Origin of the sequence: Rhizobium hidalgonense (assembly GCF_002914525.1) — a bacterium.
Classification (GTDB): domain Bacteria; phylum Pseudomonadota; class Alphaproteobacteria; order Rhizobiales; family Rhizobiaceae; genus Rhizobium; species Rhizobium hidalgonense.
In genome coordinates this window covers 1-88,156 of the sequence record NZ_LODW01000056.1, presented here as the reverse complement: position 1 = coordinate 88,156, position 88,156 = coordinate 1, and the positions used below count along the sequence as shown (strand labels likewise).

Here is an 88,156-nt window from a genome sequence, read left to right as displayed (position 1 = left end):
GCCCTTCACCATTGCCGCCAACACGACCTATGTCGCCTCCTACCACACGACAGGCGCCTATGTGGCGACCAACGCCTTCTTCACCGCCGCGGTCACGAACGGTCCTCTGACGGCGCCGGCCAGCGGCAATGGCCTCTATGCCTATGGCGGCTCTGCCACCGCAGGCCTCTTCCCGACCAGCACATTCAATTCAGCGAATTATTATGCTGACGTGGTCTTTCGGCCGCAGCTTGCCGCGTGAGGTATCGGGAAAGGTTGGGAACGGGATCGGAATGAGGTTCATACGACGCAAATGCCCGCCGCGGCGACGACCGCCCCGAATGTCCATATCCGGGAGATGTCGATGAACGGGATCGACCGGCTACCCGTGACAGTGCTCACCGGCTTTCTCGGCGCCGGAAAGACGACGCTTCTCAGCCACGTGCTAATGAATCGTGAGGGCCTGCGGGTCGCCGTCATCGTCAACGATATGAGTGAGGTGAACATAGACGCCAGTCTCATCCGGGACGGCGGCTGCAACCTGTCGCATACGACGGAGACATTGGTCGAGCTCAGCAATGGCTGCATATGCTGCACCCTGCGCGACGACCTCCTGGCGGAAGTGCGGCGACTGGCCGAAGAGGGCCGATACGACTATCTGTTGATAGAAGGGACCGGCATTGCCGAGCCATGCCCGATCGCGGCCACCTTTTCCTTCTGCGACGAGAAAGGTGTTTCGCTCTCCGATTTCGCGAAACTCGACACGATGGTGACCGTCGTCGACGCCGCAAGCCTCCTGGCCGACTACAGCAGCGCAGATCTGCTTGCCGACCGCGGCATGCAGCGGGACAGCGAAGACCGACGGACACTCATAGACCTGTTGGTGGACCAGATCGAGTTTGCCGATATCGTCGTGATCAACAAGATCTCGGACGCGAGCGAGGAGATGCGCGCGGAAGTCCGCATGGTCGTGGCTGCCCTCAACCCGGATGCGCGCCAGGTGGAGGCGGACTTCGGCGAGGTTTCTCTTGCAACCATCCTCAATACGGGCCTCTTCGACGAAGCAAAAGCCGCCGCCCACCCGTTATGGCACAAGGAACTGTACAGTCCGGGTGACCATGTTCCCGAAACGGAGGAATACGGGGTCTCGAGCTTTGTCTATCGCACGAGGCGCCCTTTCGATCCGATGCGGTTTCGAGCATTTCTGGACGAGCCCTGGCCGGGAGTGATGCGTGCCAAAGGCCACTTCTGGCTTGCCACCCGCCCGCGTCACGTGGGTCTGATGTCGGCTGCCGGGGTGCAGCGGCGCTGCGAGCCCATGGGGCTGTGGTGGGCAGCCGTGCCCCGGCACGACTGGCCGCCCCATCAGCAGTTTCGTCAGCATCTCGAGAGCCGGTGGGACAGCGCCTGGGGCGACCGTCGGCAGGAATTGGTTTTTATCGGTGTCGATATGGACGAGAAAGGTGTGCGGACGGCACTGGACGGATGCCTCGCCAGCACCGATCCGCGCGACTGGGCCACCCTCGAAGATCCGTTTCCGGCCTGGTAGCTCAGGCGGTGGACCTTGGCGTCGTCACGGCTTGGTTGGGCAGCTCTTTGCCACGCGAGCTATCTGTTCTCGCGCCCCCGTAAGTTCAAAGCCGGTGCTGTAATCTATCTCACCGGCCTTGAGGGCAAACATAGTGGCGAAATCAGCGCCAGATGTGAGGGCGGCAAGCAGCTTCGGATGCCTTGAGAGAACAACCGTTCGCCGATCGGGACTGTTGCCGTCGAGGCGGATCGTCTCTTTGTACCTCCCAATCTCGAAACGCGCCAATCGCAGGCCGTTCTCACCAACAGTGGCATCGCCAATCTCGAAAATGAGACCGTTCTTGGCGTCGCACCGGACCATGTAACAAGCCTCGATGTCGCTCGCATCAATCATTGAGCATGTTCCGACCGCTCCGGCATGCGAATTGGTGAGCTTAACCCATGGAGCCGGCGGCTCGACTTCCTGTGTGAGCGCAGGCGATGCCGCAAGGCACGCACCAAACATACACGCTGCCACGCCAACCACGCCAGCGACTGCCGGTCTGCTGAACCTCATCCTATCCTCGTTTTTTCAAAGACGTTGCGACCCGAATAGCGTCTCGAGTTGGACAATCTTGTCAAGGTCGATTGAGAGGAAACGCAGACCAGCAGCATAGCATCGCCGGAGCCACTTTGGTTTCGCCAAGGCAAAGCGGTGCGGCTGGTGGGCCGGGCATTTCTAGCCAGGATTAGAGGCGATCGCTCGGACGTACCTTGGGGTTTGCGTTGAGGGTCATCATATGGGCGTAGGGAATACCTCCCTCATACCCCAGATTACTGTCGTACATTCCCTCGGCAAAGGTGCCAGAATGAACCTCTTGCTATAGCGGCCGAAGGGCCGGCCGATGCGGAAGGGGACGCCGCTGATGCGGAGAATTCGCGTTAGTAACCGTGAGTACCTGAGTACATTTGGTGGAGCGTTAAGTATCTGTCGTGCACCCTCAGCCTGGAGCGCAGTGCTGGGAACCGCGACGGTTGTATCTTCCACAAGTACCGATGGTTCCCTAAGCTTTGCCAATAACGGCGGCTTCGCCAATCCCGACGGGGCCGCCGTCCCGTTCTCCTTCACAGGTCCGTCTTCCTTTACCGGCAATATCATGCAGCCTGCCGCGCTGTTCTCATCGAGCGGCGTGGAGACTGCCTCGATACCACCGACGGCGATGCCCGCGCATGCGGGCGAGGGCGGCGCGCGGGACCCGTCCACCAAGACGGCGTCGGTTGCGACGGTGTTACAGACGACGACCACATCATCCGAGCGCACTGTGCTTGGTCCGGACCCGTATCAGGAGGCTGCGACACTGCCTGCCGCTCCCGTGCTGACGGGTGTTACCAGCGATGCCGGCACGGCAGGCTCTACCACGCCGTCGGCCGATCCTGCCGCCGGTTCCGGCACGACGTCATTGCGCCTTCAGACCTCGATAGCCTCCATCTCGCTGGAGCCGAGCCAAGACGGTTCCACCGGTTCGACCGCGACGCCTGCGGCGCTTGCAGCACCGGTGGCGGCGGCGGCGGTGACGCCCAACAAGATCGCGCTCGAAAACATGAAGCAGGGCAACCACATCAGCGAATGGGGCCTGGAGGGCGATGGCAAAGGCACCATCCAGGGTTTTGCCACCGAAATCAGCACGAATATCGGCCAGACGGTCGATTTCAAAATCGCCACCGATTCCACCCATTACCGCATCGATATCTACCGCATGGGCTATTATGGCGGGGACGGCGCGCGCAAGGTCGACTCGATCGAACAATCTCTGACCACGGCGCAGATACAGCCGCATCCGATCGTCGACATGTCGCTCGGTCTCATCGATTGCGGCAACTGGTCGGTTTCGGCGAGCTGGCAGATTCCGACGGACGCCGTCTCCGGCGTCTATTTCGCCAAGCTGGTGCGTGAGGATGGCACCGAGGATGCAAGCATCATCCCCTTCGTCGTGCGCGACGACGCCTCGCACAGCAATATCGTCTTCCAGACCTCCGATACGACATGGCAGGCCTACAATGCCTGGGGCGGCGCCAGCCTCTATTACGGCGAAGTGCCCGTCGATCCGGCCGCCATGATCGGCTACCTGCCCCCGAACTGCAGCTGCGGCCTGCAGGCGATCGGCCGCGCGTCGGCGGTCAGCTACAACAGACCGATCATCACCAATACGAGCCCGGTCGGCGGCTCGCATGATTATATCTTCGGCGTCGAATCCTCCGCCATCTCGTGGCTGGAGCAGAACGGCTACGACGTATCTTATATCTCCGGCGTCGATGCGGCGCGCAGCGGCGCGCTGCTGCTCAACCATGATGCCTATCTCTCGGTCGGCCATGACGAATACTGGTCGGCCGAGCAGCGCAGCAATGTGGAGGCCGCGCGTGATGCCGGCGTCAATCTCGCCTTCTGGAGCGGCAACGAGTGCTACTGGAAGGTGCGCTGGGAAAGCAGCATTGACGGCACCGGCCAGGCCTACCGCACCATGGTCTGCTACAAGGAAACCTGGGGCACGAGCACCGATCCGAGCAATGTCGGCACCGGCACCTGGCGCGATCCGCGTTATGCCGATCCTGGGCAACAGCCGGAGAATGCGCTGACGGGAACGATGTTCCAGGTGGACAGCTACCGTCAGGACACGATCTCCATCCCCTACGACTATTCGAACCTGCGCTTCTGGCGCAATACCGATGTTTCCCAGCTGAATGAAGGCGACACCTACAATCTGGTGCAGAACCTGCTCGGCTACGAATGGGATTCCGACGTTGAGAACGGCTTCCGTCCGGCCGGGCTCGTCAATCTGTCGCTTTCGTCGGTGTCGGTCGACACCTATCTGCGCGATTACGGCGCGACCATCGGTTCGGCAGTCGCCACCCACAGCCTCACCATGTACCGTGCGGCAAGCGGCGCGCTGGTCTTCGGCGCCGGCACCGTCTTCTGGTCCTGGGGTCTGAGCGACAATCACCAAGGCCCGACAACGTCGACCGATCGCAACGTCCAGCAGGCGATGGTCAACATGTTCGCGGACATGGGCATCCAGCCGACGACGCTCGATGCAAGCCTGATCCTCGCGACCCAATCGACCGACACCCTGAAGCCGACCTCGTCCATCTCGTCGCCGGTCGTCGGCGCAAGCTTCCTCGAAGGACAGCATGTGACGATATCAGGCACGGCGCAGGATTTCGGCGGCGGCATCATTGCCGGCGTGGAAGTTTCGACCGATGGCGGCCAGCACTGGTTCAAGGCGTCAGGCCGCGAGAGCTGGAGCTATAACTGGGTCGTCCAGGCGAGCGGAACCTACACGATCATGTCGCGGGCCGTCGACGACAGCGTCAATATGGAGGCACCGTCGGCCGGCAAGCAGGTCACGGTCAGCCTGCCGGGAACGACGGGCCTCTGGACGCTTGCGGATAAGCCAGCGGTCGAAGTAGCGATCGATCGCGATTCCGTCGAACTTGGCCTGCGCTTTCAGACGACGACGGCAGGCTCCGTGGAGGGCATCCGTTTCTACAAGGGCTTCTACAATATCGGCGACCATGTCGTCAGCCTCTGGAGTGCCAACGGAACGTTGCTGGCAACAGGCGTGTCCGTCGGTGAATCGCTCTCCGGTTGGCAGACCGTGATGTTCTCCAGCCCGATCCAGATTGCCGCCGGCACGACCTATGTGGCCTCCTATCACAGCAGCGGTTTCTACTCGTCGACGAGCAATTATTTTACAGGCGGCACCTATGCCAGCGGCGCGGTGAAGGCCGTCGATGGCGGCGGCGTCTTCGCCTACGGCACCACTGCCGGCACGTTCCCCGGCCAAAGCCCCGGCACCGGCACAAATTACTGGGTCGACGTGGTCTTCGATGCCGGTCCCAATGGCGCGCCGGTCGCGACCGACGATACGGGGTTCGTCATCTCCAGCAACGATACAGTTAGCATCTCGATCGCCTCACTTGTCGGAAACGATACAGATCCCAATGGCGATGCGCTGACGATTTCGGCCGTCAGCAATGCCGTCAATGGCACGGTGACGCTCAACAAGCAGAACGGCACCGTCGTCTTCACGCCGACCAACAATTATTCGGGGCCGGCAAGCTTCACCTATACGCTGTCGGACGGGCGCGGCGGCACGGATCAGGGCGGCGTCAGCCTGACCGTGAACCCAGGCCCTGCCGGAGAGACACTGTTTACATCAAGCGAAGGACCGACGGGCGCGAGCTTCAACGACGGCCAGTCGATGGAACTCGGCATGAAGTTCGTCGCTTCGGCGAGCGGCATGATTACCGGGATCCGCTACTACAAGGCAGCAGGCGATACCGGAGCCCATACTGGCTCGCTCTGGACGGCCGGCGGCACGCTGGTCGCGACCGTCACCTTCGCCGACAGCGGATCGGTGAACGGCTGGCAGACCGCGACATTCGCCAACCCGCTGCATATCGCGGCCGGTACGACCTATGTCGCCTCCTACAGCACGACAGGCTCCTATGTCGCGACGGCAGACTATTTCACATCAGCCCATAGCAATGGCTCGCTGACGGCGCTCGCCGGCAGCAATGGCGTCTACACGGTCGGGGGCTCGGCGTTCCCGACCTCCAGCTACCAGTCGTCGAACTACTGGGTGGATGTCGTCTACAATCAGGCGACGGGCAACGCGGTGCCGGTCGCCGCCAATGACAATGGCTACACGACTTATTCCGACACGGCGCTGTCGATTGCCGCAGCCAGTCTGCTTGCAAACGACACCGATGCCGATGGCGACGCGCTCAGTATCACCGGCGTCAATGGCGCGGTCCACGGAACGGTGACCTACAACGGGCAGACCAAGACTGTGACTTTCACCCCGGCGGCGGGTTATACAGGTGCGGCAAGCTTCTCCTATTCGATCTCGGACGGATTGGGCGGCACGGCGTCGGCCACGGTCAGCCTCACCGTCGGCGCGCCCGGCGGAGGAACGACATCAAGCCTGTTCACCGGCGCCGACACGTCGGGTGTTGCCGCCGCCAATGACGCCAACTCGGTCGAACTCGGCGTCAAATTCATCGCGTCCGCAACCGGCCAGATCACCGGGCTCACCTATTACAAAAGCGCCCAGGATACCGGCACGCATGTCGGCTCGCTGTGGACGACGAGCGGCCAGCTTCTGGCCCAGGCGACCTTTATCAACGAGACGGCGAGCGGCTGGCAGACGGTTTCCTTCACCCAGCCGATCAATGTTACGGCCGGCGCCACCTATGTGGCGAGCTACCATTCGAACGGCTTCTATTCCGCAACGTCGAATTACTTCACGACGGACCATACGAGCGGCGGGCTGACGGCGCCATCGAGTGCTTCGAGCGGCGGCAACGGTCTTTATGCCTATGGCTCCGGCAGCCTGTTCCCGACCGCTTCCTACAATGCGACCAATTACTGGGTCGACGTTCTCTACCAGCAGGGCGGCGCACAGAATGCGGTGCCGGTCGCCGCCAATGACAGCGGCTTCTCGACCAATACCGGCACGCCGATCACCATTCAGGCCTCGGTGCTGCTGGCAAACGACACCGACGCCGATGGCGACCCGCTTGTCGTCACCGGCGTCAGCAGCGCGGTCAACGGCTCGGTCGCCTGGAATGCGCAGGCCCAGACGGTGACATTCACGCCGACGGCAGGCTATTCCGGGCCGGCGAGCTTCAGCTACGCGATTGCAGACGGCAAGGGCGGCACGGCGTCGGCGCAGGTTGCGCTCACCATCAATGGCGGCCAGACGGGGCCGGAACAGAACCTCTTTGCTGCCAATGCGACGCCTTCAACCGTCTCCGTCAACGACAACCAGCAAGTCAATCTCGGCATGAAATTCCAAGCCGATACGTCAGGCTGGATCACCGGCATCCGCTTCTACAAGGGCGCCGACAATACCGGCCCGCATAACGGCTATCTCTGGACCGTCTCTGGCACGCTCATCGGCAGTGTCACCTTCAACAACGAGACGGCGAGCGGCTGGCAGACTGCGCAGCTTACCCAGCAGATCGCCATCCAGGCGGATACGACCTACGTCGTTTCTTATTCGAGCAACGGCAATTATTCGGCGACCGGCAATTACTTCGCCAGCGACGTGACGAACGGCGATCTCAAGGCGTTCGGCGGCAGCAACGGCGTCTATGCCTACGGGGCGGGCGGGTTGTTCCCGACGGCCAGCTACAACAGCACCAACTACTATGTGGACGTGGCGTTCAAACCACAGCTCGCGGCGTAAAGCCCGCGAGGATGTAAGCCAGGCATGCTGTAAAGAGTGAGAGTTTCGATGATGGGTGCAGACAACAGATTGCCCGTAACCGTTCTTGCCGGGTTTCTCGGCGCCGGCAAGACGACGGTCCTCAATCATGTCCTCAGTAATCGGGAGGGCCGCCGGGTTGCTGTCATCGTCAATGATATGAGCGAGGTCAATATCGATGCGGAACTCTTGCGCGAGGGGGAAGCCGGCCTCTCGCGTACCGACGAGACATTGGTAGAGCTCACCAACGGGTGCATCTGCTGCACGCTGCGCGACGATCTCCTCAGCGAAGTGCGCCGGCTCGCAGCCGCCGGCCGTTTCGACTATCTGCTGATCGAGGGCACCGGCATTGCCGAGCCGCTGCCGGTCGCAGCCACCTTCTCCTTCCGCGACGAGAGCGGCGCGGCCCTCTGCGACGTGGCGCGTCTCGACACGATGGTCTGCGTCGTCGATGCGGTCAATCTTCTCACCGACTACCAGAGCGCCGAGTTCCTTGCCGATCGCGGTGAAAGGCGTGACGGGCATGATGAGCGCAAGCTCGTGGAACTGCTCGTCGAGCAGATCGAATTTTCCGATGTCGTCATCATCAACAAGGCAGGCGACGTGCCGTGCGCCGACCTTGCCGAGGTTCGCCGGGTCGTCGCGGCGCTCAATCCGGATGCTCAGGTCGTCGAGGCGGTCTTCGGCCAGGTGCCGCTTGGCGCCATCCTGGATACCGGTCTCTTCAGCGAGGCGAAGGCCGCCCGCCATCCGCTCTGGCACAAGGAACTCTTCGGCTGGGGCGATCATGTGCCGGAGACCGAGGAATACGGCATAAGAAGCTTCGTCTATCGCAGCCGGCGGCCCTTCGATCCGCTGAGGCTCAAGGATTTTCTCGACCGGAAATGGGCGGGCCTCATCCGTGCAAAGGGCCATTTCTGGCTGGCGACGAGGCCGGATGAGATCGGCCTTCTGTCGATTGCAGGCACCCAGTGCCGCATCGAGACCAGGGGGTACTGGTGGGCCTCGGTGCCGCGGGTGCAATGGCCGCGCTTTCCGCAGTTCCGCCAGCTCATCGACCGGCATTGGGACGATGTCTGGGGCGACCGCCGCCAGGAGCTCGTCTTCATCGGTTCCGGCTTCGACGAGGACGCGATCCGCGCTGCGCTGGGTGATTGCCTGACCGGCGAGGAGACGGGTTTCGATCCGCAGACCGCCGTCGGGCTTCGCGATCCGTTTCCGGCATGGCAGCACGGACATATCCCTGCACATTCCAATAGTGCGTCCGAACACACGTAAGACGCCCTGATATGAAGACCCTTTGATTATCAACGGAGGAGAGAACAATGAGCAACGAACTTTACGCAGACGGCATTGGCGAAATTACCATTACGGGAACGATCGTTCGCATCGACCTGATGTCGCTTTCGGCAACCGAACGTGACGCCAACAACAACCCGACGCCGGTCTTCCGCCAGCGCATCATCATGCCTGTCGATGCCTTCGCCAATGCGGTCGATCTCATGCAGAAAGCGCTTGGCGGGTTGGTCGAGGCGGGTGCGGTCCGTCGGGTCGGCGATATGTCGGGCGCAGCCGCAGCCGATATCCAGTCGACCCAGGGCGGCGCTTCGAACGCCTCGCCGAACTTCAACTGATAAAACAGGTCTGGAGCGCTGTGCGTCCATCCGGACGCACAAAAGAGGCTCCAACTCTTTGAGACTAAGCCGCGGTCTCGTATTGTTTCGGGTGGGCCATGAGTGGATTTCTGCATACCAATTTGCACTGTCTGGCGCTCGTCGCGCGTCATCACGGCGTCGATCTTGCGCCGGAGCGATTGCAGCATGATTATGCCGTCGGCAACGATCCCGTTGCCGTGCGGCAGCTGCTGCGCATGGCCAAGGATGCGGGCCTCAGAGCCCGGCATCTGACACTCGACTGGCGATCGCTGTTCCAGCTCGGCGAGGCCTTTCCGGTGCTCGCGGAACTTTCGAATGGCAATTGGGTGGTCATCGCCGGCGCTGTCGGCAGCGGTGAGGATGAGAGAATCCGCGTTCTCGACCCGCTCGCCTCACGCGCCGAAGTGATGATGCTCAGCCAAGAGCAGTTCGCCAAGGCCTGGCTCGGATCGGTGGTCCTGCTGAAGCGCAATTATCGCATGTCCGATGAGGACCGGCCCTTCGGCTTCCGCTGGTTTATCCCCGAAATCATCAAGCAGCGCAGCTTCTTCCGCGATGTCGCACTCGCCGCCTTCGTGCTTTACGGCCTTGGGCTGACGACGCCGATCTTTTTTCAGCTCGTCATCGACAAGGTGCTCGTGCATCAGAGCTATGCGACGCTCACGGTTCTGACGGCGGGCATTGCAATCGCGCTCATCTTTGACGCGACCTTCACCTTCCTGCGTCGCTACCTGCTGCTCTATGCCACCAACCGGATCGACATTCGTGTCGCGACGCGCACCTTCGGCCATCTGCTGAACCTGCCGATCGCGCTCTTCGAGCAGGCTTCGGCCGGCGTTCTCGTCAAGCATATGCAGCAGACGGGGCGCATCCGCGAATTCCTGACCGGCCGGCTGTTCCTGACACTTCTGGACGGCGTGTCGCTGCTGGTCTTCGTGCCGATCCTGCTTCTCTACAGCGTCAAGCTGACCCTGGTGGTGCTGGGCTTTGCAGCGCTCGTCGGGCTGGTGGTAATGATGCTCGTCGGGCCGTTTCAGCGCCGGCTGCAGGCGCTTTACCAAGCCGAAGGCGACCGGCAGGCCTTGCTGGTGGAAACCGTGCATGGCATGCGCACCGTCAAATCGCTGGCGCTGGAGCCGCGCCAGCGCAAGGTATGGGACGATTATTCGGCGCAGTCGATCTCCGTGCGTTTCCGGGTCGAGAAGATCTCGACCATCGCCCAGGCGATGACCGGACTGCTGGAGAAGCTGATGAGCGTGGCGATTATCGGCCTCGGCGCGCTCGATGTCTTCAGCGGCGCGATGACGATCGGCGCGCTGGTCGCCTTCAATATGCTCGCTGGCCGGGTCTCGGGACCGCTGGTGCAGATCGTCACCATGGTACACGAGTATCAGGAAGTGGCGCTTTCGGTCCGCATGCTCGGCGAGATCATGAACCAGCGGCCGGAACAGGCGGGTCGCGGGCGTGGTGTTCGGCCGCATTTGCAGGGCCGCATTGAATTCGACAGGGTCAGCTTCCGCTATGCGCCCGATGCTGCACCGGCGCTCGACAATGTCTCCTTCGCCATTCCGGCGGGCTGCGTCTTCGGCGTGGTCGGCAAGAGCGGCTCCGGCAAGACGACGATAACCCGGCTCATCCAGGGACTCTACCAGAGCCAGGAGGGGCTGGTGCGCATGGACGGTTATGACAGCCGCGAGATCGACCTCGTGCATCTGAGAACCAGCATCGGCGTCGTGCTGCAGGATAATTTCCTGTTCCGCGGTTCCGTTCGCGACAATATCGCTGCCGGCAAGCCCGATGCCAGCATCGAAGAGATCATGGAGGTCGCTCGCGTCGCCGGCGCCGAAGAGTTCATTGAGCGCCTGCCGCGCGGCTTCGACACGATGCTGGAGGAAAATGGCTCCAACCTGTCAGGCGGCCAGAAGCAGCGGCTTGCCATTGCTCGTGCGCTGATCACCGATCCGAAGTTGCTGATCTTCGATGAGGCGACGAGCGCGCTCGACCCTGACAGCGAGGCGATCATCCGCGACAATTTGAGCCGCATCGCCGCCGGTCGCACCGTCGTCATCGTCTCGCACCGGCTTTCGACCCTCGTGGATGCCGATGCCATTCTCGTCGTCGATCGCGGCAAGGTCGCCGATATCGGCCGGCACGATCAACTTGTATCGCGCTGCATGACCTATCGCCACCTGTGGGCCCAGCAAATGAGGCAGGTCGCATGAACGCGCACGCTAGAAAACCCAGCGATAACCTGCCGGTCCCTTCAAATAAGGGCGCCTCGGACAAATCTCCCGCAGACAACGGCCCCCCAGACAAGGGACGGGCACTGACCGCCCGCCCGCCGCTGCCGCCGGCCATTGCCGAATTCCAGTCCGATGCGGTCGAGCTCGAGGAACGCGCGCCGCCGCGGGTGGCGCGCATGACGCTCTACTGCGTGACGGCGCTGCTTGCCGCAGCGATCACCTGGGCCTCGGTCTCCTCGATCGACGAGGTGGTGATTGCGCCTGGCAAGCTCGTCACCACCCAGCCGACCATCGTCGTCCAGCCCCTCGAAACATCGATCATCCGCACGATCGAGGTGAAGGCCGGCGAGGTCGTGCATGCCGGTCAGACGCTCGCGACCCTTGACGCGACCTTCAGCCAGGCCGATGTCGGCCAGCAGCAAGCGAAATTCTCTGCACTCGACGCCCAGGTGAGGCGGATTGAGGCAGAGCTTGCCGGCGATGACTATACGAAGATGGCCGGAGATACGCCCGATCAGATGCTGCAGGCCCAGCTTTTCGGCCAGCGGCGAGCCTTCTACGTGGCGCAGTTGCAGAATTTCGATCAGCAGATCGCCGGCCAATCGGCCGCTCTTGTGGCGAGCAAGAACCAGGAGGCGGTGCTCAACGACCGGCGTGAGGGGCTCTCGCAGATCGAAGCAGCGCGGGAGCGGCTCTACGACAACCAAAGCGGTTCGCTGATCACGTTGCTCGGCTCCCGTGATGCCCGCCTCGACGTCGAGTCCGATCTGACCGCCGTCCGCGGCCGCGCCGACGAGGCCGCCCACTCTTATGCCAAGCTCCGCGCCGACCGCCAGGCCTTCATCGAGGATTTCCGCCGGGCCGCAATGGAGCAGCTGGTGGAATTGCGCGGCCAGCGTGACATGGCCGACGAGGAACTGAAAAAGATGCAGTTGCGCCGCAACATGGTAGCGCTGACCGCACCCGCCGATGCCGTGGTGCTCGATCTGGCGCAACGCTCGGTCGGTTCTGTGGTGCGGGAAGCGGAGCCGGTGGTCACACTCGTGCCCATCAACGTGCCGCTCGAAGCCGAAGTCTCGATCAACACCCGCGATATCGGCCGGGTCGCCGTCGGCAAGGAAGCGCGTATCAAGCTCGACGCCTACCCCTTCCAGAAATACGGCACCGCCGCGGGAGAGGTGAGAACCATCAGCCAGGACACCTTTTTGACCGGCCAGCAGGAGCAGACCGCCACCCCCAGTCAGCCTGCAGCCCCCTTCTTCAAGGCCCGGGTCCTGCTTGCCGATACAAGGCTGAATGCCGCAGATGTGCCGGTGCGGCTGCTTCCCGGAATGACCGTGTCCACGGAAATCAAGGTGGGCAAACGCACGGTAATCTCCTATTTCCTGTATCCGTTGCTACGAGGACTGGATAACGCAATACGCGAACCGTAGGGCCAGTTCGGCTTGCTGCTTGACGCTCCAGACAGGCGACCTCACACTCGCGGTGTCGAAGGTGAGTCGGACAGACTGGACCGTTTTCCAATCCGTTGCTCACCTTTGGAAGGAGTCGCCAGCAGGGGCTTTGGTTCACGCGCCCACCGACACCGGTTGGCCGCAAACAGGATCGAGGTTGATTGGGTTTGCACTCGCATCCGCTCCGATTTTGCTTGTGAGGTCGCGCCGTGGATAAAGGGTTATCAGCAGTCGATCCGCCTCGCGACATCCCGCTTCCGCATTCGAATTTCCAATTGCGGCGCAACCGCCGCCGGCTGCTTAGGCCAGTGCTTTTGCTATTCGTTTTGCTCGTTGCGGGCATCGTTGTTTTTTACAGTGAAATCCGCCAGCCCGAAGCTCCGATTGATCGTTTTGAAGATCGAGCCCTCAATAAGGCACCGCGCTCATCACCCATAGCCGTCCGCCCCGACCCGGCGGCTCCTTCGCCTCTCCCGACGATGTCTATATCGCTGAAGCTGATGGAGGTCCCGAATCCGGAATTGGCAGGTCAATTTCTGCGGATGTGGCGCGTCTCGGGACAGAATATCTGCGGGGCTCTTCGACAGGCCGGCATCGAGATGAGCGAATGGAAAGCCGCATCCATGCGCAATCGCAGTTATGAATGTTATTTTCAGCGCATCTACGAACGGGACGAAGTGCGCCCCATCAGCTCGACTTTCGTCAAGGTGCGCGGAAATGAAATGGGCGATGTTGTCGAGATTCGCGCCAAGCTCATTGGGCCGACGACAGATGCTGAGGGGCGTCTTGCCCCTGCCGTCCTGCGCATATTCGAAATCATCGTGACGCAGGCGTGCTGGCGCGATTTCGAGGATACGCTTGCATCGATCCAAAACCTTCGAAATATCGAATACGAGCGCTTCGGCTCCTATCTCAGCTTCACGCGCGAAGCCGGCAGCGGAAATAATTTTAATTTTGTCCTTGGTCTGAAGGCGACTTCAGCTTCGCAGGTGAGAACAAAGACCTTTTTTTCGACAGAGCGCTGGCTAACCACAACAAATCCGCGCCTCATGGACAGCTTGAGCACGTCGCTAGAAGCCAATTGCGCTCAATGACGCGGCAACCCGAGGGCTTGACGCTCTGGTTGCCGATGTCCCCCGGCAATCGGAAACGGTGGACTTTCATGCAAATACCGCCTTTCCGATCACGGGTGTCGACGGCACCGCCATGTCGCGCGGCTCCAGCATGCCGGCGCCGAACGCCTGCCTGCCGGCGTCGATTGCCTTGGCAAAGGCTTGCGCCATCGCGGCGGGGTCGCCGGCGCCGGCAATAGCGGTGTTCAGCAACACGGCATCGAAGCCCAGCTCCATGACGATGGCCGCATGCGAAGGCCGGCCGATACCGGCATCCACGATCAGCGGCACGTCGGGAAAATGCGCCCGCATCGATCGAAGAGCTGCGAGATTTTGTGGTCCCGCTGCCGAGCCGATCGGCGCGCACCAGGGCATCAGCACCTGGCATCCGGCGTCGATCAGACGCTCGGCAACGACCAGATCGTCCGTCGTATAGGGAAAGACCTGAAAGCCTTCGGCGGTCAGGATGCGTGCCGCCTCCACGAGCGAAAAGACATCCGGCTGCAGCGTGTCGTGATTGCCGATCACCTCCAGCTTGATCCAATCGGTGCGAAACACTTCCCGAGCCATCTTCGCCGTCAGCACCGCCTCGGACACGCCATGGCAGCCGGCGGTGTTGGGAAGAACGTGAACGCCGAGCGCACGGATCATCTCGAAGAAAGCCCCGCCATTGCGCCCGCCCGCCATTTCGCGGCGCAGCGACACGGTAACGATTTCCGCTTTAGAGCGCGTGATGGCTTCGGTCAGGATCGCCGGCGAGGGGTAACGTGCAGTGCCGAGAAGCAGGCGTGACGCGATTTGGCTTCCGTAAAGGTCAAACATGCTCAGCCTCCCTGCATTGGGGTCAGGATCTCGATCCTGTCATTATCGTTCAGCATGTGCTCTTCGCGATCCTCGCGATGAACCAGTTCGCCGTTGACGGCGGTCGCCAGCCAGTCGCCTTCGTAATCGAGTGCGGTCAGAAGCTGTAAAAGCGTGGTGGCGGCGATTGTCTGGGCTTCGCCGTTGATGATCAGTTGCATCGGGCATTCCTTTGCTTCGGTTCTTTGGAAAAAACGAGATCGGCGGCCTCGGCCGCCATGGCCGGCGCCAGCAGAAAACCGTGGCGATAAAGGCCGTTGAAGATGACGACCTTTCCCTCGCGCGCGACGTGCGGAAGATTGTCGGGCAGGGCAGGGCGGATGCCGGCGCCGGTTTCGACGACGGCGGCGTCGGCAAAGGCCGGGTGCAGTGCATAGGCCGTGTTCAGCAGTTCCATCAGCGAGCGTGCCGTGATCGGGCCACCGAAATCGGTCTCGATCATCGTCGCGCCCACCATGAAAAACCCGTTGCCGCGGGGAACGATATAGACGGGAAAGCGCGGATGCAGCAGACGGACGGGCCGGGCGAGGGTCACCTCTTCGGTATGGAGATTGAGCATTTCGCCCCGCACGCCGCGCAGATCGCGATCCTGCCCGATGCGGGCTGCACCGGTACAGTCGACGATATCGGAGAAATCGCCGTCGCTCACAGCCGTGTCGGTAAAGACGACGCCGATTGCCGACAGTTGCTCTTTCAAGCTGCGCAGCGCCTGACGAGGGTCCAGATGCGCTTCGCGTGGAAAGAACAGGCCGTGCCTGAAACGGCCGGCGAGCATGGGTTCGAGTCTCGCAATATCCTGCTCTTCAACCCATTGATAACCGGTCGTGCGGCTTGCAAACCGCTTCAGTTCGCCATGGTCGCGCGTCGAGGCGACGACGAGCGTGCCATTGCGGACGACGTTGCCGGGCAGGATCGCTTCCCATCGATCGGCGGCATCGAGGCCGCGTGTCAGCACGGCCTCATCGGCACTTTCCCGCTCGCACCAGGGCGCCAGCATGCCGCCGGCGAGCCAGGAAGCCGCATGAGCGAAGTTCGGCTGCGGGTCGAAGACCGTGACATCAGCACCGCGGGCATGCAGTTCGCGGGCGACGGTGAGGCCGGCGACGCCGGCCCCTCTAACAAGAACACGCATTTCAGTCCGCGCCCTGCGTGTGGGTATCGATCGACATATAGAGATCGCCGCCCTCGCGGTATTTTGCCGCCATTGCGTCCAGCCCCTCTTTTTGCGCTTCGGCGCGGATGTCATGCGATATGCGCATCGAGCAGAATTTCGGGCCGCACATCGAACAGAAATGCGCCACCTTGTGCGCTTCCTTCGGCAGGGTCTCGTCATGGAAGCTGCGGGCGGTTTCGGGATCGAGCGACAGGTTGAACTGGTCTTCCCAACGAAATTCGAAGCGCGCCCGCGACAGCGCGTCGTCGCGCAGGCGGGCGGCCGGGTGCCCCTTGGCAAGGTCGGCCGCATGGGCGGCGATCTTGTAGGTGATGACCCCGGTCTTCACATCGTTTCGATCAGGCAGTCCAAGATGCTCTTTCGGCGTGACGTAGCAGAGCATGGCCGTGCCGAACCAGCCGATCATCGCGGCACCGATGCCGGAGGTAATATGATCATAGCCGGGCGCGATATCGGTGGTGAGAGGCCCCAGCGTGTAGAAGGGCGCCTCGCCGCAAACGGCAAGCTGCTTGTCCATATTTTCCTTGATCTTGTGCATCGGCACATGACCGGGCCCCTCGATCATTACCTGGCAGTCTTTGGCCCAGGCGATCTTCGTCAGCTCGCCGAGCGTTTCGAGTTCGGCAAATTGCGCCGCATCGTTGGCATCGGCGATCGAGCCGGGGCGAAGACCGTCGCCGAGCGAGAAGGAGACGTCATAGGCCCGGCAGATGTCGCAGATCTCCTCAAAATGCTCATAGAGGAAGCTTTCGCGGTGATGATGCAGGCACCACTTGGCCATGATCGAACCGCCGCGTGAGACGATGCCGGTCACGCGATTGACGGTGAGCGGGATGTAGTGCAGCCGCACGCCGGCATGGATGGTGAAATAGTCGACGCCCTGTTCGGCCTGCTCGATCAGCGTATCGCGATAGACCTCCCAGGTAAGGTCCTCGGCAATGCCGCCGACCTTTTCCAGTGCCTGATAGAGCGGCACCGTGCCGATCGGCAGCGGCGAATTGCGGATGATCCATTCGCGGATATTGTGGATGTTGCGGCCGGTCGACAGATCCATGACGGTATCGGCGCCCCAGCGGGCCGCCCAGACCATCTTCTCGACTTCTTCGGCCATCGAGGAGGTGACCGCGGAGTTGCCGATATTGGCGTTGATCTTCACCAGAAAATTCCGGCCGATGATCATCGGTTCGCTTTCGGGGTGGTTGATATTGGCCGGGATGATCGCCCGGCCGGCGGCGACTTCGCGGCGGACGAATTCCGGCGTCACATGATCCGGAATATCGGCGCCGAAGCTTTCGCCGTCGCGCACCAGCGCGTCGGTGCTGGCCCTGCGGCCGAGGTTCTCGCGAATGGCGATGAACTCCATCTCCGGTGTGATGATGCCGGCCCGCGCATAGGCGAACTGGGTGACGGCCCTGCCGTCCCTGGCCCGCAGCGGCCGGCGCCGCCCTGGGAATTCCGGCGTCAACCGGTCGGCACTGACGAAGCCGTTGTCTTCGGGGCGGACATGGCGGCCGTCATAGGGTTCGACATCGCCTCGGGCCAGCACCCAGTCGCGGCGCAGGGGGGGCAGGCCCTGCTCGATATGGATGTCGGCGCCTTCGATCGTGTACGGACCGGAGGAGTCATAGACAACGACAGGCGGTTCGCCCGCGGTCGGGTGGACGCTGATTTCGCGCATCGGCACGCGGATATCGCTGTGGATATCTCCCGGGATATAGATCTTCTGCGATGCCGGCAGCGGGCCGGTGGTGACGGTCGGGGTGAGATTCTTTGCGGCAATGGTCATGGTTTGAGGCTCCAATTGCAGTTGGAGACCCAGTCAATCAGCCGGAATGATGAAAAGACGCCGGCATGGATTCCACGCGTGAATCCGACGCCTTCGAGCGCTTGCACCGTCCCTACGCCAGTATGAACTGGATCAGGTTCAACGGGTCACTGCGCCACAACAGGCAAAGCCGTATTGTCCAGCAGTATCTCAGCCCCTTGCGGGACCCCCCTGGTGAATGCCGACAACCGTAAAGCGCCGTCGCTGATTGTGTCAAGCTCACAGCTTTGCCGTTCCGCTTGCACCGTGCGTCTCGGAGCCTGTTGCGTTACCGGTCGAACTGGGCAAATGTCGTTTCACTCAACGTCAGGTGGATTTATGTCGTTTCGGATTGAACGTCTTGCGCTAGAACATCTCAATGGCGCCGCCGCTGTACTGGTCGGTGCCTATTCGGGACCGCCATGGAACGAGAATTGGTCGCTTGAAGCGGCGGTTGAAAATGTCAAAACCGTGCTTGAAACGCCCAGATCCATCGCCCTTGCGGCCATCGACGCAGGCAAGGTGCTGGGGATTGCATTGGGTATACGACAGCGGCGCCATGCGGGTCCGGTCATTTATCTTGATGAGCTCTCGGTACTGCCTGAAGCGCAGGGTAGGGGAATAGGGACCGCCCTCCTGTCGGCAGTTTTTGAAACAGCAAAGGCCGAAGGATGCAACAGTGTCTGGTTGGTCTCGCAGCGAGACGGTGCCTTGTCGAAATTTTATCAGCGCTGCGGATTCGCCGTCGGCGGCAATCTTGGCCTCTACTCCAAATCGAGCGCGTAGCGGTTAGGGCTGTATTGGCCTGTCATGAGGGGGAGCGGAAGAATACAAGGCCGGTCACCCGCTATTCCACTTTGAACCGATCTCCTTGTGGGATGAAAAGTGCATGTCTGAGACGATTTATCTGTCCGGCATATCGCAGGAAACTTGGCGAGCGGTCATCGAAACGCTGGGGGCTGGCGGCTGGTCCGTTCGAAAGGGTGGCGGCCTTGGTTTCTCCTGGGCTGTAGTTGAGCGGAGCGGCATACGGATCGATATGGAGTATGATGCCTGGCAGGACGGTGAAATGGCCTTTGCCAAAACTGACCGCTCCACAATAACCAACGATCTCCCAGCACAATTGGTTTTAGAGCTGAAAATTGACCTGACCTCGCCCTGAATTTCCACCCGGCGGCGATTGGGGTCTCAGTGTTTTTTTGGGCGGTCAATCCGGCCGCAACGTCTTACCCGATTCCCCATCGAATAGATGAAGCTTTCCTGGTCGGGCAGTAATCGTCGCGACCTGTCCCGGCACAAAATCGTGACGGTCGGAAAGCACCGCGACAAGCTCGCCGGACCCGTAGCGCAGGAAGACCATCGTCTCATGGCCGGTGGGTTCGGTGACGTTGACGGTCGTGTCGAGGCCGCTTTGGCTGAGCGACAGGTGTTCGGGCCGCACGCCGAGCAGCACGGACTGTCCGTCGGTCGCCTGCGGGGTGAAACCGAGCGCAATCTCGTCGCCGGTCTCCGTCACGAAGATCGCACCGTCGGCCTTGTAGCGGCCTTTCAGCAGATTCATCGATGGCGAGCCGATAAAGGCTGCCACGAATGTATTGCGGGGACGATCGTAGAGTTCGAGGGGGGTGCCGATCTGTTCGACCTTGCCACCCTGCATCACGACGATCTTGTCAGCCATGGTCATCGCTTCGACCTGGTCATGGGTGACATAGATCGTCGTGGTTCTCAGCCGCTGGTGCAGCTCCTTGATCTCCTTGCGCATCTGCACGCGCAGTTTGGCGTCGAGGTTCGACAAGGGTTCGTCGAACAGGAAGACTTGCGGCGATCTGACGATCGCTCGTCCCATTGCCACGCGCTGGCGCTGCCCACCCGAAAGCTGGCGCGGATAGCGGTCGAGATAGGGTACGAGGTCAAGCGTTTCGGCCGCCGCCTGCAGCCGCTGCTTGATGATATCGGCCGGCTGCTTCTGCAGACGGAGCGCAAAGACCATGTTTTCGGCAACGGTCTTGTGTGGATAAAGCGCATAACTTTGAAAGACCATCGCGATGTCGCGATCCTTCGGCGGCAGATTGTTGACGATCTTTCCGCCGATCGAGATGGTGCCGCCGGTGATGCTTTCGAGCCCCGCAACCATGCGCAACAACGTCGATTTGCCGCAACCGGATGGGCCGACCAGCACCACAAATTCGCCGTCGCGAATGTCGATATCGACGCCGTGCAGGATATTTACGGCGCCATATGCCTTCCGCGCCCCTGAAACATTGACTTCAGCCATGTGCCTCCCACTCGCCTTCCTGCCACCCCTGGACAGTCCCAAGAGCAATGCTTTCTCGACAATATTCCAAGGCAACAGGCTCGGCGAAAACTGCCCTCGGCCTCTGCCTGAAATACCGTCAGACCTCCTCCATGAAACGTTTCATTTCTTATTGACATTTCCCGCTTGCCGTCTAATGCTCGCTGCCGAGGCCGAGAGGAGCGGTTTTCAACAAGAATATGAAACGTTTCATTTTCTTGTTACCAAATAGTTCTGCGCGAGACCAGTCCCAAAATCGGACCGGAGCCAATCCGGAAAGACCGGCTGGTGGCAGCGCACAAACGTGGAGGAGGAAAGCATGAAAGTTGAAATATACGATGCATTGATGCGCAGTCAGGCAAGCCGCCGCGATGTCCTGCGCGGAACGGCAAGCGTCGCGGCACTGCTTGGTCTATCGGGCGCGATGGGCGGACTTCCCGGCATGGCGTTCGCTGCCGATGATCTGCGCGCCCAGATCCTGCAGATTCCGGGCGTCGGCAAGGGCTCCCCAACGGATGCAGACTGGCAGAAGGTCGGCGAGCTCTGCCTCGGCCCAACCAAGGCCAACGTCAAGCAGGGCGAATTCGCCGGTGTCGAGCTGACCTTCATGGGGCTCAACAATCAGAACCTGCACAACTTCCTGTTCCGCGGCTTCCTGAAGCCGTGGGAAGCCTATACCGGCGCCAAGATCAACTGGATCGACCTTGCACAGGCGGACTACAACGCCCGCCTTCAGCAGTCGATCGCGACCGGCACGGTCGATTTCGACATTCTGGAAATGGGCGCACCCTTCGAAGGCGATACGGCCGGGCGAGGGCTTCTCGACGAGATGCCTGACTGGGTTGCAAAGCAGATCGAGGCCGACGACCTGGTGAGCTACCTGAAGCCACCGGTCGGCACCTGGGACGGCAAGACCTATCGCGTGACGATCGACGGCGACTGCCACACCTTCGCCTATCGCAAGGATTATTTCGGCGAAGGCTCGATCAGCGGCATGGCAGAGCCGCCGAAGACCTGGCAGGAGGTCAACGCCGCCTCCAAGGCGCTGATCGGCAAGACCGATCCGCTGACCAGTCAGCCGGCCTACGGCTATCTCGACCCGCTCAAGGGCTGGGGTGGTTTCGGCTTCTATTTCATCGAGAACCGCGCGACGGCCTATGCCAAATATCCTGGCGACCCGGCCTGGCTGTTCGATCCTGAAAACATGAAGCCGCTGGTCAATAACCCTGCATGGGTTCAGGCGATCCAGGACGTCCTCGATCTGATCGCGGCCAAGGCCTATCCGGCCGATCAGATCAATGCCGATCCCGGCACCACGGCCTTCTCGCAGTTCCTGGCAGGCACCGGCGCAATGCTGATGTGGTGGGGCGACGTCGGCTCCGGCGCGCGCACCTCGGACACCTCGGTCGTTGGCGATGTGGTGGGCTTCGGTATCAACCGCGGCTCGAACCGGGTCTACAACCGCAAGACCGGGCAATGGGAAGACAAGTATAACGAAGCGCCCAACATGGCCTATCTCGGCTGGGGCATCTATGTCACCAAGCAGGTCTCCGGCGACGAGAAGAAGCGCAAGGCCGCCTGGTCCGCCGCCGCCCATCTCGGCGGCAAGGATCTGTCGCTGTGGACCTCGGCCTATCCCTCCGGGTTCCAGCCCTACCGCCAGTCCAACTTCAACTACGACGAATGGGAAAAGGCAGGTTACGACCGCGCCTATATCGAGGACTATCTGGGTTCGAATGCGGACAGCTACAACCACCCGAACGCCGCTATCGAACCGCGCATTCCCGGTATCTTCCAATATTACTCCGTCGCCGAAGACGAATTGGCAAAGGGTTTTGCCGGGCAATACAAGTCGGCGCAGGAGACCGCGGATGCGATTGCGGCCGCCTGGGAAAAGATCACCGACCAGATCGGCCGCGACAGCCAACTGAAACTCTATCGGTCGAGCCTCGGGCTCTGACCGTTCGACACCAATAGGCCGGCGGACCGGAAGCGGTTCGCCGGCGCTCATTCTGTCCGGACGAGGAAAATCATGTCGACAGTTGAAGGCGACCTGCTTCACACGGTCGAAGCCGGCTCCATTTCCGCGAGCCGTCGTTTCTGGGGCCGCGCGGCCCTGTGGCTGAGCGCCATATGGTTCATAACGTCCTTCGCACTGCAGGGTGCCCATGAGCTAGGCTGGACCGGTTGGGGCTTCGCGAACTGGCGGCCGGTGCTTTATGCCTATTTTCTCTGGGCCGCCGTTCTTTGCGTCACGCGCGTCGTTATCCACGGCGAGGCAGGCAAGAAGGCGCTTTTTATTCTGCCCGCCGCGCTTTTCGTCGTGTCGATGGTGGTGTTCCCGCTGCTCTTTGCGCTGTGGATCGGCTTTTCCGATTGGAACCTCGCCTCGTCGACCGGGCGGCGCTTCAACGGGCTCGACAATGTGCGCCGGATGATCGCCGATCCGTTCTACGCCAATGCGCTGCTGAACATGGTCCTTTATTGCCTGGCCATCGCAATCGAATATGCGATCGCCTTCGGCCTGGCGCTGCTGCTCAACCAGGAGATCATTGCCCGAAAATTCTGGCGGGTAACCTTCCTCGTCCCCTTGATGCTGTCGCCGGTCGCAGTGAGCTGGATGGTCGGCAAGTCGATGCTGGAGACCCGTTTCGGCCCGGTCGCGCGCTTCGCCCGCTGGCTCGGCTGGGAAAATCCCTCCTTCTTCGGCGATCCGCTGACGGCGAAACTTTCGATCATGATCATGGATGCCTGGACCTTCATTCCCTTCATGATGATCATGCTGGTCGCCGGATTGCAGGGCCTGTCCAGGGAGGTGCTGGAGGCGGCTGAAGTCGATGGCGCCACCAGATGGCAGCGCTTCTGGAAGGTCACTTTCCCGCTCATGCTGCCGGTTTCGGTGACGGCGGTGATGATCCGGGTAATCTTCAAGCTCAAGCTCGCCGACATCATCATCACGGTGACATCGGGAGGTCCCGGGGGGGCGACAGACTCCGTCACCAGTTTCATCTATCGTGAATATCGCGACCGTTCGAATGTCGGATACGGTACCTTGCTCGCGCTCGTCTATCTGGTGATCATCGTCTTCGGGATGACAATGCTGATGAAGATCTCGGACCGTATCGTGAAGCGGATGACAGGAAGGCTCTGATGGTTCGCATCGATTTCGAAAAATACGGGCGGGCTCAGCGCATTCGCTGGTGGGGCATGCGTCTGGCCGTCTACGGCCTGCTCGTCACCTGGGCATGTGTCTGCATCTTCCCGCTGTTCTGGACAGTTTCGACCTCGTTCAAAACAGCCGCGGATGTCATGCGCGGCAACCTGATCCCCTGGTTTAACTTTACGCCCAGCTGGCTCGGCTGGCGCTCGCTCGGGCTCTCTCCCGATACGATTTCCCAGGTATCGACGGTGCGTGATGAGTTCATGCGCCGGCTCTGGAACAGCGTCATCATCTCCGTCACGGCATCTGCCCTTGCGGTCGTGCTCGGGTCGCTGGCGGCCTATGGCCTCAGCCGCTTTTCCTACAAGTTCGGCCATATGCGCAATTCCGACATCTCCTTTTTCTTCCTGTCGCAGTTGATCATGCCGCCCGTCGTCCTCGCCCTGCCGTTCCTGGTTCTCTACAAGGAGTTGGCGCTGCTCGACACTTATGCGGGCATGATCGCCGTCTATACGCTGATGGTCCTGCCGATCGTCGTCTGGATCATGCGCGACCAGTTCGCCACCATCCCGGTCGAACTCGAGGAGGCCGCACTCGTCGACGGCCTGTCGATCTGGGGCGCGTTTGGCCGCATCATCGTGCCGCTCGTTCTGCCGGGCATGGTGGCCGCGTTTCTGCTGGCGCTGATCCTGTGCTGGAACGAATATTTCTTCGCCGCGCTGCTGACCTCAACCAATACCAACACGCTGCCTGTGATGATTGCCAGCCAGACAGGCAGCCAGGGCATCAACTGGTGGTCGATGGCGGCCCTTTCCACCGCCGGTATCCTCCCGCTTGTTGTCGTCGGCGTCGTGCTGGAAAAGCACATCATCGCCGGAATGACCGCGGGCGCCGTAAAATAGCTGCGGGATGTCGAAAATGTCGAAGATGCCGACAATCAAGGATGTCGCCGAATATGCCGGCGTCTCTGTGGGCACCGTTTCGCGTGTGCTGTCGGGCGAAGCCGCCGTCAAACCCATGCTGCGCGAAAAGGTCAACGACGCCATTTCTTCGCTCGGTTACCGGCCGAACGTCACCGCCAGAGCCTTGCGCACCAGCAGAACCGACGTCATCGGCCTCATCGTGCCCGACATCACCAATCCATTCTTTGCGCAGCTTGCGGCAAGCGTCGAGCGTGCGGCGCTCGAACGTGCGCATAGCCTCATGCTGGCAAGCTCACATGACGATCGCGAGGCGGAGCAGAGCCATGTTTCAGCCTTTCTCCACCGGTCGGTGCGCGGCATCATCGTGGTGGCTTCGAGCGACGCTTCAGGCCTCCATCTGCCGGCATCGGTCCCGATCATATCGCTGGACCGGCGCTTCGGCACCTTTCCCCTGGTGTCGACCAACCATGCCCAGGCGGCCGCGCTGATTGCGGATCACCTCTATGGGCTGGGGCATCGCCGCATCGCCTATATTGCCGGGCCTGCCGATACCGAGGCGGGACGCATGCGAAAGGAGGGTTTTGTCGGCCGCATGGAGGAGTTCGGCAAGACCGGCGAACGCGTTGAACTGGAAATTGCCTATGGCAGGTTCGACTACGAGTCCGGCGAAAGAATTGCCCGAGACCTGCTTTCGCACCCGCCGCAGGATCGGCCGACGGCGATTGCGGCTGCCAGCGATCAGCAGGCGATCGGCGCGCTGCGCGCTGCCCGCGATCTCAAGATCGACGTGCCGCGAAAACTGTCGGTCACCGGTTTCGATGATATTTCGCTCGCCAATCTCGTCGTTCCCAGGCTGACGACCATACGTCAGCCGGCCGACATGCTGGCGCGGCGCGCGGTCGGCCTTCTGCTGGCGGAACCGCCGGGCGTGGAAGACGAAATGGTCGATGGGTCGCTGATCGTGCGCGGGTCGAGCGGCCCGTGCCCGCAATTTAAGACAGATACCGCCGGCCACACGAATTGAAGAGGCCGGCGCGCCGGCTATGAGAAAAGGATGGAAGATCAATGCTCAAGGGAATTCGGGCCGAACTCAACGGCGACATTCTTCAAGCACTTTGCAATATGGGGCATGGCGATTATCTCGTCATTTCCGACATGAATTTTCCGTCGGATTCGATCGCCCGGCAGACTCGCCTGGGGACGCTGCTGACGATGGAAAACATTCCCGCGCCGCAGGCGATCGATGCGATCCTTTCGGTCCTGCCGCTCGACACACCGATCCAGCCTTCTGTGGGCCGCATGGAAGTGATCGGCAAGCCGGGTGAAATTCCGCCGATTCAACAGGAAGTCCAGGCGATCGTCGACCGCGCCGAAGGCAAGCCGGCGCCGATGTATCCCGTCGAACGGATGGCCTTCTACGACATCGCCAAAAAGGCTTATTGCGTCATCGCAACTGGGGAACTGCGCTTCTATGGGTGTTTCCTTCTGACCAAGGGCGTCATTCCGGCGGAAGAGGCGGTCCGATGAGCGAGAAAAGCGGGATCGTCATTCTCGGCATTTTTGCCGCCGACACCGCCTATAAGGCAAAACGCCTGCCCCATATCGCCGAAACGTTGATGGGATCGGGCTTCTCGCTCGGGCCCGGAGGCAAGGGCTCCAACCAGGCGATCGCCGCAGCCATGGCCGGCGGCAAGGTGACCTTCATTTCAAGGGTCGGCAACGATCCCTTCGGCGAGATGGCGCTTGCGGCCTATTCGCAAGCGGGCGTCAAAGCCAATGTGATGAAGATGGACGGTGTTTCCAGCGGCGCCGCCTTCATCTTCGTCGACGAGGTGAGCGGCGACAATGCGATCATCGTCGTCCCGGGTGCCGCCGGCCTTATCGGTATCGAAGACGTCGATGCGAACCGGGTGGAGATCGAAAGCGCTGCCATTTTCATGACCCAGCTCGAACAGCCGCTCGAGGCGGCCTTGCACGGCCTGGCGATGGCAAAAAGGGCAGGGGTCAAGACAATCTTCAACCCCGCGCCGGCGCGCGCCATTCCGGACGAGATCTATCGTTTGTGCGATTTCATCGTCCCCAATGAGGTGGAAGCCGCCGAATTGGTCGGGCATCCGATCACAACGGATGAACAGGTCCGTGCGGCGGGCCGCACTCTGCTGGATCGAGGGGCGCAAGCGGTGATCATCACGCTCGGCGCTCGCGGCGCATTTTATCACAGCGCCGGGCAGAGCGAATTCGTCCCCGCATTCTCAGCCGGGAATGTCATTGACACAACCGGGGCAGGGGACGCCTTTCTTGGCGGCTTCGCCACGGCGATTTCGGAAGGACAAACACCGATCGAGGCCATCCGTTTCGGCTCTGCGACCGCTGCGATCGCGGTAACACGGCCGGGCACGGCCCCCGCCATGCCTTCGCGCGCCGAAATCAGCGCCTTATTGCGCCGCTCGTGATGAATATCACACGCGAAGCTATCGCGACGCGGCTTGAACGAAGGATTCGAGATCGAATGCGATCGCGGGACCTTGAGAGACGCTACGTTCGGGGGTAGCGAGGCTTTCCGAGCTCATAACCATCGATCGGAAGACTCGCGCTCACCTCACCCCGTTTTGCCGAGCAGGCGCTCCAGGCTCTGTCCCGAAGTTGACCTTCCGGCAACCCTCTTCAAGCCCAACTTCAAAGCGGTCCTTTGTCCGTAACAGCGCCATCAACATTGGGCCGAGCGCGAATTCGCCGCGTTTGGCGCGTCGCGTGAGATCCCTGAGATAACCGCCGGCGGAGTTTATGCACCCTCCCCTTTGCAGAATACAGGCCATGACGACGGCGGCGTTCTGCGGTCCCATCACGCAGGCCGCCTCCTCGTAGGCCGAGGCGCTGGCGCCCAGCATCGAGTGAACGACGGCCGCCGCCGTCATCAGATCCCGCCAACTGGCGATCCTGCCGCCTGGCCCGTAGTCGACGATGTCAGGACAGGCTTGGACGACCATGCCGAGCGGGAAGGATTTCAATTCCCCGGCATTTGTCCCGGCAGTGGTCCGCGATCCGTTCCCGGCCACTCCGGGTTCCCGCCTATCCAACCTTGAACTCGGCTCAAGATCCCGGTTCGCCTCCTGCACCGTTTCCAAGCCCGGTTCAGATTCAGATATGGATTCGGGATTAGAATTCTGTATGTGGCGCTCAATCTGGGATTCATTGGTGCTCGCTATCCGATGTTTCTCTGGCGATTCCAAGGTGTTGATGACGCCGAGGCGGATCGTCTCAAGTTCTTCGAGGATCGGTGACAGGCTTTCGAGGGTTGCCGCTCTCGGAATGGACTGCAGCAGCGCGTGAAATGTCGAAGAGAGACGGGCCCAGTCGCCGGGGATCGCCTCCTCAACGGCTGCGCAGATGAGCTTGGCGATGTCACGCCGGCAGATGGTCAGCCGCTCCTTCATCCCCCGCAACAATTGCCGGTCGTCGGCGATGCGTGCGGCGATCGCTTCGATCTCTGTAGCACGGGCAAGCAGCGGCGCCAGGCTGAAGCCATAGGCCTCGCCGATCTCGCCTTCCCTGCCTCGGCGGACATAGCGCTTGCCGTTCGGGCTGTCCTTGCGGGAGATGAGGCCGGCCTCGACGAGGACCGCCAGGTGCCGGCGCAGCGTCGCGGCGGCCATGCCGCGCGCCCTGAGGCAAAGTTGCACGTTCGAGGGAAAGACCACCAGCCCCCTTTCGCTGGAGAGTTCATCCTCGGGATAAAAACTCAGCAGCGCATCGAGCACCATCAGCGCTCTGTCAGTCACGTCGAGTTCCGCCCGGGCCTCGCAGACCGATCGGAACAGCTTCCACTTGTTGCGCCTCGTCCCAGCCTCCATCGCCTCGCCTCGCCGCTGTCTCAGCAGCATGGCAAGCGACATCGGCCGCCGCCCAAAGGGCGTCGTTACAAATTCACTCTCCATTTCCTTCACCTTTCATCAGGCAAAAGAAATCCGGTCACCGAAACGATGCGAGGTTGACAAGTGTCACAGCGTCTTTTGCGCGTCTGAAAAGACGCGCAGCGCGGTAAGACTCTTGACTGGGATTCGTGAAAATGCGATTCTCTGTCTTGCTTAAGGATAGGAGAAGGGCTTCCACGACTCAGGTCGTTTGGGGGCCTTTTTCTTTTGCGGTTTCAGTCTCCTTATTTGCTCTCCTCGGCGAGGAATTGCTCATAGAGCGCATCCAGCCTGCTGGAGAGAAATTCCCCGAAGCGGCCGGCATTCCTCGCCTTCATCGAGAGCGAGAACGCCTTGCCGTCATTCTTCATTTCCGCCTGGACGGCCTTGTCCTGCGGCTGCCATTTGATCTTCCCCGCCGCGGCCTGCGTCTTTTTCACCGGCCGGGCGCTTTTGTTCAGTGCCGTGTAGAGCACGTCGAAACGCTTGTCGGAAGGCAGGCGGGGAAAGTTGCCCTCTTCCATGACCTTGGCGATATCTGCCGCGTTGGACGCCTTGCCGGCGAGCAGCGAAAGCGCCACCCAGCGTTCGCGGCCGATGCCGGGTGCGGGGCCGATCGCCTGAACGATCTCCGGCGAAATCCGATCCATGACCGAAATCATCTTCGAGATCGACGCCGCATTGGCGGCAAGGGCGGTCGAGATGACGTCCCTGTCGTAGCCGAGTTCTTCCAGCCGCCTGGCGAAGAGTGCCCGCTCGATGAAGGTGAGGTCGGCCCGGGCCGAATTCTCCTGGCCCTGGGCGATGACATGGGTGCGGTCGTCGACTGCCTTGACGACGGCTCTGACATTGCGGCCGAGTTCGCGGGCCGCGCGCAGCCGCCGGTGACCGAAGACGACCTGATAGTGGCCATCGATCCTGGCGTGAGGGCGCACCAGAATGGGCGTATCCTGCCCGCGCGCGCGGATCGCTTCGACCAAGGCACTGAATTCTTCGTCATCCTCCGTCAGCCGGTCCTTGACGAAAGAAGCCTCGACGACATCGGGATCGAGGTCGACCACCGCCTCGCCCTCCAGGAATTTCTCGGCCTGCTTGGCGAGCTCATCCAGCGAACGGACGAGCGAGCGGCCTGCCCCGCGCATCGGATAGTTCGGCGCGCCTGCATTCTCGTCAGGCATATTCGCCAGCCCTTCAAGGAGATTCTTTCGTGCCATCGCTTCCTCCGATGTCGGTCATTCCATTGATTTGGTTTATGGAAAAGGCGAATTTGTCAGCCGACAAATTCACCGCCCCCATGCCTGATGAATAAGCTCTGCGATCTCTGCGTTGACGGCGTCCATCGCCACCAGCGCCCGGTCGTAGGTTCCCCGATTAAGCGAGGCGCGTTCGACCTCATAAAGCGTTTGCTTGGTAATCCCGGCATCCGAAATCGCCGTCGATTTGACCATCTGGTTCTTGAGCATGAACTCGTGGAACATCGTCGACATGAAGCCGACCATCTGCGCCTGCGGCACATCGGTCGGCTCGTAGCGGGTGACGAGATAGCGATACCAGGAGAGGTTCACTTCGGCGCCGGCCGCGCGGATCGGTTTCAGGATGCCGCCGAGCATGAGCAGGAACTGACCCATCGACATGACGTCAAGCATCTGCGGATGGATGGTGATCAGCACGCTCGTCGCTGCCGTCAGCGCCGTCAGCGTGAGGTAACCGAGCTGCGGCGGGCAATCGATGACGACGACATCGTAGCGATCGTCCACCTCGGCGAGCGCCCGCGAGATGCGGGTAAAGAAGGTCTTGCCGTCATTGGTCGATTTGTCGGCCATGGCAAGCGGCGTATCATATTCGTATTCCTGCAGGTCGAGATTGGCCGGCACGATATCGAGGCCGGGAAAGTTCGTCTTGTGGATGATCTCGGAGAGCGGCTTCTTCTCGCCGTCGTAGCGGATCGCTTCATAAAGTGACGGGACCTGGTCGAATTCCGGCTGGAAGCCGTGCAGGGAGGATAGGGATGCCTGCGGATCGAGATCGACGGCCAGAACGCGATGGCCGGTCAGCGCAAGATGCTGGGCAAGATGGGCAGCCGTCGTCGTCTTTCCCGAGCCGCCCTTGAAATTGACGACGGCCAGGACCTGCAGTTTCTCGTGGCCGCGGCGATGGGGAACGTACATGCGGCTCTCGGAGCGGCCGTGCGTATCCAGATGTCGCCTCAATTCCAGCATCTGCTCGGCGGTGTAGGAACGGCGCCCGGAAGGCGATGTCAGCGGGCAGGGGCCTTTCCCCTCGAGGTGCAGTTTCTTCAGCGTGCTTTGCGAGGCGCCGACATAGTTGGCAACCTCCGCCAGGGAGAAATTGCGCAGCGTCTTCTTCGCGTTGGGCGGAAAGCGCTGCACGCTGAGCAGATGGAGCTTTTTTGAAATCACGTCGCCCTGTTCGAGGATCTGATCCTCGAAATGCAACGGCGCCTTGTTCAAGGCGGCCAAATTAGCGTTCATCGGCAGCAATCTTTCAGATAACGATTTTCGGGATCAAATCCCCTTCTAACCGTTATCCGCGATTCTCCGATGTCGGCCAAGAATTTTAAGGTTAACGCATATTAACCTTTTCGGTCCTCGTTCAAACACTTGGCTGGATCTAGATGATTTTCGGGAAAAGACTGGGGCTTTCGGGGCCGGAGGCGCGGAAGACGCGCCCCCGGCCGCCATCCGGCCGAAGGGGAGGGGCAATCGGCCGGCTTAGCTCAGAGGCGTTTCGCCTGATGTGATCCGCTGCTCGTCGGCGCCGAACAGGTGGACGGTATCGTGGATCGGCGCAATCTTCAGCACCTCGCCGGGGGCGGCCCTGATCCGCTCCCGGAAGACGCAGGTGAGCGTCTGTGTGCCCAGCCGGACAATGACGAGCGTTTCCGAACCGGTCGGCTCCACCACGACGGTCGTCACCGCGATGCCACTGGGATCGAGGCTTATATGTTCGGGACGAATGCCGTAGGTCACGGCATTGCTCGGGCGGCGCTCACTCGGCAACAGCAGGCCGTCGACGGTTTTGAACCCGCCTTCGGTCATGTTGCCCCGGATGAAGTTCATCGCCGGCGAGCCGATGAAGCCGGCAACGAACAGGTTGTTCGGCCGATCGTAGAGCTCCAGCGGCGAGCCTGACTGTTCGATCAGGCCATCCTTCATGACGACGATCTTGTCGGCCATGGTCATGGCTTCGATCTGGTCATGGGTCACATAGATGGTCGTCGTCTGCAGCCGTTGATGCAGCTCCTTGATCTCCGAGCGCATCTGCACCCGGAGCTTGGCATCGAGGTTCGACAAGGGTTCGTCAAACAGGAAGACGGCCGGGTCGCGCACGATCGCCCGACCCATGGCGACGCGCTGCCTCTGGCCGCCCGACAATTGCTTCGGATATCTTTCCAGAAGGGTCTCAAGGCCGAGGATCTTGGCAGCATTACCGACCCGCTGATCGATTTCGGTCTTCGGCATGCGTTTCAGCCGCAGGGAAAAGCCCATATTCTTGGCGACCGTCATATGCGGATAGAGCGCATAGTTCTGGAACACCATGGCGATGTCGCGATCCTTGGGCGCAAGCTCGTTGACGATATGCTTGCCGATCTGGATCTTCCCCGAGGTGATGCCCTCCAGGCCGGCGATCATCCGGAGTAAGGTGGACTTCCCGCAGCCCGAGGGGCCGACCAGTACGACGAATTCGCCGTCGCCGATATCGACCGACACGCCTTTGATGGCTTTGAACGCGCCGTAATCCTTGCGCGCATTGCTGACCGAAACATGGGCCATGAAGCTCCTCCCGAATTCGCCGTCAAAGTCCGTTCAAGACGCTTTTGAGATAATCGAGGCCGAGGCGCTCGCCCTGCTTGCGCGCCGCCAGGTCCTTGCCCGGCCAGCCATAGGCGGCATCCTCGTGCTCGATCGACAGCGTGCCGTCAAAACCGTGGCCGCGTGCCTGCCTGAGGAAACGCGGCCAGTCGAGCAGGCCGAGCCCCGGCAGCTTGTATTGCCACCAGCCCTTGCCGTGATAGCCGATCGCCTGCAGGGCCTCGGCGTCGATCGCCGTGTCCTTGGCGTGGAGGATGGCGATGCGATCCTTGACCGCCTCCAGCGCCCGATAGGGATCGACGCCGATGCGGATGAGGTGCGAGGGATCGAATTCCAGGCCGAAGCGGCGGTCTTCGATCCGGCGGAAAAGCTCCTGCCATCCCTTCGGCGTCGTCCCGATGAAATTGTCTTTCGGCCCTGGCCAGTTCTCGATCGCGAAGGTGAGGCCGCTTGCCTGCGTCTCTGCGATCAGCCCGTTTGCGAAGTCGGCGAAGTCGTCGTAATTGGCCTCGTCGCTTGCCGTATCGTCGCGACCGGGGAAGATCACGAAGATCGGGACGCCGGCGGCGCCGATCGCTCTGGCGAATTCTGATGTCTTTGCCCGAAGCTCCCGGCGCTTGTCGCGGTCGGCATCGAGCTGGTTGCCGAAATAGGTGATCGAGGAGACGAAGAGACCGCGGCTCCTGGCCAGCGAGATGGCCTCCTCCACCCGGTCGGGCGTCTTGATATGGCCGCCGACATCGATCTCGATCGCATCGAACCCGGCCGACGCGGCGAAATCCACGACCTCCTCCAGCGGACGGTCATTGAATGTCGAGGTGTAGAAGCCGATCTTCATCATATCCTCCGATCCTCATCGAAATCCGGGAGCCTTGCGGCCGTTTCAACTGTTCAGGCGATCCATGTTTTTGAGCGGCGAGCGTGTGCGTTGGGCGACATCCGCCGATGCGAGCATGAGGGCCGCCGCCATCGGCATGGCCGCCGCCCCCATGGCCGAGGCATCCTCGCCGATCGAGGCGCGATGAAGCGACGGAAGAGTGACGTCGTTGGCATCGAGGTGCTCGTGAACATAACGCAGCAACTCGTCGACGATCCGGATCGGCAGCCGGCCGCCGACGAGGACGGCGTCGGGATCGACGATCATACCGATATGTTTGACGGCGACGGCCAGATGCGCGCTCATTTCCTTCAGCCACTGCGAAACCAAGCGCCTGCCATGTGTATCCAGCGTCAGGAGATCGTGGGGAACACTCACCTCGACGCCTTGCCGCGACAGGAAATCATAAAGGGAAAACAGCGAGAAGATTTCGCCAAGAAGTTGGACCTTCTGGGCTTTCCCGTCGCCGCCGTCGGCGATCGGAAGCCAGCCGATCTCGCCGCTGAGGCCCATGGCGCCGCGATGACCGTTGCCGTCGAGCACGAGGCCGCCGCCCGGGCAGGCATTGACGGCGATATAGAAGAAGCTGCTGCTCTCCGCGCCGAGGCCGTAGTCGAGCTCGGCAAGGGCTGCGGCATTGGCTTCGTTTTCGATGAAGACAGGATGCTGCGTCAGGTTCTCCAGCGCCGCGCGCACATCGAATTCAGTCCATTCCTGATAGGCCTTGGGCTTGCCGAGCAGCGAAATCTCCCCAAGCCAATCCGGCATCGCCAGGCCGATGCCGGCGAGCCGCGCGTCGTCGATCAGCCGGCTGCGCTGGAAATGCGAAATCGCATCTGATGTCAGCTGCAGGAATTCCGTGGGCAGGATGAAGCGCTTTTCATGATGCACCCGGGCGCGGACATTGCCGACGGCGTCGACCGCCAGGATCGTCAGGTGGTCGCGATCGATATTGATGCCGATCGCAAAACAGGCATCCGGATTGATCTCGAGTTCGATTGCCGGCTGGCCTCTCAGCCCATGTCGCCGGCGGGCTTCCATGATCAGCCCCTCATCCAGCAGCCGATCGACGATGCGGGCGATCGCCGGTTTGGTAAAACCCGTCCGCCGGGCGATCTCGGCCCGCGAAATCGGCGCCTGGCGATGGATGCAGCGCAGGACGACGGCCCTGTTATGCTCCCCTGCATCTTCGACATTGGCGCCGGTCAGATCGGGTGACGGCCTGGCGCCGAGCGTCTGGTTCATGGGGTCGCATCCTTCATCGCGCATGGGAGACTGAAACCGGCCCTCATCCTTTCACCGCGCCGCTGGTCATCGCGCCGAGGATCAGTCTCTGCAGCGAGAGGAAGGCGACGATTGCCGGAACCACCGAGATCAGGCAGGCGGCGGCAAGCAACTGGATGGACGAGTCGGTCTGCATGCCACGGAAGTTAAAGATTCCGACGCCGATCGGCATCAGGTCATTTTTGGTGAGCAGCAGGAAAGGCACAAGGAATTGCGACCAGCCGGCAATCACCGTGATGATGAAGACGGAGGCGATGCCCGGCGCCGACAAGGGAAGGACGATGCGCCAGAAGACCGAAAACCGGTTGCAGCCGTCGATCATGGCGGCTTCGTCGAGGCTGCGGGGGATGCCGTCGACCGTGCTCTTCAGCAGCCAGGTCGCCAGCGGAACGCCGAGCGCGATATAGACCATGACGACGGCAAAATGCGTGTCCAGCAGGCCGAGCTGGTTCATATAGCGGTAGAGCGGCACCATGATGACCAGCGGCGAGATCATCTGGAAAAGCAGGAGCCCCATCATCGACAGGCCCTTGCCGCGAAAGTTGAAGCGGGAGAAAGCGTAAGCCGCGGGCAACGCAACGATCAGCACGCCGATCCCGCTCAGGGCCGCGAGCTTGAGGCCGTTCCAGAGATAGATCGGAAAGTAGCTGTTGTTGAGCACGGTGATGAAATTGTCGATGGTGGGGTTTTGCGGAATATAGCGCGCCGCGCCCCGATAGATTTCGCGCTTGTCGCGCATCGCCATCGACAGGAGATAGGTGAGGGGGCCGGCGAAGAAGATGAACATCGCCAGCATGAAGAGATAGCTGAGCGCATCGCCGAGCCGCGTTCCGGTCCTCCCGCTCATTGCTCCTCCTCCTTCGGCAGGAACGACGCATAGACGACGGCAAGCCCGAGGCTGATGATCAGCATGAGCACGGAAAGCACGCTGCCGCCGGAAAGATCGTAGTTTCTGAAGACGATGTTGAAGACGTAGAGCGAGATCACCTCGGTGGCGCGCCCCGGACCGCCGCCGGTCAGCGTGATGATCGCATCGAAGGTATTCACCGTCTGGATGGTGATGAGGATCATGTTGACGAGGATGGCTGCGCGCAGTTGCGGCAGCGTCACGAAGAAAAACTGCTGCGAGGCCGTGGCGCCGTCGACTTCGGCCGCTTCATAGAGCGAGGGATCGATCGACTTCAGCGCCGCATACATCACCACCATCGAAAAGGCCGTGCCACGCCAGATGTTGGAGATCAGCGTCGACCACGGCGCAATCGCCGGATCGGAAAGCCAGGCGACGGTCGGCATGTGCATCAGCCTCAATATGCTGTTCAGCGCCCCGTAAGGTGCTTCGGAAAACAGCATCTGCCAGATGATGCCGCCGGCAATGCCGGGCACCACCCAGGCGACGAGCGCCGTCGTTCTGAGGATCGTGGTGCCGAACAGACCGCGCTTTTCGCCGCGGATGACCGTGACGGCGACTGCAAGGCCGAGGATCTGCTGGCCGATGACGCTGCCGCCGACGAAGATCAGGGTCGCCCAGAGAATGTCGGGCAATTGCGGCGAGCTGAGCGCATTGACGATCGAGCCCAGCGTATATTGCTGATTGTCGCCGATCAGCGTCGCATTGGTGAAGGAGAGACGGAAGACGTCGATGACGGGGTAGAGGTAGAAGATGCCGATGACGATGATCACCGGCATGATCCAGGGCAGCGGCGCCCCGGCGAAACGGCGCATGAACGATCTGCTTTGAGGCAAGTTCTCAGCCTCGATGGCAATAGGGCTCATTGGGCTTTCCTGTCCGGGTTGGCACTGTTGACGACGCCTTTAACGGGCAGGCGCTGTCGTGGTTGGAAGCGTCACGGACGCCGGGTTTCAGAGCGGCCGATAGCTGCCCCTCGCCCTAGCCCCCTCCCCGTAGGAACAGGGAGAGGGGACATGCCCCACGAGGCGTTGGCGAGGGACGGAGAGGTTGCATCTTGTCCCTTTTCCTCGGGAGCGGGGTCCGAAGGAGGGATCGAGACCCGTGGCTCGACCCCGGGGTGGCGGCAGCCGGATGAGGGGCTAACCAAGCACCCGTGGCATCAAAGACGCTTGTAAGCCTCCATCGCCGCATTGAAGGCGGCATCCAGCGCCTCTTCCGGCTTCTTTGTTCCCGACAGCACGTCGCCCATCATGATCTGGATCTGGTTTGATATTTCAGGATAGATCGGCACGCCCGGGCGGGCCTGCCCGTCGACCAGAGCCTTTGCGAAAGTCTTGTTGGCCTCCGTCGAGAACACCTCATACTTGTCGAACAGCGACTTGCGGGTCGGCAGCTGCTGCTGCAGCGCATTGGCCGGCCCCATATAGACGTCGCGTGCGAGGTTGGCGCACATCTCGACTTTCTCCTTGTCCTTGCTGAAGGAGGCGATCGTCCAGCCGCCGGTGCCTGTCGAGCGCTGATCGGCCGTCGGTCCGGGGATCGGCGAGAAGGTCCAGTTCTTGAATTCGTCTTCATCGAGCGTCGACTTCAGCTGTGCATATTGCCAGTTGCCGCCGATGAAGAGGGCCGTTGTCGCCGCGGCTGCCGCGGCGTTCATATCGTCGTAATTGGCGATCGTGCTGACGCGCTTGGGCGCCGCGCCGGAATCGACGAGATCCTTGAAATAATTCAGCGCCTTCAGGAATTTTTCCTTGTTCTCGCCTTCGCCGAAGACCGGCTTGCCGCTGTCATCGACGAGCTTGCCGCCGAGCGCCCAGTAATTGGCGAGCCAATCGAAGGTCGTGCCTTCCCAGCGACCGCCATTGAAGAGCACACCTTCCATTCCCTCCTTGGTCGAGGCAAGGGCAGCCGCCTTCAGATCGTCCCATGTCTGCGGCGCATCTGCGACAACGGACTTGTTGCGGTAGAGCACGCGAAGGTCGGTATCCCACCACCAGGCGCGCACCGTCTGGTCCTTGTCGGTGATGCCGCTGCGAATGAAGGGGAAGAGATCGTCCACTTCTTCCTTCGAGAAATAGGGCGTGAAGTCGGCCAGCACTTTGTTGACCATGAACTGCGACAGCACAAACGAGTCGACGGCGGCACAATCCGGCGCGTTGCCGGCCTTGGCCTGCTCCAGCATCTTGGCCTGTTCGGTGCCGATGTCGGAGGACATGAATTGCATCTGCAATTTCCAGTCCGGATGCTTCTTGATGAAATCGACGAAAAGTTTCTGGTAGCCCTCGGCGATGGCTGGATCGGAATTGTTCGGGCTGTCGTTCGTCAGGCGGACGATCAGCGACTTCGGCGCATCGGCAGTGCCGATCCGGTCTTTGGTGGCAAGTTCCTGGGCAAAAATGGCGGATGTGGAAAAAAACATAGTGCTCAGCGCCAATGCGCTGACGGTCACGCTCTTCATGATGGGTCTCCTCCCCATTTTGAACGAATACAGCCAGGCGGTCGGTTGACCTCTCCTCGTTTCCGTGCTGCACTAATTAGATTAAGTTACTTTGATTTGATGTCAAGCAGCAGCTTGGGAGGTTGAGATGCTGGCGACATTCAACAGCAGCTAGCGCGCGTCCGGGTTTTCGGAAGGGATGCGCACCAAATTAAAGTGATGCGACGTCCGGCAGGGCGCGCGGCGCATCGACCCCGCAATTTTCCTGAAGGAAGCAAGAGCGATCGCGGACGGCCGCGATGGCAAGCTTTGGTTTTGCCCGGCTGCACGCGGCCGGAAACTGTCCATGGAGGAGAAGATGCGTTTACTCATTCTCGGCACCGGCGGCATGGCCAACCAGCACGCCGCGCGCTTCAAGGCAATCGAAGGCGTCAGCGTCGTTGGCGGCGTCGATGTCGTCCCGGAGCGGCTGGCCGCCTTCTGCACCGAACACGGCATCGCCCATCATTTCACCTCACTGGAGGAGGCGCTTGCCTGGGGCGAATTCGATGCGGTTGCGAACGTCACGCCCGACAGCATCCACCACCCGACGACGCTTCAGGCGATCGCTGCCGGCAAACATGTCTTCTGCGAAAAACCGCTCGCCACCGATGCGGTCAAAGCGATGGAGATGACCGAGGCGATCGAGCGCTCGGGCAAGGTCGGCATGGTCAATTTCACCTATCGCAATTCGCCCGCCCTGCAGAAAGGCCGGCAGATGGTGCTCGCCGGCGAGATCGGCGCGGTGCGCCATGTCGAGGCGTCGCATCTGCAAAGCTGGCTGGTCGGCCGCCACTGGGGCGACTGGAAGAGCGAAAGCAAATGGCTGTGGCGGCTGAGCAAAAAGCACGGCTCAAACGGCGCACTCGGCGATATCGGCATCCACATCGTCGATTTCGCCTCCTATGGTTCAGGCCTCGACGTCGCCCATGTCTTTGCGCGGCTGAAGACCTTCGACAAGGCGCCCGGCCATAAGATCGGCGAATATGATCTCGATGCCAATGACAGCTTCACTATGAATGTCGATTTCACCAATGGGGCGATCGGCACGATCCAGGCGACGCGCACCGCCGCCGGTCAGCTGGACCAGTTGCGCCTCCGCGTCTATGGCGAAACCGGCTCGATAGAGATGATCTACGATACCGGCCAGTCGACGCTGCGCGCCTGTCTCGGTGAAGACGTGCACACGGCGACCTGGCGCGACGTGCCCTTCGATCCCGTCGAGACCAACTACCAGCGTTTCGTCCAGGCCGTGCGGGCCGGCAGGACGCAGGAACCGTCCTTCCGGCGCGCGGCCAATATCCAGAAGGTGCTCGACAAGGCACTGGCTTCCGATCTTAGCCACGCCGACGAAACGCTGACCTGATCCGGTCAAAGTGCGTAGCGCTTTTGGCCTCAGGCCGAAGCCGGCGGCAGCAGAAGCGTGTTGAGGAAGGGCAGGAGGGCAGCACCGAGCGCCACGCCGCCGCCGCTGAAGCTCGCCGGTTTCATCGGCGAAATCCAGGGTGTCAGCAACGGTCTCGTTGCGGTGTCGCGCCGCTCGATGGAGAGTTGATGGATCAGCGCTTCGATCACGCCTTGCGGCAGATCGCCGCCGATCATGACGACGCTCGGGGCAAGGAAACCGGCCATGGCGATGATCGGGTCGAGCAGATGGCCGGCGGCCTCGCGTATCCACTGCGACAGCGACGGGGAGGGGACTTCCTCGCCTTTCAGCAGGCGCGCAAAGCCCTCGTCACCGATACGCGAGCGCAGGGAACCGAAACCGACCACAGTGTTGAGCTGCACATTGTCGGGGCCGGTCAGCATTTCGCCGATGCTGCCCGCCCGGCCATGCACGCCGGAATACGGAATGCCGCGAATGAGAAAACCGGCCTGGACGTCGTCATCGATGATGATCATCGCAAGCCCTCGATCCCGCGTAGCGCTGCCGATCGTGCGCTCGGCGAGAAGGCCTGCCGTGCACTCGTTCTCGACATAGGGACGGGCGATCGAGGACATCGCGGCGATCGCGTCGCTCTCATCCTCCGTCCAGTCGTTGGCGGCGATGCCGAGCCCGATGATCGGCAATGCGCCATGGCGATCGACCATATCCCGAACGGCCGCATGCACCAGCTTGACCTTGTCTGCTGGATCGAGGGCGAAATAGACCCGGTCATGCACCTGGCCGCTGAGATCGATGAGCACCATCTCGCCACGCCTCTGGCGAAGCTTGACGCCGACTGAAAAGGCGCCCTCCGGCCGAAGCGCGAATTCGGTGGCGGTCGCGCCGCCCCCGAGCCCCGTGCGCCGGTTCGACGTCACGAGCTTCTCGTCGGCGAGCCGCCGCAGGATATTGGTGATGCCAGGCCCGGTCAGCCCGCTATGCCGCCCAAGCTCGGTGCGCGTCAGCGGCCCGTGCCGGCGGATTGCCTCCAGAATGACGCGAATATTCCGATCGGCGATTTCACCCGACCTCAGACCTACCGTTTTGGCGCGCGGAACGCCCATCTCCTGGGTGTGAAGCCGACGCGGCCCTGACCGAAGATACCGCATCACTGTCTTCCCTAGAGCCCTATCTCAATTGTGTAGCACGCCTGTTCTTGAAGCTCTTAATAATTTTCCAGTTGGTCTCAAGCCAAGCGTTTCCCTCGCTCGAACCAAGCTTGTCATGAGGGTGTCACGGGCTGCGACGAGGCGCCGGCGAAATCTACGACGTAATAAGCCATGGATCACATTGATCGTCTCTTCCATGGCGACCACTTTTCCTTCAGCTCCGATGACAGCTGAAGCGATCGGAAAGGCCGTCAAACAGCCGGCTGCGCCTCAGAACTCCTCCCAGTCGCCACCGGCAACTGCCGCATTGCCATGGAAGGCGGCGCCGACCTTGGCGACCATTGCCCGCGGCGCCGATGTGACGGGCCTGGAAGCGGCGGTCGCCACGACGGGACGTTGCTGGCGTGAGGCCACGCCGCCGATGTTGAACTGTCCCAGCAGCTGGAACAGCGCGTCAGCCTCCTTGGCGAGACTATGGGAAGCCGCCGTCGATTCCTCGACCATGGCCGCATTCTGCTGCGTACCCTGGTCCATGGTGTTTACGGCGGTGTTGATTTCCTTCAATCCCGTCGCCTGCTCCCTCGAACTTTCGACGATCGCCAGAACATTGCCGTTGACCTGCTGAACCTGGCCGACGATTTCTTCCAGGGCCTTGCCAGTTTCGCCAACCAGGGTCACCCCGCTCTTCACATGCTCGTTGGAGGCGCTGATGAGCTCCTTGATCTCCTTTGCCGCCTTTGCCGATCTCTGGGCAAGCTCGCGGACTTCTTGCGCTACGACCGCAAAACCTTTGCCGGCATCGCCCGCACGCGCCGCCTCGACACCGGCGTTGAGGGCCAACAGATTGGTCTGAAAGGCGATTTCGTCGATCACGCCGATAATATTGCTGATTTCCGCAGACGATGTCTCGATCTTCCCCATCGCATCGACGGCGCTGCGGACCACCGCCCCGGAGCGCTCGGCATTCTCACGGGTTCTTCGCACCAGCTGCCCGGCCTCCTGGGCGCGGTTGCTGGAATCAGAGACAGTCGTGGTGATTTCTTCAAGCGCGGCCGCGGTCTGCTCGACGGAGGCCGCCTGCTGCTCCGTGCGCTTCGACAGATCGTCCGAAGCGGAACGAACCTGCTGGGCTCCGGCAGCGATGCCCGTTGCATTTTGGGCCACCACCTGCATCGCCGTGCGCAGCTTGCTGACAGCGGCGTTGAAGTCGGTGCGGAGTTTTTCCAGTGTCGGAATGAAGGGTGTTGCAACCTCCTGGGTCAAATCCCCGCCAGAGAGCGCCGTCAGGGATGCCGCCAGCTGGTCGACATTGCTGACGCGCGCGGTGACGTCTGTCGCGAACTTGACGACCTTGAACACCTTGCCATTCATGTCGAAGATCGGATTGTAGGAAGCCTGGATATAGACCTTTTTGCCGCCCTTGCCGATGCGCAGGAACTCGTCGGCCACGAACTCGCCGGCTGACAGCCGCGCCCAGAACTGCCGGTAATCGTCACTGTTGGCGTAAGCGCTGTCGCAAAACATCGAATGGTGGCGACCCTGGATCTCCGCCAGCTGATAGCCGAGCGTCGACAGGAAATTCTGGTTGGCCGTCAGAATCTCGCCCTTTGGTGTGAATTCGATGACCGCCTGGGCACGGGACAGCGCACTTATCTTGCCGGCGTCCTCCGCGTTTTGCAGCTTCTGCCTGGTGATGTCGGTCGCGAATTTGACGACTTTGTACGGCTTGCCGCCACTGAAGACCGGATTATAGGAGGCTTCGATCCAGATTTCCTTGCCGCCCTTGCCGATGCGCTTGTACTGGCGCTGATCGAATTCGCCACGGCCGAGCCTCGCCCAGAATTCGCGATAATCGGCTGAAGCGGCTTCTGCCGGCTCGACGAACATCCGGTGGTGCTGGCCGACAATCTCGGGCAGCTGGTAGCCGAGCGCGGCACAGAAATTGGCATTGGCCGTCAAGATTTTGCCGGCAAGGTCGAATTCGATGATGGCCTGCGACCTGCTCATCGCGGCCAGTACGGCCTTGGCGTCAGATCCGAAGCCCAATGCTATTTTTTTCATGCTTTTCCCCTACCCCAGATCCACGCGTTACAGCGACCCATGACGGGCTTCGCTGGACATGCACCGAAAATAGAATCCGCTAAATTCTTTAAGCTTCCTTTAACCGAGCTAGGGTGTCCGAAGTTCTGTGCCGTTGAGAAAAATAAGCAGGCAGAATCAGTCGTTTGGATTAAGGCTTCGCCTCGGCAGCAGGATCTTCCTGATGGGATTTCGAACGTGAAGCGGCTTTTTTTCTCATCGGCTCGTCCCTAAAGTTCGAAGATCGTTTTACTTTTTATTAAGCAACCGCCGCCTACCTGTTTTCCGCATTCAAAAGGTCTTTCTGTTTTTCCACTGTAGGTGCATATTTCGCCGTCCTTCGAGCGTGCAGAATCAACTTCCGATACGAGCGATAAGTGGACATCGTCCGCCAAGTGCCCAATACGATTGGCGATCGGAGAAAGACATGACGTTCGAGGCCGAGTTCAATGGAATTGAGGAAGTCGCCGCAGGCTTCAACACGCATTACGAAGTCTTCAAATATATGAAGGGCCTCACCCAGTATCTGGGAATGAGCGCTTTCCTGATCATGACATTGCCCAATGTCGACGTCGTCGAAATAGGCGCGACAAAAATCATCACCAACTGGCCGGCGGAGATGGTCGATTATTACGACGCCCATAACCTGATGGTCGACAGTCCGGTTATCCGCCGGATGCTGAGATCGACCAGCCCGTTCAACTACGATGTCGCAGCGATCAATACGGATCGCGGAGAAGGTAAGAAGTCCACGGTCATCGAATTATTCAACCGATATGGCCTGGAAAAAGGAGCCTATTTCCCCGTCCATGATGCCGCCGGTGGTCGCGGTGCGATGTCGATCTCGGGGTCGCGGAATTTTAGCGTATTTGAAATGGCGAAACTCTTGTATATCGCCACGCTCATCTATGATCGGCTCTCGCAGCTGACATTGAACGAGAAACACAAGCCGATCGCCTTTACCTCGAGCGAGCTGGACTGCCTGCGGCTGACGGCCGGCGGCCGCAAGAGCAGCGAAATTGCCAAGCTTCTCGATCTGTCGGAACATGCAGTCAACAATCACATCGGCAGCGCGATCAAGAAGCTCGGATGCACGACAAGAACGCAGGCAGTCGTCAGCGCGTTGCGTCTCAATATCATTCGGGTTTAAAGAGCCTGTCGGCGAACGTCCTGTTCGTGTCCAATCCCCCGATCGTAGTGAGTGCGCGGTCCAGGTTGCTAGGTCGGCATAGTCGGCTTGGCAAACCAATGAAGGGTGCACCTTGAAGGCGTGCCGGTGAAGCTTTGAGCCGCCAAGACGATTTGCTGGTTGCTTTCGCTATCGCAACAAGATTTCCCTATCCGTCGCAAGTGAGGGGCTGCAGCAGACGCTGCGGCAACGACGAGCTACTCCTGGCGAAATGCTAATCAGGCCGAGCGCGATGGCGGGGGCGCACGGAGGTGCCAAGATTTCTGATTTCGTCAGCCATCATCGCCGACTTCCATCTTTTGATGAGGGTAGAACAGATCTGTTCAAATCCTGCGCTAACGTCGAACGAACCCGAAACACAATTGCCGTCGTGGCGTACTCAATCGCGTTCTAGGTCTTTTCAGCTCTCTTTTTGGCGCATGAAGCCGTGCTCATTCTAAAGAGAGGCTTCCATGTTCAAATCTCTATTGCACGCCTTGGGGTTCTTGCTGATCACCACCGAACTCGCCCACTCTGCGGACGCCATTGGCTTCCGCGAGACCGATATCGATAAAGATGGAGCGCGGCCCCTTCATATCAGCATATGGTACCCAACCGAAGACGGCGCCAAGGCAGAGATCATCGGTGAGAATCGCGCATTCTTTGGGGTCCCGGGCATTCGGGATGCGAAACCTGCGTCAACGGGGCGGCCACTTGTCGTCCTGTCGCACGGCTATGGTGGTTCGTGGCGAAACCTTAGCTGGTTGGCGTTTGATCTCGTCGAGCAAGGATACATCGTTGCAGCACCGGACCATCCTGGCACGACAACGTTCAATATGGATCCTGCGCAGGCGGCGAAACTCTGGGAACGTCCGCGCGATCTTAGCCGCGTGATCGACCTGTTGGAGGGTGATCCTGCTCTTGCCGGCACCGTCGATGCCGGTCGGATTGCAGCCATCGGGCACTCGTTGGGCGGTTGGACGGTCACGGCGTTAGCCGGTGCGCGTTTTGATACGAAGTGGTTTGAAAAGGACTGCCTAGCCCAAACCAGCCCTCGCGCATGCGCTCTCAAGGACGAGCTTGGACTGAACCGGCTTGAAATCGAGAGGGATATGAAGGACCCGCGTGTGCAGGCGTTTGTGTCCCTCGATCTCGGACTGGGGAGGGGATTTACTCCGGAGAGTTTGGCAAGGCTGCGGGTACCATCTCTGGTGATCGCCGCCGGCATCGACATCGGCGGTTTACCACCGAGGCTGGAAAGCGGATATCTTGCGGATCACCTCCCGGAAATGTCCTCGACCTATGTCGAAATTCCAGATGCCATGCACTTCAGCTTCATGGGTCTCTGTAAGCCGGGTGCCGCCGCGCTCATCGAAAAGGTAGAGCCGGGCAATGGCGTGGCCTGCAAGGACGGCGGGACGCGAAGCCGTGAAGCAATCCATCGCGAGGTAGCTTATCTCGTCAGCGGATTTTTGACCAAAGCCATCCCGGCCGAGTAGCCAGCATTCGATCGGCCGGCCGAGCGGCGGTGGTCGCTCGGCGTCATACCTGTTACTCTGACAAACTCCCTGTTGAAATTGGATTTTGTGTAGAAGCCGCAATCGAACATCACCGCCGTGATCGAGCGATCGGTCTCCGATAGCAAGTGCTGTGCTTCCCTGATCCGGTATTCGTTGACAACCTGAGAGATGTTTCGGCCGAGGGTCCGATTTACTGCACCCGAGATTTGGCGCGACGGAATGCCCAGTTTGCGTGAAAGGCGATTCAGAGTCAGGTCCGGATCGCGGAATAGATGTTTGTCCCGCATGATGGTTTCGATTGCAGTTATGATCCGAGCGTCATCTTGCCCTGCCGACGCTGTTTCGTGGTTGGAGGGCTGTTCGTCCTGACCGTCAACCCAAGTCTGGTTGGACGATTGCGTTTGCGGCACACTCCAACCGAGAACTGCGATCGCGTAGGCCAAGAATGGTAGCGTAATGACGTTGGCGATGCCGACAATAGAGACGGCGTGGCTACCCTGATAAAGAAGGAAGTCGGCAGCGATCACGAGATCGACGGCACCCGAAAACAGGAGCAGCCAGCCTGCTGATAGCGCTGCCCTTCGAGCGTTAGCAACGTCGCTCAGCCGCGTCCATTCGAAACCATTGGTGCCGCCGTACGAACGATGGATCAGAGATGTGCCATAGGCGAAATACAGAACCGGAAGAAGCAGATCGATCGGCGGGTGCCATCTCTCCCAAGTCGCTGAAAGAACCACGATGACTGCGGCTGGGAAGAAATGAAGCCACCTCCTTTTCGACGGCGACTGCCCAAGCTTGGAAAAGCTAAGCCAGGCGGTGGATGGCAGCAGTGCCGCGACGACGGGCTGAAAAAATCGTACCATCCGGAGATCAACGCTCCAGCGGAGCCCAACTAGGGTTACCAGAAGAATGCAAACGCTGATGAAACCGGCGACTGGCCGTAGATTTGCTTCGCGCTGGGCAAGGACCCGGATCAGGAGGATGACGAGCAGAAGCGCTATTACAAAAGGCAATGGTATCGCCAACATCAGGTCGCTCCATTGCCCGAGTGAATTGGTCGCTGCGTTTCGTCTAGCACGCCCATAATGGTTTGCCGACTGGTCGCATATTTTCTGGCGATCGCCGAAACGCCGGTCCCCGTAGCCAACTCGCCACGCACACCTTGCTTCTGTTCTTCGCTGAGGGTCGAGGGGAGACCGAGGATTCCGCGGTACCCGCATACCCACATATGTGTTAATGTGGGTTTTCAGAGTTCAGGAACGTGTTAGATGAGCCGATTGACGATCGACATAACGGACCAGCAACATCAAAGCTTAAAGGCCCTGGCCGCTTTGCAGGGCAAGACAATCAAGCAATATGCACTCGAGCGCCTCTTTCCCGGTGACGCAAATGGAGAACGAGCCTGGGAAGAGCTGAAGACGTTAATGAACACGCGCATCAATGACGGGCTCGCCGAAAAACTGTCGACCAAAACAATAGGTGAGATCCTCGGCGAGGAGATTGCTCAGGATCGTGCTTGACGGCTTACATTTTTAGGCGGAAGCGGACCTACGTTCTTCACTCCGCTACACACGCGATCAATGGAATGCGGCCCAGATACGCCGCTATCGTCTCGGCGTTGGAGCGAGGTATCGCAGACCTTGCCGAGGGCAAAGCTCCTTTCAAGGATATGAGCGCGCTTCATCAGGCGTTACGAATGGCGCGATGCGAACATCACCACGTCTTTTGTCTGCTTCGAGAGGATGCGCCTGCCCTTATCGTGGCCATTCTTCATGAACGAATGGATCTCATGAAGCGTTTGGCTGATCGTCTGAACGAATGATTTTTGCAGGCGAGATTGCCTGAGCCTAAGGGATGATGTCCCGGGGAGTGGTGTAGCAGGGTAGCGGTGGTCATCAGTGTTTTTCCGGTAGGGTCGGTTTGTCGAAGACCAACCTGATGGAAAGACCACCGATGACCGACGAGATGATGAACCTGCGCTCGCTTGTTGAGAAGAGCGCCGACGCCGATTTGCTTCGCGAGATGATCGGGTTTGCCGCCGAGAAGCTTATGGAGCTGGAGGTCGGTGCGAAGACCGGCGCGAGCTACGGCGAGAAGAACGCCTTTCGGCTTGCCCAGCGCAACGGCTACCGCGAGCGCGACTGGGAGACACGGGCCGGGACCGTGGAGCTGCGTATCCCGAAGCTTCGTACCGGCACCTATTTCCCGAGCTTTCTCGAGCCGCGTCGCATGGCCGAGAAGGCGCTCACCGCGGTGATCCAGGAAGCCTATATCCAGGGCGTTTCGACCCGCTCCGTCGACGATCTGGTCAAGGCGATGGGCATGAGCGGCATCTCCAAAAGCCAGGTTTCCCGCCTGTGTGAGGAGATCGACGACAAGGTAAAGGCCTTCCTCGAAAGACCAATCGAGGGCGACTGGCCCTATCTATGGATCGACGCCACGTATCTGAAGGTCCGCCGCGGTGGCCGCATCGTCTCGGTCGCCGTCATTATCGCCGTCGGCGTCAACACCGATGGGCGGCGCGAGGTCCTGGGTATGGAGATCGGCACCTCCGAGGCCCAGCCGATCTGGACGGAGTTCCTGCGCAAGCTGACACGGCGGGGTTTGCGCGGCGTCAAGCTGGTCGTCTCCGATGCGCATGAGGGCATCAAGGCCGCCGTTTCGAAGGTTCTCTCCGCGACCTGGCAGCGGTGCCGGGTCCACTTCATGCGCAATGCGCTCGCCCATGCCGGAAAGAGCGGTCGACGGGTGGTCTCCGCCTTCATCGCCACGGCATTTGCCCAGGACACACCAGAGGCCGCCAGCCAGCAATGGCGCAATGTCGCCGATCAGATCAGGCCGAAAGTACCGAAGCTTGCCACCCTCATGGACAGTGCCGAAGAAGACGTGCTGGCCTACATGACCTTTCCCCGTCAGCACTGGACGAAGCTGCACAGCACCAACCCTATCGAGCGACTGAACGGCGAGATCAAGCGCCGAACCGAGGTTGTCGGCATCTTCCCAAACGAGGACGCCATCGTCAGGCTCGTCGGCGCGTTGCTCCTCGAACAGAATGACGAATGGGCCGTCCAGCGCTCCCGATACATGACCCTTGAGACCATCGCCACAATGAGCGATGATCCGATCATCAGCCTGCCTGCTGCGGCAAGCTGATCCAGTCCCGGCTCTGCCCGGAAGGCACGGCGAACGCCGAAGCTACACCACTCCCTGGGACATCATCGCCTAAGGCCAATAAATCGTTGTTGTCGAGTGGTTCAAAGGGGGTCACCAGTTCTGATCCCTTCAACTGCTGAAGACGTCGAATAATGGGCATCGCGATCGGTGCCGAGTATTCCATCTGACCATTGATGTCGGAATTGGTGCCTGCCCGGCTGCGTGGGAGGCTTATGGGCTTGACCCTTATTGTCCGAAGACGGCGCTGCCTGGGATTGTCGGCGAACTGGGGTTGTGGCTGATCGTCGCCTATCTGGAAGCTGAGAATGCGGTAGAGGGAGAGGAGGGAAGGAAATTTTCCGACGGGTTTGGAGGCTGGAGAGAGCTCCGGCCGGCGCGTCACGGAGAAACGACATGGCACAAGCCATAGAGAAAATCACGCTCAGTGTTGGACGCGACATCCCTTTTAATAAACTTGTTTTGAGCGAGCAAAATGTGCGTCGGACCAAGGCCGGCGTCTCGATCGAAGATCTCGCAGACGACATAGCGCGCCGCGGACTGCTGACGAGCCTGAATGTTCGGGCTGAGGTCGACGGCGAAGGCAAGGGGACCGGCTTTTTTCGCATCCCGGCCGGCGGCCGGCGCTACCGTGCGCTTGAACTGCTTGTCTCACGCAAACGGCTCGCAAAGACCGCCGGCATTCCATGCATCGTCAGTATCGGCGAAACGTCTGAAACCGAGGATTCGCTTGCTGAAAATATCCACCGTGCCGATCTTCACCCCCTTGATCAATACCGCGCGTTCCAGACCTTGCGTGAGCAGGGGATCGGCGAAGAGGAAATCGCAGCCCGCTTCTTTGTCTCGGCAGCGACAGTCCGGCAACGTCTGCGGTTGGCTTCGGTCTCGCCGCGGCTGCTCGAGCTCTACGCCAATGAAGACATGAAGCTTGAACAGATCATGGCCTTTTCCCTCACCAACGACCATATCCGGCAGGAGCAGGTCTGGGACACGGTCTCGCGTCAGCAGCTTCGCGAACCCTATTATATCCGCAGGCTTCTGACCGAAACGACGATCCGCGCGGGCGACCGCCGGGCCGTCTATGTTGGTGTCGATGCCTATGAAGTCGCCGGCGGCGTCGTCATGCGCGACCTGTTCGAGCAGGACAACGGCGGTTGGCTCCAGGATCCGGCACTGGTCGAGAAATTGGCGCTCGAGAAATTGGCGGCAGACGCCGAGGCGCTCAAGGCGGCGGAAGGCTGGAAGTGGGTCGAAGCCGCTTTCGACTTTCCTTACGGTCATATATCGGGGCTCCGTCGTTTCTATGGCCGTCAGGTCGACATGACCGATGAAGAGATTGATCGACACGGCGATCTGAAGTCCGAATATGACGAGCTCGATGCAGCCTATGCCGCGGCCGAGGAGCATTCCGAGGAAACCGAGCATCGGCTGGAGGAACTCGGCGCCGAACTCGATCGGTTCAACGACCGGCCATATATCTTCGATCCAGAGGATGTCGCCCGTGGCGGCGTGTTCATTTCGCTCGACGCCGGCGGCGAACTGCGGATCGAGCGTGGCTTTGTCCGACCGGAGGACGAACCGCAGCCCGGAACGGTGGAGACCGATGCCGTGATCTCCGGGAGCGAGGTCGGTCACGAGGTGATCGGATCGTCGTCGACCGGCGGGGTATCGATCGGTGGCCGTGTTGTGAATGATCAGTCAGAGGAGGAAGACGACGTCATCCGGCCATTGTCCGACCGCCTGGTTGTCGATCTGACGGCGACCCGCACGGTGGCCCTGCGCAATGCGCTCGCCAACGATCCGATCATCGCCTTCATTGCCGTGCTGCACGCCTTTGTCCTGAAAACCTTCTACCTCTATGGGTCGGACACGTGCCTGGAACTGACGCTGCAAAGTGCGGGGTTCGGCCAGACCGTAGGGCTTGCCGACACCGTCTGGGCCAAGGAGATCGATCAGCGGCAGGAGGCCTGGGGCCAAGACCTTCCGAAGGCGCCCGACGATCTCTGGGACTTCCTGATCGGGCTCGATGAGGTCAGCCGGCTGGCATTGTTTGCCCACTGCGCATCCCTTTCGCTCAACGCGGTGATCGAACCATGGAACAAGCGCACCCGCGCCATCGCTCATGCCGATAAGCTCGCTCGTTCGATCGGCTTCGACATGGTCGATGCCGGCTGGACGCCGACGGTCGATGCCTATCTCGGCAGGGTGACCAAGGCGCATATCCTGCAGGCCGTGCGGGAGGCGAGGGGCGAGCAGTCGGCTCATCTGATCGATCATCTGAAGAAGGCCGATATGGCGCGTGAGGCAGAGCGCCTGCTCGACGGCAGCGGCTGGCTCCCCGAGCCGCTGAGGATGGCGATTGAAGAGGCATCGGCAGATAGCCCCGGGACAGCAGCCGGTGACGTCGCCGACAACACCGGCGACGATGCTCTCCTCGAAGCCGAGGCTTCAGATCTTCCAGCGGTCCTCGGTGGCAACGTGAATATCAACGAAAGGGCGACGGAGCTGAAGGCCGACTTCCAGGTGGAGCAGAAACATCTAGACGCTGCCGAGTAGGCTTTAACACGACAAGTCAAGGTCCGGCCGGTGCGCCGGGCCTTCAACTTCCGATCCACTCGCACGGTCCGGCTCCGACAGGAGACCGGACCGCTTTCGTTTCAAGGAGCAAAATGTCATGGACACCACCACCTCCACCTCGGGACCAGTATCCTCCGGCTTCAAGGTCGACATCTCGCGGGGGCAGCGCAATGGCCGCGTCTCGTCCGAATGGTTCTCTCGGCCTGATGACGAGCGCTATCTTTCCCTCGGGGAACTCTACGGTGCCGTCAAATCACGTGCTGAGCGTGCTCACGCCCGCACCGTGGAAAGTTCGTCGATCCGCCTCGAGGCCAGTCGCGACAATGCCGAAAAGCTCGAACTGATCGTACCCGGTAACCGGGAGCCGATTGCGCCGACGCATTGGAGCTACGGCCAGCTTTGCAGCCTGGTCGGAGCGCCCTCCACCTATATGCGCCAGCTTCCGGCGCCACTTGCCGCGATCAATCTGCAGCACGGCCTGCTCAACCATCGGGCCGAACTCGTCAAAACACTGGAGATGGAGGACGGCCGCGTCGAGCTGCGGGCGGTGACCGGCCCAGAATATGGCAGGATCTGGGATCATGAGCTCGTTTCTGCCGTGATGAAAATTGCCGGCAACGGAACCGGTGACACGATCTGGAAAGTGCCGGGTCTTCTCGACTGGGCAAGCATGACGCATAATCCATTCGTGGATGTCTCCAAGGATACGACCACGCTCTACGCCTCCGACCGCGATGTCTTCCTGTTTTTGGTCGACGATACCCATCCTATCGAGGCGGGGCGCCTGCCGAACGGCGAACCTGACCTCTTCTTCCGCGGCTTCTATGCCTGGAATTCGGAGGTCGGGTCGAAGACGCTCGGCATCGCCTCCTTCTATCTGCGCGCCGTGTGCGCCAACCGGAACATCTGGGGATCGGAAAATTTCCAGGAGATCAGCATCCGGCACAGCAAATTCGCCGCCGAGCGCTTTGCCCATGAAGCAGCGCCGGCGCTGACGAGCTTTGCCAATTCCTCACCGGCAGCTTTCGTCGCCGGCATTCGGGCCGCCCGCGAGCGGATCGTCGCCCGCGACGATGAGGATCGGCAAACCTTCCTGCGCCGGCGCGGTTTCTCGAAAAGCGAAACCGGCAAGATCATCGAGACGGTTCTCTCCGAAGAAGGCCGTCCACCGGAATCGATTTTCGATTTCGTTCAGGGGATCACCGCGTTGGCACGTAACAAGAGCCATCAGGACACGCGTCTCGAACTGGAAGGCAAGGCCAGGAAGCTTCTCGAAAGCGCGGCCTGATCGCGCCCGTCACCACGCGATGCCCTCGATTGGTCCGAACCCGGTTGACGGCATTATCATTCTAAAACATTCCATCATCCATCAGCAGGCTCCGGAGTGACGTCCACCAGGGCCTGCGAGACGCTTTTTTCGGAGGAAGGAACGCACGGGCGGGGGCAGTCGGTCCCGCCTCCCTGCCGGCCGCCATGCTGAGGCTCCTGCGGCTGCCCTTGTCCCGCCCTTAGCGTGGCGAGATTCCCGAAATCCCGCCTTCGGCGGCGCTATGCTGATTTCTCCGATACTCTCCATTGTCTCTTTGGAACCCGCCTATCCGGCGGGTTGCCCCACGGCCCCTGATTCTTACCGGCAGCTGTACGATCCAGACCGGTACGTGATTCGCCGTGACGCCTCATTGAAAATCGGAAACCAGTCAGTTTAATCCGCCATCCTAGCTGGCGCGGAAGGAGCTCAGCTTGTTCAGGAGATCCTCTGAGATCTCAAATTGCCGTGCCGTTCCTCGGCCCATGGAATTCTTCACCATGGTTTCGGTCAGCATTCCGCGCTTTACGAGAAGGTCGACGGTCTCCTTCACTCCGCTTCGCGTCAGTTCTGTGATTTCGATGATATTGGAAAGGGTTAGCTTTTGATGAGCCTGGCTCATCGTGTAGAGGATCGTCATCATGCCGACCTGCTTCAGCCGCGCCTGAGGGGTTTCGTCCTCCAGCGGATGATCGAGGATCTCGTGGAGGATGAGTCCCGAGAAGGCAAGGTTGTGCATTTGCTTTTTTAGCGCGCTTGTCATGTCATTTAACTATGTTATATAAGTCAGTATGAACGCGGGCAGGCGGCTGTGCAAGCCTTCCCGAATGCGATGGAGCATCGTCGTGTCGAAGGGGCCTGTCCATGAAAAGCCTTCTGCTGAATTCACTGCTTTCGATCTGCTGCATGACGCCACCCTATCTTATTTCCGGCAGTAAAGCGCGGGCAGAAGATTGGGGTTGCCAGGTTATTCTATGCCTTTCCAATCCGGGCGGGCCGACCCAATATGGCGAATGCGGGCCGCCGATCCAGAAGCTTTGGCGGGAGCTTGCCAAGGGGCATTCGTTCCCGACCTGCAGCGGTGTCGGTTTTCACAGCTCACGGCCTGGCTTTGAACCCTATTATTGCAAAGCCGGATACAGGCTGGCGGGCGAGGACGGCGTCCGCGGGCGGCAAGCGACCTGCGTGTCGACATCGCCGCAGCCGGTGAGCGATGCCCTTTGCTCGAATGACGGCGACTTTGGCACCCGCAACGATTCGGTCCTGTCACCGCATTGGCAGCGCCAGGATGGGCGCCGCCAATGCATGGGCTATCCGATCGCCCGCCCGAATGTGCGATCGCAACCGCATTATGTCGACGTCACCATCGATGGCGCGGCCACGCAGAGGGTCTGGTACTGACCATGGCCGCTGCTTTCGTCAATATCGCGCAGGTCTGTGCGCCGATGGTGGAGGTCGAAACGCTTGCGGGCGTCGTCAGCCTCGAGAGCCGCTTTCAGCCTCTCTTCATTCGCATCAACAGCGGCCAGCCGCTTCCCGCCCAACCGGCATCGAAGGCCGAGGCGATCGAGGTTGCCACATCGTTGATCGCCGATCACCAGGATGTTCAGATCGGCCTCGGCAGCCTCGGGACCGAGGCGCTCCGGAAGCTGAAACTGTCCGTTGCCGATGCTTTCGACGCCTGCCTGAACCTCAAGGCGACGGCAACGCTCCTCGACGGATACTTCCGTCAGGCTTTGCGCGCGGGGGACGATCGGGTTCGGGCGGAGCGTGTGATGCTTCGATCCTACTACGGACGCGATGACCCCTCCGTTGGCGCGGTGGTCAAATATGACGAGCAGGTGCGCCAGGAAATAAAACGGCTATCGCCGATGCTTGCGTCGCTCACCATTGGCGAGCCCGATGGCCAGGCCGGGGCGGGCGAGTTGCAAGACGATCCGGTGCAAGTGCCTTCGAAACCACCCTCCCACGCCGCCCAAATCGCAGACGCCGCATCCTGGGACGTTTTCAGCTCCCGACGGCGATCCTCGGTTCTCGTTTTCCAGCCTGATCGATCGGAGCAAAGTCGATGATCTCCAAAGACCGTCTTCGCCGCCTTGGCGCATCCACCCTCATGGCAGCCGCAATCATCGCCTGCGTGGTCGAGCCGGCCTTCGCCCAGGCTGCCGGTATCGAAACCGTTCTGCAGAACATCGTTGATATGCTGACCGGCAATATCGCCCGGCTACTGGCGGTCATCGCCGTCATCATCATCTGCATTGCGTGGATGTTTGGATACATGGACCTCAGGCGCGCCGGCTTCTGGATCATCGGTATCGGCGGAATTTTTGGCGCCACCGAGCTGGTCAACACCATCGTCGGGAAGTGAGCGCCATGGCGAACCTTCCAAGCCTCGAAGACGATACGCTGTTTCTCGCCTGCACTCGCCCGACAATGATCGCCGGCGTGACCATGGAGGCGATGGGCGTCAACATCATGCTGACGACCATCCTCTACATCACCGCGGGATCGATCGCCTTTGCGCTCACCGGCCTCGTTTTCCATTTCCTGTTTCGCGCCCTCGTCAAGCACGATCACAATATGTTTCGCATCCTCATCGCCTGGGTCGAGACCCGGGGTCGCTCGCGCAATGCCGCCTCTTGGGGCGGCGCGACACTCTCGCCGCTGGCGCTCGTCAGGCGTTATGACGAAAGGGATCTCCGCCTTGCCTAGTATCGCAACGCTCCGGTCCCGCGAGCTCGGGCCGGAGACCTTCATCCCCTATGTCAGGCATGTCGACGAGACGACCATCGCGCTCGATTCGAGAGCGCTGATGACCATGATTACGCTCGAGGGTGTTTCCTTCGAGACCGCTGATGTCAGGGACCTCAACGGGCTGCACCGGAGCCTGAACACGCTCTATCGCAATATCGCCGACGAACGGCTGGCGCTTTGGACGCATGTCGTGCGCCGCCGCAACAGTGCCTATCCCGAGGGACGTTTCGCCAATCCTTTCTCCGACGGCCTCAATGCCAAGTATCGCGAGCGGATGGTGCGAGAAGACCTGTTTTGCAACGACCTCTACCTCACCCTGGTCTGGCATCCCGGCCGGGATGCCGTCGAAAGGGCAGCCAGCCTTCTTTCCCGGCTGCGCAAGGCACACCGATCCGGTATCGAACTCGACAACGATGCCTTGAAGAATTTGCGCGATCGGGTGACCGACGTCATTGGGGGGCTGCAGCGCTTCGAGCCTCGTCTCCTCACCCTTCACGAACAGGATGGCATCCTGTTCTCAGAGCCGAGTGAACTCCTCCATCAGATTGTCGGTGGGCGGCGTGAACCGGTCCCTCTGACGGAGGGACGGATTTCGTCGGCGATCTATTCCGATCGGGTGATTTTCGGACGCGAGACGGTCGAGATCCGTCACGAGGCCGAAAGCCGCTATGCCGGCATGTTCGGTTTCAAGGAATATCCAGCCACCACGCGCAGCGGCATGCTCGATGGCATCCTGACCGCCCCCTTCGAGCTCATCCTGACGCAATCCTTTGCTTTCGCCTCCAAGGCCGATGCCCGCACGATCATGGGCCGCAAGCAAAACCAGATGGTCAGTGCCGGCGACAAGGCGGCATCGCAAATCGAAGAGCTCGATGAGGCGATGGACGAGCTGGAGTCCAACCGCTTCGTTCTGGGAGAGCATCACCTTGCACTGTCGGTGTTCGCCCCCACGGTTAAGGAGTTGGCCGACCACATGGCGAAAGCACGCGCTATCATCACCAGCGGTGGCGCGGTCGTCGCCCGCGAGGACCTCGGACTCGAGGCGGCCTGGTGGGCGCAATTGCCGGGGAACTTCCGCTATCGGGCGCGCTCGGGGGCAATCACATCGCGCAATTTCTCCGCCCTTGCTCCCTATCATTCCTATCCCTCGGGCCAGAAGGACGGCAATGAATGGGGACCGGCGGTCGCCATGCTCAAGACGGCATCGGGCTCACCCTTCTATTTCAATTTCCACCACAGCGATCTCGGCAACACCTTCGTTTGCGGACCATCGGGCGCAGGCAAGACGGTGCTGTTGAACTTCATGCTGTCCCAGCTGGAAAAGCATGATCCCCATATGGTCTTCTTCGACAAGGACCGCGGCGCCGACCTTTTCGTGCGCGCGGCAGGTGGCAATTATCTGCCGCTGAGGAACGGTATCGCCACCGGCTGCGCGCCGTTGAAGGCGCTCGACCTCACGCCGGAAAACAAGGTATTCCTCAGCGGCTGGATCGCCAAGCTGGTCGGATCCGCATCCGGCGAATTATCGACCACCGAGTTGCGCGACATCGCTTCGGCCGTCGACGGGGTGGCGGACCTGCCGGTGGAGCGCCGCTCCATCGGCGCCCTGCGCACTTTTCTCAACAATACCGATCCCGAGGGCATCGCCTCGCGGCTCAGGCGCTGGGAGAGGGGAGGGCCGCTTGGCTGGGTCTTTGACAACGAGACCGACGACATCGGCATCGGCGCCACGTTCATCGGCTACGACATGACCGATTTCCTCGACAACGAGGAGATCCGCAGGCCGCTGATGTCCTACTTGTTCTATCGCATCGAGCAGTTGATCGACGGGCGCCGCATCATCATCGTCATCGACGAATTCTGGAAGGCGCTGCAGGACGAAGGTTTTCGCGACCTCGCACAGAACAAGCTCAAGACCATCCGCAAACAGAACGGGCTCATGCTGTTTGCGACCCAGAGCCCGCGCGACGCGATCGTCTCGCCGATCGCCCATACGATCATCGAACAGTGCCCGACGCAGATTTTCTTACCGAACCCGCGGGGTGACCGCATAGATTATATCGACGGCTTCAAGCTGACCGAACGCGAATTTGAGCTCGTCTCACGCGAACTCACCGTCGAAAGCCGTCGCTTCATTGTCAAGCAAGGGCACAACAGCGTTGTCGCCGAACTGAATCTCAACGGTTTCGACGACGAGCTCGCCATCCTCTCCGGCCGGACAGCCAATGTGGAACTTGCCGATGCCATCCGATCGGAGCTCGGCGACAAGTGGGAGGATTGGCTTCCCGTATTTCACCAGAGAAGGAAGAGAGCATGATCCGCGCAGGAACACTATGGCCTTTGTTTGCATCGGCGGCCTTTTTGGTGTCGGCGGCGCTGGCGCCTGCCCAGGGCATCCCGGTCATCGATACATCGGCGATCGCCAAGCAGATCGAGAGCATTGCCCAGCTGAAGTCGCAGCTCGATACACTCAATCAGCAGCTTCAGCAGGCGCAGCAGCTTTACGGATCGCTGAACAAGATCACCAATATGGCTGACGTTGCCAGTCTTTTGAATGATCCGTCGATCCGCAACGCGCTGCCGCAGAATTTCAATGCGATCGAGGGGCTGTTTAAAGGATCCGGCAGCGGCGTCTTCGGCAGCGCCGCCTCAAAATACCTGCAGGACAATTCCACCTATCGCACCGATGCCGATGATTTCTATGCGCAGGAACTGTCCCGGATCCAGGACCAAAATGCGGGGCAGATGAGCCTCGGTCAACAGATCTACGATGCTGCGACCAAACGCATCGACGGCATCGACGAGCTTCGCCAGCAAATCTCGAATGCGGCCGACGCCAAGGACATCGCCGACCTCCAGGCACGCCTCCAGGCCGAAAGCGCCTTCCTGCAAGCCGATGTCCTTCGCATGCAGGGTCTGCAGATGGTCCAGCAGGCGCAGTTGCAGGTCGATGAACAGCGCAAAGCCGAAGACTGGCGCAAGCGCATGGATACGATGGGAGCGGCACTCAAATGAAGCGATTTCTTCCTGTCCTTGCCGTGCTTTTCTTGTCGGCCTGCTCAGCGCAAACGGAAAAGGTTTATACCGTTGATGAACTTGCAGCCGACGATGCTCTGCTTACCAGGATTATCGGCGAATGCCGCAACAATCCCGGCGAGCTCGGCGATACGCCCAATTGCCGCAATGCCGAGGCCGCCGATGGCAAGCTGCGGCTCGAGCGCATGGGCAAAGCGTTGGGAGGCTGAGCGATGTATAAGATTTTCAGCTTCGTCGACGGGCAGTTCAAGACGCCACTGGAAAACTTCATTTCCTCGGGCACTTCGAATATCGCCAGCTGGGTGAGCGGCCCGCTGACGGCGGCGCTCACGCTCTATGTGGTGCTCTACGGCTACCTGGTTCTGCGTGGATCCGTCCAGGAGCCGATCCTCGAATTCGCCTTCCGGGCGATGAAGCTTGCGATCATCGTCATGCTGGTCAGGAATGCCGGCGACTATCAGACCTACGTCACCAATATCTTCTTCGAAACACTGCCGCGCGAGATTTCACAGGCGCTGAACTCCGGCACGGCGCCAAGCGCTTCGACCTTCGACAGCCTGCTCGATAAGGGCCAGAAATGCGCCCACGAAATCTGGTCTCGCGGCTCCTGGCCGGTCGACATCGTCACTGGCATGGGCGGCATGATGGTCATCGGTGCGAGCTTCGTCGTGGCGGCGATCGGTTACATCGTCTCGCTTTACGCCCGGCTGGCGCTTGCGATCGTGCTCGCCATCGGCCCAATCTTCATTGCGCTCGCCATGTTCCAGTCGACACGCCGGTTTACCGAATCCTGGATCGGCCAGCTTGTCAATTTCGTGATCCTGCAGGTGCTGGTCGTTGCCATCGGCTCGCTGCTGATCACCTGCATCGACACGACATTTACGGCGATCGAAAGTTATAGCGATGTCTTGATGCGCCCAACCGCGCTCTGCGCCATCTGCCTTGCCGCTCTCTACGTCTTCTACCAGTTGCCCGGCATTGCTGCAGCACTTGCGGCGGGCGGGGCCTCGCTGACCTACGGCTATGGCGCCGCGCGCGATGCGCACGAAAGCACGCTCGCCTGGGCTGCATCTCACACAGTGAGAGCCGCCGGCCGCGGGGCGCGTTCCGTCAGTCGCCGCCTGACGCCAGACCGGACCGAATGACGGCCCAACGTTCAAGACAGTGACAGGTTATTTCCGCATGATCCGTATCGTTTTATCGCTTTTCCTGACCGTCAGCCTGGCGGCTTGCGGCTCGATCTCCCACCCTCTTCCCAAATGTGACGGTTATTCCCGCCGGCCGCTGAACCGCGCGATGTGGCAGTGGCAAGACAATGGACGAACCGAACAGCCGACAACCGGAGCTCTTCCCGCAGAGGCGACGAGCCAAGCCGCCTCTTACGGGCAGGAATCGTCCTCGGTCACGCCGGCCGCCTTTGCAGCTTTCGATGTCGCCGGTTCTTACCGACCATGCGAGGGCAGGTGACATGGTGACCACGGAGAGTTTGAAAAGTTATTTCGACAGAGCCCGCCGGTTCGATCAGGACCGGATGATGCAGGTCGAGCGTTCTGCGCGGATCGCCTGGTCCGTCGCCCTTTGTGCGAGCGTCATTGCCGGCGTTTCCGTCTTTGCCATCGCCGGCCTCACGCCTTTGAAGACCGTCGAACCTTTCGTGGTGCGCGTCGACAACTCGACCGGCATCGTCGACGTGGTTTCGGCATTGACGTCGAGCGCCGGCACCTATGACGAGGCCGTGACGAAATATTTCGCCGCCAAATATGTTCGTGCTCGCGAAGCTTATGTCTGGAGCGAGGGTGAGGAGAATTTTCGCACCGTTGCCTTGCTATCGACGCAGCCGGAACAGACGCGATTTGCAGCACTCTACCGCGGCAGCAATCCCGAATCCCCGCAGAACATTTACGGCCGCAATGCCACATCACGGATTAACATCGTTTCCATCTCGTTGATCAACGCCAATGTGGCATCGGTCCGCTATATCAGAACCGTTACCCGCGGCGACGACGTGCGTACCACGCATTGGGTTGCAAGCCTGACCTTCTCCTATGCCAACGCCCCAATGTCCTCGACCGATCGGCTGATCAATCCCCTTGGCTTTGTCGTCAGCGAATATCGCGCCGATCCGGAGGCTATCAATTGAAAGCGTATTTCCTCGTTCCGCTCATCCTGACGGGGGGCTTTTCCTCGGCGGCGATCGCCCTCGAAACCCCACGTAGCGCCGCACAAGACAGCCGCGTCCGTTTCGTCGACTATCAGCCCTACAACATCACCAAAGTCGTCGGCACGCTGCGGTCTTCGGTGCAGATCGAATTCGCAGCCGACGAGGAAATTGCCCATGTGGCGCTTGGCAACAGCGTTGCGTGGGAAGTGGCGCCGGCCGGCAATATCCTGTTCCTGAAGCCCCGGGAAAACCAGCCGGTCACGAATATTTCGGTCGTGACAACGCGGCGGGACGGATCGACCCGCAGCTATCAGATGGAGCTCACCGTCCGCGACGGCAGCGTCGAGGCTGGGCAGAACACCTATTTCTACGTGAAATATCGCTATCCAAGTGATGAGGCGGAGCGGCGACGACAGGAGGCGGCAGCGCGGGCTCTGGTGGCGGAGGCGGGTGACGCCGATCGGGTCCTTGCCCTTCACGAAGCCTATGGACCGCGCAACTGGCGCTACGCGGCGCAAGGAGCGCAGGCGCTCGAGCCACAAGCGGTCTACGACAACGGCAAGCTCACGGCCTTCGCCTTTGCCGGCAACCAGGAAATGCCGGCGATTTACATGGAAAATTCCGACGGCACCGAAAGCCTGGTCCCCAAATCCGTCGACGGAAACCTTGTGCTCGTTCACGCGATCAGCCGCAAGTTCATCTTGCGCAGGGGCGGCGACGTCCTCTGCGTTTTTAACGAGGCCTACGATCGCGTCGGCATCAATCCCGAGACTAACACCACGTCACCGTCGGTCGAGCGCGTCGTCAAGGCGAAGCCCGACGCAGCACAATAGGAGGCGTCATGGCCGGGGAAGAGATTACGCAGATTCCTGGCGAACGGGTCGAGACGTCAACTGCCCGTCGGCTGGACAACAATCCCATCCTCAAACGAGGCGCTGTCGCGCTGGCCATCGTCGTCTTTGTCGCCTTTGCTCTCTGGTCGATGCGTGGGCAGGACAAGCCGGCTGACGGCACGCAGCCCGAAAGGGTCGTCATCCGTCAGACATCGGACTTCGAGCCGGCGAAGGAGCCCGTCCTGCCGGTGGCGCTCCCCGCGGACGTCCAGCTGCCGACGCCCGGCGTAGCCGAGCAGGCGCCGACCGACGACGAAAAGCTGCTCGATGCTGCGCGCCGGGCGCCGGTCATCGCCTTTGGCGGCGAGAAAGCACCGTCGACGCGACAGCAGGAGAAGGACGAACGATCCGATGAGCGCTCAAACTATGTGCCGCTTGGCGACAATCCGGGTGGGCTCGCATCGGAAGGCGAAAACGAGGATCAGCGCTTTAACCGCTTGCTGGTGCCGACGCAATTGCAGGGGTCGCGCGCCGGCACGCTGGGCAATCGCGATTTTATCATCGCGATGGGAGCGTCTATCCCGTGCGCCCTGGAAACGGCGCTCTCCTCCGATCAGCCGGGATTTACGAGTTGCGTCATCAACCGGGACGTCCTGTCGGACAATGGTCGTGTCGTGCTGATGGAAAAAGGCACCCAGGTCGTCGGCGAATATCGTGGCGGCATTCGTCGCGGGCAGAAGCGCCTCTTTGTCCTCTGGAACCGGGCCAAGACGCCGAAGGGCGTGATCATTACGCTTGCGTCGCCGGCAACCGATGCCCTTGGTCGGGCCGGCATCGATGGCTATGTCGACACCCATTGGTGGGAGCGTTTCGGCAGTGCAATCCTGCTGTCGATCGTTGGCGATGCGAGTTCCTATGCCAGCAGCCGGCTTCAGGACAGCGAGGCGCAAAACACCACCAGCGCCGGGCAGCAGGCCGCAGCGATTGCCGTCGAGCAATCGATCAATATTCCGCCGACCCTGATGAAGCACCAGGGCGAGCTGGTTTCGATCTTTGTGGCACGCGACCTCGATTTCTCGAGCGTCTACCGGCTTCGCGTGACGGAGCCCCGCAATCGCATTTACGATCGCGCTGTGCTCGGAGATTTCGGGCCCTCTTCGAAGCTCGTGACAAAATAGGGTCGAGGATGACTGAAGCTGCTGACTCAGGTGTTGTCCGTGAACTGCTTTCGCCGCTATCACGCTTCCTGCGCGACAAGACCCTCTATGAGGTCATCGTCAATCGGCCTGGACAGGTTGTTACGGAGGGGAGGGAGGGATGGCAGACCTATGAGGTGCCGGAGTTGTCCTACGACAGGCTGATGCGTCTCGCGCGGGCGGTCGCGAGTTTTTCCAGCCAATCGATCGACGAGACGCGACCGATCCTGTCGGCGACGTTGCCGGGTGATGAACGGGTCCAGATCGTGATCCCGCCGGCAACGATGAAGGGAACCGTCAGCTTCACCATCCGCAAGCCGTCCTCCGTGTCACTGACGCTCGATGATCTTGATCAGGCAGGATTGTTCGCCGACGTCGAGCCCGCCGAAGGCGGCGGGGGGCAATCAGACAAAAGGCTGTTGGAATATTATCGGGTCGGCGCCTATAAGGCGTTTCTCCACCAGGCGGTGTTTGCAAGAAAGAACATCATCATCTCCGGCGCCACCGGGTCGGGAAAGACAACCCTATCGAAAGCTCTGACCCACCACATTCCGCAAAGCGAGCGGATCATTACCATAGAGGACACACCGGAGCTGGTGGTTCCGCAGCCGAACCATGTTCGGCTCTTCTACTCCAAGGGCGGGCAGGGGCTGGCCAAAGTCGGCGTTAAGGAACTGCTGGAATCCTGCCTGCGCATGCGGCCCGACCGCATCCTGCTGCAGGAGCTGCGCGACGGGACCGCCTTCTACTATATTCGCAACGTCAATTCCGGCCATCCGGGCTCGATCACGACGGTTCACGCCGATTCCGCCCGCCTCGCCTTCGAGCAACTGACATTGCTGGTCAAGGAGTCCGAGGGGGGCGGGGATCTCGAACGCCGCGACATTCACGAGATGCTGACGGCCGCGGTTGATATCATCGTCCAGTGCAAGAGGATCGATGGTCGGTTTCGGGTGAGCGAGGTCTACTATCGATACGCGGCCGGGGGAGGCAACAATGGCCGCGTGGCGCCATTCTGAAGCAGTGCGTTACGCAGTCAGGCGCTGCAGTCAGCCGAAAGCGTTAGGGAGCGACCGCCAACCAACTGAGTTCGCCATCTTTCCATTCCAGCCGTGCCGTTGCCGGCCGGATGGTCTACGGCGTTCGCCTCATCATTTGCTCTTCGTCGGCTTGTCGTCATATTCCAGCAAAAATGGTGGGTCTCGGAATGGGTCGAGGCACGGTACGCGGAAGTCAGCGAAGTCGCTCAGGTTGCGCGTGACAATAATAAGCCCGCGCGTTTTCGCGACCGCGGCGATACCGGCATCCATGACATGCCTTTCCCGCGCGCCGACAAACGAAGCCCATTCTTTCGTTGCCGCTGCGTCGAGACTGAGAATGCGATCGGGCCCGAAGCTGATTTCGAACTCAGCTATCGCATCCAACTTGGCCCGAGCCTTCTTTGGATCCTTTTTCAACTGCGCCTCAGCGCCCTTCCGTTTCTCAAAGAGCGTGAAAACGCATATCGCCAGCTCGCTGTCGTCGATGGATCTCTTCCACTTGACGACGTTGTCGTGTGTATCCATTGAACGGATGACGGACTCGTCGAGCAAATATTTAAGCACTCCGCGACCTTGTCTTAGTCATCATCAAAAACACCGCTTTTAATAAGGCTGGAAATTCCGCGTTTCAGGGACGTCGACGGATAAGGGCGCCCCTTTTTAGGATATGCCCGCGCGAAGTCGATCGCATGTTCAACTTGGCCACGCTTGAGCGAGGGAAAATCCTCCAGGATCTCCTCGATAGAAGCGGCAGGATACAAGGCAGCCACTTGATAAGCAGGAATATCGGTTCCCTTGATAAAGGGCTCTCCCGCCCTCATTTTGATTGATCCCTTGATCGTTTCGAGCAGTCTCAATCTCCTCTTGAGCTTGGCGTCGCTTTTTCGAAGATCCACGACGAGTGCTCCAAATCGCGCCGTCGTGGCCTTTTCCGGAAGCCTTGACAGTTCCTCGTAAAGACGGCGTTTGCCTGCGCCAGACAGGGCTTCACCAATTTCGCGATCCATCGTCAGAAACCGCAACTCAGCCCTTCCGAGAAGGCGTTGAGCTCGCGGCCCGACTTTAACCACGGTGGATTTGACGACCTTCTTGTCGACCGCGTTTTGCACGTCGGTAGCAGAGCGATCTGCCAAGAAGCTCGCTTCAGTAACCGTAAATTCCATATCGCTCATGTCGATGGTCCTAATTCAACTCCATATGGAGATGAATTAATATAGGTGTTGACGGCCGCTCGGGTCAACCGGTTGCCCTAAACATCGCGGACCTCAACGTCCGATCGCAGTTGCCAGCCTACGGCTGCGCTCCAAGCAGCAGGATTGGGCCGATTTGCATTTCGCAGCAATTGAGCACCGACTGAACCAACACTTTGGCGATGCTGGCAAGGAACCCGGCTGCTGTGAAGCAGAGTTCATGCGGATCATGGCAAGCGCGGCATTTCACCCTCAGCGACACGCCAGATCCACAGCGTCATCTCGGGCCTCGCGGCAATCATCTCCTTCAGGGCGACCTCATAGTCTTCGTCGGCATTCGACGGAATGACGAACAGAGCGACGGGCGCCGGCCTTGCTTCCGGCAACATCACGGAGGCAATCGGCTGAGCGCGTGAAAGGTCGAACCGCAGCCCTTTCACGCTTCTGCGCTTCAGCCCGGAGAGCCGGTCGAGAAGACGCTGTTCGTGGATGTTTTCGAACGGGATCCAGTTCACATTGACCACCATCATCGCCACTTCCTCGACGGATGCGATGCCGGCGCTTGATATGCCGAAAGTGGCGACCACTACAAGATGGAACTCTTCGTTTGACCGCCAGAGTTCCAGTTCGGTCTCATATCGGGCGTTCAGCCGCTTCCATGCGCCCTCATCGATCATCAGAGGAAAGGGCAGGTGGCGCACGAGTATTTTCTGGCCGTTGCGCGCCGGTGAGAATTCCTTCACTTCCGCGACTATCATCATCAGTTTGCGCGGCCCGGGACCAACTGCCTGAGCACCGGCCAACATCGCCGCACGCCGGGCGGAAATCTCTTCCTTGTCCTCCTGGTGAAACACCTCCGGGACAAACAGGATGTCGCTGAGCGGACCGCCGCGGACGGTCATCTGCCGTGCGGCGTTCAACAGGCTGCTGCGCACGCGACCCCAGCCGCGTCTTCCGGCCCATAGGGACGTCCATTCGGTGAGCTCCCCCATATCCCAGAGATAATGGAGCATCGCCCTCAGCGACAGCTTTTTGGGTTCGCTTCGCACCGTTTCCGACGGCTCGGAAGACGACGTCGAGGTCGATCGGTTCCCGCGTTTCGACAGCGAAAAATCGAGTCTCAGCATTGTCGCACCGGTCGCCGCGTCGATCTGGATGGCGTTTCCGATCAACGGCCCGAGGCCGGATAGCTCATATGGCGGGTCGTACGATAGGCATCCGGGTTCATGCTGCCGGCCTGAGAGCGGCATGCGTTTGATCAGGAATTGGTCATCCATCCGAGCGATGTACATCGGCACCGGCGGTTCCCGACACAGGCAAAGTGGCCTGAGCTTCTGTTCGTACGCGCGTTCGAGCTGCGGCGCAAACTCCGGAGAACTGTCATCGAACGCCTGGTTGCCGATCAAAAACTGTCGCACATCGTTCCTCGCTTGCCTGACCAAAGGATGATCGAGCCCTATAGAAGACGTAGCACGACCTTCGAGGATTATACTAGTGCAAAATAGTTAGTATAGAAACGCCACGGCCGCTGGGGCCGATTTCGGCGCCATAGGCAGGAAAGGGGAAGTGCGGCAAGCCGATCGCCAAATGGCACGACATCGGTTCCATCGTAAAGAACGATGGCGAACGCAAATTTTTTGCCCGCACGCGTCTTCAGGCTCCTGAAATCGGTGGCATTGACCGTGGCGCTCGCTTTTACCTCGATCCCGACGACCATCCATCGTCACGCTCGAGCACTCCATCCACCGCATGCGTCTGCTGATGGCTCCGACAACCGCGCTCCTCCATTCGTCGTCCTGCAAACCGCCGGTACCTGGGTTCCAACCTCCACAAATTAGAACCATCAAGCATGACAATTAGAAGTCGACAGTTCGTTGATTAGAAGCCAACCCGCCAAAAACTAGAGGCTACGCAAGCAAAAAGTGAGTTTTCATCGCGTGTTGCCCAGCCCTTCAAGCCGGCCGCAGCTGGCAGTTTGGTGAAAGAGGAAGAGGAGGGCAGAGAAGGGTTGGCCTGGCGGGGTTGGAGAGCGCCGGCGCAGGCCGGCTCTTTCCTTGCTCTCGACAGGTGTCCCATGAGCGTGATTTCTTCCTCGGCGGTGAGTGCTGGTATCTCCGTGCACGGTTGCTTCGACCGGCCGAGCCGAGCGGGCCGCATTTTCGAAGACTGCAACAGACCGCTGCCTGTTCCTAAACTGCAGGACCGCTTGGTCTTTCCTATCACCAGCCACTCGTGACGGAGGAAGCCTTATGTCATCCGCCTCCGAACTGGCGGACCGTCTCGCGCGTGATGCCGAGGCGGTGTGCAAGCATTATCTCTCTGTCGGCCGACGGGCCGGCGACTATTGGATCGTTGGTGACGTCGCCAATAGCAAGGGTCGTTCGCTCTTTGTCCGTTTGACAGGCTCTCGCGCGGGGAAATGGTCCGATGCAGCAACCGGGCAGTATGGCGACTTGCTCGATCTCGTGCGGGAAGCCTGTGGGCTGGCCGACTTCCGCGACGTCGCTGATGAGGCGCGGCTTTTTCTGACCGAACCCCAGCCCATCCCCGCGTCGTCCCGCAGGGGCGACGCCCACACCGCTCCGCCGGTCGATAGGCCGGCAGACGAACGCGCAAGACGCTTGTTCCGGATCACAGAGCCGCTTAGCGGTTCACTGGCCGACAGCTACTTACGCCAGCGGGGCATCCTGCGGGCAGCTCTGCACCAGGCGCTCCGCTTCCATCCCTCGTGCTACTACCGCGACCTCGTGACCGGCAGGACGAGCACCTTTCCAGCCCTCATCGCTGCTGTGACCGATCCCTCCGGCGTGATCACCGGTGTGCATCGCACATGGCTCGATCCACAGGGCAAGGGAAAGGCGCAGGTCGCTGATCCCCGCCGCGCGCTCGGCAGGCTGCTCGGCAATGCCGTGCGCTTCTGCTTTCCTTTCCATGGCCCGGTGCCGGTAATAGTCGCGGGCGAAGGCCTCGAAAGCATCCTGTCACTTGCCCGCGTGTTGCCCGGCATGCCGATGGTCTCGGCGCTGACCGCCAATCATCTTGCCGCCTTCCGGCTGCCCGATGGGTGCCGGCGCCTCTACATCGCAGCTGACGCCGATGCCGCCGGCCGGCACGGCATCGAGGGACTGAGCCGCCGCGCCCAGGCGCTTGGAACCCTGCCGTTGGTGCTCGCCCCGGAGCTCGGCGACTTCAACGAGGATCTGCGCCGGCTCGGTCCGGAGCGGCTCATCGCCAATCTCAAGGCACAGCTCGCCCCGGAAGACGCTCTGGCCTTTCTGCCCGCATGATCGAGCCGGTCGGGGAGGTGAGGGCGCTAAGGCGTCGCAGGCAAGGCCAGCTTCTAGCGACCGCCGCTCGGTGGCGCGCCCGCGGGCCTGCCGGGAGGCGACCCTTACCATACGGCGACGGGTCCTTCAGCGGGTCGCTCAGGTTTCTTCCCCTGTCTGGGGCCGCGAGCGGCCCGCCATTCCTCGCGCAGCAAGAAACCTTCTTGTCCCCGCCCGGCGCTTCGCTGGGCCGCGGCGTCAGGCGCCGCGGTTCCGGCCCATCTGCCGCATGGACAGGGATCGCCGTCAGGCCGCGAGAGGCGCGCCCCAAACCGACGGAGACCATCATGAACCTTGCCCTTCCCATCGACGATGCCTTCGAGCCCCATCACGGATCTTCTCCGACCGACCGCTTCATTTATGAGATGCAGATCTACGGCCATCGCCCCTTCCAGGACGAACCGGACCCGCGCCCGCTGCCAGAGGAGCCGCTCGTCCAGTCGGCGCTGACCGCCATGTTCGACACCCTCGTCGAAATGCTCGGGGACACCCGTCTGGAGCCCGATCTCGAAGACCTGCTCTGGTCGGTGGTCAACCTCTTCCACCGCGCCGGTGAACGGATCCAACGTGAGCTTCAGCGCAATGAGGATAGTCAGCGCAACGGTCAGCGCGAGCAGGACGGCTCGGAGGTCAAAAGCGTCGAGCTTGAGCGCCTCGTCGCCGAAGGCATCACGCTGCTGGAACGCCGCAACGCCTTCGAGTTCATGCGCGACTATGCGGGCGACCTCTTCGAAGCCCAATGCGGGTCGGCATGGCGGCCGCGGACGGGCTCCAAGGTCAGCCACGCCAACATGACCGCGGCGATGATCGACTCCAGAGACTTTCTATCCGCCCGCCGCCGCGCCGAGACCGAGGTGCTGATCCCGGCAGGCACCAAGATCGCCTTCGGCGGTGGCATCGACTACAACGATCATGAACGAATCTGGGCGAAACTCGATCAGGCCCTGACGAAATATCCTGATATGGTGCTGCTGCATGGCGGCTCGCCGAAGGGCGCCGAACGCATTGCCGCCTGCTGGGCCGAGGCGCGCAAGGTGACGCAGATCGCCTTCAAGCCGAATTGGACGAAGCACGCCAAGGCGGCGCCGTTCCGCCGCAACGACGACATGCTCTCGGTCATGCCGGCCGGCGTCGTCATCTTCCCCGGCTCCGGTATCACCGGCAATCTCGCCGACAAGGCCCGCAGACTCGGCATCTCCGTCTGGCAGGCGGCGGGAGATGGCGCGTAAGCGCCATCTGTCCATATGGGCTGAAGGCAATGCTTGCATTTCTTGAAAATTGTGTACACATTTGCGGCTGAAACGGAGCTTCGCCATGCCCCAATCCCGCCAGCAGATACCATCTCCCCGCCATGTCGGCGTGCGGGAATTTCGGGGCAACCTGACGTCCTTCCTCAAGCAGGTCGAAGAGGGGCAGCGGTTTGTCCTGACGTCCCATCACAAGGTTGTCGCCGAAATCGGGCCGCCGTCAGCGAACGCCGTCATGCGGAAACCCGGCGCGTTGCGCGGAAAGATCAAAGTTGCCGATGACTTCGATCGTCTGCCGGCGGATGTTCTGAAATCCATGGAAGATGGGACGTGAGGCTGCTGCTCGATACGCATGCCTTGCTGTGGTGGCTGAACGACGACGAGAGGCTTGGGAGCCATGCGCGTCGCCCTCTCCGCGATCCTCAACGCGATGTGCTCGTCAGTGCTGTCTCCCTCTGTGAAATCGCCGTGAAGCTGCGGATCGGCAGACTTGATGCCGGTATAGAAGAGATCCTTGCGATCTTGCCCGATCAAGGTTTCGGCCGGCTGGATATCACGGACGCGCATCTTATCGCTCTCGCTCCTCTTCCACTTCATCATCGGGATCCCTTCGATCATCTGGTCATGGCGCAAGCCGTGGCGGAGGGAGCGTATTTGGTTCGGAGGATCAAAATGTCGGGCTCTATGGCATTCCGTTTGTGACTTGCTCGGATCCTGTTGCCTTGTGATCTCACGCGGGTTTGGTTCCGCGGATGAGGCGGGCCCAGATCGTTGGCGGTCGCTTGCTTGCCATAGTGCTGTGCCTGGTGACCACCGACGGCCTTGATGGTCGGATGCGCGCGAACAGTAGGGAACGATCAGCATCTGCGTCCATGCTAACAGCTTCACTCGGGAATGTCGCACGGTCTGCAGGCGGCAATGCGGTCGCCGCGGCGACCTCCCCGATCAGCAGAGGAATGCTGTCGAGCCGGGTGCTCACCGCCTGCCGCAGCTGGGAGCGGGCGAGGGTTATTATGTTGATCGACATGCGCGCGAAGCGTTCAGGGGCGCGGCCGACATCCCGCAGCACTTGGACCGGGCGGCTACGATGGTTTGTCGCGGCATTCGATTGCCCCGAACCATTCCCGTTTTATGTCGCTCGTATAGACGACCGCCTGCTTTTGCGGCCAACCCCTGAAGGGGTAAGACTCGCCCGAATATTTTGCAAAATTCGATTTCGGTTCTTTGTCCTGGTGGAAAATAGAATTTTGCAAAATTTTCGATCGAGCTGACCGCAGCAGGTCGGCCGTCTCTTCGTGCGCCATCGGGAATGGTCCCGATCAACCGAAGGAGACAACACCATGGCCACCACGATCGCAACGCTCACGCAGAAGACCGACGGCATCCTCGAAGGCATCTTCGCCACCATCCGGGTCAACGCCCCCATCGCCATCGTCCCGAACGCTCAGAAGGCGAGCGAAGAAGCTCCTGACTACCGCGTCATCCACCGCAAGACCGGCTTCGAGATCGGCGCGGCCTGGAACCGCATCGCGCGGCAGACCGGCGAGGAATACCTCTCGGTGAAGCTCGAAGCCCCCGAGATCGGCGTGATCTTCGGCAACCTCGCACCGGCACCCGGCGGCGATCCGAGCAAGAAGGTGATCCTCTGGAACAACCCGAACTGAAGAGCAAAGCCAAGCGGCCCCGAGCAATCGGGGCCGCTTCCGCCGTTCCTTACTTTTCACGCGTTAGCGGGAGTGAAAGCGGGCGTCGAGCCCGCTTTCACTCCTCCTGTCGTGCCACACGAGACCAAGGACTGTCTGCTCAGATACTTGAAGTCTGCCGCGAGGCTCGCGCCGCCTCAAGGACTTCGCGGCCCCTCCAATTTTCAGCCGGCGCCCTGAGGGGCGCCGTCAGAAAATCGGTTCCTCCGCTCACCGGCTCCGCCGGTCGCTGACGCGATCCTCGACCCGGCCCGATCCTCACGACCCCGGGCGTCGTCTTTCACATCATTCAGGAGATGACGACGATGGCAATGGCACTCGAAATTCACGTTGAAGAACTGCGCGCCGAGCTCAGAAACGCCGATCCTGCCGAGCGCCGCCAGATTGAAGCGGAGCTCGAGATCGCTCAAGCCGAACTGAGGGTGGCAATCGCCGAGCATGTAGGCGTCATCGACCCTGCGCCGCCTTTCTGAGGGCGGCGTTTTGCCATGTCACCAGGCCCGGCCAACCGGATCGACCAGCTGGCCGGGCTCGAAGCTTCGCTTCGCACCATGATCATAATCGAGGATCAAGGAAGTCGCCCCAAGCGTGGCGTCATGCCAGTGCGCCGCGTCCGACATATGTCTTCGGTCTATAGCCGCGCGCCCGTTTCGTCCGGAGAAGATCGAGGAACATGCGGACTGCATCCTCTTCCCTGTCGAAGTGATGCACCATGGCCTGCCCAAACGTTCCTATGCGTCCCCATCGTCGCGTCAGGCAGGGCGTGCCGAACAACGTCGGTTCGATCGCGAGCGCGTAGAAGCGCGCCATATTTTTCGTCGCATCCGTGCGTTCGATGTAGAGCCGATATGGTTGAGCGAGCATGGCGGAAGAATCGTCGGATCCAGCTTTTGCGTCCAACGACACTTGTGAATCGGCTGGCCCTTTCCGATTCATTTTCGTGATGATGGCAGAAGGATTGTGATTTGGGCGAGTCCCCCGAAGGCCGCCCGGGCCCGGGTACTATTCGCTTCGCTCGCCGAGCCCGCACGCGGGTCTCCGCCTCCGGTCACGCCCCCTCTGGCATTTGCCCAGCCGCAGGGCGGGGATTCTACCCTCGACACTTCCTGCCGGCTCACGCCGGAAACGGTCGCGGCCCCTTCGGGTCCGCGGCTCTTCTTCTCTCTGACGTCCAATTTTACTCCAGCAAATCCGGCGTCAAGGACGGCGCGGTCTCCCCCAATTTTGCCGCAAGCGACAAAATCGGTTCCCCCGCTTGCGAGCCGCGTGCCGCGGTCCTTGACCCCTCTTTGCTAAGGAGTGGCCGATCTCCGTCATCAAGATGAAGGAGATCACATTATGACAACCGATCAGAACCTCATGCTCTACACCCAGCTTGCCGGTTTCCGGCTCGTCGTCCTGGCAAGCCGCTTCGGCTGCGACAGCGACTTCTCGCGAGAGCGTCACGATCGCCTGGTTGAAGGGCTCGAGGCGGCAATCGCTCGGATCCACATCATCATGGAGTTGGAACGAAGTGTTCTCGTCGGGGACGATGAATTCGCCGAATATCAGCTGGAGGGTGAGAACGAGATTTTCGGGCGCTTCACCATCAATCTACTGGACGATCTCGAATTTGATTGCGACACGCATGAATTCCGCGTCAACGGCGGCGAATGGACGAACGCTTTGGCCGTTGATGATAGTGGCGTCGATATCGATTTTCCGGAGCTGGTTTCGCTGAGTGAGGAGCTCGGTTCGCTGGCGCAGATCATCAAGGATATCAGGCTGGCAACGGCCATCACCATCTATGCGGGGCGCGCCGTTTGATCATGGTTGTTGCGCCATCTGAGAGGCGACAGACGAGGTTGCCTCTTGGTTGGCGATGGCCTCTGACATCGAGAGCCGAGCAACGATGGCTACGAGGTCTCATGCAATGTTGTAAATGCTGTATAGAACAACCGTAGTGGCAACGAAGGAGCCCATATGCCCAAGTCAACCGGTTCCTATTCAACCAGTGACCTCTCCCGTAAGTCCGGTGACATCATCGCCGAGGCGCTGCGTCAGCCCGTGACGATCACTCACAGGAACAAACCCCGTCTGGTTCTCCTCAATATCGAAGATTATCAGCGGCTGATCAGGCAGTCCGACCGACGCACCGTCGGCACCATCGAAACGATGCCCGACGAACTTTTTGCCGCGCTCGAAAACGCTGTCGAGGCCTATGCCGGCGAGGACGAGACGGGCCCCGCATCAACTACGATCACTGCACCGGTTTGACGAAACGATTGATCTTGGCCGCCTGGTCCATCTCCTTTCGCCGAAAATAGATCGCCCGACCGCAGCGGATCGGACTATGCCCTTGGACGATGATGATCTGCTCGTCCCTCCTCATCGACTGGGTGATCTCGTGCGGCATGATCAACGGCCGGCGCTGAAAATTGACGCTCTCCGACTTTCGCGACGCATTGTTCTTCGTGCCCCAGCCGATATTGCGGGAACTGCCTTTCACCTCCACCGTCATCTCGCCGCATTGTGCCGAGACGTTGCGGGCCGTGTCGAGCGCCTTGATCGCTGCGTAAGAGGCGAAAGCGCAGCCATCGATCCATGATGTCGCGCCATCCTTCCCGAAATGCCGCTCCAATTGTCCGACCGACTGGTACATCAGCATCATCGAGATGCCGTACTTCCGGCCGCGGTCGCGCGCCTCCTCGAGCACCCGCATGTAGCCGAGAAGATCGACCTCATCGAGCATGAACAGCGCCCGGCGCTGGAAGGCGCCATCTGCCTGCACCATCGCGTTGATCAGCGAGCCTATAATGACGCGTGCGATGCCGGGATACGAACGCAGGATCGATGCGGGGATGTTGAGGAAGACGTCCTTCTTGCCCGAGACGATGTCATTCGATTTGAACGCATTGCCGCAGACGAGCGCAGCATAGCTGTCGAGCGACAGCCACTGCGTATCCTTGGATGCGGTGGAATAAACGCCGCTGAAGGTCTGCTCGGTCATGTTGGTGAAGACGCCGAGCGTTTCGCGGATGAAGGCCGAAGTGGAATGCTCCTGAACGTCGCGCAGCATGGCCAGCACCGATGGCTCCGGTTCGGAAACGATCCGGCGGAGACTGCGCAAGGTTCGTCGTCCCTCATATTCCGGCGAGAGCATCACATGGGCGAGCAGACCGGTCAGGAGGTTGTGCGCCTGGTTCTGGAAGTAGGATCCCGTCGAGCTTTCGAAGCGCAGGCTCTCCGATAGCAGCATATGCGCAATGCCGACAATGTCCTCTTCCTTTTGCCTTGAGGCTTCGATCCCGTCGAGCACGTTGAAGCCCACGGTCGGGTCCGTGGGATCAAGGACCATGACCTCGCGCTCGAGAACGCGGGTTCGGTGCTCGGCCACCATTGGCGCGACCTCGGTGGAGGGATCGAGGCAGATCAGCGGCCCGCCATAGCGCAGCGCCGTCGGCACCACGTTGCTCGTCGTCTTGTATCCACCCGACCCGGCAAAGAACAGCATATGGGTGGAATCGAAGTCTTGCCTGTAGGTGAGCAAAGGAGCCTTGCCACCTTTTCCCCATGTCGCCGGATCGTTGGGATCGAAGGGCAGCGCATGGACGATTTCCTTGTCGACGCGGTAGCGTTCGCCGACGACGATTTCGCCATCGGGTGGAAAGAGCTTTGCCGCCGCGGACATCGAAAGCCAATCCGCGTCCCCGAAAGTTCCGTGCTTGGCCCGCGTCACAGGTTCGGGCACGACGGTCGAGATGCGCGCGGCCACCGCCACAGCCATGAAGCCCACCACCGCGCCGATGACGGCTACGAGATCCACGTAGGAAAGTGCCTGGTTCCATGAGACCGAGCCGCTCTCCACGGATGGACTGAGCCTGGCGAATTCTCGCAGCGCGTAGAAACCGGCCACAGCCAGAAAGCAGACGAGGCTCACGATAGCCACCGGCATGCGCCGGTGCAGCGGCAGAGCCCATACCGTCAATAGCCCCGCGAGCGGCCCAAACAGAAGCGCCGGCACGGGTGCGGCCCGCAGGAACCAATATCCCGTCTTGCCTGACATGCCAGCGGCCAGTTCCTGCCAACGCCAGCCGATGACATAGGCGGCAAAAGCCGTGACGGCGATCGGCACCAGAACCAGCAACAGGCTCGGGTACGATTTCCTTCTCGTGGTCATTCTGCCGCCTCCGCGATGAGCCGCGAACTGCCGTCGAGTTTGGGGATCTTGAATGCCTCCTCGCCGATATCGCGCAAGCGCCGATACTCTGATGAGCCCGTGCCGATCCTTGCCAATTCGAGAAAACCGCCGAGCAGGAACGCCCGGTCGACCTTTGAAAGCCCCGCCTTGACGACGAGGCCGCCGAGCAAAAACTTCTCGCGCGCCTCGTGCTTACGATCAGCCGCCATGAGAAACTTCCGCCGGCGTTCCAGTGACGCCAGCTGCCGGTCGACGCGGCGAAACAGATGCGCCGTCAGTCCCCTTCTCCTCTCGTTTGCGAAATCGCGCTGCGATCTCCTCGACGAGGCGATCGACCTCCTCGTCGGCGATCTCCATTTCCGCCAGCCCCGACTTCGTCGCGGCCCGCGCATAGCGCTCGGCGGACTTGGCGATCATCGCGCGTCTGCGCTCGCGCAGCTTCTCGATCTGGGAGTCAATGTCGGTGATCGATGATTTCGTGGCCATCAGTGAACTCATCCTTCCTGAAAATAACCTCAACGGCCAGTTATACTAGCTAGAACAAAATAGTTAAATAGGCTATTTTCCATCAATTCGAAAACGTCGCAGCCGGAAGTCCGGCTGATGGCCGTGTTCCGGAAAAGCGGCATCGGCCCTGCGGTCCGATCAGTTTGAGGGCGCAATATACGTCGCTGTGGCGACGTGCTTGGCGAGGTCTGGAGACGTCGGTGGCGATCATGTTCGTCAGAGCACAGATGATCAGCAGGGGAGCGGGACGCAGCATCGTCTCGGCTGCCGCCTATCGCCATCGCGCCCAGATGATGGACGAACAGATGGGAACGTCGTTCAGCTATCGCGGTGGGGCCGCCGAACTGGTTCATGAGGAGCTGGCGCTGCCCGAAGGGATCCCGGTCTGGCTGGTGTCGGCGATATCAGGCCAATCCGTCGCCAAGGCAAGCGAGGCGCTATGGAATGCCGTCGACGCCTTCGAGAAGCGGACGGACGCACAGCTGGCCCGCGAGCTGATCATCGCGCTGCCGGAGGAACTGACGCGAGCGGAGAATATCGCCCTGGTGCGCGATTTCGTCCGGGACAGTTTCACCGCGAAAGGAATGGTGGCCGACTGGGTCTATCACGACAAGGAGGGCAACCCGCATATTCATCTGATGATGACGCTGCGTCCGCTGACGGAGGACGGTTTCGGCCCGAAGAAGGTTCCTGTTCTGGGCGAAGACGGCAAGCCGCTGCGCGTCGTCACGCCGGACCGGCCGAACGGAAAGATCGTCTACGGGCTCTGGGCCGGCGACAAGGAAACGATGAAGGGGTGGAAAAGCGGCTGGGCGGAAACAGCCAGCCGGCATCTGGCGCTGGCCGGCCACGAGATCCGCCTCGACGGGCGCTCTTATGCCGAACAGGGTCTCGACGGCATCGCCCAGAAACATCTCGGTCCGGAGAAGGCAGCGCTCGCCCGCAAGGGGGCCGAGATGTATTTCGCGCCGGTCGATCTCGCCCGGCGGCAAGACATGGCCGACCGGCTGCTGGCGGAGCCCGAGCTTCTCCTGAAGCAGCTTGGCAATGAACGCTCGACTTTCGACGAGAGGGATATCGCCAAGGCACTGCACCGTTACGTCGACGATCCCATCGATTTCGCCAATATCCGTGCCCGCCTGATGGCGTCCGACCAGTTGGTCATATTGAAGCCGCAAGAGATCGACGCCGAGACCGGTAAGGCGGCCGCGCCGGCAGTCTTCACCACACGGGAGATCCTGCGCGTCGAATATGACATGGCACGGTCGGCTGAAGTTCTGTCGGATCGAAAGGGCTTCGGTATCCCCCGTGCCCAAGTGGCCGCTGCTGTTCAATACGTCGAAAGGGCCGATCCGGCAAAACCTTTCAAACTCGAGGCGGAACAGGTCGAGGGTGTCCGTCATGTCACCGGTAGCAACGCGATCGCCGCGGTCGTCGGTCTCGCCGGCGCCGGCAAGTCGACGCTGCTGGCTGCCGCACGTCTTGCCTGGGAAAGCCAAGGCCATCGGGTGATCGGTGCCGCCCTTGCGGGCAAAGCGGCGGAAGGATTGGAGGATAGTTCCGGCATCCAGTCGCGCACACTCGCCTCCTGGGAGCTGGCCTGGGCGAATGGGCGCGACACGCTCCATCGCGGCGACGTCCTTGTCATCGATGAAGCGGGCATGGTGTCGTCGCAGCAGATGGCCCGTGTGCTGAAGATTGCCGAGGAGGCTGCGGTAAAGGTCGTCCTGGTGGGTGATGCGATGCAACTGCAGCCGATCCAGGCTGGTGCTGCCTTTCGGGCGATCTCGGAGCGAGTTGGCTTTGCCGAACTTGCCGGTGTGCGTCGCCAGCGCGATCATTGGGCGCGCGAGGCCTCGCGGCTCTTCGCCCGCGGGAGGGTGGAGGAAGCGCTCGACGCCTATGCCGCGCATGGCCGTCTGGTCGAGGCGCAAACACGTGACGAAATCATCGGCCGTATCGTCTTCGACTGGACGGACGCGCGCAAACAGGCAGTCGAGAAATCTGTTTCCGGGGGAGATGAAGGCCGGCTGCGCGGCGATGAGCTCCTTGTCCTTGCCCACACCAATGACGACGTTCGCAAGCTGAACGAGGCCTTGCGTGAGGTCATGAGGGCGCAGGATGCGCTTTCTGACAGCCGGACCTTCCAGACCGATCGCGGAATGAGAGAATTTGCCGCCGGCGATCGCATCATCTTCCTGGAGAATGCTCGTTTCCTGGAGCCGCGCGCCCGTCGTCTCGGTCCGCAATATGTCAAGAACGGCATGCTCGGCACAGTCGTTTCCACCGGCGACACACGGGGCGATCCATTGTTGTCGGTGCATCTCGACAATGGCCACAAGGTCGTCTTCAGCGAAGACAGCTATCGCAATGTCGATCACGGCTATGCCGCAACGATCCACAAATCGCAAGGCGCCACGGTCGACCGGACCTTCGTGTTGGCGACCGGGATGATGGATCAGCATCTGACCTATGTGGCAATGACCCGGCATCGCGATCGCGCGGATCTTTATGCGGCGACAGAGGACTTCGCGGCGAGGCCGGAATGGGGCCGCAAGCCGCGTGTCGATCATGCTGCCGGCGTCACCGGCGAGCTCGTGGAAACCGGAGAAGCCAAATTCCGGCCCGACGACGAGGATGCCGACGAAAGTCCCTACGCCGATGTGAAGACGGATGACGGTACCGTCCATCGTCTCTGGGGCGTGAGCCTGCCGAAGGCGCTCGAGGACACCGGCGTCTTCGAAGGCGACACTGTCACGCTGCGCAAGGACGGCGTGGAACGGGTCAAGGTGAGCGTTCCCGTCGTCGACGAGGAAACGGGTCAAAAGCGTTACGAGGAGAGGGAAGTCGATCGCAACGTCTGGACGGCCAAGCAGATCGAAACCGCCGAGGCTCGTCGGGAGCGGATTGAGCGCGAGAGCCATCGGCCTGAGATGTTCAAGCAGCTTGTCGAGCGCCTGTCGCGCTCCGGTGCCAAGACCACGACGCTCGATTTTGAAAGCGAGGCCGGTTATCGCGCATATGCCGACGACTTCGCCCGGCGCCGCGGGATCAATCATCTTTCGTTGGCCGCAGTCGAGATGGAGGAAAGCCTTTCCCGGCGCTGGGCGTGGATTGCCGCAAAAAAGGAACAGGTGGAAAAACTCTGGGAAAGGGCGAGCGTGGCGCTCGGCTTTGCGATCGAGCGGGAACGGCGGGTCGTCTACAGCGATGACCGAACTGAATCCCACGTCGTCTCGGCTGCAAGCGCTGGCGAAGCACGCTATCTGATCCCGCCGACCACTTCCTTCGTCACGAGCGTCGAGGAGGATGCGCGGCTGCTGCAGCTTTCGTCCCCGACCTGGGCGGAGCGGGAAGCGATCCTTCGACCGTTGCTGGAGAAGATCTATCGCGATCCAGATGCAGCACTTGCCGCCCTTAACGCGCTGGCATCGGATGCCGGCGCCGAACCGCGCAAGCTCGCCGACAATCTTGCCGCAGAACCCGATCGGCTTGGCCGGCTGCGCGGCTCCGAACTCATCATCGACGGGCGGGTGGCCCGCAACGAGCGTAGCGCTGCAATCTCGGCTCTGGAGGAACTGCGGCCGCTAGCACGGGCCCATGCGACCGAGTTCCGCAGGAATGTTGAACGATTCCACGAACGCGAGGAGATACGTCGAGGGCATATGGCGTTGTCCGTCCCGGCGCTCTCCGAACATGCGATGGCGCGGCTTATGGAGATCGAGGCGGTACGCAGCCAAGGCGGTGACGACGCCTATAAGACGGCCTTTGCGATTGCCGCCGAGGATCGTTCGGTCGTGCAGGAGGTCAAGGCGGTCAGCGACGCATTGACCGCTCGCTTTGGCTGGAGCGCCTTCACCGCGAAGGCGGATGCGGCTGCCGAGCGTAACATTGCCGGGCTCATGCCGGAAGATCTGATGGCTGGCCAGGGTGAGACACTGATCAAACTGTTCGAGGCCGTGAAGCGTTTTGCCGACGAGCAGCATCGTGCCGAACGGCACGATCGTTCGAAGATCGTTGCGGCTGCCAGTGCCGTATCGAATAAGGAGCCAGAGATGGAGCCAGGCAAGGAGAATGTGACCGTGCTGCCGATGCTTGCTGCCGTCACCGAGTTCAAAACGCCGGTCGAAGTGGAGGCGCAATCGCGTGTGCTCGCAGCTCCGCTCTACCATCAACAGCGTGCGGCATTGGCCAACGTGGCAAGGACGATCTGGCGCGATCCGTCCGGGGCCGTCGCAAAGATCGAGGAACTGCTGCAGAAGGGTTTTGCTGCCGATCGCATTGCCGCCGCGGTGTCCAATGATCCCACTGCCTATGGTGCGCTGCGCGGTTCCGAGCGCCTCATGGATCGGATGCTGGCCTCTGGCCGGGAGCGGAAAGAGGCAGTGCAGGCGGTGCCGGAAGCCGCCGTCCGGTTGCGCTCACTCGGGTCGTCCTATGTCAATCTGCTCGATGCAGAACGACAGGTCATTAAGGCAGAGCGACGGCGCATGGCGGTCGCTATTCCCGGTCTGTCGAAGGCAGCGGAAGCGGCGCTCGAGCAACGGATGGAAGCGGCACGGAAGAATGGTCGCAAGCTGAATAACTCGGCGGCGCCGCTCGATGTAAACATCCGCCGGGAGTTTGCCGCCGTCAGCAAGGCGCTCGACGAACGCTTCGGGCGCAATGCCATTCTGGGCGGCGAGAAGGATCTCATCAATCGCGTGCCGCCGGCGCACCGCCAGGCCTTTGTGGCGATGCAGGAGAGGTTCAAAGTCCTGCAGCAGACGGTCCGCATGGAAAGCAGCCAAGACATTGTCTTGGAGCGTAACCAGCGGGCCGTGCGCCGGGGCCGCGGCATCGATTTTTGAAGACCGTCGAAGAAGTCAATGATTCGGCCGGAACGAAGAGCCAAATTGGGGTGGCGTCGAGCAATCTACGATGCGCACGTTATCGCGGGCCTTTACCCTGCAGCAACGTCTCACTGAGGATGTTGATGTCGACGCTCGGATAAAGCTCTTCCAGCGGTAGACCTTGGTTCGGGTAACAGACGCCGGCCCCATTCACCTAACGCAGCATGCCACCCTACGCAGGCACCCCGGGATCTGGCAGCCACGCCGGAGTGTCGGGCTCAGCATGCAGAATGCGCCACACGTCGACGTGGTTGGCTTCAAGACAGAAGACGATATATGGGAAGGCCTTCAGCGTCATGCTGCGTAGATCGGACAAGCCCAGTTCATATGCGTAGCGCAATGAACCCGATGCAGGATGCCTTGCGATCAAACCAAATGTCGACTCCGCATCGATGAAGTTAATCGCAACTTGAGTGCCGCTCTCGCGAGCATAGTAGTCCACGGCATTCTCGACATCCCTGCGGGCCGACTCGCGGGGGACGATAGATTTTACGGTCACGTGGAGCTTTGCCGCGAGGCGCGGGCTCGCAGACTATCGAAATAGGCGGCATCGACCGGTTCTGTCGTTTCGGATGAAGCACCCTCAAGCAAGAGATTACGCAAATGCTGCCGATCTTTGTCGCGGCGGATCAGTTCGCGGACGTATTCACTGCTGGTGCCATAGCCTCGCCCGGCGACCTGCTGGTCGACGAACTGCTTCAGGTTATCGGGCAGGGAAATATTCATAGTGCTCATCCGGCCAAGATAGCGAGGTTGGCAAAATTTGGAAGGTCGTCGACATAGGTGCCGCCTTCACGAAATTAGACGGCAGGTTTAAATATCCCCGAGTCATCTCGGCGCGACACTGCGTCATGTCCATGAGCGGGTACGTTCAACTCACGATCGAGCGGTTGCAAAATGACGATCAAGCCCGAACCAACCGGCCAGCTATCCGACGGTAGTCTTCGGTAACGTTCCTGATGGGCCGGCAGAATTATGGGTTGTTCATCCTGCCGTATCCGTAGGCCAAGCGCTTGTCGACCACACGAAATGGGATGCCATTCCAGGAAACAATTTAATCGACATCGCGGAACTGGAGGCGAGTTCCCACAAGCTGCCTTCGATGAGCGCCCGGATCCCATAGGTGGTCACGAGGTTCCGAGCCGAAACCCGAAAGAACAGGCCGTCGCCGGTCAATGTGATGATCGCACGTCCGTCCTCAAAAGTAAGAATCCGGTCAGATCCCTGAGTGACGATTGCATCACAGAAATCGCGGATCCACGTACAGATCCTCTCCGCAACACATGGCGCGTCGGTGACTGCGACGAAGGCTTCGGCAACATGATGGCGCATTGAAATCCTTTTCAGTCGTCCTTGCGTAACACCGTCATCAATCTTCATTCTGGGAAAGGAGCTTGATGTACCTGGGTAGCGGTTCAAAAACTTTTGACTTCAGATGCATCTCCGCGAGGACGCCGGCGAAATCTCCAAAACCCGGCAGTGCTCGGCAATCTCGATAGCCGTCGGATCGCCGAACTAATCGTGTTCGGTGTCATCCCGCACGTGAATGCGCGTTATGTTAGGATCGCCAATGTCTCGATACATAGCTCCGGTTGGCACTGTCTTTAGGTGATTAAGTGCCAGGATCTCCTACCCTCGCTCCTTCGTCATTGAAGAGAAGAAGGGATAGCGTTTCATAGACATATTCCGTGGGGATCGCTGGTTTGATCAGGCCCGAGATGAAGCGTTCGACGTTTGATAGGCTGTTGCTCGCGACGAGCGTGCAGAAATTTCCGCTATTCCAGGTCACAAAGCAGTGCTGAAAATGGCGCTTGATGGCATCCGACATCTCCGCAAGCGTAACCTCGTTCCGATTCATGACGGTTAGCACCGCCGCCTTTTTTTCGATGATATCGGTTGGGCCGAAGAAGCGGGCCTTGAAGCCGTGATCCTTTTGCAATTCGCGGCGCTGATATTCAGCGATGTCAGGGTTTTTGAACTTTTCGACGAAGAAGAAGAGACCATCATTCCTTAGATGCTGCGACACAAATTCGATCTGATCGGGCCGGTTCGGTGAATACATCTGGAACGTCGTATCCTCGAAAATGATGTCGAAGCCTGAAGCGAACTTGCTGAGCTCCTGTCGCGTCCGCAGCAGATCTTTCCGGAGGTGATGGAAGGGGCCGTGAAAGAACGTGGCATGCGGAGGCTCGCCGTACGCCATGAAGCTTTGATAGTTTTCCACGTTGGGACTGCATGACAGGCTTTCGATACGGCCTTCGGCCAACTCAGAGATCGTCCGTGCCATAGTACCTTCCGCTGTGCCCAGCGAATAAAGGTTGAGCGGTCCGGACATGCCCTGACAATATCGGAGAATTGCGTGTCCAAGACGGCATTCTTCCTCCAGCCGGTAGGGAATGCTTGCATGGTAATGTTGATCGAAAGGTCCGCGGCGCCGTTCATGAAGGAGGATGAAGCGGTCCAGAAGCCCATCATCGCCAAGCAGTCTCCGGTCCACATGAGGCTGCTTGATAGGATTTCCCGACCGGCCCGCGGCCGTTGCCCCAAAGAAGCCGGCGAGCTCGTTCAACCGCGGAGCCCGTTCGCATTCTTCAAAAAATGAGGAGAAGTCCCGCATGTCGTGCTCCATTGATTCGACACGCATCGATGCTCCCGTTGCCAAGACTGATGTCTGCCGTTCGACGGGAGAAAAAGCATCGTGCCAGGGCACAATTGCAGGCGGTCGCTCCTGTAGCCGTCACAATCCGGTTATTCTTTCAAAAAACCGTCATAAAATTTTGCGTTGCAGCCGCCAGATGGAATCCCGCCATAGTTTGTAGAAAAGAATGCCGCCGGTGAACGGGGGTTCGTTAGAGATTAAGGAGTTATGAATGTTCGGTCCTGCAGCGTTTGACCCCGATATCATGAGACGCGCAGAACATACCCCAATTGCCCATGAGTATGAGTGCTGGCGATCCGTGCGCGCGGACGTCGTCCGCAGGAGCGGTGTGGGCCAGCAGGAAACAAACCTTGCCGCAGAGAACCATGCTATCCTCTTGAACATGCTTGGCGCCGCAAAAGCGGGCGAAGATTTTGTGGATGGCCGCAGAGTCGCATTTTCGCAGAGGCCGGCCGGGTCGCTCTCATTCATTCCGGCGGACCACAATTGGAGCGGCTGGGACGATGGCGATCCGACGGCGTCCTACCTGTTCATCACCATTGGCAAGAAATTCATCCTGGAGCAGTTTGAGGGTGTACCGGGTGCGGATCTTGACCGGCTCGCGCCGAAAATCGGTTTTGAGGATACGTCAATCCAATATGCCGCCCGCAGCATCCGCTCGGAAATCGGCCAGCGGGATGCCCTGAGTCATATGATCGTCGAGAACCATGCGCGGACGATCTTCGGCCGGCTGTTCCGCAGCTCGGGCCAGAGGCGATATTATGTCAAAGGCGGGCTGCCACCGACGGTCCTGAAACGCTTGATCGCCAGGATAGATGCCTCATTGGACGGGTCTTTGAGCTTGGCCGAACTTGCCCACGAGGCAGGTTTAAGCGAGCATTACCTGTCGAAGGCGTTTCGGCTTTCGACAGGTCTTCCGCCACACGCCTTCATCGTTCGAAGACGAGTGGAGCGGGCGAGTGAAATGCTCCGCTGCTCCAGCCGCCCGATAACGGAGATCGCCTATACATGCGGCTTTTCCAGCCCCAGCCATCTTGCTGCAGCTTTTCATCGTGTGATCGGCATCACCCCAAGGCAATATAGAGCTGACTGGAAGACATAAGCCCGTCAAGGCGTTCCAGTGGATTACAGCTGGATTTTGAAAGTGGGATGTCGCTTGATCCTTTAGCCTCACCGGCACGCAAGCCCTGCGTCTCCATTTCGGCGGCACCCAGATGATTCAAGATGCCAATATTGCACCGAACCTCGTGCGGAGCTTCTTTCTGACAAGCGCCTTTTTTGCTGCAACTGGCCGCAACGCTTACTATGTCGGTGCAATTTGGATGCTAGCGGCGTCGGCCAGCAATGCTGGCTCGATTGCTTTATTTCTGGCTCTTGGGAGCATCTCAGAATTTGTGGCGAGTGCGCCGGTTGGATACCTAGTCGATCGTTTCGATCGCCAGAGCCTCTGTATGGCGAGCGACTGGATCAGGATCGCAATCTTGCTGACGACATCTGCTGCGTTCGTCTTGCAAGAGCCGGACTACGTCCTTTATGGCTCAGTGATTTTCTTTGCCGCGGCTGATCGGCTGTATCTTACGGCCTCCTCGGCAATGGTGCCGGCGATCTCAGGATCTGAGAGGCTGATGGCCTTCAATTCACAGGCTTATCTCGCTATGCAGGCGGGCAACATGCTGGCGGCGATAGCGACCGGATGGGTGCTGAGCGCAAGGCCCGGAACGGCATGCTTCCTCTTTGCCACCGGCACATTCGCGGTTTCGATGCTCAGTATGTGGCGGGCCGCGATCCGCAATCGGATCTTGACGGTCGATCGCCCCCGCCCGGCGCAAGCCCCACCGGAAACGTCCAAAGGCGAGGAGACAGGCCGCGTGCCGCCGCGTCTAGTTCTCAACTATGTGTTGATCTACGTTATGGGTATGCTGATCAGCGCGCTCATATCAAAATTTGTGCTCAAGGAACTTCAGGGCACCTCGCTGGAGTTCGGCATGCTGGAGTTTTATTGGGCTGCCGGTGCAGTCATCAGCATGCTGATCCTAACCTTCAGACGGTTCAGCAAGGTCGGTGGCCGGGTCACTCCGATCATCGTCCTATTGTCGGGCGTGGCCATGGCAGCATTCTATCCGACGCGGAATCTGGACATTGCTAGCGTCTTGATGGCGCTTCTCGGCGCCGGTTATAACCTGTCGCGGGTACTGATCGACGTCGAGATGCAGAGGCTCGTATCAAGCGAGAAGCTCGGACGAGCGAAAGGTTGGGTACATGTTGCCTGTATGGGTTTCAGCGTGCTTGTCTATGCGGGCCTCGGGGTTTCCGGAGACGCGCTGGCTCCGTCGGCGGTGTTCCTTGCTTTTGGAAGCGGAATGATCGCCGTCATTGCCGCCGGCTATGGACTTCACTTGGTGAGAAAAAGAGCCTCATCACATCGGAGCATGCCGATATGACGGGATCCATAGATGCTGAAATTCCGGTTGTTTCAAAGAATGACGTGTTGGAATTTATCGGTATACTGTTTCCCTGGATCGCCGACTACCGGCGGCGGCCCCTGGTAGACTATGCTCGGGCCGCTTTCCACCCCGAACCGGCTGCAAGCAGCTGTGATGCCAGGCGCCACGCGATGTCGCTTCTTCAGCGATGTATCCGCGCGGCAGCTGGGAATGCGGGCTTCGCGGACCACCGGGCCGATTCCATTGCGGCGGAGATCGCCAATGCTCCAGTTATGCAGGCCGGCCCGCACCTGCATTTGTTGATCGAGCCGGACGCCTATTACACGCATCTCTTCAGCCTGATGGGGTTGAGCGCACATCGCCGTTCGGCCTACGTCTCTTATGCGGTATCGACAGTCAAGTTCGTCGAGAGGGGCCGAAAGGGGCCCGGTTGGTTAAAACTCGATGGCGAGGCGATCAACGTCTTTGGGCTAAGCCGCAGCCACATGATCCCCTATAGCGTTCTCGCGCGAAACGGCCCCTATCGCTTCGCCCTCAAAAACGTCGACCGCGCCCATGGGGACGGAGATCTGGTCGCGCGGCTGCGCTCCGAACTGCCGCGAGGCGAATTTCCGTCCGCTGCGCTGGCGATCAAGCAGGCCAATGCATCCCTGTGGAAGCGATATTTCGATCCGGGCATTGATTTCCTGCAGATCGATGATGAGGATGTCGCCGACCTCGTGGTCGAGCATCTTCATGATGAATCATCCTGGCTCGCCCGGAATATGTTTGGGAAAGGTGGGTTTATGCAATGTCTGCTATCCTCCACCGAGGCTCTTGCCGACAGTCATTGGCAGGGCTGGCTCAAGAACACCACGGACCTGTTTTGGGGTAACGATCGCGGCCGTCTCTTTCCGTTGCGGCTGACGGATTTCCGGCTTGAGGCGAGAGCGGCGGAGGATTTCTCACTCGAGTTCTCTGCTGAAGCGGTGATTGAGGCGCTGCGGTCCCGCAAGATCATCCCGAACCTGTGTTTGATGTTCATCGTCACGGCGATATTGCCGGGCGTACGTGTGCTCGGCGGCAGTCGGCACACCGTGTATTACCCTCTCATGCGCTATGCCTTTTGCCGCTCGCTCGCTATGAGCGGAGATCGCGAGTTGCGCACCACAATCGCCGCCGACCGAAAACCGGGTATCTGGGGGCATCGCGTGCTGCTGGAGGACGCCGAACCCTTCTCGGTGCTCGATATGCTGGGGCCGGGCAATATCGAGGCAGTGCTCAGGAAATATGGAAGCCTGTCACAGGAGGAAGCCTGCGGCGCCCTCGAAAGTTTCGTTGGCGATCCCTTATGGGCTTGGTTTAAGACCCGCCATGATGATGGGCTGGTGGACGTGCGCGATCCCGAATGGGCATTTTCGTAGCGCACTTCGACGTCAATGGCGGTCAGTTTTCTGCGCTATCTATCAAAGATCCCAAAAGCCGATAATCCGAAGATGAACCTTTTGACAAGCGGTGATGCGCGTACAACGAAGTCCGAGGCGGTCTCAACCCTATTCGAAACGCGATAAAGTCCATAGGGCCTTGTAGGGATCGAAACCCAGAATTTCCGATAGTTCCAAAAATTCGATGACGTCAACTCTGCGCTGGCCGCTCTCCAGCCGAGCGACGAAAGACTGATATTCTCCAAGTTTTTTGGCAAGCTCAATCTGCGTCAAGCCGGCGGCTTCGCGCTTTTCGATTAACAGCGCAATGAGCGCCTTATGTCGTTCCGTGCCGAGTGTCTTCGCCACGTATTCACCCATCAGCGATTGAGATGGGCTCTTGTGTTATATCTGATTTTCAGTTATCTTAAATTCAGATATTTTTGACGCTCCGCGATCTTAGGCGCTGCTGGCTTGCGTGTGGACGCATGGAGCGATGAATCAGGAGCAACCCATGATCGAGTAAAAACCGTAAACGAAAACGTGTCGCGATACTTGGCAGGATGGCACTCTCGCAGGGATCAGATAACCTTTCGCTTTCGCCCGGAACGAAGAGACGGCGGTCGCCCGCCGTTGGAGTCGACGTCCGCAAAAAGCTCAGAGACATTTACTGACAAGACTCGTGCGAGGGCTTCCAATGTCGCAACGGTGACGTTTTCTCTGCCCCTTTCGACCCGCCCAACGTATGAACGGTCAATTTCGGCCTCCAATGCTAAACGCTCTTGGGAGAGGCCTCTATCCACTCGCAGTCGCCTAAGATTCCAGCCAATGGTCCGCCGCACGTCCATCTTCCAACAAATGCATATTGGCGGCTTGACAATCGACGGACTGATAGTCCCTAATTAATTCTATCTTGGCGCGAAATTCGCCGAAAAATGGCCTTGTACCGAGGACCGGTTTGGCACTGCAAGGCATGAGACTCTCTGACGTGGAGATACGCGGCAATGCATGATCGGGTCACAAAGCGGTTCATTGGCAAGTCTCAGCCCAACGCGTTCCCGGCTGAAGACCGCAGTAATCAAGTGACACACCGGGTCGATATCCATGTGGGCCAGCAGCTTCGCATCAGGCGGGTTCATTCCAACCTGTCGCAAACCGAACTCGGTCAGAAAGTTGGCCTGAGCTACCAGCAGGTCCAGAAATATGAGAGTGGCAAGAACCGCATCAGTGCGTCGATGCTCTATGACATCGCCGGCGGTTTGAATGTGCCAGTGGGCTGCTTTTTCGACGGGCTGCCGCAACCAGGTTCAGGGGAGAGCGCGACTGTCGCACCCGAGGCAGATGAGCGTATCGCTTATCTCGCCACCGCGGAAGGACGCCGCTTTGTTGAGGAGATGCTTCGTCTTCCGCCCAAACTCAGGACCCGCACACTTGCGGTGATCAGGGCAATCGCCGGAGATGAGGACAAAGCCGAAGAAGATTGATGGTCCATTGATGCTGGC

Annotated in this window: 81 protein-coding genes, 3 pseudogenes and 1 riboswitch; of the genes and pseudogenes, 50 read left to right on the top strand and 34 right to left on the bottom strand. The window is 60.4% G+C overall.

The genetic code is table 11. From position 1 onward, the window contains the following. Together ATY29_RS16595 and ATY29_RS16590 are read left to right on the top strand one after the other, a co-directional pair. The coding region (locus ATY29_RS16595) for a DUF4082 domain-containing protein (protein WP_133118201.1) at positions 1 to 241 on the top strand (241 nt) is incomplete at its 5' end. A gap of 102 nt (positions 242 to 343) precedes the next feature. Next, a complete protein-coding gene (locus ATY29_RS16590; protein ID WP_097536956.1) occupies positions 344 to 1,528 on the top strand; it encodes a GTP-binding protein in 1,185 nt (394 codons plus the stop codon). A gap of 24 nt (positions 1,529 to 1,552) precedes the next feature. On the opposite strand, the gene ATY29_RS16585 is transcribed toward ATY29_RS16590, so the two are convergent. Then, on the bottom strand, positions 1,553 to 1,903 hold the full coding sequence (locus tag ATY29_RS16585; RefSeq protein ID WP_244597411.1) for a hypothetical protein: 351 nt from the start codon (positions 1,901 to 1,903) through the stop codon (positions 1,553 to 1,555). Between the two features lie 490 nt (positions 1,904 to 2,393). Here ATY29_RS16585 and ATY29_RS16580 point away from each other — a divergent pair, with 490 nt between their 5' ends. The 6 genes from ATY29_RS16580 (at position 2,394) to ATY29_RS16555 (ending at position 14,203) form a co-directional block, all read left to right on the top strand. Further along, a complete protein-coding gene (locus tag ATY29_RS16580) occupies positions 2,394 to 7,739 on the top strand; it encodes a DUF4082 domain-containing protein (RefSeq protein WP_097536948.1) in 5,346 nt (1,781 codons plus the stop codon). Positions 7,740 to 7,787: 48 nt separating this feature from the next. After that, a complete protein-coding gene (locus tag ATY29_RS16575; protein WP_097536947.1) occupies positions 7,788 to 9,035 on the top strand; it encodes a GTP-binding protein in 1,248 nt (415 codons plus the stop codon). A gap of 47 nt (positions 9,036 to 9,082) precedes the next feature. Beyond that, positions 9,083 to 9,391, top strand: a complete 309-nt coding sequence (locus ATY29_RS16570) for a hypothetical protein (protein WP_097536946.1) — start codon at positions 9,083 to 9,085, stop codon at positions 9,389 to 9,391. Between the two features lie 98 nt (positions 9,392 to 9,489). Then, entirely contained in the window at positions 9,490 to 11,634 is a 2,145-nt protein-coding gene (locus ATY29_RS16565; RefSeq protein WP_097536945.1) for a peptidase domain-containing ABC transporter, read from the top strand. Further along, a complete protein-coding gene (locus ATY29_RS16560) occupies positions 11,631 to 13,088 on the top strand; it encodes an HlyD family type I secretion periplasmic adaptor subunit (RefSeq protein WP_025418136.1) in 1,458 nt (485 codons plus the stop codon). The genes ATY29_RS16565 and ATY29_RS16560 overlap by 4 nt, the downstream gene beginning before the upstream one ends. 296 nt (positions 13,089 to 13,384) lie before the next feature. Then, positions 13,385 to 14,203: a DUF6030 family protein gene (locus ATY29_RS16555; RefSeq protein WP_097536955.1), complete on the top strand. Its 819-nt coding sequence runs from the start codon at positions 13,385 to 13,387 to the stop codon at positions 14,201 to 14,203. 66 nt (positions 14,204 to 14,269) lie between these two features. Here the strand turns inward: ATY29_RS16555 and ATY29_RS16550 are convergent, their stop codons facing one another. Genes ATY29_RS16550 through thiC form a run of 4 tightly spaced genes read right to left on the bottom strand, consistent with a single transcriptional unit; the run spans position 14,270 to position 18,042 of the window. Next, positions 14,270 to 15,043 carry a thiazole synthase gene (locus ATY29_RS16550; protein ID WP_097536944.1) on the bottom strand — a complete coding sequence of 258 codons (774 nt, stop codon included), beginning with the start codon at positions 15,041 to 15,043 and terminating at the stop codon, positions 14,270 to 14,272. Positions 15,044 to 15,045: 2 nt separating this feature from the next. After that, positions 15,046 to 15,243: a sulfur carrier protein ThiS gene (gene thiS, locus ATY29_RS16545; protein ID WP_097536943.1), complete on the bottom strand. Its 198-nt coding sequence runs from the start codon at positions 15,241 to 15,243 to the stop codon at positions 15,046 to 15,048. Further along, positions 15,234 to 16,214: a glycine oxidase ThiO gene (thiO, locus tag ATY29_RS16540; RefSeq protein ID WP_097536942.1), complete on the bottom strand. Its 981-nt coding sequence runs from the start codon at positions 16,212 to 16,214 to the stop codon at positions 15,234 to 15,236. The genes thiS and thiO overlap by 10 nt, the downstream gene beginning before the upstream one ends. Position 16,215: 1 nt before the next feature. Next, positions 16,216 to 18,042, bottom strand: coding sequence for a phosphomethylpyrimidine synthase ThiC (gene thiC, locus ATY29_RS16535; protein ID WP_097536941.1), 1,827 nt, complete (start codon positions 18,040 to 18,042; stop codon positions 16,216 to 16,218). 91 nt (positions 18,043 to 18,133) lie between these two features. Beyond that, positions 18,134 to 18,264, bottom strand: a riboswitch (TPP riboswitch). Between the two features lie 135 nt (positions 18,265 to 18,399). Here thiC and ATY29_RS16530 point away from each other — a divergent pair. Beyond that, positions 18,400 to 18,846, top strand: a complete 447-nt coding sequence (locus ATY29_RS16530; RefSeq protein ID WP_097536940.1) for a GNAT family N-acetyltransferase — start codon at positions 18,400 to 18,402, stop codon at positions 18,844 to 18,846. Between the two features lie 103 nt (positions 18,847 to 18,949). Next, a complete protein-coding gene (locus ATY29_RS16525; RefSeq protein WP_097536939.1) occupies positions 18,950 to 19,222 on the top strand; it encodes a hypothetical protein in 273 nt (90 codons plus the stop codon). A 45-nt stretch (positions 19,223 to 19,267) separates the two neighbouring features. On the opposite strand, the gene ATY29_RS16520 is transcribed toward ATY29_RS16525, so the two are convergent. Continuing rightward, positions 19,268 to 20,335 carry an ABC transporter ATP-binding protein gene (locus ATY29_RS16520; RefSeq protein WP_003571690.1) on the bottom strand — a complete coding sequence of 356 codons (1,068 nt, stop codon included), beginning with the start codon at positions 20,333 to 20,335 and terminating at the stop codon, positions 19,268 to 19,270. Between the two features lie 337 nt (positions 20,336 to 20,672). Between ATY29_RS16520 and ATY29_RS16515 the strand changes: the two genes are divergently transcribed. The 6 genes from ATY29_RS16515 to rbsK all read left to right on the top strand — a co-directional run bounded on the left by ATY29_RS16515 (position 20,673) and on the right by rbsK (position 26,889). Next, entirely contained in the window at positions 20,673 to 22,313 is a 1,641-nt protein-coding gene (locus ATY29_RS16515) for an extracellular solute-binding protein (protein ID WP_003571688.1), read from the top strand. A 72-nt stretch (positions 22,314 to 22,385) separates the two neighbouring features. Next, a complete protein-coding gene (locus tag ATY29_RS16510; protein ID WP_097536938.1) occupies positions 22,386 to 23,504 on the top strand; it encodes a carbohydrate ABC transporter permease in 1,119 nt (372 codons plus the stop codon). Next, on the top strand, positions 23,504 to 24,415 hold the full coding sequence (locus ATY29_RS16505; protein WP_003571683.1) for a carbohydrate ABC transporter permease: 912 nt from the start codon (positions 23,504 to 23,506) through the stop codon (positions 24,413 to 24,415). Before ATY29_RS16510 ends, ATY29_RS16505 begins: the two co-directional genes overlap by 1 nt. Before the next feature lie 16 nt (positions 24,416 to 24,431). Continuing rightward, positions 24,432 to 25,460: a LacI family DNA-binding transcriptional regulator gene (locus tag ATY29_RS16500; protein WP_003571681.1), complete on the top strand. Its 1,029-nt coding sequence runs from the start codon at positions 24,432 to 24,434 to the stop codon at positions 25,458 to 25,460. A gap of 41 nt (positions 25,461 to 25,501) precedes the next feature. Next, positions 25,502 to 25,963 (top strand): RbsD/FucU family protein, encoded by a 462-nt coding sequence (locus ATY29_RS16495; RefSeq protein WP_003571679.1) that lies wholly within the window; start codon positions 25,502 to 25,504, stop codon positions 25,961 to 25,963. Next, positions 25,960 to 26,889, top strand: a complete 930-nt coding sequence (gene rbsK, locus ATY29_RS16490) for a ribokinase (RefSeq protein ID WP_097536937.1) — start codon at positions 25,960 to 25,962, stop codon at positions 26,887 to 26,889. The genes ATY29_RS16495 and rbsK overlap by 4 nt, the downstream gene beginning before the upstream one ends. Positions 26,890 to 27,030: 141 nt before the next feature. Here the strand turns inward: rbsK and repC are convergent, their stop codons facing one another. The 9 genes from repC to ATY29_RS16445 form a co-directional block, all read right to left on the bottom strand. Beyond that, the gene (gene repC / locus ATY29_RS16485; RefSeq protein WP_097536936.1) at positions 27,031 to 28,371 is read right to left on the bottom strand and encodes a plasmid replication protein RepC; all 1,341 of its coding nucleotides are present in this window, start codon (positions 28,369 to 28,371) and stop codon (positions 27,031 to 27,033) included. A gap of 221 nt (positions 28,372 to 28,592) precedes the next feature. Further along, positions 28,593 to 29,561, bottom strand: coding sequence for a plasmid partitioning protein RepB (repB, locus tag ATY29_RS16480; protein WP_097536935.1), 969 nt, complete (start codon positions 29,559 to 29,561; stop codon positions 28,593 to 28,595). Between the two features lie 69 nt (positions 29,562 to 29,630). Continuing rightward, positions 29,631 to 30,839, bottom strand: a complete 1,209-nt coding sequence (gene repA, locus ATY29_RS16475; protein ID WP_097536934.1) for a plasmid partitioning protein RepA — start codon at positions 30,837 to 30,839, stop codon at positions 29,631 to 29,633. Positions 30,840 to 31,079: 240 nt separating this feature from the next. Continuing rightward, complete coding sequence (locus ATY29_RS16470; protein ID WP_097536933.1) at positions 31,080 to 32,141, bottom strand: ABC transporter ATP-binding protein; 1,062 nt, start codon at positions 32,139 to 32,141, stop codon at positions 31,080 to 31,082. Between the two features lie 22 nt (positions 32,142 to 32,163). Then, positions 32,164 to 33,018: a sugar phosphate isomerase/epimerase family protein gene (locus ATY29_RS16465; RefSeq protein ID WP_097536932.1), complete on the bottom strand. Its 855-nt coding sequence runs from the start codon at positions 33,016 to 33,018 to the stop codon at positions 32,164 to 32,166. Positions 33,019 to 33,063: 45 nt separating this feature from the next. Then, on the bottom strand, positions 33,064 to 34,302 hold the full coding sequence (locus ATY29_RS16460) for an ROK family transcriptional regulator (protein ID WP_003571665.1): 1,239 nt from the start codon (positions 34,300 to 34,302) through the stop codon (positions 33,064 to 33,066). A gap of 43 nt (positions 34,303 to 34,345) precedes the next feature. Continuing rightward, positions 34,346 to 35,188 carry a carbohydrate ABC transporter permease gene (locus tag ATY29_RS16455; RefSeq protein ID WP_097536931.1) on the bottom strand — a complete coding sequence of 281 codons (843 nt, stop codon included), beginning with the start codon at positions 35,186 to 35,188 and terminating at the stop codon, positions 34,346 to 34,348. Further along, entirely contained in the window at positions 35,185 to 36,114 is a 930-nt protein-coding gene (locus tag ATY29_RS16450; protein WP_097536930.1) for a carbohydrate ABC transporter permease, read from the bottom strand. The genes ATY29_RS16455 and ATY29_RS16450 overlap by 4 nt, the downstream gene beginning before the upstream one ends. A gap of 296 nt (positions 36,115 to 36,410) precedes the next feature. After that, positions 36,411 to 37,709: a type 2 periplasmic-binding domain-containing protein gene (locus ATY29_RS16445; RefSeq protein ID WP_097536929.1), complete on the bottom strand. Its 1,299-nt coding sequence runs from the start codon at positions 37,707 to 37,709 to the stop codon at positions 36,411 to 36,413. Positions 37,710 to 38,046: 337 nt separating this feature from the next. Between ATY29_RS16445 and ATY29_RS16440 the strand changes: the two genes are divergently transcribed. Further along, positions 38,047 to 39,093 carry a Gfo/Idh/MocA family protein gene (locus ATY29_RS16440; protein ID WP_097536954.1) on the top strand — a complete coding sequence of 349 codons (1,047 nt, stop codon included), beginning with the start codon at positions 38,047 to 38,049 and terminating at the stop codon, positions 39,091 to 39,093. Between the two features lie 29 nt (positions 39,094 to 39,122). Here the strand turns inward: ATY29_RS16440 and ATY29_RS16435 are convergent, their stop codons facing one another. Both ATY29_RS16435 and ATY29_RS16430 read right to left on the bottom strand, forming a co-directional pair. Beyond that, positions 39,123 to 40,262, bottom strand: coding sequence for an ROK family transcriptional regulator (locus ATY29_RS16435; protein ID WP_097536928.1), 1,140 nt, complete (start codon positions 40,260 to 40,262; stop codon positions 39,123 to 39,125). Between the two features lie 270 nt (positions 40,263 to 40,532). Further along, positions 40,533 to 42,323 (bottom strand): methyl-accepting chemotaxis protein, encoded by a 1,791-nt coding sequence (locus ATY29_RS16430; RefSeq protein ID WP_097536927.1) that lies wholly within the window; start codon positions 42,321 to 42,323, stop codon positions 40,533 to 40,535. A gap of 445 nt (positions 42,324 to 42,768) precedes the next feature. Here ATY29_RS16430 and ATY29_RS16425 point away from each other — a divergent pair, with 445 nt between their 5' ends. Together ATY29_RS16425 and ATY29_RS16415 are read left to right on the top strand one after the other, a co-directional pair. Then, complete coding sequence (locus tag ATY29_RS16425) at positions 42,769 to 43,491, top strand: helix-turn-helix transcriptional regulator (RefSeq protein ID WP_097536926.1); 723 nt, start codon at positions 42,769 to 42,771, stop codon at positions 43,489 to 43,491. A gap of 491 nt (positions 43,492 to 43,982) precedes the next feature. Continuing rightward, positions 43,983 to 45,008 carry an alpha/beta hydrolase family protein gene (locus ATY29_RS16415; protein WP_097536925.1) on the top strand — a complete coding sequence of 342 codons (1,026 nt, stop codon included), beginning with the start codon at positions 43,983 to 43,985 and terminating at the stop codon, positions 45,006 to 45,008. Here ATY29_RS16415 and ATY29_RS16410 read toward each other — a convergent pair. Then, positions 44,963 to 46,057: a helix-turn-helix domain-containing protein gene (locus tag ATY29_RS16410; protein ID WP_097536924.1), complete on the bottom strand. Its 1,095-nt coding sequence runs from the start codon at positions 46,055 to 46,057 to the stop codon at positions 44,963 to 44,965. The genes ATY29_RS16415 and ATY29_RS16410 overlap by 46 nt on opposite strands. Before the next feature lie 240 nt (positions 46,058 to 46,297). Here ATY29_RS16410 and ATY29_RS16400 point away from each other — a divergent pair, with 240 nt between their 5' ends. The 5 genes and pseudogenes from ATY29_RS16400 (at position 46,298) to ATY29_RS16380 (ending at position 52,065) form a co-directional block, all read left to right on the top strand. After that, entirely contained in the window at positions 46,298 to 46,549 is a 252-nt protein-coding gene (locus ATY29_RS16400) for a type II TA system antitoxin, ParD family (RefSeq protein ID WP_003571648.1), read from the top strand. A gap of 16 nt (positions 46,550 to 46,565) precedes the next feature. Beyond that, positions 46,566 to 46,851, top strand: a pseudogene (locus ATY29_RS37715) (type II toxin-antitoxin system RelE/ParE family toxin); the annotation flags it as partial. A 131-nt stretch (positions 46,852 to 46,982) separates the two neighbouring features. Continuing rightward, a complete protein-coding gene (locus tag ATY29_RS16390) occupies positions 46,983 to 48,182 on the top strand; it encodes an IS256 family transposase (protein WP_097536923.1) in 1,200 nt (399 codons plus the stop codon). Between the two features lie 414 nt (positions 48,183 to 48,596). Beyond that, complete coding sequence (locus ATY29_RS16385) at positions 48,597 to 50,756, top strand: ParB/RepB/Spo0J family partition protein (RefSeq protein WP_097536922.1); 2,160 nt, start codon at positions 48,597 to 48,599, stop codon at positions 50,754 to 50,756. A gap of 118 nt (positions 50,757 to 50,874) precedes the next feature. Further along, entirely contained in the window at positions 50,875 to 52,065 is a 1,191-nt protein-coding gene (locus ATY29_RS16380) for a DUF932 domain-containing protein (protein ID WP_097536921.1), read from the top strand. A 427-nt stretch (positions 52,066 to 52,492) separates the two neighbouring features. On the opposite strand, the gene ATY29_RS16375 is transcribed toward ATY29_RS16380, so the two are convergent. Next, positions 52,493 to 52,846, bottom strand: a complete 354-nt coding sequence (locus tag ATY29_RS16375; RefSeq protein WP_097536920.1) for a MarR family transcriptional regulator — start codon at positions 52,844 to 52,846, stop codon at positions 52,493 to 52,495. A 101-nt stretch (positions 52,847 to 52,947) separates the two neighbouring features. Between ATY29_RS16375 and ATY29_RS16370 the strand changes: the two genes are divergently transcribed. From ATY29_RS16370 to virB11, 13 genes are read left to right on the top strand one after another with little or no spacing between them, the layout of a single operon-like run. Beyond that, positions 52,948 to 53,484: a hypothetical protein gene (locus ATY29_RS16370; protein WP_097536919.1), complete on the top strand. Its 537-nt coding sequence runs from the start codon at positions 52,948 to 52,950 to the stop codon at positions 53,482 to 53,484. A gap of 2 nt (positions 53,485 to 53,486) precedes the next feature. Continuing rightward, positions 53,487 to 54,155 (top strand): lysozyme family protein, encoded by a 669-nt coding sequence (locus tag ATY29_RS16365; RefSeq protein WP_097536918.1) that lies wholly within the window; start codon positions 53,487 to 53,489, stop codon positions 54,153 to 54,155. Then, a complete protein-coding gene (locus tag ATY29_RS16360) occupies positions 54,152 to 54,451 on the top strand; it encodes a TrbC/VirB2 family protein (RefSeq protein ID WP_097536917.1) in 300 nt (99 codons plus the stop codon). The genes ATY29_RS16365 and ATY29_RS16360 overlap by 4 nt, the downstream gene beginning before the upstream one ends. 5 nt (positions 54,452 to 54,456) lie before the next feature. Further along, positions 54,457 to 54,795, top strand: coding sequence for a VirB3 family type IV secretion system protein (locus ATY29_RS16355; protein ID WP_097536916.1), 339 nt, complete (start codon positions 54,457 to 54,459; stop codon positions 54,793 to 54,795). Then, entirely contained in the window at positions 54,788 to 57,154 is a 2,367-nt protein-coding gene (locus ATY29_RS16350) for a VirB4 family type IV secretion/conjugal transfer ATPase (protein WP_097536915.1), read from the top strand. Before ATY29_RS16355 ends, ATY29_RS16350 begins: the two co-directional genes overlap by 8 nt. Then, the gene (gene virB5 / locus ATY29_RS16345; RefSeq protein ID WP_097536914.1) at positions 57,151 to 57,852 is read left to right on the top strand and encodes a P-type DNA transfer protein VirB5; all 702 of its coding nucleotides are present in this window, start codon (positions 57,151 to 57,153) and stop codon (positions 57,850 to 57,852) included. Before ATY29_RS16350 ends, virB5 begins: the two co-directional genes overlap by 4 nt. Continuing rightward, positions 57,849 to 58,082 carry an EexN family lipoprotein gene (locus tag ATY29_RS16340; RefSeq protein ID WP_097536913.1) on the top strand — a complete coding sequence of 78 codons (234 nt, stop codon included), beginning with the start codon at positions 57,849 to 57,851 and terminating at the stop codon, positions 58,080 to 58,082. Before virB5 ends, ATY29_RS16340 begins: the two co-directional genes overlap by 4 nt. 3 nt (positions 58,083 to 58,085) lie before the next feature. Continuing rightward, positions 58,086 to 59,018: a TrbL/VirB6 family protein gene (locus tag ATY29_RS16335; protein ID WP_097536912.1), complete on the top strand. Its 933-nt coding sequence runs from the start codon at positions 58,086 to 58,088 to the stop codon at positions 59,016 to 59,018. A gap of 37 nt (positions 59,019 to 59,055) precedes the next feature. Further along, positions 59,056 to 59,340 (top strand): hypothetical protein, encoded by a 285-nt coding sequence (locus tag ATY29_RS37710; protein WP_003571629.1) that lies wholly within the window; start codon positions 59,056 to 59,058, stop codon positions 59,338 to 59,340. Position 59,341: 1 nt separating this feature from the next. Then, complete coding sequence (locus tag ATY29_RS16325; protein WP_097536911.1) at positions 59,342 to 60,013, top strand: VirB8 family type IV secretion system protein; 672 nt, start codon at positions 59,342 to 59,344, stop codon at positions 60,011 to 60,013. Then, positions 60,010 to 60,867 carry a P-type conjugative transfer protein VirB9 gene (gene virB9 / locus ATY29_RS16320; protein ID WP_097536910.1) on the top strand — a complete coding sequence of 286 codons (858 nt, stop codon included), beginning with the start codon at positions 60,010 to 60,012 and terminating at the stop codon, positions 60,865 to 60,867. The genes ATY29_RS16325 and virB9 overlap by 4 nt, the downstream gene beginning before the upstream one ends. Before the next feature lie 8 nt (positions 60,868 to 60,875). Continuing rightward, positions 60,876 to 62,045 carry a type IV secretion system protein VirB10 gene (gene virB10 / locus ATY29_RS16315; RefSeq protein ID WP_097536909.1) on the top strand — a complete coding sequence of 390 codons (1,170 nt, stop codon included), beginning with the start codon at positions 60,876 to 60,878 and terminating at the stop codon, positions 62,043 to 62,045. 8 nt (positions 62,046 to 62,053) lie between these two features. Continuing rightward, positions 62,054 to 63,082, top strand: coding sequence for a P-type DNA transfer ATPase VirB11 (gene virB11 / locus ATY29_RS16310; RefSeq protein WP_097536908.1), 1,029 nt, complete (start codon positions 62,054 to 62,056; stop codon positions 63,080 to 63,082). Positions 63,083 to 63,214: 132 nt separating this feature from the next. Here the strand turns inward: virB11 and ATY29_RS16305 are convergent, their stop codons facing one another. The 4 genes and pseudogenes from ATY29_RS16305 to ATY29_RS37705 all read right to left on the bottom strand — a co-directional run. Beyond that, positions 63,215 to 63,655 carry a PIN domain-containing protein gene (locus tag ATY29_RS16305; protein WP_097536953.1) on the bottom strand — a complete coding sequence of 147 codons (441 nt, stop codon included), beginning with the start codon at positions 63,653 to 63,655 and terminating at the stop codon, positions 63,215 to 63,217. 26 nt (positions 63,656 to 63,681) lie between these two features. After that, entirely contained in the window at positions 63,682 to 64,275 is a 594-nt protein-coding gene (locus ATY29_RS16300) for a DUF433 domain-containing protein (protein WP_097536907.1), read from the bottom strand. A gap of 245 nt (positions 64,276 to 64,520) precedes the next feature. After that, positions 64,521 to 65,711, bottom strand: a complete 1,191-nt coding sequence (locus ATY29_RS16295; RefSeq protein ID WP_097536906.1) for a DUF1173 domain-containing protein — start codon at positions 65,709 to 65,711, stop codon at positions 64,521 to 64,523. A 68-nt stretch (positions 65,712 to 65,779) separates the two neighbouring features. After that, positions 65,780 to 66,039: pseudogene (locus tag ATY29_RS37705) on the bottom strand (DUF4143 domain-containing protein); the annotation flags it as partial. 503 nt (positions 66,040 to 66,542) lie between these two features. Here ATY29_RS37705 and ATY29_RS16285 point away from each other — a divergent pair. From ATY29_RS16285 to ATY29_RS16265, 4 genes and pseudogenes are all read left to right on the top strand, one after another. After that, positions 66,543 to 67,580, top strand: coding sequence for a DUF7146 domain-containing protein (locus ATY29_RS16285; RefSeq protein ID WP_097536905.1), 1,038 nt, complete (start codon positions 66,543 to 66,545; stop codon positions 67,578 to 67,580). A 326-nt stretch (positions 67,581 to 67,906) separates the two neighbouring features. Continuing rightward, on the top strand, positions 67,907 to 68,848 hold the full coding sequence (locus ATY29_RS16275) for a DUF2493 domain-containing protein (RefSeq protein ID WP_025418183.1): 942 nt from the start codon (positions 67,907 to 67,909) through the stop codon (positions 68,846 to 68,848). A gap of 85 nt (positions 68,849 to 68,933) precedes the next feature. Then, positions 68,934 to 69,200, top strand: a complete 267-nt coding sequence (locus tag ATY29_RS16270) for a type II toxin-antitoxin system Phd/YefM family antitoxin (RefSeq protein WP_097536952.1) — start codon at positions 68,934 to 68,936, stop codon at positions 69,198 to 69,200. Continuing rightward, positions 69,197 to 69,594: pseudogene (locus ATY29_RS16265) on the top strand (type II toxin-antitoxin system VapC family toxin). Before ATY29_RS16270 ends, ATY29_RS16265 begins: the two are co-directional and overlap by 4 nt. A gap of 354 nt (positions 69,595 to 69,948) precedes the next feature. On the opposite strand, the gene ATY29_RS16255 reads toward ATY29_RS16265, so the two are convergent. Beyond that, complete coding sequence (locus tag ATY29_RS16255) at positions 69,949 to 70,170, bottom strand: hypothetical protein (protein WP_097536902.1); 222 nt, start codon at positions 70,168 to 70,170, stop codon at positions 69,949 to 69,951. A 36-nt stretch (positions 70,171 to 70,206) separates the two neighbouring features. On the opposite strand from ATY29_RS16255, the gene ATY29_RS16250 reads away from it, so the two are divergent. Beyond that, positions 70,207 to 70,530 carry a DUF736 domain-containing protein gene (locus tag ATY29_RS16250; RefSeq protein WP_003571613.1) on the top strand — a complete coding sequence of 108 codons (324 nt, stop codon included), beginning with the start codon at positions 70,207 to 70,209 and terminating at the stop codon, positions 70,528 to 70,530. Between the two features lie 344 nt (positions 70,531 to 70,874). Continuing rightward, on the top strand, positions 70,875 to 71,042 hold the full coding sequence (locus tag ATY29_RS36920) for a hypothetical protein (RefSeq protein ID WP_165779437.1): 168 nt from the start codon (positions 70,875 to 70,877) through the stop codon (positions 71,040 to 71,042). Between the two features lie 121 nt (positions 71,043 to 71,163). On the opposite strand, the gene ATY29_RS16245 is transcribed toward ATY29_RS36920, so the two are convergent. Then, positions 71,164 to 71,433 (bottom strand): WGR domain-containing protein, encoded by a 270-nt coding sequence (locus ATY29_RS16245; RefSeq protein ID WP_097536951.1) that lies wholly within the window; start codon positions 71,431 to 71,433, stop codon positions 71,164 to 71,166. 474 nt (positions 71,434 to 71,907) lie between these two features. Between ATY29_RS16245 and ATY29_RS16235 the strand changes: the two genes are divergently transcribed. Then, positions 71,908 to 72,375, top strand: a complete 468-nt coding sequence (locus tag ATY29_RS16235; RefSeq protein WP_097536901.1) for a hypothetical protein — start codon at positions 71,908 to 71,910, stop codon at positions 72,373 to 72,375. A 156-nt stretch (positions 72,376 to 72,531) separates the two neighbouring features. After that, entirely contained in the window at positions 72,532 to 72,825 is a 294-nt protein-coding gene (locus ATY29_RS16230) for a type II toxin-antitoxin system prevent-host-death family antitoxin (RefSeq protein WP_097536900.1), read from the top strand. On the opposite strand, the gene traG is transcribed toward ATY29_RS16230, so the two are convergent. From traG to ATY29_RS16215, 3 genes are read right to left on the bottom strand one after another with little or no spacing between them, the layout of a single operon-like run. After that, a complete protein-coding gene (gene traG / locus ATY29_RS16225; RefSeq protein ID WP_097536899.1) occupies positions 72,809 to 74,728 on the bottom strand; it encodes a Ti-type conjugative transfer system protein TraG in 1,920 nt (639 codons plus the stop codon). The genes ATY29_RS16230 and traG overlap by 17 nt on opposite strands. After that, the gene (locus ATY29_RS16220; protein ID WP_097536898.1) at positions 74,725 to 74,958 is read right to left on the bottom strand and encodes a conjugal transfer protein TraD; all 234 of its coding nucleotides are present in this window, start codon (positions 74,956 to 74,958) and stop codon (positions 74,725 to 74,727) included. The genes traG and ATY29_RS16220 overlap by 4 nt, the downstream gene beginning before the upstream one ends. Beyond that, on the bottom strand, positions 74,948 to 75,235 hold the full coding sequence (locus tag ATY29_RS16215; RefSeq protein ID WP_097536897.1) for a TraC family protein: 288 nt from the start codon (positions 75,233 to 75,235) through the stop codon (positions 74,948 to 74,950). The genes ATY29_RS16220 and ATY29_RS16215 overlap by 11 nt, the downstream gene beginning before the upstream one ends. Positions 75,236 to 75,456: 221 nt before the next feature. Here ATY29_RS16215 and traA point away from each other — a divergent pair, with 221 nt between their 5' ends. Next, the gene (gene traA / locus ATY29_RS16210) at positions 75,457 to 80,106 is read left to right on the top strand and encodes a Ti-type conjugative transfer relaxase TraA (RefSeq protein WP_097536896.1); all 4,650 of its coding nucleotides are present in this window, start codon (positions 75,457 to 75,459) and stop codon (positions 80,104 to 80,106) included. A 214-nt stretch (positions 80,107 to 80,320) separates the two neighbouring features. Here traA and ATY29_RS16205 read toward each other — a convergent pair whose 3' ends face one another. The 4 genes from ATY29_RS16205 to ATY29_RS16190 form a co-directional block, all read right to left on the bottom strand. After that, positions 80,321 to 80,590, bottom strand: coding sequence for a type II toxin-antitoxin system RelE/ParE family toxin (locus tag ATY29_RS16205; protein ID WP_425299329.1), 270 nt, complete (start codon positions 80,588 to 80,590; stop codon positions 80,321 to 80,323). Positions 80,591 to 80,643: 53 nt separating this feature from the next. Then, positions 80,644 to 80,883, bottom strand: a complete 240-nt coding sequence (locus ATY29_RS16200) for a type II toxin-antitoxin system ParD family antitoxin (protein WP_097536894.1) — start codon at positions 80,881 to 80,883, stop codon at positions 80,644 to 80,646. A gap of 249 nt (positions 80,884 to 81,132) precedes the next feature. Next, positions 81,133 to 81,528 carry an SMa0974 family conjugal transfer regulator gene (rctB, locus tag ATY29_RS16195; protein WP_133118200.1) on the bottom strand — a complete coding sequence of 132 codons (396 nt, stop codon included), beginning with the start codon at positions 81,526 to 81,528 and terminating at the stop codon, positions 81,133 to 81,135. A gap of 232 nt (positions 81,529 to 81,760) precedes the next feature. Beyond that, entirely contained in the window at positions 81,761 to 82,765 is a 1,005-nt protein-coding gene (locus tag ATY29_RS16190) for a class I SAM-dependent methyltransferase (RefSeq protein WP_097536950.1), read from the bottom strand. Positions 82,766 to 83,018: 253 nt separating this feature from the next. On the opposite strand from ATY29_RS16190, the gene ATY29_RS16185 reads away from it, so the two are divergent. The 3 genes from ATY29_RS16185 to ATY29_RS16175 all read left to right on the top strand — a co-directional run bounded on the left by ATY29_RS16185 (position 83,019) and on the right by ATY29_RS16175 (position 86,654). Beyond that, the gene (locus ATY29_RS16185) at positions 83,019 to 83,909 is read left to right on the top strand and encodes a helix-turn-helix domain-containing protein (protein ID WP_165779436.1); all 891 of its coding nucleotides are present in this window, start codon (positions 83,019 to 83,021) and stop codon (positions 83,907 to 83,909) included. 112 nt (positions 83,910 to 84,021) lie between these two features. Beyond that, positions 84,022 to 85,248 carry an MFS transporter gene (locus ATY29_RS16180; protein WP_097536891.1) on the top strand — a complete coding sequence of 409 codons (1,227 nt, stop codon included), beginning with the start codon at positions 84,022 to 84,024 and terminating at the stop codon, positions 85,246 to 85,248. Next, entirely contained in the window at positions 85,245 to 86,654 is a 1,410-nt protein-coding gene (locus ATY29_RS16175; protein WP_097536890.1) for a hypothetical protein, read from the top strand. Before ATY29_RS16180 ends, ATY29_RS16175 begins: the two co-directional genes overlap by 4 nt. Positions 86,655 to 86,783: 129 nt before the next feature. Here the strand turns inward: ATY29_RS16175 and relB are convergent, their stop codons facing one another. Both relB and ATY29_RS16165 read right to left on the bottom strand, forming a co-directional pair. After that, positions 86,784 to 87,035, bottom strand: coding sequence for a type II toxin-antitoxin system RelB family anti-toxin (gene relB, locus ATY29_RS16170; protein ID WP_097536889.1), 252 nt, complete (start codon positions 87,033 to 87,035; stop codon positions 86,784 to 86,786). A gap of 200 nt (positions 87,036 to 87,235) precedes the next feature. Then, entirely contained in the window at positions 87,236 to 87,502 is a 267-nt protein-coding gene (locus ATY29_RS16165) for a helix-turn-helix domain-containing protein (protein ID WP_097536888.1), read from the bottom strand. Positions 87,503 to 87,658: 156 nt separating this feature from the next. Between ATY29_RS16165 and ATY29_RS16160 the strand changes: the two genes are divergently transcribed. Then, a complete protein-coding gene (locus tag ATY29_RS16160) occupies positions 87,659 to 88,138 on the top strand; it encodes a helix-turn-helix domain-containing protein (RefSeq protein ID WP_097536887.1) in 480 nt (159 codons plus the stop codon). Positions 88,139 to 88,156 lie beyond the last annotated feature (18 nt).

Excerpts from the sequence above, each read along its gene's own strand:
- ATY29_RS16590 (WP_097536956.1), top strand. The coding sequence starts at position 344 with ATGAACGGGATCGACCGGCTACCCGTGACAGTGCTCACCGGCTTTCTC.
- ATY29_RS16585 (WP_244597411.1), bottom strand. The coding sequence starts at position 1,903 with ATGATTGATGCGAGCGACATCGAGGCTTGTTACATGGTCCGGTGCGAC.
- ATY29_RS16580 (WP_097536948.1), top strand. The coding sequence starts at position 2,394 with ATGCGGAAGGGGACGCCGCTGATGCGGAGAATTCGCGTTAGTAACCGT.
- ATY29_RS16575 (WP_097536947.1), top strand. The coding sequence starts at position 7,788 with ATGATGGGTGCAGACAACAGATTGCCCGTAACCGTTCTTGCCGGGTTT.
- ATY29_RS16570 (WP_097536946.1), top strand. The coding sequence starts at position 9,083 with ATGAGCAACGAACTTTACGCAGACGGCATTGGCGAAATTACCATTACG.
- ATY29_RS16565 (WP_097536945.1), top strand. The coding sequence starts at position 9,490 with ATGAGTGGATTTCTGCATACCAATTTGCACTGTCTGGCGCTCGTCGCG.
- ATY29_RS16560 (WP_025418136.1), top strand. The coding sequence starts at position 11,631 with ATGAACGCGCACGCTAGAAAACCCAGCGATAACCTGCCGGTCCCTTCA.
- ATY29_RS16550 (WP_097536944.1), bottom strand. The coding sequence starts at position 15,043 with ATGTTTGACCTTTACGGAAGCCAAATCGCGTCACGCCTGCTTCTCGGC.
- thiS (WP_097536943.1), bottom strand. The coding sequence starts at position 15,243 with ATGCAACTGATCATCAACGGCGAAGCCCAGACAATCGCCGCCACCACG.
- thiO (WP_097536942.1), bottom strand. The coding sequence starts at position 16,214 with ATGCGTGTTCTTGTTAGAGGGGCCGGCGTCGCCGGCCTCACCGTCGCC.
- thiC (WP_097536941.1), bottom strand. The coding sequence starts at position 18,042 with ATGACCATTGCCGCAAAGAATCTCACCCCGACCGTCACCACCGGCCCG.
- ATY29_RS16530 (WP_097536940.1), top strand. The coding sequence starts at position 18,400 with ATGTCGTTTCGGATTGAACGTCTTGCGCTAGAACATCTCAATGGCGCC.
- ATY29_RS16525 (WP_097536939.1), top strand. The coding sequence starts at position 18,950 with ATGTCTGAGACGATTTATCTGTCCGGCATATCGCAGGAAACTTGGCGA.
- ATY29_RS16520 (WP_003571690.1), bottom strand. The coding sequence starts at position 20,335 with ATGGCTGAAGTCAATGTTTCAGGGGCGCGGAAGGCATATGGCGCCGTA.
- ATY29_RS16515 (WP_003571688.1), top strand. The coding sequence starts at position 20,673 with ATGAAAGTTGAAATATACGATGCATTGATGCGCAGTCAGGCAAGCCGC.
- ATY29_RS16510 (WP_097536938.1), top strand. The coding sequence starts at position 22,386 with ATGTCGACAGTTGAAGGCGACCTGCTTCACACGGTCGAAGCCGGCTCC.
- ATY29_RS16505 (WP_003571683.1), top strand. The coding sequence starts at position 23,504 with ATGGTTCGCATCGATTTCGAAAAATACGGGCGGGCTCAGCGCATTCGC.
- ATY29_RS16500 (WP_003571681.1), top strand. The coding sequence starts at position 24,432 with ATGTCGAAGATGCCGACAATCAAGGATGTCGCCGAATATGCCGGCGTC.
- ATY29_RS16495 (WP_003571679.1), top strand. The coding sequence starts at position 25,502 with ATGCTCAAGGGAATTCGGGCCGAACTCAACGGCGACATTCTTCAAGCA.
- rbsK (WP_097536937.1), top strand. The coding sequence starts at position 25,960 with ATGAGCGAGAAAAGCGGGATCGTCATTCTCGGCATTTTTGCCGCCGAC.
- repC (WP_097536936.1), bottom strand. The coding sequence starts at position 28,371 with ATGGAGAGTGAATTTGTAACGACGCCCTTTGGGCGGCGGCCGATGTCG.
- repB (WP_097536935.1), bottom strand. The coding sequence starts at position 29,561 with ATGGCACGAAAGAATCTCCTTGAAGGGCTGGCGAATATGCCTGACGAG.
- repA (WP_097536934.1), bottom strand. The coding sequence starts at position 30,839 with ATGAACGCTAATTTGGCCGCCTTGAACAAGGCGCCGTTGCATTTCGAG.
- ATY29_RS16470 (WP_097536933.1), bottom strand. The coding sequence starts at position 32,141 with ATGGCCCATGTTTCGGTCAGCAATGCGCGCAAGGATTACGGCGCGTTC.
- ATY29_RS16465 (WP_097536932.1), bottom strand. The coding sequence starts at position 33,018 with ATGAAGATCGGCTTCTACACCTCGACATTCAATGACCGTCCGCTGGAG.
- ATY29_RS16460 (WP_003571665.1), bottom strand. The coding sequence starts at position 34,302 with ATGAACCAGACGCTCGGCGCCAGGCCGTCACCCGATCTGACCGGCGCC.
- ATY29_RS16455 (WP_097536931.1), bottom strand. The coding sequence starts at position 35,188 with ATGAGCGGGAGGACCGGAACGCGGCTCGGCGATGCGCTCAGCTATCTC.
- ATY29_RS16450 (WP_097536930.1), bottom strand. The coding sequence starts at position 36,114 with ATGAGCCCTATTGCCATCGAGGCTGAGAACTTGCCTCAAAGCAGATCG.
- ATY29_RS16445 (WP_097536929.1), bottom strand. The coding sequence starts at position 37,709 with ATGAAGAGCGTGACCGTCAGCGCATTGGCGCTGAGCACTATGTTTTTT.
- ATY29_RS16440 (WP_097536954.1), top strand. The coding sequence starts at position 38,047 with ATGCGTTTACTCATTCTCGGCACCGGCGGCATGGCCAACCAGCACGCC.
- ATY29_RS16435 (WP_097536928.1), bottom strand. The coding sequence starts at position 40,262 with ATGCGGTATCTTCGGTCAGGGCCGCGTCGGCTTCACACCCAGGAGATG.
- ATY29_RS16430 (WP_097536927.1), bottom strand. The coding sequence starts at position 42,323 with ATGAAAAAAATAGCATTGGGCTTCGGATCTGACGCCAAGGCCGTACTG.
- ATY29_RS16425 (WP_097536926.1), top strand. The coding sequence starts at position 42,769 with ATGACGTTCGAGGCCGAGTTCAATGGAATTGAGGAAGTCGCCGCAGGC.
- ATY29_RS16415 (WP_097536925.1), top strand. The coding sequence starts at position 43,983 with ATGTTCAAATCTCTATTGCACGCCTTGGGGTTCTTGCTGATCACCACC.
- ATY29_RS16410 (WP_097536924.1), bottom strand. The coding sequence starts at position 46,057 with ATGTTGGCGATACCATTGCCTTTTGTAATAGCGCTTCTGCTCGTCATC.
- ATY29_RS16400 (WP_003571648.1), top strand. The coding sequence starts at position 46,298 with ATGAGCCGATTGACGATCGACATAACGGACCAGCAACATCAAAGCTTA.
- ATY29_RS16390 (WP_097536923.1), top strand. The coding sequence starts at position 46,983 with ATGACCGACGAGATGATGAACCTGCGCTCGCTTGTTGAGAAGAGCGCC.
- ATY29_RS16385 (WP_097536922.1), top strand. The coding sequence starts at position 48,597 with ATGGCACAAGCCATAGAGAAAATCACGCTCAGTGTTGGACGCGACATC.
- ATY29_RS16380 (WP_097536921.1), top strand. The coding sequence starts at position 50,875 with ATGGACACCACCACCTCCACCTCGGGACCAGTATCCTCCGGCTTCAAG.
- ATY29_RS16375 (WP_097536920.1), bottom strand. The coding sequence starts at position 52,846 with ATGACAAGCGCGCTAAAAAAGCAAATGCACAACCTTGCCTTCTCGGGA.
- ATY29_RS16370 (WP_097536919.1), top strand. The coding sequence starts at position 52,948 with ATGAAAAGCCTTCTGCTGAATTCACTGCTTTCGATCTGCTGCATGACG.
- ATY29_RS16365 (WP_097536918.1), top strand. The coding sequence starts at position 53,487 with ATGGCCGCTGCTTTCGTCAATATCGCGCAGGTCTGTGCGCCGATGGTG.
- ATY29_RS16360 (WP_097536917.1), top strand. The coding sequence starts at position 54,152 with ATGATCTCCAAAGACCGTCTTCGCCGCCTTGGCGCATCCACCCTCATG.
- ATY29_RS16355 (WP_097536916.1), top strand. The coding sequence starts at position 54,457 with ATGGCGAACCTTCCAAGCCTCGAAGACGATACGCTGTTTCTCGCCTGC.
- virB5 (WP_097536914.1), top strand. The coding sequence starts at position 57,151 with ATGATCCGCGCAGGAACACTATGGCCTTTGTTTGCATCGGCGGCCTTT.
- ATY29_RS16340 (WP_097536913.1), top strand. The coding sequence starts at position 57,849 with ATGAAGCGATTTCTTCCTGTCCTTGCCGTGCTTTTCTTGTCGGCCTGC.
- ATY29_RS16335 (WP_097536912.1), top strand. The coding sequence starts at position 58,086 with ATGTATAAGATTTTCAGCTTCGTCGACGGGCAGTTCAAGACGCCACTG.
- ATY29_RS37710 (WP_003571629.1), top strand. The coding sequence starts at position 59,056 with ATGATCCGTATCGTTTTATCGCTTTTCCTGACCGTCAGCCTGGCGGCT.
- ATY29_RS16325 (WP_097536911.1), top strand. The coding sequence starts at position 59,342 with ATGGTGACCACGGAGAGTTTGAAAAGTTATTTCGACAGAGCCCGCCGG.
- virB10 (WP_097536909.1), top strand. The coding sequence starts at position 60,876 with ATGGCCGGGGAAGAGATTACGCAGATTCCTGGCGAACGGGTCGAGACG.
- virB11 (WP_097536908.1), top strand. The coding sequence starts at position 62,054 with ATGACTGAAGCTGCTGACTCAGGTGTTGTCCGTGAACTGCTTTCGCCG.
- ATY29_RS16300 (WP_097536907.1), bottom strand. The coding sequence starts at position 64,275 with ATGAGCGATATGGAATTTACGGTTACTGAAGCGAGCTTCTTGGCAGAT.
- ATY29_RS16285 (WP_097536905.1), top strand. The coding sequence starts at position 66,543 with ATGTCATCCGCCTCCGAACTGGCGGACCGTCTCGCGCGTGATGCCGAG.
- ATY29_RS16275 (WP_025418183.1), top strand. The coding sequence starts at position 67,907 with ATGAACCTTGCCCTTCCCATCGACGATGCCTTCGAGCCCCATCACGGA.
- ATY29_RS16270 (WP_097536952.1), top strand. The coding sequence starts at position 68,934 with ATGCCCCAATCCCGCCAGCAGATACCATCTCCCCGCCATGTCGGCGTG.
- ATY29_RS16255 (WP_097536902.1), bottom strand. The coding sequence starts at position 70,170 with ATGGCGCACGAAGAGACGGCCGACCTGCTGCGGTCAGCTCGATCGAAA.
- ATY29_RS16250 (WP_003571613.1), top strand. The coding sequence starts at position 70,207 with ATGGCCACCACGATCGCAACGCTCACGCAGAAGACCGACGGCATCCTC.
- ATY29_RS36920 (WP_165779437.1), top strand. The coding sequence starts at position 70,875 with ATGGCAATGGCACTCGAAATTCACGTTGAAGAACTGCGCGCCGAGCTC.
- ATY29_RS16245 (WP_097536951.1), bottom strand. The coding sequence starts at position 71,433 with ATGCTCGCTCAACCATATCGGCTCTACATCGAACGCACGGATGCGACG.
- ATY29_RS16235 (WP_097536901.1), top strand. The coding sequence starts at position 71,908 with ATGACAACCGATCAGAACCTCATGCTCTACACCCAGCTTGCCGGTTTC.
- ATY29_RS16230 (WP_097536900.1), top strand. The coding sequence starts at position 72,532 with ATGCCCAAGTCAACCGGTTCCTATTCAACCAGTGACCTCTCCCGTAAG.
- traG (WP_097536899.1), bottom strand. The coding sequence starts at position 74,728 with ATGACCACGAGAAGGAAATCGTACCCGAGCCTGTTGCTGGTTCTGGTG.
- ATY29_RS16220 (WP_097536898.1), bottom strand. The coding sequence starts at position 74,958 with ATGGCGGCTGATCGTAAGCACGAGGCGCGCGAGAAGTTTTTGCTCGGC.
- ATY29_RS16215 (WP_097536897.1), bottom strand. The coding sequence starts at position 75,235 with ATGGCCACGAAATCATCGATCACCGACATTGACTCCCAGATCGAGAAG.
- ATY29_RS16200 (WP_097536894.1), bottom strand. The coding sequence starts at position 80,883 with ATGAGCACTATGAATATTTCCCTGCCCGATAACCTGAAGCAGTTCGTC.
- rctB (WP_133118200.1), bottom strand. The coding sequence starts at position 81,528 with ATGAAGATTGATGACGGTGTTACGCAAGGACGACTGAAAAGGATTTCA.
- ATY29_RS16190 (WP_097536950.1), bottom strand. The coding sequence starts at position 82,765 with ATGCGGGACTTCTCCTCATTTTTTGAAGAATGCGAACGGGCTCCGCGG.
- ATY29_RS16185 (WP_165779436.1), top strand. The coding sequence starts at position 83,019 with ATGTTCGGTCCTGCAGCGTTTGACCCCGATATCATGAGACGCGCAGAA.
- ATY29_RS16180 (WP_097536891.1), top strand. The coding sequence starts at position 84,022 with ATGATTCAAGATGCCAATATTGCACCGAACCTCGTGCGGAGCTTCTTT.
- ATY29_RS16175 (WP_097536890.1), top strand. The coding sequence starts at position 85,245 with ATGACGGGATCCATAGATGCTGAAATTCCGGTTGTTTCAAAGAATGAC.
- relB (WP_097536889.1), bottom strand. The coding sequence starts at position 87,035 with ATGGGTGAATACGTGGCGAAGACACTCGGCACGGAACGACATAAGGCG.
- ATY29_RS16165 (WP_097536888.1), bottom strand. The coding sequence starts at position 87,502 with ATGGACGTGCGGCGGACCATTGGCTGGAATCTTAGGCGACTGCGAGTG.
- ATY29_RS16160 (WP_097536887.1), top strand. The coding sequence starts at position 87,659 with ATGCATGATCGGGTCACAAAGCGGTTCATTGGCAAGTCTCAGCCCAAC.